The sequence below is a fragment of the Phenylobacterium deserti genome, assembly GCF_003254705.1.
Classification (GTDB): Bacteria; Pseudomonadota; Alphaproteobacteria; order Caulobacterales; family Caulobacteraceae; genus Phenylobacterium; species Phenylobacterium deserti.
The window spans coordinates 1317840-1425995 of record NZ_QFYR01000001.1 but is presented as its reverse complement, the minus strand read 5'-3'; the positions used below and the strand labels follow the sequence as shown (position 1 = coordinate 1425995).

At 67.5% G+C, this 108156-nt stretch carries 115 protein-coding genes, 1 other RNA gene, 1 pseudogene and 1 riboswitch (2 of these 118 running past the window's edge); of the genes and pseudogenes, 62 read left to right on the top strand and 55 right to left on the bottom strand.

Translation table 11 applies throughout. From position 1 onward, the window contains the following. The 3 genes from DJ018_RS07160 to chpT form a co-directional block, all read right to left on the bottom strand. A protein-coding gene (locus DJ018_RS07160; RefSeq protein ID WP_111514145.1) for a CheR family methyltransferase crosses the window boundary here: on the bottom strand, window positions 1–316 show its beginning. It extends 494 nt beyond the left edge of the window; 316 of the gene's 810 nt are visible here — the first part of the coding sequence; it begins with the start codon at window positions 314–316; its stop codon lies off the left edge, out of view. Next, window positions 313–678 (bottom strand): response regulator, encoded by a 366-nt coding sequence (locus DJ018_RS07155; RefSeq protein ID WP_111514144.1) that lies wholly within the window; start codon window positions 676–678, stop codon window positions 313–315. The genes DJ018_RS07160 and DJ018_RS07155 overlap by 4 nt, the downstream gene beginning before the upstream one ends. Before the next feature lie 63 nt (window positions 679–741). After that, window positions 742–1428 carry a histidine phosphotransferase ChpT gene (gene chpT, locus DJ018_RS07150; RefSeq protein ID WP_111514143.1) on the bottom strand — a complete coding sequence of 229 codons (687 nt, stop codon included), beginning with the start codon at window positions 1426–1428 and terminating at the stop codon, window positions 742–744. A gap of 65 nt (window positions 1429–1493) precedes the next feature. On the opposite strand from chpT, the gene DJ018_RS07145 reads away from it, so the two are divergent. Beyond that, entirely contained in the window at window positions 1494–1691 is a 198-nt protein-coding gene (locus DJ018_RS07145; RefSeq protein ID WP_111514142.1) for a DUF3553 domain-containing protein, read from the top strand. After that, on the top strand, window positions 1688–2458 hold the full coding sequence (gene cysQ / locus DJ018_RS07140) for a 3'(2'),5'-bisphosphate nucleotidase CysQ (RefSeq protein WP_111514141.1): 771 nt from the start codon (window positions 1688–1690) through the stop codon (window positions 2456–2458). The genes DJ018_RS07145 and cysQ overlap by 4 nt, the downstream gene beginning before the upstream one ends. A gap of 5 nt (window positions 2459–2463) precedes the next feature. Here cysQ and DJ018_RS07135 read toward each other — a convergent pair whose 3' ends face one another. After that, window positions 2464–2652 (bottom strand): hypothetical protein, encoded by a 189-nt coding sequence (locus DJ018_RS07135; RefSeq protein WP_111514140.1) that lies wholly within the window; start codon window positions 2650–2652, stop codon window positions 2464–2466. 169 nt (window positions 2653–2821) lie between these two features. Between DJ018_RS07135 and DJ018_RS07130 the strand changes: the two genes are divergently transcribed. The 5 genes from DJ018_RS07130 to DJ018_RS07110 all read left to right on the top strand — a co-directional run bounded on the left by DJ018_RS07130 (window position 2822) and on the right by DJ018_RS07110 (window position 10952). Continuing rightward, window positions 2822–5146: a TonB-dependent receptor gene (locus DJ018_RS07130; protein ID WP_111514139.1), complete on the top strand. Its 2325-nt coding sequence runs from the start codon at window positions 2822–2824 to the stop codon at window positions 5144–5146. A 107-nt stretch (window positions 5147–5253) separates the two neighbouring features. Beyond that, window positions 5254–5937, top strand: coding sequence for a Fe2+-dependent dioxygenase (locus DJ018_RS07125; protein WP_111514138.1), 684 nt, complete (start codon window positions 5254–5256; stop codon window positions 5935–5937). A 58-nt stretch (window positions 5938–5995) separates the two neighbouring features. After that, window positions 5996–7153 carry an endo-1,4-beta-xylanase gene (locus DJ018_RS07120; RefSeq protein WP_111514137.1) on the top strand — a complete coding sequence of 386 codons (1158 nt, stop codon included), beginning with the start codon at window positions 5996–5998 and terminating at the stop codon, window positions 7151–7153. Between the two features lie 101 nt (window positions 7154–7254). Next, window positions 7255–8445, top strand: coding sequence for an acyl-CoA dehydrogenase (locus tag DJ018_RS07115; protein ID WP_111514719.1), 1191 nt, complete (start codon window positions 7255–7257; stop codon window positions 8443–8445). Between the two features lie 146 nt (window positions 8446–8591). Then, window positions 8592–10952: a PAS domain-containing hybrid sensor histidine kinase/response regulator gene (locus tag DJ018_RS07110; RefSeq protein WP_111514136.1), complete on the top strand. Its 2361-nt coding sequence runs from the start codon at window positions 8592–8594 to the stop codon at window positions 10950–10952. Here the strand turns inward: DJ018_RS07110 and DJ018_RS07105 are convergent. Genes DJ018_RS07105 through DJ018_RS07095 form a run of 3 tightly spaced genes read right to left on the bottom strand, consistent with a single transcriptional unit; the run spans window position 10949 to window position 13034 of the window. Further along, window positions 10949–11881 (bottom strand): DUF3618 domain-containing protein, encoded by a 933-nt coding sequence (locus DJ018_RS07105; protein ID WP_111514135.1) that lies wholly within the window; start codon window positions 11879–11881, stop codon window positions 10949–10951. The genes DJ018_RS07110 and DJ018_RS07105 overlap by 4 nt on opposite strands. Continuing rightward, window positions 11878–12270 carry a phage holin family protein gene (locus tag DJ018_RS07100; RefSeq protein ID WP_111514134.1) on the bottom strand — a complete coding sequence of 131 codons (393 nt, stop codon included), beginning with the start codon at window positions 12268–12270 and terminating at the stop codon, window positions 11878–11880. The genes DJ018_RS07105 and DJ018_RS07100 overlap by 4 nt, the downstream gene beginning before the upstream one ends. Beyond that, window positions 12270–13034, bottom strand: a complete 765-nt coding sequence (locus DJ018_RS07095; protein WP_111514133.1) for a hypothetical protein — start codon at window positions 13032–13034, stop codon at window positions 12270–12272. The genes DJ018_RS07100 and DJ018_RS07095 overlap by 1 nt, the downstream gene beginning before the upstream one ends. A gap of 211 nt (window positions 13035–13245) precedes the next feature. Between DJ018_RS07095 and DJ018_RS07090 the strand changes: the two genes are divergently transcribed. Further along, entirely contained in the window at window positions 13246–14925 is a 1680-nt protein-coding gene (locus DJ018_RS07090; protein WP_111514132.1) for an MFS transporter, read from the top strand. A gap of 4 nt (window positions 14926–14929) precedes the next feature. On the opposite strand, the gene DJ018_RS07085 is transcribed toward DJ018_RS07090, so the two are convergent. From DJ018_RS07085 to DJ018_RS07075, 3 genes are all read right to left on the bottom strand, one after another. Beyond that, the gene (locus DJ018_RS07085) at window positions 14930–15814 is read right to left on the bottom strand and encodes a precorrin-2 dehydrogenase/sirohydrochlorin ferrochelatase family protein (protein WP_111514131.1); all 885 of its coding nucleotides are present in this window, start codon (window positions 15812–15814) and stop codon (window positions 14930–14932) included. Between the two features lie 14 nt (window positions 15815–15828). After that, window positions 15829–16176 carry a c-type cytochrome gene (locus tag DJ018_RS07080; RefSeq protein WP_111514130.1) on the bottom strand — a complete coding sequence of 116 codons (348 nt, stop codon included), beginning with the start codon at window positions 16174–16176 and terminating at the stop codon, window positions 15829–15831. Window positions 16177–16307: 131 nt separating this feature from the next. Then, a complete protein-coding gene (locus DJ018_RS07075; protein WP_240609470.1) occupies window positions 16308–16913 on the bottom strand; it encodes a nucleotidyltransferase family protein in 606 nt (201 codons plus the stop codon). Window positions 16914–16942: 29 nt separating this feature from the next. On the opposite strand from DJ018_RS07075, the gene moaA reads away from it, so the two are divergent. The 6 genes from moaA to DJ018_RS07045 are packed head-to-tail and all read left to right on the top strand — an operon-like array spanning window position 16943 to window position 20881. Beyond that, complete coding sequence (moaA, locus tag DJ018_RS07070; RefSeq protein WP_111514128.1) at window positions 16943–17983, top strand: GTP 3',8-cyclase MoaA; 1041 nt, start codon at window positions 16943–16945, stop codon at window positions 17981–17983. A 1-nt stretch (window position 17984) separates the two neighbouring features. Further along, window positions 17985–18224, top strand: a complete 240-nt coding sequence (locus tag DJ018_RS07065) for a MoaD/ThiS family protein (RefSeq protein ID WP_111514127.1) — start codon at window positions 17985–17987, stop codon at window positions 18222–18224. Further along, window positions 18221–18676, top strand: a complete 456-nt coding sequence (locus DJ018_RS07060; protein ID WP_111514126.1) for a molybdenum cofactor biosynthesis protein MoaE — start codon at window positions 18221–18223, stop codon at window positions 18674–18676. Before DJ018_RS07065 ends, DJ018_RS07060 begins: the two co-directional genes overlap by 4 nt. Then, complete coding sequence (gene moaB / locus DJ018_RS07055) at window positions 18673–19227, top strand: molybdenum cofactor biosynthesis protein B (RefSeq protein WP_111514125.1); 555 nt, start codon at window positions 18673–18675, stop codon at window positions 19225–19227. Before DJ018_RS07060 ends, moaB begins: the two co-directional genes overlap by 4 nt. Next, window positions 19224–19694 carry a cyclic pyranopterin monophosphate synthase MoaC gene (gene moaC / locus DJ018_RS07050; protein WP_111514124.1) on the top strand — a complete coding sequence of 157 codons (471 nt, stop codon included), beginning with the start codon at window positions 19224–19226 and terminating at the stop codon, window positions 19692–19694. The genes moaB and moaC overlap by 4 nt, the downstream gene beginning before the upstream one ends. Then, entirely contained in the window at window positions 19691–20881 is a 1191-nt protein-coding gene (locus tag DJ018_RS07045) for a molybdopterin molybdotransferase MoeA (RefSeq protein WP_133254233.1), read from the top strand. The genes moaC and DJ018_RS07045 overlap by 4 nt, the downstream gene beginning before the upstream one ends. On the opposite strand, the pseudogene DJ018_RS19390 reads toward DJ018_RS07045, so the two are convergent. Further along, window positions 20872–21774: pseudogene (locus DJ018_RS19390) on the bottom strand (XdhC family protein); the annotation flags it as partial. The gene DJ018_RS07045 and the pseudogene DJ018_RS19390 sit on opposite strands and share 10 nt — an antisense overlap. 134 nt (window positions 21775–21908) lie before the next feature. Between DJ018_RS19390 and DJ018_RS07035 the strand changes: the two are divergent. Next, complete coding sequence (locus DJ018_RS07035; RefSeq protein WP_111514123.1) at window positions 21909–22778, top strand: bifunctional regulator KidO; 870 nt, start codon at window positions 21909–21911, stop codon at window positions 22776–22778. Between the two features lie 50 nt (window positions 22779–22828). Here the strand turns inward: DJ018_RS07035 and DJ018_RS07030 are convergent, their stop codons facing one another. Beyond that, window positions 22829–24640, bottom strand: a complete 1812-nt coding sequence (locus tag DJ018_RS07030; protein WP_111514717.1) for a TonB-dependent receptor plug domain-containing protein — start codon at window positions 24638–24640, stop codon at window positions 22829–22831. A 137-nt stretch (window positions 24641–24777) separates the two neighbouring features. Then, a riboswitch (cobalamin riboswitch) is annotated at window positions 24778–24999 on the bottom strand. A gap of 106 nt (window positions 25000–25105) precedes the next feature. Between DJ018_RS07030 and DJ018_RS07025 the strand changes: the two genes are divergently transcribed. Beyond that, window positions 25106–27403: a glycoside hydrolase family 3 N-terminal domain-containing protein gene (locus DJ018_RS07025; RefSeq protein WP_111514122.1), complete on the top strand. Its 2298-nt coding sequence runs from the start codon at window positions 25106–25108 to the stop codon at window positions 27401–27403. A gap of 2 nt (window positions 27404–27405) precedes the next feature. Here DJ018_RS07025 and nhaA read toward each other — a convergent pair whose 3' ends face one another. The 6 genes from nhaA to DJ018_RS06995 form a co-directional block, all read right to left on the bottom strand. Beyond that, window positions 27406–28629, bottom strand: a complete 1224-nt coding sequence (gene nhaA, locus DJ018_RS07020) for a Na+/H+ antiporter NhaA (RefSeq protein ID WP_111514716.1) — start codon at window positions 28627–28629, stop codon at window positions 27406–27408. 83 nt (window positions 28630–28712) lie between these two features. Continuing rightward, the gene (locus DJ018_RS07015) at window positions 28713–31079 is read right to left on the bottom strand and encodes a TonB-dependent receptor (protein ID WP_165842814.1); all 2367 of its coding nucleotides are present in this window, start codon (window positions 31077–31079) and stop codon (window positions 28713–28715) included. A gap of 60 nt (window positions 31080–31139) precedes the next feature. Next, window positions 31140–32111: a FecR family protein gene (locus tag DJ018_RS07010; protein ID WP_111514120.1), complete on the bottom strand. Its 972-nt coding sequence runs from the start codon at window positions 32109–32111 to the stop codon at window positions 31140–31142. A 97-nt stretch (window positions 32112–32208) separates the two neighbouring features. Further along, window positions 32209–32751 carry a sigma-70 family RNA polymerase sigma factor gene (locus tag DJ018_RS07005; RefSeq protein ID WP_240609469.1) on the bottom strand — a complete coding sequence of 181 codons (543 nt, stop codon included), beginning with the start codon at window positions 32749–32751 and terminating at the stop codon, window positions 32209–32211. Window positions 32752–32934: 183 nt separating this feature from the next. Further along, window positions 32935–33924, bottom strand: a complete 990-nt coding sequence (locus tag DJ018_RS07000; protein ID WP_111514119.1) for an aspartyl protease family protein — start codon at window positions 33922–33924, stop codon at window positions 32935–32937. Continuing rightward, window positions 33921–34274, bottom strand: a complete 354-nt coding sequence (locus tag DJ018_RS06995; protein WP_111514118.1) for a hypothetical protein — start codon at window positions 34272–34274, stop codon at window positions 33921–33923. The genes DJ018_RS07000 and DJ018_RS06995 overlap by 4 nt, the downstream gene beginning before the upstream one ends. A 195-nt stretch (window positions 34275–34469) precedes the next feature. On the opposite strand from DJ018_RS06995, the gene DJ018_RS06990 reads away from it, so the two are divergent. Continuing rightward, a complete protein-coding gene (locus tag DJ018_RS06990; RefSeq protein WP_111514117.1) occupies window positions 34470–35771 on the top strand; it encodes a hypothetical protein in 1302 nt (433 codons plus the stop codon). Window positions 35772–35782: 11 nt separating this feature from the next. Here the strand turns inward: DJ018_RS06990 and DJ018_RS06985 are convergent, their stop codons facing one another. Continuing rightward, complete coding sequence (locus DJ018_RS06985) at window positions 35783–36013, bottom strand: hypothetical protein (protein WP_111514116.1); 231 nt, start codon at window positions 36011–36013, stop codon at window positions 35783–35785. Between the two features lie 115 nt (window positions 36014–36128). Between DJ018_RS06985 and DJ018_RS06980 the strand changes: the two genes are divergently transcribed. Then, window positions 36129–36554 (top strand): hypothetical protein, encoded by a 426-nt coding sequence (locus DJ018_RS06980; protein WP_133254232.1) that lies wholly within the window; start codon window positions 36129–36131, stop codon window positions 36552–36554. A 7-nt stretch (window positions 36555–36561) separates the two neighbouring features. Here DJ018_RS06980 and DJ018_RS06975 read toward each other — a convergent pair whose 3' ends face one another. After that, window positions 36562–36999 (bottom strand): DUF983 domain-containing protein, encoded by a 438-nt coding sequence (locus tag DJ018_RS06975; protein ID WP_111514114.1) that lies wholly within the window; start codon window positions 36997–36999, stop codon window positions 36562–36564. Window positions 37000–37063: 64 nt separating this feature from the next. Between DJ018_RS06975 and DJ018_RS06970 the strand changes: the two genes are divergently transcribed. Further along, window positions 37064–38431 carry an aminotransferase-like domain-containing protein gene (locus tag DJ018_RS06970; RefSeq protein ID WP_111514113.1) on the top strand — a complete coding sequence of 456 codons (1368 nt, stop codon included), beginning with the start codon at window positions 37064–37066 and terminating at the stop codon, window positions 38429–38431. A gap of 7 nt (window positions 38432–38438) precedes the next feature. Here DJ018_RS06970 and DJ018_RS06965 read toward each other — a convergent pair whose 3' ends face one another. Then, a complete protein-coding gene (locus DJ018_RS06965) occupies window positions 38439–39536 on the bottom strand; it encodes a serine hydrolase (RefSeq protein ID WP_165842813.1) in 1098 nt (365 codons plus the stop codon). 46 nt (window positions 39537–39582) lie between these two features. Continuing rightward, complete coding sequence (gene dmeF, locus DJ018_RS06960) at window positions 39583–40554, bottom strand: CDF family Co(II)/Ni(II) efflux transporter DmeF (RefSeq protein ID WP_111514111.1); 972 nt, start codon at window positions 40552–40554, stop codon at window positions 39583–39585. Window positions 40555–40635: 81 nt separating this feature from the next. Here dmeF and DJ018_RS06955 point away from each other — a divergent pair, with 81 nt between their 5' ends. After that, window positions 40636–41727 (top strand): CobW family GTP-binding protein, encoded by a 1092-nt coding sequence (locus DJ018_RS06955; protein WP_111514110.1) that lies wholly within the window; start codon window positions 40636–40638, stop codon window positions 41725–41727. Between the two features lie 115 nt (window positions 41728–41842). Here the strand turns inward: DJ018_RS06955 and DJ018_RS06950 are convergent, their stop codons facing one another. Next, complete coding sequence (locus DJ018_RS06950; protein WP_111514109.1) at window positions 41843–42292, bottom strand: biopolymer transporter ExbD; 450 nt, start codon at window positions 42290–42292, stop codon at window positions 41843–41845. 231 nt (window positions 42293–42523) lie between these two features. Between DJ018_RS06950 and DJ018_RS06945 the strand changes: the two genes are divergently transcribed. The 3 genes from DJ018_RS06945 (at window position 42524) to ald (ending at window position 45446) form a co-directional block, all read left to right on the top strand. Further along, a complete protein-coding gene (locus DJ018_RS06945) occupies window positions 42524–43489 on the top strand; it encodes a WD40 repeat domain-containing protein (protein ID WP_111514108.1) in 966 nt (321 codons plus the stop codon). Between the two features lie 120 nt (window positions 43490–43609). Further along, window positions 43610–44263: a monofunctional biosynthetic peptidoglycan transglycosylase gene (gene mtgA / locus DJ018_RS06940; protein ID WP_240609503.1), complete on the top strand. Its 654-nt coding sequence runs from the start codon at window positions 43610–43612 to the stop codon at window positions 44261–44263. A 67-nt stretch (window positions 44264–44330) separates the two neighbouring features. Continuing rightward, entirely contained in the window at window positions 44331–45446 is a 1116-nt protein-coding gene (gene ald, locus DJ018_RS06935; RefSeq protein ID WP_111514106.1) for an alanine dehydrogenase, read from the top strand. Window positions 45447–45453: 7 nt separating this feature from the next. Here the strand turns inward: ald and DJ018_RS06930 are convergent, their stop codons facing one another. From DJ018_RS06930 to DJ018_RS06920, 3 genes are read right to left on the bottom strand one after another with little or no spacing between them, the layout of a single operon-like run. Next, window positions 45454–46551, bottom strand: a complete 1098-nt coding sequence (locus tag DJ018_RS06930) for an aromatic ring-hydroxylating oxygenase subunit alpha (RefSeq protein WP_111514105.1) — start codon at window positions 46549–46551, stop codon at window positions 45454–45456. Between the two features lie 10 nt (window positions 46552–46561). Beyond that, the gene (locus tag DJ018_RS06925; protein WP_111514104.1) at window positions 46562–48187 is read right to left on the bottom strand and encodes an alpha-glucosidase; all 1626 of its coding nucleotides are present in this window, start codon (window positions 48185–48187) and stop codon (window positions 46562–46564) included. A 4-nt stretch (window positions 48188–48191) separates the two neighbouring features. Then, window positions 48192–48809 carry an ATP-dependent Clp protease proteolytic subunit gene (locus DJ018_RS06920; protein ID WP_111514103.1) on the bottom strand — a complete coding sequence of 206 codons (618 nt, stop codon included), beginning with the start codon at window positions 48807–48809 and terminating at the stop codon, window positions 48192–48194. Between the two features lie 272 nt (window positions 48810–49081). Here DJ018_RS06920 and DJ018_RS06915 point away from each other — a divergent pair, with 272 nt between their 5' ends. From DJ018_RS06915 to DJ018_RS06905, 3 genes are all read left to right on the top strand, one after another. Continuing rightward, window positions 49082–50047, top strand: a complete 966-nt coding sequence (locus DJ018_RS06915) for a hypothetical protein (RefSeq protein ID WP_111514102.1) — start codon at window positions 49082–49084, stop codon at window positions 50045–50047. 41 nt (window positions 50048–50088) lie between these two features. After that, window positions 50089–50832, top strand: coding sequence for an extensin-like domain-containing protein (locus DJ018_RS06910; RefSeq protein WP_111514101.1), 744 nt, complete (start codon window positions 50089–50091; stop codon window positions 50830–50832). Window positions 50833–50894: 62 nt separating this feature from the next. After that, window positions 50895–51659 (top strand): SDR family oxidoreductase, encoded by a 765-nt coding sequence (locus DJ018_RS06905; RefSeq protein ID WP_111514100.1) that lies wholly within the window; start codon window positions 50895–50897, stop codon window positions 51657–51659. On the opposite strand, the gene DJ018_RS06900 is transcribed toward DJ018_RS06905, so the two are convergent. The 4 genes from DJ018_RS06900 to DJ018_RS19125 form a co-directional block, all read right to left on the bottom strand. After that, the gene (locus DJ018_RS06900; protein WP_111514099.1) at window positions 51656–52084 is read right to left on the bottom strand and encodes an NIPSNAP family protein; all 429 of its coding nucleotides are present in this window, start codon (window positions 52082–52084) and stop codon (window positions 51656–51658) included. The genes DJ018_RS06905 and DJ018_RS06900 overlap by 4 nt on opposite strands. A gap of 63 nt (window positions 52085–52147) precedes the next feature. After that, window positions 52148–52621: a MarR family winged helix-turn-helix transcriptional regulator gene (locus DJ018_RS06895; RefSeq protein WP_165842812.1), complete on the bottom strand. Its 474-nt coding sequence runs from the start codon at window positions 52619–52621 to the stop codon at window positions 52148–52150. A gap of 79 nt (window positions 52622–52700) precedes the next feature. After that, window positions 52701–53477 (bottom strand): serine aminopeptidase domain-containing protein, encoded by a 777-nt coding sequence (locus tag DJ018_RS06890; RefSeq protein ID WP_111514097.1) that lies wholly within the window; start codon window positions 53475–53477, stop codon window positions 52701–52703. Window positions 53478–53552: 75 nt separating this feature from the next. After that, entirely contained in the window at window positions 53553–53729 is a 177-nt protein-coding gene (locus tag DJ018_RS19125; RefSeq protein WP_165842811.1) for a hypothetical protein, read from the bottom strand. Window positions 53730–53873: 144 nt separating this feature from the next. On the opposite strand from DJ018_RS19125, the gene DJ018_RS06880 reads away from it, so the two are divergent. The 3 genes from DJ018_RS06880 (at window position 53874) to DJ018_RS06875 (ending at window position 54718) form a co-directional block, all read left to right on the top strand. After that, window positions 53874–54062 (top strand): DUF3606 domain-containing protein, encoded by a 189-nt coding sequence (locus DJ018_RS06880; RefSeq protein ID WP_111514095.1) that lies wholly within the window; start codon window positions 53874–53876, stop codon window positions 54060–54062. Window positions 54063–54145: 83 nt separating this feature from the next. Then, entirely contained in the window at window positions 54146–54307 is a 162-nt protein-coding gene (locus DJ018_RS19120; RefSeq protein ID WP_165842810.1) for a hypothetical protein, read from the top strand. A gap of 219 nt (window positions 54308–54526) precedes the next feature. Next, window positions 54527–54718, top strand: coding sequence for a DUF3606 domain-containing protein (locus tag DJ018_RS06875; protein ID WP_205853721.1), 192 nt, complete (start codon window positions 54527–54529; stop codon window positions 54716–54718). Window positions 54719–54725: 7 nt separating this feature from the next. Here the strand turns inward: DJ018_RS06875 and DJ018_RS06870 are convergent, their stop codons facing one another. Beyond that, complete coding sequence (locus DJ018_RS06870) at window positions 54726–55361, bottom strand: cupin domain-containing protein (RefSeq protein WP_111514093.1); 636 nt, start codon at window positions 55359–55361, stop codon at window positions 54726–54728. Continuing rightward, a complete protein-coding gene (locus tag DJ018_RS06865; RefSeq protein WP_111514092.1) occupies window positions 55358–55924 on the bottom strand; it encodes a sigma-70 family RNA polymerase sigma factor in 567 nt (188 codons plus the stop codon). Before DJ018_RS06865 ends, DJ018_RS06870 begins: the two co-directional genes overlap by 4 nt. Before the next feature lie 271 nt (window positions 55925–56195). Here DJ018_RS06865 and DJ018_RS06860 point away from each other — a divergent pair, with 271 nt between their 5' ends. From DJ018_RS06860 to DJ018_RS06830, 7 genes are all read left to right on the top strand, one after another. Next, window positions 56196–57236, top strand: coding sequence for a dentin sialophosphoprotein (locus DJ018_RS06860; RefSeq protein ID WP_133254231.1), 1041 nt, complete (start codon window positions 56196–56198; stop codon window positions 57234–57236). Window positions 57237–57333: 97 nt separating this feature from the next. Next, window positions 57334–57762, top strand: a complete 429-nt coding sequence (locus DJ018_RS06855) for a hypothetical protein (RefSeq protein ID WP_111514090.1) — start codon at window positions 57334–57336, stop codon at window positions 57760–57762. After that, a complete protein-coding gene (locus tag DJ018_RS06850; RefSeq protein WP_111514089.1) occupies window positions 57759–58475 on the top strand; it encodes a C39 family peptidase in 717 nt (238 codons plus the stop codon). Before DJ018_RS06855 ends, DJ018_RS06850 begins: the two co-directional genes overlap by 4 nt. Next, window positions 58472–59017, top strand: a complete 546-nt coding sequence (locus DJ018_RS06845; RefSeq protein ID WP_111514088.1) for a hypothetical protein — start codon at window positions 58472–58474, stop codon at window positions 59015–59017. Before DJ018_RS06850 ends, DJ018_RS06845 begins: the two co-directional genes overlap by 4 nt. A gap of 11 nt (window positions 59018–59028) precedes the next feature. Next, window positions 59029–59574 carry a sigma-70 family RNA polymerase sigma factor gene (locus DJ018_RS06840; RefSeq protein ID WP_111514087.1) on the top strand — a complete coding sequence of 182 codons (546 nt, stop codon included), beginning with the start codon at window positions 59029–59031 and terminating at the stop codon, window positions 59572–59574. Window positions 59575–59604: 30 nt separating this feature from the next. Further along, the gene (locus DJ018_RS06835; protein ID WP_133254230.1) at window positions 59605–60963 is read left to right on the top strand and encodes a transporter; all 1359 of its coding nucleotides are present in this window, start codon (window positions 59605–59607) and stop codon (window positions 60961–60963) included. Between the two features lie 116 nt (window positions 60964–61079). Then, window positions 61080–62375 (top strand): S41 family peptidase, encoded by a 1296-nt coding sequence (locus tag DJ018_RS06830; protein WP_111514085.1) that lies wholly within the window; start codon window positions 61080–61082, stop codon window positions 62373–62375. 19 nt (window positions 62376–62394) lie between these two features. Here DJ018_RS06830 and DJ018_RS06825 read toward each other — a convergent pair whose 3' ends face one another. Continuing rightward, a complete protein-coding gene (locus tag DJ018_RS06825) occupies window positions 62395–63375 on the bottom strand; it encodes a L,D-transpeptidase family protein (protein WP_240609468.1) in 981 nt (326 codons plus the stop codon). On the opposite strand from DJ018_RS06825, the gene DJ018_RS06820 reads away from it, so the two are divergent. Continuing rightward, complete coding sequence (locus DJ018_RS06820; protein ID WP_240609467.1) at window positions 63356–64447, top strand: D-alanyl-D-alanine carboxypeptidase family protein; 1092 nt, start codon at window positions 63356–63358, stop codon at window positions 64445–64447. The two genes, DJ018_RS06825 and DJ018_RS06820, sit on opposite strands and share 20 nt — an antisense overlap. Here DJ018_RS06820 and DJ018_RS06815 read toward each other — a convergent pair. Together DJ018_RS06815 and DJ018_RS06810 are read right to left on the bottom strand one after the other, a co-directional pair. Further along, entirely contained in the window at window positions 64440–65051 is a 612-nt protein-coding gene (locus DJ018_RS06815; protein WP_111514082.1) for a TetR/AcrR family transcriptional regulator, read from the bottom strand. The genes DJ018_RS06820 and DJ018_RS06815 overlap by 8 nt on opposite strands. A gap of 22 nt (window positions 65052–65073) precedes the next feature. Then, entirely contained in the window at window positions 65074–65724 is a 651-nt protein-coding gene (locus DJ018_RS06810; RefSeq protein WP_111514081.1) for a TetR/AcrR family transcriptional regulator, read from the bottom strand. 366 nt (window positions 65725–66090) lie between these two features. Between DJ018_RS06810 and DJ018_RS06805 the strand changes: the two genes are divergently transcribed. Together DJ018_RS06805 and DJ018_RS06800 are read left to right on the top strand one after the other, a co-directional pair. Further along, complete coding sequence (locus tag DJ018_RS06805) at window positions 66091–66273, top strand: HIG1 domain-containing protein (protein WP_111514080.1); 183 nt, start codon at window positions 66091–66093, stop codon at window positions 66271–66273. Window positions 66274–66280: 7 nt separating this feature from the next. After that, window positions 66281–66856, top strand: coding sequence for a cob(I)yrinic acid a,c-diamide adenosyltransferase (locus DJ018_RS06800; RefSeq protein ID WP_111514079.1), 576 nt, complete (start codon window positions 66281–66283; stop codon window positions 66854–66856). A 4-nt stretch (window positions 66857–66860) separates the two neighbouring features. Here DJ018_RS06800 and DJ018_RS06795 read toward each other — a convergent pair whose 3' ends face one another. Then, window positions 66861–67166, bottom strand: coding sequence for a hypothetical protein (locus tag DJ018_RS06795; protein ID WP_111514078.1), 306 nt, complete (start codon window positions 67164–67166; stop codon window positions 66861–66863). Window positions 67167–67333: 167 nt separating this feature from the next. Between DJ018_RS06795 and DJ018_RS06790 the strand changes: the two genes are divergently transcribed. The 7 genes from DJ018_RS06790 (at window position 67334) to DJ018_RS06760 (ending at window position 73792) form a co-directional block, all read left to right on the top strand. After that, a complete protein-coding gene (locus tag DJ018_RS06790; protein WP_111514077.1) occupies window positions 67334–68086 on the top strand; it encodes an electron transfer flavoprotein subunit beta/FixA family protein in 753 nt (250 codons plus the stop codon). Further along, entirely contained in the window at window positions 68086–69030 is a 945-nt protein-coding gene (locus DJ018_RS06785) for an electron transfer flavoprotein subunit alpha/FixB family protein (protein ID WP_111514076.1), read from the top strand. Before DJ018_RS06790 ends, DJ018_RS06785 begins: the two co-directional genes overlap by 1 nt. Before the next feature lie 235 nt (window positions 69031–69265). Further along, window positions 69266–70144: a 3-hydroxybutyryl-CoA dehydrogenase gene (locus DJ018_RS06780; protein ID WP_111514075.1), complete on the top strand. Its 879-nt coding sequence runs from the start codon at window positions 69266–69268 to the stop codon at window positions 70142–70144. A gap of 101 nt (window positions 70145–70245) precedes the next feature. Then, on the top strand, window positions 70246–71511 hold the full coding sequence (gene tipF / locus DJ018_RS06775) for a flagella assembly cyclic-di-GMP phosphodiesterase TipF (protein ID WP_111514074.1): 1266 nt from the start codon (window positions 70246–70248) through the stop codon (window positions 71509–71511). A gap of 48 nt (window positions 71512–71559) precedes the next feature. Next, complete coding sequence (locus DJ018_RS06770; RefSeq protein ID WP_111514073.1) at window positions 71560–72426, top strand: TIGR01459 family HAD-type hydrolase; 867 nt, start codon at window positions 71560–71562, stop codon at window positions 72424–72426. 8 nt (window positions 72427–72434) lie between these two features. Further along, window positions 72435–72857, top strand: coding sequence for a MaoC family dehydratase (locus tag DJ018_RS06765; RefSeq protein WP_111514072.1), 423 nt, complete (start codon window positions 72435–72437; stop codon window positions 72855–72857). Then, a complete protein-coding gene (locus DJ018_RS06760; protein ID WP_111514071.1) occupies window positions 72854–73792 on the top strand; it encodes a bifunctional riboflavin kinase/FAD synthetase in 939 nt (312 codons plus the stop codon). Before DJ018_RS06765 ends, DJ018_RS06760 begins: the two co-directional genes overlap by 4 nt. 3 nt (window positions 73793–73795) lie before the next feature. Here DJ018_RS06760 and DJ018_RS06755 read toward each other — a convergent pair whose 3' ends face one another. Together DJ018_RS06755 and DJ018_RS06750 are read right to left on the bottom strand one after the other, a co-directional pair. Then, a complete protein-coding gene (locus DJ018_RS06755) occupies window positions 73796–74002 on the bottom strand; it encodes a YbdD/YjiX family protein (protein ID WP_111514070.1) in 207 nt (68 codons plus the stop codon). After that, window positions 73999–76059, bottom strand: coding sequence for a carbon starvation CstA family protein (locus DJ018_RS06750; RefSeq protein ID WP_111514069.1), 2061 nt, complete (start codon window positions 76057–76059; stop codon window positions 73999–74001). The genes DJ018_RS06755 and DJ018_RS06750 overlap by 4 nt, the downstream gene beginning before the upstream one ends. Before the next feature lie 88 nt (window positions 76060–76147). Between DJ018_RS06750 and DJ018_RS06745 the strand changes: the two genes are divergently transcribed. After that, window positions 76148–76480: a cold-shock protein gene (locus DJ018_RS06745; RefSeq protein ID WP_111514068.1), complete on the top strand. Its 333-nt coding sequence runs from the start codon at window positions 76148–76150 to the stop codon at window positions 76478–76480. Here DJ018_RS06745 and DJ018_RS19115 read toward each other — a convergent pair. Then, window positions 76477–76647: a hypothetical protein gene (locus tag DJ018_RS19115; protein WP_165842809.1), complete on the bottom strand. Its 171-nt coding sequence runs from the start codon at window positions 76645–76647 to the stop codon at window positions 76477–76479. The genes DJ018_RS06745 and DJ018_RS19115 overlap by 4 nt on opposite strands. Before the next feature lie 381 nt (window positions 76648–77028). Between DJ018_RS19115 and ileS the strand changes: the two genes are divergently transcribed. The 3 genes from ileS (at window position 77029) to DJ018_RS06730 (ending at window position 81143) form a co-directional block, all read left to right on the top strand. Beyond that, window positions 77029–79974: an isoleucine--tRNA ligase gene (gene ileS, locus DJ018_RS06740; protein ID WP_111514067.1), complete on the top strand. Its 2946-nt coding sequence runs from the start codon at window positions 77029–77031 to the stop codon at window positions 79972–79974. Then, window positions 79971–80456, top strand: coding sequence for a signal peptidase II (gene lspA, locus DJ018_RS06735; RefSeq protein WP_111514066.1), 486 nt, complete (start codon window positions 79971–79973; stop codon window positions 80454–80456). The genes ileS and lspA overlap by 4 nt, the downstream gene beginning before the upstream one ends. 132 nt (window positions 80457–80588) lie before the next feature. Continuing rightward, the gene (locus tag DJ018_RS06730) at window positions 80589–81143 is read left to right on the top strand and encodes a DUF3035 domain-containing protein (protein WP_111514714.1); all 555 of its coding nucleotides are present in this window, start codon (window positions 80589–80591) and stop codon (window positions 81141–81143) included. A gap of 15 nt (window positions 81144–81158) precedes the next feature. On the opposite strand, the gene DJ018_RS06725 is transcribed toward DJ018_RS06730, so the two are convergent. Continuing rightward, window positions 81159–82121: a TraB/GumN family protein gene (locus tag DJ018_RS06725; RefSeq protein ID WP_165842808.1), complete on the bottom strand. Its 963-nt coding sequence runs from the start codon at window positions 82119–82121 to the stop codon at window positions 81159–81161. Between the two features lie 49 nt (window positions 82122–82170). Between DJ018_RS06725 and mutL the strand changes: the two genes are divergently transcribed. Both mutL and DJ018_RS06715 read left to right on the top strand, forming a co-directional pair. After that, the gene (mutL, locus tag DJ018_RS06720) at window positions 82171–84033 is read left to right on the top strand and encodes a DNA mismatch repair endonuclease MutL (RefSeq protein ID WP_111514065.1); all 1863 of its coding nucleotides are present in this window, start codon (window positions 82171–82173) and stop codon (window positions 84031–84033) included. Between the two features lie 204 nt (window positions 84034–84237). Continuing rightward, a complete protein-coding gene (locus DJ018_RS06715; protein ID WP_111514064.1) occupies window positions 84238–84513 on the top strand; it encodes a YjhX family toxin in 276 nt (91 codons plus the stop codon). Window positions 84514–84519: 6 nt separating this feature from the next. Here DJ018_RS06715 and DJ018_RS06710 read toward each other — a convergent pair whose 3' ends face one another. From DJ018_RS06710 to DJ018_RS06700, 3 genes are all read right to left on the bottom strand, one after another. After that, a complete protein-coding gene (locus tag DJ018_RS06710) occupies window positions 84520–86127 on the bottom strand; it encodes an ATP-binding protein (RefSeq protein ID WP_111514063.1) in 1608 nt (535 codons plus the stop codon). A 128-nt stretch (window positions 86128–86255) separates the two neighbouring features. After that, window positions 86256–86828 carry a 16S rRNA (guanine(966)-N(2))-methyltransferase RsmD gene (rsmD, locus tag DJ018_RS06705; RefSeq protein ID WP_111514062.1) on the bottom strand — a complete coding sequence of 191 codons (573 nt, stop codon included), beginning with the start codon at window positions 86826–86828 and terminating at the stop codon, window positions 86256–86258. Between the two features lie 9 nt (window positions 86829–86837). Continuing rightward, on the bottom strand, window positions 86838–88040 hold the full coding sequence (locus tag DJ018_RS06700) for a pseudouridine synthase (protein WP_111514712.1): 1203 nt from the start codon (window positions 88038–88040) through the stop codon (window positions 86838–86840). 12 nt (window positions 88041–88052) lie between these two features. On the opposite strand from DJ018_RS06700, the gene tadA reads away from it, so the two are divergent. Continuing rightward, window positions 88053–88496 (top strand): tRNA adenosine(34) deaminase TadA, encoded by a 444-nt coding sequence (tadA, locus tag DJ018_RS06695; protein WP_111514061.1) that lies wholly within the window; start codon window positions 88053–88055, stop codon window positions 88494–88496. Here tadA and DJ018_RS06690 read toward each other — a convergent pair. Next, a complete protein-coding gene (locus DJ018_RS06690; RefSeq protein ID WP_111514711.1) occupies window positions 88493–89077 on the bottom strand; it encodes a GNAT family N-acetyltransferase in 585 nt (194 codons plus the stop codon). The two genes, tadA and DJ018_RS06690, sit on opposite strands and share 4 nt — an antisense overlap. 319 nt (window positions 89078–89396) lie before the next feature. Here DJ018_RS06690 and DJ018_RS06685 point away from each other — a divergent pair, with 319 nt between their 5' ends. Next, on the top strand, window positions 89397–90695 hold the full coding sequence (locus tag DJ018_RS06685; protein ID WP_111514060.1) for an acyl-CoA dehydrogenase family protein: 1299 nt from the start codon (window positions 89397–89399) through the stop codon (window positions 90693–90695). A gap of 7 nt (window positions 90696–90702) precedes the next feature. Here the strand turns inward: DJ018_RS06685 and DJ018_RS06680 are convergent, their stop codons facing one another. The 4 genes from DJ018_RS06680 to DJ018_RS06665 form a co-directional block, all read right to left on the bottom strand. Beyond that, window positions 90703–91062 carry a VOC family protein gene (locus DJ018_RS06680; RefSeq protein WP_111514059.1) on the bottom strand — a complete coding sequence of 120 codons (360 nt, stop codon included), beginning with the start codon at window positions 91060–91062 and terminating at the stop codon, window positions 90703–90705. After that, a complete protein-coding gene (locus DJ018_RS06675) occupies window positions 91062–92279 on the bottom strand; it encodes an SAM-dependent methyltransferase (RefSeq protein ID WP_111514058.1) in 1218 nt (405 codons plus the stop codon). The genes DJ018_RS06680 and DJ018_RS06675 overlap by 1 nt, the downstream gene beginning before the upstream one ends. A gap of 120 nt (window positions 92280–92399) precedes the next feature. Continuing rightward, window positions 92400–93122: a hypothetical protein gene (locus tag DJ018_RS06670; RefSeq protein WP_111514057.1), complete on the bottom strand. Its 723-nt coding sequence runs from the start codon at window positions 93120–93122 to the stop codon at window positions 92400–92402. Window positions 93123–93278: 156 nt separating this feature from the next. Continuing rightward, complete coding sequence (locus DJ018_RS06665; protein ID WP_111514056.1) at window positions 93279–95225, bottom strand: methyl-accepting chemotaxis protein; 1947 nt, start codon at window positions 95223–95225, stop codon at window positions 93279–93281. Between the two features lie 244 nt (window positions 95226–95469). Between DJ018_RS06665 and DJ018_RS06660 the strand changes: the two genes are divergently transcribed. The 4 genes from DJ018_RS06660 (at window position 95470) to DJ018_RS06645 (ending at window position 98745) form a co-directional block, all read left to right on the top strand. Then, a complete protein-coding gene (locus DJ018_RS06660) occupies window positions 95470–95778 on the top strand; it encodes a hypothetical protein (RefSeq protein ID WP_111514055.1) in 309 nt (102 codons plus the stop codon). A 204-nt stretch (window positions 95779–95982) separates the two neighbouring features. Beyond that, window positions 95983–96270 (top strand): co-chaperone GroES, encoded by a 288-nt coding sequence (gene groES, locus DJ018_RS06655; protein ID WP_111514054.1) that lies wholly within the window; start codon window positions 95983–95985, stop codon window positions 96268–96270. A gap of 41 nt (window positions 96271–96311) precedes the next feature. After that, a complete protein-coding gene (gene groL, locus DJ018_RS06650) occupies window positions 96312–97955 on the top strand; it encodes a chaperonin GroEL (protein WP_111514053.1) in 1644 nt (547 codons plus the stop codon). A 115-nt stretch (window positions 97956–98070) separates the two neighbouring features. Further along, window positions 98071–98745 carry a DUF6624 domain-containing protein gene (locus DJ018_RS06645; RefSeq protein ID WP_111514052.1) on the top strand — a complete coding sequence of 225 codons (675 nt, stop codon included), beginning with the start codon at window positions 98071–98073 and terminating at the stop codon, window positions 98743–98745. Between the two features lie 30 nt (window positions 98746–98775). On the opposite strand, the gene DJ018_RS06640 is transcribed toward DJ018_RS06645, so the two are convergent. Next, window positions 98776–99129 carry a phage holin family protein gene (locus DJ018_RS06640; protein WP_111514051.1) on the bottom strand — a complete coding sequence of 118 codons (354 nt, stop codon included), beginning with the start codon at window positions 99127–99129 and terminating at the stop codon, window positions 98776–98778. A gap of 113 nt (window positions 99130–99242) precedes the next feature. Between DJ018_RS06640 and DJ018_RS06635 the strand changes: the two genes are divergently transcribed. Next, window positions 99243–99833, top strand: a complete 591-nt coding sequence (locus DJ018_RS06635; RefSeq protein ID WP_111514050.1) for an EF-hand domain-containing protein — start codon at window positions 99243–99245, stop codon at window positions 99831–99833. A gap of 225 nt (window positions 99834–100058) precedes the next feature. Next, window positions 100059–101294: a hypothetical protein gene (locus tag DJ018_RS06630; RefSeq protein ID WP_133254229.1), complete on the top strand. Its 1236-nt coding sequence runs from the start codon at window positions 100059–100061 to the stop codon at window positions 101292–101294. Window positions 101295–101297: 3 nt separating this feature from the next. On the opposite strand, the gene DJ018_RS06625 is transcribed toward DJ018_RS06630, so the two are convergent. The 5 genes from DJ018_RS06625 to DJ018_RS06605 all read right to left on the bottom strand — a co-directional run bounded on the left by DJ018_RS06625 (window position 101298) and on the right by DJ018_RS06605 (window position 103620). Beyond that, window positions 101298–102137, bottom strand: coding sequence for a TIGR00282 family metallophosphoesterase (locus DJ018_RS06625; protein ID WP_111514048.1), 840 nt, complete (start codon window positions 102135–102137; stop codon window positions 101298–101300). Between the two features lie 8 nt (window positions 102138–102145). Beyond that, the gene (locus tag DJ018_RS06620) at window positions 102146–102715 is read right to left on the bottom strand and encodes a 5-formyltetrahydrofolate cyclo-ligase (RefSeq protein WP_240609466.1); all 570 of its coding nucleotides are present in this window, start codon (window positions 102713–102715) and stop codon (window positions 102146–102148) included. A gap of 50 nt (window positions 102716–102765) precedes the next feature. Then, a non-coding RNA gene (gene ssrS, locus DJ018_RS06615) (6S RNA) lies at window positions 102766–102927 on the bottom strand. A 62-nt stretch (window positions 102928–102989) separates the two neighbouring features. Beyond that, on the bottom strand, window positions 102990–103322 hold the full coding sequence (locus tag DJ018_RS06610) for a cell division protein ZapA (protein ID WP_111514047.1): 333 nt from the start codon (window positions 103320–103322) through the stop codon (window positions 102990–102992). A gap of 4 nt (window positions 103323–103326) precedes the next feature. Continuing rightward, window positions 103327–103620, bottom strand: a complete 294-nt coding sequence (locus DJ018_RS06605; RefSeq protein WP_111514046.1) for a DUF4164 family protein — start codon at window positions 103618–103620, stop codon at window positions 103327–103329. A 136-nt stretch (window positions 103621–103756) separates the two neighbouring features. On the opposite strand from DJ018_RS06605, the gene tkt reads away from it, so the two are divergent. Both tkt and purT read left to right on the top strand, forming a co-directional pair. After that, window positions 103757–105730 carry a transketolase gene (gene tkt / locus DJ018_RS06600; protein ID WP_111514045.1) on the top strand — a complete coding sequence of 658 codons (1974 nt, stop codon included), beginning with the start codon at window positions 103757–103759 and terminating at the stop codon, window positions 105728–105730. A 4-nt stretch (window positions 105731–105734) separates the two neighbouring features. Next, window positions 105735–106934 (top strand): formate-dependent phosphoribosylglycinamide formyltransferase, encoded by a 1200-nt coding sequence (purT, locus tag DJ018_RS06595; RefSeq protein ID WP_111514044.1) that lies wholly within the window; start codon window positions 105735–105737, stop codon window positions 106932–106934. 36 nt (window positions 106935–106970) lie between these two features. On the opposite strand, the gene DJ018_RS06590 is transcribed toward purT, so the two are convergent. Further along, window positions 106971–108156 carry the 3' portion of a porin gene (locus tag DJ018_RS06590; RefSeq protein ID WP_276309818.1) on the bottom strand. The gene runs 110 nt beyond the window's last position, so 1186 of the gene's 1296 nt are visible here — the last part of the coding sequence; its start codon lies beyond the right edge, outside the window; it ends in the stop codon at window positions 106971–106973.

The following is a 108156-nucleotide window of genomic DNA, read 5'->3' as shown; positions in this document are numbered from 1 at the left end:
CGGCGCTCCAGATCCGCAAGGGTGCTGATCCGCGCTGCGCCATGGCCGGCAAGGCCGACCACAGGGCCTCAAGCACCTCGCCGTCACGGAAGAAGGCGGTGTCGGGCAGGGTCATGGCTTCCACGGAGGCCCAGACCTGGACCTCGTCGGCGCGTCCCCGCAAAGCCTGCACGAGCTCGGCCACCGAGCCGAAACCTTCGCGGCGGGCGACCGGGGCCAAGCGGCTTTCCAGCAGGTAGTCCTTGTCGGCGGGAACGCTTAGGCCGGCGCGGGCGGCGCACAGCTTGGCGATGAACTCGCGCTCGCGGGGGGTCACGCCACACCTGCCAAGGCGAACTTGTTGGCGACGATCTCGCCGTCGAAGGGCTTCATGATGTACTCGTCCGCGCCGCAGTCGAGCGCTTCACGGATGCGATCCAGCTCGGTCTCGACGGAGCAGAACACCACCTTGGGCGCAGCGCCGCCCGGCTCCAGCCGCAGCCGGCGCAGAAACTCGATGCCGCCCATCACCGGCATGTGCCAGTCGACCAGCACCACGTCGGGCATCATCACGCGGCACCAAGACAGCGCCTCGGCGCCGTCAGCCGCCTCCGCGACCTCGAAGCCGAGGTCCTCGAGGATGCGGCGCGCGACCTTGCGGATGACGCGGCTGTCGTCGACGACGAGGCAGGTCTTCAACGCGGGCGACTCCCGTAACTTACGGGAGAACTGTCGCGCGCTATGGTTAACGAGCCGTGAGGCTCAGACCGGAACGGTGGCGGCGAACACCACCCGCTCCTCGTTCACGTCGGCGAACACGCGCCCGCCGGCGTCGTTCAGGAACAGGTGGATGTAGTAGGCCTGGACCCAATGGCCGTGCAGCCCCTCGGAAAGCGGCTCGCCGCGGAGTCCGGCCAGCACCTCCGGCCGCAGGCGGGCGCGAGGCCCGCGCGACTCGGCGGCGATCGCCAGCGAGGCGCCTTCCTGCACCGCGCGGATGCGCGCCGTGCCGCCCGTCGGCAGGGCGCCGCCGGCCAGTTGAGCGAGGTTCAGCAGGGTGCGGGCGGCCGGCTTGTTGACGGCCGGAGCTTCCACCGCCCAGTCGAGTTCGGCCCGCATGTGACCGAAGACGCCTTGCGCGAGCTTGTGCAGGTCGCGGGCGTCGAAGGTCTCGGCGGACGCGGAGGCGCCGAAAGCCACGCGGCTGAAAGCCAAGAGGTCCGCCAGCTTGCGCGCCGAGCTGGCGATCAGGCCCATTGCCTCTTCCCGCATGTCCTGGGCCGAGGGATCGTCAAGCAGGTCGAGACCGGACACGATGGCGCTCGCCGGGCTGATGAAGTCGTGACACATGCGCGCCGCCAGATAGGCGGCGAACTCGGCGGTGCGCACAGGCGGGGCAGCGCTGGTGAGGACTTCGGCCCTTTCGGGATTTTCCGGGATCTCGCTCATGGCGGCGGACCTTGGCGTGATTTGAGCCTTTGGAAAACGGGCCAGCCCTCATAAGAGACCCCATCATGGGCCCGTACATCGACCCGTTTATGGAACCCGGCGTGCTCGTCCGCCATCCCGGTCAGCCTGACTGGGGGATCGGGCAGGTGCAGTCGGTCGCCGGCGGCAAGGTGACGGTGAACTTCGAACAGGCCGGCAAGCAGGTCATCGACGCATCTGTCGTGCGGCTGGACTTTGTGGGCGACGATCCGAGGGCGACGTGAGCACGACGACGAACGACGTGGGCGAGATTCTGGCGCAGATCTGCGTGGAGGCCGCCGAGTTGATCCTGCCCCTCTGGCGCTCCGGCCTGACGGTCCACGCCAAAGCCGACGAGAGCCCCGTCACCGAAGCCGACCGCCGGGGTGAGACGCTGATCCTGCAGCGGCTGGCAGAATGTTTCCCCGACATCCCGGTTGTCTCGGAAGAGGACTCCAGCGAGTTCGGAACGCCGGAACAGATCGGTCCCCGCTTCTTCCTGGTGGACCCGCTGGACGGCACCAAGGCCTTCGTGCGCGGAGATCCTCACTTCACCGTCAACATCGGCCTGATCGAGGACCGCCAGCCGGTGGCCGGCGCCGTGTGCGCCCCCCCGACCGGCGAGGTCTGGTACACGGCCGGCGGCTCGGCCTGGAAGCGGACGCAGGGCGGCGCGCCCCAGCCGGTGCGCGTGCGCACCTGGCCGGAGGGCGAGGCGCTGGCCCTTTCGAGCCACACCATGAAGCCGGAAGCAGCACAAGCGCTGGCCGATCGCTACGGTTTCAGCCGGCGCGAGCCGATGGACTCCTCCATCAAGTTCTGCCGGATCGCCGAAGGGGCCGCCGACATCTATCCGCGGCATGGACCCACGATGGAATGGGACGTGGCGGCAGCTCACGCCGTGCTGCAGGCGGCGGGCGGCAGCGTGCTGACGGACGAGGGACAGCCGTTCCTGTATGGCAAGGCGGACCAGGGCTTCCGAAACGGATGGTTCGTGGCGCGCGGCGGCTGAAGCCGTCAAATGTGGCGTTCGATATTCCAGTCATCTGAGACCGGCCCAGAGTCCGAGGCGTAGGCCGGAATGAGCTCTTCTTCTGCGGCCGCATAGGACGGCTGGCCAAGCGCAAGGTAGCTGACGAAGCCGACAAGAAAGGCGATCAGCGCCAGCCAGGCGAAGGGGCGGAAAAGCTCTAGGGCGCCGGTCATCGGCTCGGGTCCGTCGTTAATATCAAACGTTTAACACGGCAGGCGCCGGCTTGGTTGCGCCCGCGGCGAAGCCTTGAGCCCCAACCCGGGCAGGTCCTCAGACGCAATTGAGAATGATTCTCATTGCCAAGGCGTAGGCAGCTAACTAAGAACGCCTCGCAATCTCATCATGCACCTGGGGGATAAGTTGCTGCAGCAGAACAAGCCGGGCGTGCGCGCCTACGCCCGAAAGGCGCTGACGCCCGCCGCCGTTGCGGGTCTCGCCAGTCTGGCCCTCGCGCCGCAGGCGTTTGCTGAGGACGACGCAATGGCGACGGCCCCCGCCGACTCCGCGCAGGTGTCCGGCGTGACCGTCACCGGCCGCAACGGGAACGAGCCGGTTTCGGCCAAGTTCACCGCCCCGCTGCTGGACACCCCGCGCAGCGTGACGGTCATCCCGCAGGAAGTAATCCAGCAAACGGCCGCGACCTCGCTGCAGGACATCCTGCGCACCTCTCCGGGGATCACCTTCGGCGCGGGCGAAGGCGGCCAGCCGCTGGCCGATCGTCCCTTCATCCGCGGCCAGGCCTCGGCCAACAACATCTTCGTCGACGGCATTCGCGACAGCGGCGGCCAGGTGCGCGAGGTGTTCAACCTCGAGCAGGTGGAAGTCGTGAAGGGCGCGGACTCCGCCTACAGCGGCCGCGGTTCGGGCGGCGGCAGCATCAACCTGACCAGCAAGCGCCCGCGCCTGGACAACTTCATCAACGGTTCGGTGGCCGGCGGCACGGACAACTACGTCCGCGGCACGGTGGACGCGAACTACCGGCTGGGCGAGACCTCGGCCCTGCGCCTGAACCTGATGGGCACCCAAGGCGACGTCCCGGGTCGCGAGGCGGTCGACCTGGAGCGCTGGGGCTTCGCCGCCGCCGCCGCCGTGGGCCTGGGCACCGACTTCCGGGTGACCGGCCTTTACTACCACCTCGAGACCGACGACATGCCGGACTACGGCGTGCCGCTGTTCACCAAGCTCGGTCCGACGGCGCCCCGGACGGCCAGCGGCGTTCTGGATGTTCCGCGTGACAGCTTCTACGGGCTGAAGGCGCGGGACTTCCAGCGCACCAAGGCCGACATCGGCACCCTGGCGGTTGAGGCGGACTTCCATCCGAACCTGACCGTCCGCAACGTCTTCCGCTACTCCAAGACGCTGAACGACTATGTGGTGACCAACCCCGGCGACGGCGGCGTGGCGCAGTTCGTGGGCGGCGAGTGGTGGATGAAGCGCGGCACGAAGTCCCGCTGGAACCCGACCACCACCATCGCCAACGTCACGGACGTGTTCGGCAAGTTCGACACCTTTGGCCTGCAGCACAGCTTCGACGTCGGGCTCGAGCTCAGCCGCGAGACGAACAAGAACGCGGCGTACGCGATCTACACCACGTCCGGCGCGCCCTGCCCGGCCGGTTTCAGCGGCGCTTCGAACAACCTGGGCGTCGGCGACTGCACACGGGTTTATGCGCCGAACCCCGATGATCCGTGGCAGGGTCGGATCACGCGGCCGACGCCGTCGGTGAACCGCACCAAGACCGTCGGCATCTATGCGTTCGACACGATCGAGCTCAGCCCGCAATGGCTGCTGAACCTGGGCGTGCGGCACGACGAGTATTCGGTGGACGGTCTGGACGCCACGATCACCAGCGCCAACGGCCTGATCACCGGCACCACGCTTACGCCCCGTTCGGGCGACTGGGACTTCACCAACTACCAGGCGGGCGTGGTCTACAAGCCCACCGCCAACGGCAGCATCTACGCGTCTTGGAGCACCTCCTCGACGCCGCCGACGATCTCCGCCGGCGACCAGAACACCGGCACAGGGAACGGCACGGGCAACCTGGCCAACGTCCTGCTCGAGCCGGAAGATGTGACCAGCGCCGAGATCGGCGTGAAGTGGGCCTTCTTCGGCCAGCGCCTGACCACCTCGGCCGCCTATTTCGACCTGAAGCGTGAGAACGCCCAGGTGCAGATCGAGCCGGGCGTCTACGGCCAGGTCGGCGAAGTGGAAGCCCGCGGCGTCGAGCTCGCGGTCACCGGCGCCATCACCCGCGCCTGGCAGGTGTTCGGCGGCTACACTTGGATGGACTCCGAGCTGGTGCGCGGGTCCTACAACGTGATCAACGAAGGCGACCCGCTGGCCAACACGCCTGAGCACAGCTTCAGCCTGTTCACCACCTACAAGGTGCTGCCGCAGCTGAGCGTCGGTGGCGGCGCCTACTACGTCTCGAAGAGCTTTGGCGGCAATCAAGGCGGCGCCGGCGGCGGGACCAACCGCATCTACGCGCCGGACTACTGGCGCTTCGACCTGTTCGCCTCCTACCAGCTGCGCGACAACGTCGACCTCCAGCTGAACGTCCAGAACGTCGGCGACGAAGACTACATCGCCCGGACCAACGGCGTTCACCACGCCGACTACGGCCCTGGTCGCCAGGCGATCCTGACCCTCAACGTCCGCTACTGATCCTCCTCTAAGTCGTGGACGTCCCAGCGGCCCCGTCTCCCCCGAGGCGGGGCCGCCTTCCCATCCGGCGCGCCGCAGCTAAGGTCGCGTCGGCGAGGACCTGACCGATGATGCTGCATATTCCCGAGCTGCTGACCAAGACGCAGGCAGCCGAGCTGCGCGCGCAGATCGACGGAGCCCCCTGGGTGGACGGCAACGCCACCTCCGGAGCCCAGTCAGCGCTCGCCAAGCGCAATCAGCAGCTGCCCGAAGGCTCGTCCGCCGCGGCGAGCGCCGGGAGCCGGATCCTGGACGCGCTGGAGAAGAACCCGCTGTTCGTGTCCGCCGCCCTGCCTCAGGTCGTCTTCCCGCCGCTGTTCAACCGCTACGAAGGTGGCGGGACGTTCGGCGTCCACGTGGACAACTCGATCCGCCAGACCCGCGACGGCTCCACCCGTATCCGCACAGACCTGTCGGCGACCGTCTTCCTGACCGAGCCGGAAGACTATGATGGCGGCGAGCTGCTGGTGGAGGACACCTACGGCGTCCACGAGGTGAAGCTGCCAGCGGGGGACATGATCCTCTACCCGTCATCCAGCCTGCACCAGGTGACGCCGGTGACCCGAGGCGCTCGGGTGTCGAGCTTCTTCTGGATCCAGAGCATGATCCGGGAGGACGCCCGGCGCACCCTGCTGTTCCAGATGGACGTGGCGATCCAGCAGTTGGCGGCGAAGGTCGGCGCCGGCGCGCCCGAGCTCGTCAGCCTCACCGGGACGTACCACAACCTTCTGCGCATGTGGGCCGAGGTCTGAGGCCGCTATCCGCCTGAGCGTTCCTGCGCCATGCTGCGCGAAAACGACGGGAGGACCCATGACCAATATCTCGCGCCGCGGTGCGCTCGCCCTGGGTTTGGCCGGCATCGCAGCCGCGCCGGAGGCCTTGGCCGCTCGACCGGGTTCGCTGAACGCCCTGGCTGCGGCGAAGGGAATGCGGTTTGGAACGGCGGTGGGCGTGGGCTCGGCTGGGCCGGAGGGTGCGGGCCGCGACATCGGCGGACCGTTCGCCGACCCGACCTACCGGCGGCTGATCGCCGATGAATGCGGGGTCATCGTCCCTGAGAACGAGTTGAAGTGGTACGCACTGCGGCCCGACGCGAAGACCTATGCGTTCGAACGCGCCGACGCCCTGGCCGCCTTCGCCAAGGCGAACGGAATGGGCCTGCGCGGCCACACCCTGCTCTGGCACCACCCCCGCTGGATGCCGAAATGGACCGAAACCTACGATTACGGCCCCAACCCTGCCGCCGAGGTGCGCCGACTGCTGACCGAACACGTCCGCACGGTCACGGCTCGGTATCCGCAGATCCACTCCTGGGACGTCGTCAACGAGACGGTGGATCACACGACGGGTGAACTGAGGGAAACCGCCTTCTCGCGCCACGTCGGCAAGCAGGAGATCGTCGACCTGGCCTTTGTCGCCGCGCGCGAGGCGATGCCCAGGACCGAGCTCGTCTACAACGACTACATGAGCTGGGAAGGCACGCCCGAGAAGGAGAAGCACCGAGCGGGCGTGCTGCGCCTGCTGGAAGGCTTCCGTAAACGCGGCGTGCCTGTCGACACGTTGGGCGTTCAGGCGCACATCGGCTCGGTCGGCACCGGAGAGTCGACAGGTTTCGCCCGACCGGACCTGGCAGCCTGGCGCCGCTTCCTGGATGAGGTCACCGGCATGGGCTACGGCCTGGTGATCACCGAGTTCGACGTCAACGACAAGCCGCTGGCGGCGGACATCCCGAGCCGCGACGCCGAGGTGGCGCGCCTGACCCGCGAATACCTCGACGTCATCCTCAGCTACCGGCAGCTGAAGGAGGTGCTCGTCTGGGGTCTGGCCGACAAATACTCGTGGCTGCAGGGCACCTCACCGCGTCCGGACAACCTCCCCAAGCGGCCGACACCGTTCGACGACGCCTTCCGGCCGAAGCCCATGCGAGACGCCATCGCCGCGGCCTTCAAAGCCGCGCCGGCCCGGTGAGGCGGGCGCGCAGCGGGAGGAAGGGCTTGTCGCCTAAAACGGTCGTGGGGGAGCCAAAAAGAGGATAATCAAACAAGCGTACGAGCGAGATGGAGAGCGTCATGCCCCTCGACACCGCCCCGGGCGCCAAGACTTACCGTTGGGAAGATCCGCTGGATCTGGCCTCGCGGCTTTCGGAAGACGAGCGGATGGTCTGGGACGCCGCTCGCACCTATGCCCGCGAGAAGCTGCTGCCGCGCGTGGTCTCGGCCTTTGCGGAGGAGCGGTTCGACCGGGAGATCATGACGGAGATGGGGGAGCTGGGTTTCCTTGGCCCCACGCTCCCTGAAGAGTACGGCTGCGCCGGCGTCAACCACGTGGCCTACGGCCTGATCGCCCGTGAGATCGAAGCGGTGGACAGCGGCTACCGGTCGGCCATGAGCGTGCAGTCCTCGCTTGTCATGTACCCGATCTACGTTTTCGGGTCCGAGCAGCAGAAGCGCCGCTTCCTGCCTGGGATGGCGACGGGCGAGATCATCGGCTGCTTCGGCCTGACAGAGGCGGACGGCGGCTCCGACCCGGCGTCGATGCGCACCGTGGCGCGCAAGGTGGACGGCGGCTACGTCCTGAACGGGTCCAAGATGTGGATCACCAACAGCCCCATCGCCGACGTGGCGCTGGTCTGGGCCAAGCTGGACGGCGTGATCCGCGGCTTCCTGGTGGAGCGGGGGGTGGACGGCTTCACCACCCCGAAGATCGAGAACAAGCTTTCCCTGCGCGCCTCGGTGACTGGGGAGATCGCGCTCGCCGACGTGTTCGTGCCGGAAGACATGATGCTGCCAGGCGTGCAGGGTTTGCGCGGGCCGTTCTCGTGCCTGAACAAGGCGCGCTACGGCATCGCCTGGGGGGCCATGGGCGCGGCCGAGTTCTGCCTGCACGCCAGCCGCGACTACGTCTCCACGCGCCAAGTGTTCGGCAAGCCCTTGGGCGCCCGCCAGCTGGTGCAGAAGAAGCTGGCCGACATGTCGACCGAGATCGCCCTCGGCTTCGAGGGAGCCCTGGCCTTGGGCCGGCTGATCGACCAGGGCGCCTGGGTTCCAGAAGCCATCTCGATGATGAAGCGCAACAACTGCGGCAAGGCGCTGGAGATCGCGCGCGTCGCCCGCGACATCCACGGGGGCAACGGCATCAGCGGCGACTACCATGTGATCCGTCACGCGCTGAACCTGGAGACGGTGAACACCTACGAGGGCGCCCATGATGTGCACGCCCTGATCCTGGGTCGCGCCATCACCGGGGAGTCCGCGTTCTAGGCGCAGCGTTACGCGAACGGGGCCTGAAACCACTGTCGATAGCCGTCTGCTTGCGGCGAACCGTCCTGGTTGTGAATCAATCCTTGGCAAGCAAACCTTGTGTTTACCCTGAGCCAGCTAAGGATCGCCGGCACCAGGGGAGATGAATGGCGAGGCCGAAGACAGGCGCGATCTCGGCCGACCGGAGCGAGATGGTTCAGTGGCTGTTCGAGAACAGCCGCGACCTCGCGCATGTCCTGGACTCCGAAGGTCGGTTCCTGATGGCGAACGCCGCGTGGACGGCGTTCGTGGGCCTGCCGGAATCGGAGCTGATCGGCCAGTCCATTGACGGCTTCATTCATCCTGACGACCTGCCGGACGTCCTCAGCATCGTCTCACGAATGAAGGACGGGGACGTGGCGGAGAATGAGTCCCGCTTCCGCTCCGTGGACGGCGAATGGCGCTGGTTCGCCGTGCGCAGTCAGCGGCTGCCGGGCGGCGTTTTCATCGGCAGCATGCGCGACGCCACGGCGGACCGGCAACGTGCGACGGAGCTGGAGGAAGCGCGGCGTACGCGTCAGATGCTCAGCGCGTCTGCCGGGATCGGCATCTGGTCATTCGACACGGCCGAGAACCGGATCGAGTGGTCCGACGAACTCGCCGACATGCTGGGTCTCGATCCGCGCCAGGAGATGGGCGGCGAGGACTTCCGCAACCTGATCCACCCGGCGGACCTGAAGCCGGTGCAGGCCGCCTTCCGGCACAGCATGCGGACGGGCGAGCCCGGACGCCTGGAACACCGGATGCGGTCGGGCGATCGCTGGCTGACCCTGCGCACCACCTATCATACCGAGCTGCGCGCCGGCGGGCTCTACGCCCTGCGCGGCATCTCTCAAGACATCACCGAGCTTGCGGAAGCGCGGGACGCGGCCCGGCGCGGCGAGCGGCGCATGCGCCAGGCCCGCAAGGAGGCGCTGGCCAACGCCCGCCGGCTTAAGCTGGCCCTGGTGGCGGCGGAAGCGGGCGTCTACGAGATCGACCACGTGGGGAAGACGTTCTGGGCGTCCCCGGAATTCCACCGGCTCACGGGCAAGCGGGGCAGCACCTACGAGGAAGCCACCCAGCTGCGCTACCCGGGCTTCCACCCCGACGACCTTGATCATGTTCGCCAGTCCTTCCGCGCCTTGCATGCCGGCAAGAAGCGTTCAGGCGAAGCCTTCGAGGCCCGGATCGTCCACGCCAACGGCGAGGAGCGCTGGGTCCGCGTCTTTCACCACCTGAAGGTCGGCCGTAACGGCCGGTGGCTGAAGGCGGTGGGACTGATCCACGACTTCGATGCGCGCAAGCGCCAGGAGCTGGCTCTTCTGGAGGCGCAGCGCGCCGCCGAAGCTGCGGCTGAGGCGAAAGCCTCGTTCCTGGCCAACATGAGCCACGAGATCCGCACGCCGATGAACGGCGTGATGGGCGTGCTGCATCTTCTGAAGTCGGAGAACCTGTCGGAGGACGGGCGCGGCCTGCTGCAAGAGGCGCTGAACTGCGGCCACATGCTGGCCGAGCTGCTGAACGACGTGATCGACTTCTCGAAGATCGAGGCCGGTCGGCTCGAGCTGGCCTATGAGCCGGTCGATCCACGCGCGCTGATCGACGGCGTCCTGAGGCTGCTGAAGCCACAGGCCGACGCCAAGTCGCTGACGCTGTTGGTGGAGGCGGACCCCGGCCTCGGCTGGATTCGCTCCGACGCGGTGCGCCTGAGGCAGGCGCTGTTTAATCTCGTGGGCAACGCGGTGAAGTTCACGGAAGCCGGTCAGGTGACGGTGCGCTGCCGCCGCGATCCAATCTCGCACCGCGTCCGCTTCGAGGTCGAGGACACGGGCGTGGGCATCCCGCCGGAGTTCCACGCCAGGATCTTCCAGCGTTTCGATCAAGGCGACGCCTCGACGACCCGCAAGTTCGGCGGTTCCGGCCTTGGCTTGGCGATCACCAAGCGGCTGGCCGAGATGATGTCCGGCGAGGTGGGCTTCACCTCCCAACCGGGCCGCGGCTCCACGTTCTGGATGGAAGTGGCGGCGGACGCCGCTGAGCCCGTGGTGCAGTACGACGAGCGTATCGAGCCGATCCTGGGCGGGCTGCGCCTGCTCGTGGTGGAGGACAACGCCACCAACCGGATCATCGCCACCAAGCTGCTCGAACAGCTGGGCGCGGTGGTCGAGACGGCGGCCGATGGCTACCTCGGAGTCGAAGCGGCGGCGCGCGGCGGCTTCGACCTGATCCTGATGGACGTGCAAATGCCCGGCATCGACGGCGTTGAAGCCTCCCGCCGCATTCGCGCCTTGGGCGGGCCGGCGGCGGCGACGCCGATCATCGCGCTGACCGCAAACGTGCTGTCGCACCAGCGGCAGATCTACCTGGGCGCCGGCATGGACGGGGTGGTCGGCAAGCCAATCTCGCCGGCCGCCCTGCTCGGCGAGATCGCCCGCCTCAGCGCCCCGCAGGACGCCGAGACGAGCGAAGAGGTCGCCGTCGCCTAGTGCGCGTTCGGCTGGATCTGGTCGCGGGCGGCCTGCACGCCTGAGCGGGCGGCGCTTTCCACCTTCTCGGACAAGTCGCGGCCGTCGTCGGCCTTCAGCTCCTGCTTGACGCTGCCATAGGCGGCCTGGGCCGCCGAGCCGGCTTGCGACAGGCCGGTCTGGGCAAGGTCACGACCCTTGTTCAGCAGCTTGTCGCGATGCTGGCCGAGCATGCGGTCTTCGGCCGGGGTGGCCGGCAGGGCCGCGCCGATGGCGGCGCCCACGACGATGCCGAGGCCGGCGATCAGCAGCGGCTCGCTGTTCAGCGCATCGGTGAAGGTCTGCTGAGCGTGCTGGGTCGCCGCGCCCGCGCGTTGGCGAGCGGCGCCGGCCACATTGCCGACCGTCTGCTTGGCGCTGTGCGCGGCGGAACGGCTGGACTGCCCAACGGACGAGGCGCCGCTGGTGAGCTTTTCCTTGGCGCCCGACAGTGCGCTGGAGGCTTTGCCGGCCACGCCTTGAGCCTTGTCCTTCAGGCCGGATGCAACGCCGCCATGGCTGTCCGGCGTCGTGCCGTCATAGCCGCTGACCGCTTCATAGCCGCCGGTGTCGGACATGGCGCCCACGCCGCTTTCGGCGGCGAAGCTGCGCGGTTCATCAAGCGAGCTGTAGCCCGAGGAGTAGCCGGAGTAGCCGGACGTCTGCTGCTTGTTGTTGCTGACCATCAGCCAAGCCAGGCCCAGGCCCATGACGGCCAGCGGCATGGGGTTGGCCTTGGCCTGCTCCACGAACTTGGCCGCGATCTGCTGGCCCGAGCCGCCCGCCATGCGGGTCGCTTCGTCGAACAGCTGGCCCGGGGTCATTTTCTGCTTCAGCGCCTCGACGTTGCGGTCGAGTTCGCTGCGCTGGGCTTCGACCTCAGCCTCGACTTCTGCTGCGGATCTGCTCATCGCACCTGTTCCTTCACGAGTTGCGCATCTTGTTTCAGCTGCCTTGCGGCGCGGTCCGGGGCGAGCGAGCCGGGCGTGACCTTCTTGGCGGCGCCCTTGACGAGGCTGTAGCCGACCAGGCCCGCCACCAAGCCGACCACCAGGGCGGCCCAGAACGGATCCATGAAGTGCGACAGGCCGAGCACGGCCGCCGCCATCAGGGTCAGGAAGCCGCCCAGCAGGAGGGCCGCGCCTAGGCTCATCTGGGTTCCGGCCTTGGCGGCGTCGGAGATCTTCTCCGACACCTCAGCCCGGACGAGCTCGCCTTCCTTGCGGACAAGGTTGGCGAGGTCGCTGGCGACCGCGGAGATGACCTCCGGGATCGAGCGAGTGTCGTTGTCGACGGACATCAGACCCCCGTTCCACCGAAGCGCGACCGGTCGCGATCATCGCCGTCCAGCGCGCCGCGTTCGTCGCCTTCGATCGTGACAGAGCCTGCATCCAGGTCGCCCGTCAGGCTTTCGACGCCGGCGTCGCCGGAGCCGAGCTCGACGTCAGGCGCGCCGATGGCGGTGGCGCCGGCCGCCGTGACATCCGTGGCGCCCAGGCCGCTGGTGTCGGCGGAAGCGAACTCGTCGCTTAGGCCGCTCGTGGACGCCATGCCGATGTCGGAGGCGCCGCCGTCGGGCGAGGTAAAGGTCGCTGGTTGCGGGCTGTAGTCGCTGGTCCGCGGCTCGGACGAGGCGCGCAGGAAGCGGCCGACCGCCAAGCCCACCAGAACCGAGCCGGCCACGAAAGCCGCCGGGTTGCGGCGACCGAAATCGCGGACCGCGTCCAGCAGTTCTTCCGGCCGCTTGTCCGACACCGAGCGCGAAAGGCCCTCGAGGCCGTCGGCAGCCTGCTGCACCAGGCGGCTAGCGATGGACTGATCGCTCTGGGACAGCTCGTCGCCGGCCTTGCGGATGGCGTTGGCGAAGTCACCCAGCGTGCGGGTGGCGGTTTCCTTGTGCTGGTCGATCTGACCCGCAGCCTTTTCCTTGGCGGAAGCAGCGAAGCTCGCGGCTTCCTGCTTCACGGTCTGAGCGGCGGCGCCCGCCATTTCGCGGGGCGAGGACTGCCCCTCGCCGGCCGAGCGGCTCGCGCCCCAGTCGCCGCCTGCGTCTGTGTTGGTCATGCCATAATCTCCACGGATAGCCGGCCAAGTCGGCCAGTCACGGCGCAGAGCTCCGCCCCTGGAAGCGGCGCTCTTGGTCCGGGCTGGTAAGCTGGCAGCCGGGGCGGAAGTTCCGACCCTGCGTGAACAAGGCGCGGAACGGCGTTCGCTTCACCTTCCAAGCGCCGAGCGGGCGATGCTAAAGCTCGGGAAAACAAGGGGGAGGAAGCAGATGGCCGACCTGGCCGCCGGAAGCGCGCAAGGCGCGCAAGACGAGCCGACGTCGCTGCGCACCGTGGTGGCCGCGTCAGCCGCAGGCACCACCTTCGAGTGGTACGACTTCTTCGTTTTCGGCAGCCTCACCCAGGTCATCTCGCGAACCTTCTTCTCCGGGCTGCCGGACACCGCCGGCTATATCGCCGCGCTTGCGCTGTTCGGCGCCGGTTTCGCTTTCCGGCCGCTGGGCGCGCTGGTTTTCGGCCGGATCGGCGACCGGACCGGGCGCAAGGGCGCCTTCATGCTGACGGTGATCCTGATGGGCGGAGCGACCGTCGCCATCGGCCTTCTGCCCAGCTACGCCACCGCAGGCCTGATCGCCCCCGCCCTGCTGGTGCTGATGCGGATCATCCAGGGCTTTGCGCTCGGGGGCGAGTACGGCGGGGCGGCCATCTACGTCGCCGAGCACGCACCCAAGGGCGCGCGCGGCCGCTCCACCAGCTGGGTTCAGACCTCCGCGGCCTTCGGCCTGTTCGCAGCGCTTCTGGTGATCCTGGCCACGCGCCTGATCGTCGGACGGTTGTTCGGGCCCGAAGCCTTCGACGCCTGGGGCTGGCGGATACCGTTCCTGTTTTCGGCAGGGCTGCTGGCGATCTCCATCTTCATGCGCCTGAAGCTGTCGGAGAGCCCGACCTTTGCGAAGCTGAAGGCCGAGGGTCAGGAATCCCGCGCGCCGTTCAAGGAGGCCTTCGGCCGCTGGTCGAACCTGAAGCTCGTCTTGATCGCGCTGTTCGCCATCATGTGTGCGCAGGGTGCGGTCTGGTACACGGCCTTCTTCTACGTCCAGACCTTCCTCGAGAAGTTCCTCAAGGTGGAGCCCGCGACCATCAACCTGCTGATGGCCGCAGCCACGGCCATCAGCGCGGTCGGCTACGTCTTCTTCGGCTGGCTGTCGGACAGAGTCGGGCGCAAGCCGGTCATGCTGGCCGGCATGACCCTGATGCTCGTCGCCTACTTCCCTGGTTTCCACGCGCTGTCGAAGTTCGTGAACCCGGCGCTGGCGGAGGCGCAGGCGCGCACGCCGGTGATCGTCGTCGCCGATCCCGCGGACTGCTCCGTCCAGTTCGACCCCATCGGCAAGAAGAGCTTCACCTCGTCCTGTGACATCGCCAAGAGCACGCTGACCAACGCGGGCGTGGGCTACACCAACCAGGAGGGCGCGCGCGGCGAGCCCGCAGTGATCCGCATCGGGCGGACCGAGGTCGCCTCGGTCAACGCCACCGGCCTGCCCGCAGCGGAAGCCAAGGACCTCAAGGCTCGGGTGGAGAGCCAGATCAAGGGAGCGCTCGCGGAGGCCGGCTACCCGAGCAAGGCCGATCCCGCCCGGATCAACGTCGCCGGCGCCATGGGCGTGCTGTTCATCTTCATCATCGCGGCGACAGCGCTTTATGGGCCCATGGCCGCGTGCCTGGTGGAGCTGTTCCCCACCCGTATCCGCTACACGGCCATGTCGCTGCCCTATCACGTGGGCACCGGCTGGGTGGGGGGCTTCGTCCCGGTGACCGCCTATGCCATAGCCACCTCGATGGGGGACATCTACGCCGGTCTGTGGTTCCCGGTGGGCTTCACCCTAATCTCGGTGATCACCTGCGCGCTGTTCCTGCCCGAGACGCGTGACGAGCCGCTGGATCGCTGACCTTTCAGCCGGCGATCGGCAGCACCTCCACATCCACGCCGGCGTCCACCAGGGCTGCGTGTTCCCGTCGCCAGGCGGGAGAGACCACCAAGCGGGTGACCCGCATGCCGCGGCCGGCGAGCTCCGCCAACGCTTCGACGCCCAGTCCTTCCACCCGCTCCGCATCCCGGCGCGCCAGGGCCAGGATGTCGGGGTGAGCATCGGGATCGGGCGCCAGCACGTCCGAGGCGGCAAGAGCCCGGGCGGCGCGAAGGGTCAAAAGGTCGGCGGGGCCGCGCGCGTCCACATATTGGATCTGACCGCCGGCCGCTTGGCCACGGGCCAGTTCCGCCCGCAGCAACTCGGCCGCCGCCTCCATGTCGCCGGCCATGGCGGCTCCGGCTGCCGGACCGGTGAGCGCTGCGCGCAGAAAGGAGCGGCGGCGGTGCGGCTCCGGCAAGGCGGCGCGCACCTCGTCCTGAAGCTTGCGGAAAAGGGCGGCCACTCGGCCGGCGCCTTCCGGCACACGGGCCTCAATATCGTGGCGCAGCAGGGTGGCGAGCATAGGGGAGGATCCGCCCGTGCCGATCGCCGCCACCACCTCGCCCCGGTCGATCACCGCAGGGGTGGTGAAGTCGCACATCTGAGGGCGGTCGACGACGTTCAGCGGCACGTGCGCAGCGCGCACGGCTTCGGCTGCTGCCCGGGCGAAAGCCTCGTCCTCCGAGGCGACGAACGCCAACGCAGCGCCGTGATAGTTCGACGGCTGGAACGCGGCGTCGCCTTCCAGCCGCACGAGACGAGCGGGAGAGCCGTGGAACAGCCTCGCCTTGGCCTCCGCAGGCTCTCCAGACCCTGCGATGACAACCGTGCGCCCCGCCAAGGGGAAGAAGGCGGGGAAGGCGTCCATGGCTCGTCGCGTCCTTACTTCAGGGTCTTGAGGTAGGCGATCAGCGCCTTGCGGCGTTCCGGCTGCGGCACGCGGACCAGCATCTTCGTGCCCGGCGCGTAGCCCTGCGGGTTGGCCAGCCAGGCGTCAAGATTGGCGTCGTTCCACACGCCGCCCTTCTTTTGCAAGGCGTCCGAGTACTTGTAGCCGGGACGGCTGGCCGCCTTGGCGCCATAGACGCCGGCCAGCGCGGGAGCCATGGGCGAGGACTTGGCCTGGTGGCACATCTTGCACTGGGAATTGAAGATCTGCGCTCCGTCCTGAGCGACGGCCGGCGCGGCGGCCGAAAGCGCGAGAACGGCGGCGAGAGCGAGACGGGCCATCAAAGCGGCTCCTCCATGTGTTCTTGTATGCAAGTTAGTCTAGCGATGAAAAAGACGGTCCGCCAAGGATGGTTTCGCAGCGGACCTCTCGATCGCTGTTATCCGGCGCCAGATGAACCGGCGCTGACCGGCTAAAGGCCATCGCGAGCTAAGTCCTGCGGAAGGTCGACATCGAACAGCACGCCGTCGCTCGGCGCCTGCACAAGCGCCAGCCGCTCGCCCAGCCTGTCCAAAATCGAGCGGGCTCCGACATCGCCCGCCAAGGCGAGGACGGCGGGAAAGAGTTCGCGCGCGAGCGTTACCGGGTTCCCGCGTCGTCCATTCCAGACCGGGGCGGCGGCGGGTGCGCCGGCAAGCACCGCCTCGCAGAGCGGCGCCAAAACGGCATGGGGAACGTGAGGCATGTCGCCGAGCAGCACCAGAACGCCTACAGCGTCTGCAGGCACGGCCCGGACGGCTGCTCGCAGAGAGGCCGCCAAGCCTTCCGCATGGTCCGGCGCATCCACCAGCCGCACGCTGGGCGCTTGGGCCCGCAGTGTCGAAGCCACGCGGGGATCAGCGCCTGTAACCACCGTCACGCTGCGGACCGGCGCAGCGAAAGCGGCCTGCAGGGCGCCTTCCAGCAGAACGCCGCCGCGCCAAGGCGCCATGAGCTTGCCGCCGCCGAAGCGGGCGCCTGATCCGGCGGCAAGCACGACGGCTTCCATCACAGCGTTCGCGCCCTCCCCTGTCGCCAAGCGCTCATCCTCTCTATGTTGCACGCCGCATGACGCCCTACGACGCAGCCTCGACGCAAGGCGCCGGCGGTCCACTCACGGACTTGGCCGATGGCTTTGGGCGCGCCGTGAGCTATTTGCGCCTGTCGGTTACCGACCGCTGCGACCTGCGCTGCGTCTACTGCATGTCCGAGCACATGACCTTCCTGGCAAAGGTGGAAGTCCTGACGCTCGAAGAGCTCGACCGGATCGCTTCCGCCTTCATCGGCCTCGGCGTCCGCAAGCTGCGGATTACCGGCGGCGAGCCGCTGGTCCGCAAGGGCGTCATGGAGTTGATCGAGAACCTTGCCCGGCATCTGAAGTCGGGGCGTCTCGACGAGCTGACCCTCACCACCAACGGCACCCGCCTCACCGAGTTCGCGCCGAGACTGGCAGGGGCCGGGGTGCGCCGCATCAACGTCTCCCTCGATACGCTGAAGCCCGCGCTGTTCCGGACCCTGACCCGGGGCGGTGATCTCGCCAAGGTGCTGGCCGGGATCGACGCGGCCCAGGCGGCGGGATTGAAGGTGAAGATCAACGCCGTGGCGCTGGCCCGGGACAATGCGGCCGAACTGCCCGAGCTGATCCGCTGGGCCCATGGCCGCGACCTGGATCTCACCCTGATCGAGACCATGCCCATGGGCGAGATCGAGGCCGACCGCACGGACCAGTACCTGCCGCTGAGCACGGTGCGGGGTGAACTGGAGAGCTACTGGACCTTGAGCGACCTGCCAGACTCCACCGGCGGGCCGTCTCGCTATGTGCGGGTGGCGGAGACGGGCGGGCGGCTGGGGTTCATCACGCCGCTCAGCCATAACTTCTGCGAGAGCTGCAATCGCGTGCGCCTGACCTGCACGGGCACCCTGCACACCTGCCTTGGGCAGGAGGACGCCACGGACCTGCGCGCGGTGCTGCGGGCAGGCGGGTCTGACGCCGATCTGGTGCAGGCGATCCGGCACGGGGTCGCCGGCAAGCCGCGCGGCCATGACTTCGTCATAACCCGCAGCGCGGGGCCGTCGGTGTCGCGGCACATGTCGACGACGGGAGGCTGAGATGGCGCGGGTGCTTCTGTTCGGGCCTTTGCGCGATCTGGCCGGATGGCGCGAGCGCGAAGTCGAAGGCTCCACGCTCGCCGAGCTCCGCGCCCGGCTCCAGGCGGAGGACGCGGCGCTTGGCGAAGCGATCGCCGGACCTGGCGTCCAGGTGGCGGTGGACCAGGCGCTGGTCCGCGGCGAGGTTTCGATCTCCGCCAGCGCCGAGGTGGCCTTCCTGCCGCCCATGAGCGGCGGATGATCGGCCTTACGGAGGCCGCCTTCGATCCTGGCGCGCTGCTCAGCGAATTCAGCCTCGCCCGTCAGGAGGTCGGCGCCATCGCCAGCTTCACAGGCCTGGCGCGCGCCGAAGCCGGGCAGACGCAGGTGCTCGAACTGGAAGCCTATCCCGGCTTCACCGAGGCGCGGATCGCCAAGATCGCTGAACAGGCTCGCGAGCGGTTCGGGCTGGCGGACCTGATCGTCCTGCACCGTGTGGGAAAGATCGGGCCGGGCGAGCCGATCGTGTTCGTGGCCACCGCGTCTCGGCACCGCCGGCAGGCGTTCGAGGCTTGCGACTTCCTGATGGACTACTTGAAGAGCCGGGCTCCGTTCTGGAAGAAGGAGCACGGTCCGGATGGCGCCCGGTGGATCGAGCCTCGCGCCCAAGACCACGCCGACGTCGCCCGCTGGGAGCAGGAGAAGAAGTCATGAACGCACCGGTGCTCACCCCTGGCGGCAAGATCGACGAGAGCCGGCCCTTCAAGCCGGTGCGCGTGGCGGTGCTGACCATCTCCGACACTCGGGACGAAGAAAGCGACACCTCTGGCGACCTGTTGGCCAGCCGCGTCACAGGCGCGGGTCACGAGCTGGCCGGGCGCGCCATCGTCCACGACGACATCGGCCAGATCCAGACCCAGGTGAACACCTGGGTGAACTCCGGCCAGGTGGATGCCATCGTGACCACCGGCGGGACCGGCATCACGGGGCGCGATGTGACGCCCGAAGCCATCGAGCCGCTGTTCGACAAGAAGATCGACGGCTTCTCGGTCGTCTTCCACCTGGTCAGCTATCAGTCGGTGGGGCTCTCCACCCTGCAGTCGCGAGCGCTGGCCGGCATCATCCGCAACGTCTTCGTGTTCTGCCTGCCGGGCTCCAACGGCGCGGTGAAGGACGGCTGGGACAAGGTGATTTCCGCGCAGCTCGACAGTCGCCATGGCCCTTGCAACATGGTCGAGCTGATGCCGAGGCTGATGGAGCGGTGAGCCGCCTCACCCACCTCGACGAGAGCGGCCGCGCGCGCATGGTCGATGTCTCGGACAAGCCGGCGACGACCCGCGAGGCTGTGGCCGAAGGCTTCCTGCGGATGAGCGCCGAGACGCTCGCGCTGGCGCTCTCCGGCGAAGGCAAGAAGGGCGACGTGCGGGCCGTGGCGGAGATCGCCGGAGTGATGGCGGCCAAGCGAACCGCAGACCTGATCCCTATGTGCCACCCGCTGGCGCTGTCGAAGGTGGAGGTGCGCGCCGAAGCGGCCGAGGGCGGGCTCTCGGTGACTGCGCGCGTGAAGACCACCGGACCGACGGGCGTTGAAATGGAAGCGCTCACCGCGGCGTCCGTCGCGCTGCTGACCCTGTACGACATGCTCAAGGCGGCTGAAAAAGGCATGGTCATCGAGCAGGTTCGCCTGCTGGAGAAGACCGGCGGCAAAAGCGGCGACTGGCGCGCGACATGAAGCTGCTGAGCGTGGAGGACGCCCGCGCGCGCATGCTTGCGACCATTGCGCCGCTGGCGTCGGAAGCTGTTCCGCTGTCGCAAGCGGCGGGCCGGGTGCTCGCGGAGGATGTCGCCGCGGTGCGCGACCAGCCGCCGTTCGCCGCCAGCGCCATGGACGGCTGGGCCGTTCGCGCCGCCGACGCGCCCGGCTCTCTGACCATCGTGGGCGAAAGCGCAGCGGGGCGCGGCTACGAAGGCTTGGTGTCCTCCGGCGAGGCCGCGCGCATCTTCACCGGGGCAGCGGTGCCGGCTGGCTGCGACGCTGTGGTGATTCAGGAAGACGCCGAGCGTGACGGCGACCTCGTGCGCGTGCCCTCCGTCGATCCGGGACGACACATCCGGCCGGCGGGCGGAGACTTCCGGGCCGGCCAAGCGCTTCTGCAGCGCGGCGTACGGCTCGACGCGTGGCGCGTTTCGCTCGCGGCCTCTGCAGGACGGGCGGACGTTCAGGTGGGAGGCCGGCCAAGGGTCGCGCTGCTCGCAACCGGTGAGGAGATCGTCGAGGCTCCGGCTGAGCCTGGGCCGTTCCAGATCTACGACTCGGGCGCGCCGGGGCTTGCGGCCCTGGCCCGCAGTTGGGGCGCCGAGGTTTCCCGCGCGCGTCCGGTTCGGGATGACCTGCAGGCGGTGGTCGATGCGCTGGCCGGTGCGCAGGCCGACCTTATCGTCACGATCGGCGGCGCCAGCGTGGGCGACCACGACCTCGTCCGGGCGGCGGCCGAGGCGCTCGGGCTGGAGTTGAAGGTCGCCAGCGTGGCGGTGCGTCCGGGCAAGCCGACGTTCTTTGGCGCCCTGCCGGACGGGCGGCGGCTGCTTGGCCTGCCAGGCAATCCGGCGTCGGCCTTCGTGTGCGCCGAGATGTTCCTGCGACCGATCCTCAACGTCTACCAGGGCGCATCGCCAGCACCACGGACCCTGTCCGCGCGCCTGGCCCGCGACTTACCCGCCAATGGCCCCAGGGAACACTGGATGCGCGCCAAGCTCGCCTTTGAAGCAGGCGGCGTGAGCGTCACCCCTTTCCGGGATCAGGACTCGTCGCTGGTCACGGTGTTCGCCGAGGCCGATGCGCTGTTGCGCAGGCCAGCCGGCGCGTCGGTGGCGTTCGCCGGCGACGTCGTCGAGGTGCTGTTGCTCGATCGGGCATGACGAAGGGCGGTGATCTCGCCGATCACCGACACAGCGACCTCCCACGGCGCCTTGCCGCCGATGTCGAGACCAATGGGCGCGTGCAACCGGGCGAGGGCGGCCTCCGACACCCCGGCGGCCCGCAACTCGGCAAGCCGGCCGGGAATGCGCCGGCGCGCGCCCAGCAAGCCCACGTAGCTCGCCTCCGAGGGTAGAGCTGCCAGCAGCGCGTCGAAATCCGCCTCCGTGTCATGGGTCGCCACCGCGATGGCGGTCCAGGCGTCGACGCCGATCGCCTGAAAGGCGGTGGCAGGCGGATCGCGGCGGTAACCGACCCCAGCAATGGGCGGTGGGGCCTCAGGTCCCTTGGAGCGCACCAGGGTGGTCTCGAACTCGGCTTGGGCGCCGAGCTGTGCGATGGCCAGGGCGGTCGGATCGCCGCCCACCACGATCAGCTTCTGTCGGGGTGCATGGCGCCGGATCACCGCCGCTTCGTCCCACGCCAGCACATCCGCGCCGCAGAGCCGGGTCTTGCCGTCGCTGATCCAGGTCACCGGCCGGCGATCGGCGTCAGCCTGCAGAAGGTCGATCAACGCAGGATCTACGGGAGAGACCTTCTCGACGATGATCTCGATGCGCGCGCCGCACAGAAGCCGGATGTCGGGCCATGGACTGCCTTCGCCGTAAACAAGCCGGCGCGGCTCGCCATCCGACAAGCAGGCGAAGGCGTGGTCGGCCACGTCCGCCTCCACGCAGCCGCCTGAGAAGTAACCGGCCACGACGCCTTCGGCGAACACCATCTGGGTTCCGGGCGGCCGCGGCCCGCCACCTTCCACCGCGGTCAAGGTGGCCAGCGCCGCTGACTTACCCGCTTGGCGAGCCGCCCGCAGAGCGGGGCGGACGTCATCTGTCATGCCGAAGGTCGGCCACTCGGGCAGGGGGTCACGCACCGCCGCTCCTTAACTCCCCGCTAATCTCCTGGATACCTGTTCTTAGGCATCCCGGGTCCAGGATGCGGGCTCATAAGGACGCCCCCGACCTTAGCTTCATGACTTCACCTTTGACCAAGCTCGGCCTCGCCACGGGGCAATTCGGCCTCGACGGCGCGACGCCGGCGCGGGGTCGTCCCCGCGACGTGGAAGCCCGTGAAATCCTGTCGATCGCCGCGCGGTCCGGGTTGAACGTGCTCGAGGTCGGCCGCCACAGCGCGCCCGCCGAAACCCAGATCGGCCAGGTGCTGCCGCGCCCAGCGCCGTTCCGCATCACCGTGACCACCGTCCGTCCCGATCGCGGGCCCGATTTCGCAGAGGCCGAGATCCGTGGGCAGCTGCGCCGGCTGGGCGTGGAGCGCGTGGACACCATTCTGGCCCCTTCGGCCACCGATCTTCTCAGCCCGCTGGGTCCCGCCCTGTGGGATCGCCTGCGAGCGCTGCGCGACGGCGGCCTGTGCAACCGCATCGGCGTGTCCGTCTATGCTTCCGACGATCCGGTCCGACTGGCGCGCCGCTTCAAGCCGGACGTGGTCCAGGCGCCCGCCTCGCTGCTCGACCAGCGCCTGCTGATCGACGGCACCTTGTCGGAGCTGCGCGAGATGGACATCGAGGTCCAGCTGCGCTCGATCTTCCTGAACGGCGTGCTGTTCCTGCCGCCGGACCGTGCGCCGAGCCACCTGAAAGCGGCCGCGGGCCGCATCTCCCGCGCGCGCCGGCTGATCGCTGAAGGACGTTCGGACCCGTTGCAGGCCGCGCTGGGCTTCGCCCTGTCGCGACCGGAAGCCTCCACCGTGCTGGTGGGCGTGACGTCTGCCGCCGAGATGAGCGCGGTGGTCGCCGCGGCCGCCTCGCCCCCGCCGGATCTGAACTGGGACGAGATGGCCATCGACGATCCGGAAGCGCTGGGCGCCTGGGCCGCAGCCTGACTTCCTCGGTCCCGGAGCGGCCTTTCGGCCGTCCGGGATGAGGCGCGCGCCTATCGGCTAAGCCGCACGCCAACGAACACTGCCCGGCCCGGCTCGCCGTAGCCGAACGTTTCCTGATAGCCCCTGTCCGCCAGGTTCTCGACCCTTGCGGTCAGGGTGATCTGGTCGTTCAACCGGTAAGCGCCAGCGAGATCGGCCGTGACGAAGCCGTCGCGCACCGTCGGCGTGAAGCCATCGGTCGCCGTGTCGGACTGACTGCTCTCGGCGCGGAAGGTCAGGGCCGCCTCCCAGGGGCCTTCCAGGTAGAACAGGCTGGCGGAGCCCGCGTGATCAGGCACCCGCAGCAGGCTGGCTCCGGTCGAGACATCGATGGCGTCCGTCCAGGCGTAGGCCAGCCGCACCTGCCAAGCCGTGGCTAGCTGGGCGCTGGCTTCCGCTTCCAGGCCGCTCGACCGGGTCTGGGCGATGTTCTCGTAGCGGGAGTTCCGGTACGAAATCTGGTCGCGGACCTTGAGCCGATAACCGGTGAGCGCGCCGCTGAAGCGCCCGTCGTCCGAGCCCCAGCCCAGCCGCAGATCGTAGCCTTCGGCCCGCTCCGGCTTAAGCGCCAGCGGAGGCGCAAAGCAGAAGTCGCAAATTACTTGGCTGATGGTGGGGATCTTGAAGCCTTGGCCCGCCGACGCCGTGACGGTGAACCCGGCACCTGCATCGAAGGCCGCGGACAGCCGGCCCGTGCCGCGGGATTTGAACTGGTCGGGGTCGTCGTAGCGAAGGCTGCTGGTCAGGGTCAGGCGCTCGCCAGCCCGGGCGCGAAGCACGCCGAACACGGAGGTCACGGACAGGTCGGTGCTGTCGCGCCCGTCGAGATCGGCCTGGGTATCCTGCCGCTCAGCGCCGGCCACGAAGGCCAGCGGATCGGCGGCCTCGCCCTTCTGCGCCGTCCAGCGCCACACCTGCCGCTCCGCGCTGTAGCGGGCGGGGAAGTCGGAGATGTTGGTCCGGGTCAGGTCATAAGCGCTGACGCTGAAGGCATGGGTCAGGCCGAGGGCGTCTACAGTGGCGCGGGCGAAGCCTGACCAGGCGCGACTCTTGTTGCGGTCCGGCGTATCGCCCAGCTCGTAGGTCGGCGCCGGGTAGCCGTCGATGTCGATCTCGCTTTCGGTGTAGCGGATGCGGCCGTCCAGCTGCACCGCGTCCGAAGCGCGCCAGCGGCCGCCCACGTTGGCGCTGAAGGTCTCGTAGCCATCGTCTTCCGACCCGCTCGCCGCCTTCGAGATCCCGTCGGTGCGGAAGCCGCCGACCGAACCGTTCAGCGCGTAGGCGTCTTCGGACACGCCCGCCGCAGCATAGCCCCGAACCGTCTCGAACGAGCCGCCTTCGAGTTCCAGCCGCAGCCCGTCCACCTCGCGCGTGGTCAGCGCCACCACGCCCCCGATCGCCTCCGAGCCCCACAGCGAGCCTTGAGGACCGGAGAGCAGCTCGATGCGTTCATCCGAAGCCTGAACATTGGACGGGTCGAAGGCGCCGTTGGGATCGGCGGGATCGCCGACCGGCACCCCGTCCACCAGCACCAAGGTCTTGTCGGCGCCGGCCCCGCGGATGCGGATCGCCGAAACCCCGCCAAAGGCGCCGTTACGGGTGATCCCGACGCCGGGAAGGGTCGTCAGCACATCCGTGAGGAACACGCTCTGGCGCGCCTGGAGTTCAGCGCGGTCGATCACCCGTGCGCCGGTGACCTCCCAGACTTCGCTCGGCAGGCGGGTGGAGGTGACGACCACCTCGCTGACTTGCGCGTCCTCGGCAAGAGCGGCGGCGGGAAGCAGAGCGGCGATGGCCGCGGACGTAATTAGGAGAGACCGCATGGTCTGAAAGCCCCCATAAACCGGCCCCGAGGCCGTCGGGCAGGCGTGCAGCATTGCATGGTCCAACGGCGGGACCGATGAGAGTCGCTGCAGGGGAAGAAAGCCTTCCGCGCCGCTGGCCTGGTCCCGGGCCTACGGACGAGCGACGGACGGCGGCAGGTCTCCTGGCTTGCGGGTCATCGGATGAGCCGCCCTCGCCTTCCCGGTTTCCCAGTGGCGCCGCCTCGACAAGAAGCGGATCGGGCGGCGTCCTCGCCGCTCACAGTTGCGGGCACAGCCGGGGATTCGCGAGCAGGCTCGCCGCACCCCGTTCCCTCTTGGCCCCCGATCGAAGGGGACCGCCATCACGGCGCGGTAGATGCCGCTCTTCGCCGCTCGAGGCAAGTCGCGGTCGAACACGGGTCCGTGCTAAGCGGGCTGCAAAGCCGAGCCTTAGCTGGCCGGCGCGACAGCTGGAGATCTCCCATGGAAGCGAGCCGCAGGACGGTTTTAGCAGGTGGCGCAGCCCTGACCGTGACAGCGCTGTCGCCGGCGGCGCACGCCTTGCCTGCCCGGCCTGAGCATGTGCGCCGCGTGCAGGACCTGTTGGCTCAGATGACGCTGGAGGAGAAGTTCGGCCAGCTGAACCAACCCGCCGGCGGGCGGCAGAAGGCGCTGAACTCCAGGATCGACGCCGCGGCCCTCGACCTGGTTCGCCGTGGCGGCGTCGGCTCGTACCTCCACGTCATGGGAGCCCAGTTCCTGCGCGACCTGCAGCGCGTGGCGGTGGAAGAGAGCCGGCTGAAGATCCCGCTGCTGTTCGCCATGGACGTGATCCACGGCTTCCGGACCATCTATCCCGTGCCGCTTGGCATCGCGGCGAGCTTTGAGCCCGAGGTCGCGCGCAAGGTCGCCCGCATGGCCGCGGTCGAAGCCTCCGTGGCCGGCCTGCACTGGACCTTCTCGCCCATGGTGGACATCGCCCGCGACCCCCGCTGGGGTCGCATCGTGGAGGGCGCCGGCGAGGATCCTTTCCTCGGCTCGGCGATCGCGGTGGCGCACGTGCAGGGCTACCAGGGTGACGATCTGAGGGGCAAAGACGTCGTGCTGTCTTGCGCCAAGCACTTCGTCGCTTACGGGGCGGCGGAAGGCGGACGCGACTACGACCGAGCCGAGCTTTCGGACCGCACGCTGCAGGAAGTCTATCTGCCGCCCTTCTACGCTTCGGCGAAGGCCGGCGCAGCGACCTTCATGACGGCGTTCAACGAGGTGAGCGGCACGCCGATGCACGCCAACGCGCCCCTCAATGAAGGCCTGTTGCGCGACGGCTGGAAGTGGGACGGTCTGATCGTCAGCGACTGGGGCGCCATCGCCGAGCTGATCCCCCACGGGGTGGCCGGGACGCCCGCCGAAGCCGCCGCTCTGGCGCTGAAGGCCGGCGTCGACATGGACATGGCGGGCGGCATCTATGTGGGCGCCCTGCGGGAAGCGATCGCCGCCGATCCCTCGCTTATGCCCTACCTCGACCGCTCCGTCGGCCGGGTTCTGATGACCAAGGCGCGACTGGGACTCTTTGAAGACCCCTATCGCTTCGGCGATCCGGCGCGAGAAAAGACCGTGATGCTGTCGCCCGCGCACCGGGCGATCGCCCGCGAGGCGGCGCACAAGTCTATGGTGCTGCTGAAGAACGAGGGCGGCCTGCTGCCGATCGCGCCAAGCGTTCGCCGTATCGCAGTCGTCGGCGCCCTGGCGGACGATGCGTCCAGCGCTCTGGGATCCTGGCGCGCCCGAGGTCAAGCGGAGGAGGCCAAGACCCTGCTCACGGCTTTGCGCGAAAGCGCCGGGTCACGCGTGCAGATCACCTATGAGCCGGGTGCAGGAACGCGCGACGCGAACCTTGCCGGCGTCCCAGCCGCCGTCGCGGTGGCGCAGGCGGCGGACCTGACGCTGCTGGTGATCGGCGAAGACTATGACCACAGCGGGGAGGCCCGCAGCCGAGCCGACATCAACCTGCCCGCCCCGCAAGCCGCGCTCGCCAAGGCGGTGCTGGACACCGGCAAGCCTGTGGTGGTGGTGCTGATGAACGGTCGCCCGCTTGCGCTTGCCGACGTGCTGACCCGCGCCCCTGCGGCGCTGGAGACCTGGTTCCTCGGGGTGGAGAGCGGCCCGGCGATCGTCGACGTGCTGTTCGGAAAGGTTGCGCCAGGCGGCAAGCTGCCCGTGGGCATGCCCCGGGCTTCCGGCGGCGCGCCGGCCTATTACGCCCATCCGCCTACCGGCCGACCGGCGGATCCGGACCTGGCCAAGGACACGGCCCGCTACATGGACGTAGACGTGGGGCCGCTGTTCCCGTTCGGGCATGGCCTGTCGTACGCAGATTTCCGCTATTCCGAGGTGACGCTGGATCGCCGCGAGGTCGGGCCCGACGGCTCGGTGGCGATCACCGTCGCAATCACCAACACAGGCAAGGTCACCGCGGACGAGGTGGTCCAACTCTACATGCGCGACCCGGTGGCCGCGACCGCGCGGCCGGTGAAGGAGTTGCGCGGCTTCAAGCGCCTGACGCTGCGGCCCGGCGAGACCCGCCGCGTGAGCTTCCGGCTCGCCGCCGCTCAGACCGCATTCTGGGAGGCCGGCCGCTGGCGGATCCAGAAGGGGCTGATCGAAGTGATGGTGGGCGCGTCCTCGGAGGACATCCGGTCGCGTTCCAGCTTCACGATCACGGCGGACGGCTGGGGCGCCGAGCCCGCAGCGGCCATCGTCACGCCGACCACCGTCGCCTGAGGTCAGCCGGCCGGGCGGACAGCCTTCGGGATGTCCGCCTTGGTGAACTTCAGGATCAGCAAGCCGACAAGCGCCGAGATCACCGAGCCGGTGAAGACGCCGATCTTGGTCTCGTCGATCAGGAGCGGGTCCGTGAAGGCCAGATTGCCGATGAACAGGCTCATGGTGAAGCCAATCCCGCACAGAACGGACACGCCATAGAGCTGTCCCACCGAGGCGTACTTCGGCATGTCGGACCAGCCCAGCCGAACGATGGCTAGGGTCACCAGGAACACGCCGAGCTGCTTGCCCAGGAAGAGTCCCAGCATCACGCCCAGCGGCAGCGGGGCGAGGGCTTCGGCAAGCCCGATGCCGGCCAGGGACAAACCGGCGTTGGCGAAACCGAAGATCGGCACCACGAGAAAGGCGACGGGCTTGTGCAGGGCGTGTTCCAGCCGGTGCAGCGGCGAGTGGGGATGGTCGGGGCAGCCCGGCGATTTGACCAGGGGAATGGTCATGGCGAGCGCGACGCCGGCAAGGGTGGCGTGCACCCCGCTTTCCAGCACAAACCACCACATGATCAGGCCCACCAGAAGATACGGCCAGAGCTTCATCAGGCGCAGGCGATTGAAGACGATCAGCGCCGCCAGGCACGCAGCTGCTCCGCCCAAAGCCCAGACGTGAAGCTCGGCGGTGTAGAACAGGGCGATGATGATGATCGCAGCGAGGTCATCCATCACGGCGATGGCTGTGAGGAAGATCTTCAGCGAGCTCGGCACCCGGTCGCCGGCAAGAGCGAGCACGCCTAGCGCGAAGGCGATGTCGGTCGCTGCGGGAATGGCCCAGCCGTCCCGCGTCTCAGCATTGCCAGCGTTGAACGCCAGGAAGATGATCGCAGGCAGCAAGATGCCGCCCGCCGCCGCCAAGCCTGGAAGCAGGACGCGCGAGGGGCGCGACAGCTGGCCGTCCAAAACCTCGCGTTTGATCTCAAGCCCCACCAGCAGGAAGAACAGGGCCATCAGCCCGTCGTTGATCCAGTGCAGGACGCTTTCGTCCAGGTGCAGCGGTCCGACGTTGACCCCGAGATGGGCGTTCAGGGCGCCGAAGTAGGAGTCGGCCAGCGGAGAGTTGGCCACGACCAGCGCAAGCGCCGCCGCAGCCATCAGCACGTAACCGCCTGAAGCCGACTGATCGAAGAAGTCACGCATGACGGACCAGCGCCGTCGAAGCTTCAGCTTTTCGCTCATCCTCATCCCGCTATCGATGATGCCGTCGGCAGGCAACCGGAACCGGTCCGGAAAGGATGCGGTGAGTTCCTGGATTCCCGCGGTTAATAGGCGGCGCTGAGCGTCACGCCCAGCGTCCGCGGCCGAAGCGGGGTCGCCTGGTTCACCAGGCCGAGGCTCCATGGGTTGCCGTAGGCGAAGGTGTCGGATTTGCTGTTGGTTGGGTTGGACACGAACAGCTCAGCCGTCCAGTGAGCGCCCACGAGCTGGGCCGAAAGGCGCGTGCGCAGGAAATCGCCCATGCGCGGCGAAAGCACCGCGTCGAAGGACAGGCCGGAGCGCCCGACGTAGCTGATGTCGCCCAGCAGGCGCATCGCGACCTTACCTCTCAGAGGTCGTTCGTAAGCGGCCAGCACGCCGCCGGAGAACGTCGGGGCGCCAGGCAAGGTGTCCACTACCCGCAGGGCGAACAAAGGGTTCGGGTCGACCACTCGTGACCCGGTGAGAAGGGCGTTGCCTTTGAGCGTCAGGCCCCAATCGAAGTCATAGGCGGCCTCCAGTTCGGCGCCGAGCAGATCGGCGTCGCCGACGTTGTCGGCATAGTAGAAGCCGGTCGGCCAAAGAAATTGGTACGTCTGGACCTCGTTCCAGCGCTCGAAAAACACCGCGCCTTGGAGGGTCAGGCGATCGCCAAAGGTGGTCAGGCGACCGCCTACCTCCAGATTGTGCAGCCGATCGGACTCGTACTCCGTCCAGTTCTCCAGGGGCTGGAAAAAGCCTGAGGTGTTCAAGCCGCCGGGCCGGTGGCCTTCCGAATAGAGTGCATAGACCAGATCGCCATCGCCCAGATCGCGGTGAAGAGAAACCCTGTGGGAGGCGCCCGAGTAATCCAGGCGTCTGTGCACGTGCCGGTCGTATGGATCCAACTGGTCGACGTCGGACCGCACCTTGAGGTGCGTGTCGAACACCCGGATGCCGAGCCCCAAATTCCAGCCGCGCCAGACCTCCCATTCGACTTCGCCATAGAGCGCCATCTCACGCATGCGCTCGTCGCGCTGCTCCCGATAGGCTTCGAATTGTGGAACGCCGGGCCAGCCCATCTCAAGCGTCGGCGTCATGGCCTCTAAGGAACTGACGCCATAGAAGCCGCCCAGCCAGCGCACGGCGCCGCCGCCTTGTGAGCTCAAGAAGATGTCCTGTGTCAGCATCTTCAGCTTCAGCGGCTCTCGGTAGACCGCAATCGCAATCGGCGTTCCGACAGCGCCGAAGGCGGCGGTGGCGTCATGCTGGCTCACGTAGCTGTGGCGCACGAACGATGTGGACGAGGTCACGTCGGCAAAGGGCAGACTGCCCCGAACGGTCAGAGCCAGCTGTCCGAAGTGGTTGGAATGGGTCTCCGCGACGCTGGTTTCCCGCCAGAAGGATGCGGCCGTGCTGTACTGGCTGTCGCGGCTTTCCAGATCCTGGGCGACGCCTGCAAGGTCGATGGTCCAATTCGGGGTGGCCGCAATCCGCAGCGCCAGACGGGCACCTCTACGTTCGGTGGAATCCACGTCGGACTCACGCAGGGCGACGTTATCAAGGAAGCCGCCACGGCGTTCCTCGTACGCGACCAGCCGCAGGCCGACCCGGTCCTGCACGATGGGGATCGATACATAGCCGTCCAGGGACGAGCTAGGCGAGCCGTCCTTGGTCGTCGCATAGCTGGCCTGAACGCCAGCCCGAGGCTCCTGCAGGTCCGGCTTGCGCGTAACGATGCGGTAGACGCCGCTGAGCGCGCCTGCGCCGTAAAGCGTGCCTTGCGGACCGCGGATGACTTCCAGGCGCTCGACATCCGCCAGGCGCAGGTCCGGGTCGGGCGCAGCGTAGTTCAGCGGGGCGTCGTCGAGCACTGTGGTGACGGTCGATCGTGCGCGCCCGGTGAAGGCGCCGTCCGACAGGCCCCGCAGCATGATCTTGTCGCGCCCGGGGCCGAGATTGGTGGTCAGCAAGCCGGCGATCTGCCCGCTCGCCTCCCCCGCATCCGTCGCCGCGGTGACCTGCAGTTCCTGGTTGGACAGAACCGTGACCGGCAAGGGCAGGTCGTCCAGCGACTGTCGCCGCTTGGCGGCGGTGACCGTCACTTCCGTCAGCAGCGGCGCCGTTGGCTGGGGCAGCGGCGCGCTCGTGCCCGCGTCGGCGAGCCGGGTCTGCACCACAGGCGCTGCCGCCGCGCTGATCCGGACCGTATCGCCCCCCACCACCACGAAACGGCAAGGCGCACCTGCAAGCAGCCGGCGCAGCGCTTCCTCCACCGTGTAGGCGCCACGCAGACTGGTCCGGCTGTGGCCTCGGCAGCTGGAGGCGCCCAGCAAGGAGACCTGCCCTTGGATGGCGAGCTCGATGAGCGCTTCGGAATAGGTGTTCGGTCCGACATCGAAGCGGCGGACCGGCGCAGCCTCAGCCTGAGAGGCGGCGGCAACCACGCTCACGCCGACGATCGCAGCCGCGAGACTGTTCTGTACGCTGACTATCGCCCCAGGCCCTTGTCATCACTTCGTACCGGCGGGCCGGCGAAGCAGTATCCCCCGCTCGGAAGGTACCGCGCTGATCGGTGTGAGCAAGCCAAGGCGACGAATAACCGCGGGTTGATCGTCGAGAACAAGGACGCCGGAGACGCGAGTGGAAGCCAGTCGCTCGTCCTCGACACGCAGCGGTTGGGGGAAATGAAGATTCAGGTCGGCCACCACTTCGCGGAGTGGCCGATCGCGGTAGACCAGCCGACCGACACGCCAGCCAAACACCTCTTCGGGCGAAGCCTGGGCCACCTGCACCTGGGCCGAACCCGCGCGATGGTCGAGTCGCTGGCCGGGACGAAGCCGGAAGGTGCGCCCCTTCTCCCCGGAGCGAACCTCCACCAAGCCCTCCGCCACGGTGACGGACAGCTGGTCGCCGCGATGGCGGACGTCGAACCGCGTGCCGACCACCCGGACCGTGCGATCACCCGCATGGATCAGGAACGGGCGACGGGCGTCGTGAGCGACGTCAAACACGGCCTCGCCCTCGCCCATCACGACCCGACGCTCCTTACGGGCGAGGGTCACCTCCATGCGGGAGGCGACGTTCATCTCGACGATGGAGCCGTCGGCAAGGCTCAGGGTCCGCTTATGACCGACAGCCGTGGTGTAGGTTTCGGTGGCCGGCGCGAGCAGCGCCTGCGGCGCCACCGCCACAGCCACGGCCGCGGCCGCCGCCAAGCCGCCCAGCCCCAAATAGAAGCGGCGGCTGAAACGAGGTTCAGGTCGGCGCCGCTGGACGGCGTCTTCAGCCCGCAGCTGCGGGGCCGCGGAGCCAATCTCGTCCAGCACCCCCATGACGCTGTCGAACGCCTGGCGGTTGGCCTCGCTCGACTGCAGCCAGGCGTCGAAAGCCAGCGCTTCGGCCTCGCCGCCCCGTTGGAGGCGCACGATCCATTCGCTGGCCTCCTCGAGGCGTGCATCGTTGCGGTCGATCGCGCCGGTCATGGGCCCTTCCAGAGCGATCCCCATTGATCGCCCGACATCGAGGAAGACGCCGTGGATCGGCCTTCCCCCCCGAAAAAATATCTCAATTTCAGGTTGTTCACCGTGCGAGCCTTCGGGTGAGGGCCTTCAGGGCTCCGCTGATGTGCTTCTCGACGGCCTTGACCGAAACACCCATCGCGCGGGCAGTCTCGGCATGGCTGAAGCCTTCCAGCTTGTGAAGACGAAACGCCCGCTGCATCTGCGGCGGCAGCTCGCCCACCGCCTCAACGAGCTGGCGCAGGCGCTGGCGTGAGGCCACCGCCTCGTCGGCCGGCGGCTCCTGCGCAAGGTCCTCGCCGCCGACGGCGGACCCCGTCGCCTCCCGCCAAGCGCCATCGCGGGCGGCGCTGCGACGTTCGCCGCGAGCGCGGTCGAGCAGCAGATTGGTCGCCATGCGGTAGAGCATCGCCACAGGCGACTGCACCTCGCCCTCCGCCTCACGACCGGCGACCTTCAGGTAGAGATCCTGAGCAAGGTCTTCGGCCGCCGCAAGCGAGCCGGTCCGAGCCGCGAAGAACCGCACCAGATTGGCGCGACGCTCGAAATAGGCGTGCAGAAGAGCATCGCCGCCGTCAGGCGGTCGGTCGTGGATTTCAGGCACAGCGCGCGCCCAGCCAATCGGCGAACGCTCTCGCCGGCGTGGAGTCGTTCGACCCACTCGCACGGAAAGGTATGCGCCTGCTCATCCGCCCATTTGGTCCGCCAAACCTTGAGGAGGTGTGACGCAGAACCGCGCAGCACGCCACCATCCTGTCGGAACGGGCCCCGAGCCGCGGGAAGCGGCCTAGCGCCGCCGTCGGCGGGCCGGAGCAGGCCCAGGCGCGGGGCCTTGGAGGTGCAAGCGGCCGCGCCCTAGGTCCATGCCGACCCGGTAGCGCCCGAGAACGCCCAGCCCAAGAAGCCCGCCAGGAATCGCGGCCTTCAAGGAGGGGGAGTAGATCTGAACCGGCACGTCGGGGAAGACCTGCCCTGCGAAGCCGATCCGCTCCGCCCGGACGATGCGATCTTGGCTCACACCGCCGAGGGTGATCGAGTGGGTGCGCTGCACGTCGCGCCCATCGAACAGGCCAGCCGCCTGCGCCGCTTCCTCCGAAAGGGCGAGCGCGCCGGTGGCGCCCGTGTCCACCATGACCTCGACCGGAGGCGCGTCCTCCACCTTCACGGCCGCGAAGAGAGCGCCGTTGCGCATCTGGACGGGCGCGGCGACGGCGCCCTGCGGCGCGGTCCAGGCGTCAGGCTTGAAGAAGGCGGCACGCCGCCGTGGGAAGTCGATGTCGGCCGCCACCGCCCGCAGGAAGTCCCGGCCGAGCAGCATGGAAAAGGGCTGAGCCGTGAGGCCGGAAAGCGGGCTGAGGTTCAGGGTCGCCGCTCGGAGGCCGGTGATCTGCATGGCCCGGTCGTCACCCACGTCCAGATCCAGGGTGACCGAGCGGGTGATGCTTGGCTGGCCGCTGACGCCGAACGCCACCATCGGAATGGGTGTGGCCGCCGGAAGCTTCAGCCTCTGGGCCAGCGCGGCGTCGATCGCCGAGTACTGTGCGCCGGAGTCCACCACCGCGCGGAACCAAACACCCTTGATGCGCGCCGGAAGATCCACAAGGCCGCCGCGAGCGGGCAAGTCGATCCAGCCGCTGCTCGCCGCGCCGCCCGTGAAGGCGACCTCCGGGTCAGGCCACAGGAGGTGATTGCGCGCCGCCCAGATCGCCGCGCCACCAGCCCCCAGAAGAAGGAGCTGGCCAAGTACGTTGCGGCGATGCGGACGGGGCGGACTCAAAGCGCGACGAACAAGAGAGCCGCCAGACCCGCCGCCGCGACGACGCCGACGAGACCTGCAAGCACTAGATTGCGCTGCGGTCCCATCTTGGCGTTCGGCTGAAGCTCGGGCGTAGCGGCGTTGGCTTTCGCTCCGCGGCTGTCAGGCCCTGCGGTCTCCAAGGCCCGCGCTTCGGCGAGCAGTTGCGGATCGAGCTGGGTGCCGCCCGCTTCTGTGTCCGTGCCGAGCGGCGAGGCGCCGGGGTCCAGGCCGCCCACTTTGGCGCCGGTGCGGCCGGCTTCGTAGTCGCGCTTGAGCTGGGCGGCGGTGGCGCCTTGGCGCTCGTCCCCGGTGTTGTGCTGATCGGTCATGAGAGGCCCTCGGTTGTTCCCCTTGAATGACCGGCGGCAAGGGAAGTTCACCGTCCGAACTCGCACCAAGAGCCACGCTTAAGGCTCGGTCGCAACCCCGACACAAGCGCTGCGTTAGTTCAGCGGCCGTACAGCCGGTGACGGGCAGGCTCGACGGTCGGTGGCGCCTTGCGGCGTGCAGTACGGACGAGACCCATGACCCGACCCGACCGAAACGCCTCCCTTCGGCTCGCCGCCCTTCTGATGGGCGGAGCCGCTACGCTGGCGCTGGCAGGCTGCAAGATCGACAACCGGCCGCTGTTGGCTCGTGGTGAGACGGCGCCGCTCGAGACGGCCTATGCACCCGCCCCTTACGACGGCGCCCTGCTCGAGCTGCCGGAGGCGCCGCCTGCGCCTGTGGCCAATTTGCCGCCGGAGCAAGCTTACCTCTATCCCGAGCGCGCCTACCGCTTCGATCGCGCGGCCTACCGGGAAGCGCCGGACTACGGCTTCGCCTACGAAGACGACCAGCGATGGGCTTGGAATGGCGACGACGGAATGATGTTCGCCGAGCCGATCGATGACGGCTACCGCTACTATTACTACGAGGAAGGCGACGCCTACCCATACTACGTCCGTGATGACGACTATGGCTACGCTTACGGCGAAAACGGCGTGCTGCTGGCGGTGTTCACGGCGGCTGGCGCGCTGCTGGGGATGGACGATTATCCTCGGTACGCCGAACCGGCCGGCCGCTACTGGGCGCACGCCTATGACCTGCATGAGGCCTGGCGCGGCTCGCCGCGTATGGACGTGCGGCAGACGGCTTGGATGGACCGCGAGCCCCTGTTCTGGGCCGCGCAGGACCGCTGGTTCCGCTCAGCGGAGAGCTATGAGCCCTGGCGTGAATTCCGGACGCGCCACGACAACGGCCTGCATCGCGGCTGGTACAAGGAACGGCCCCAGCCGGTGGACTACCGGCACGCGCCGGGTGCGCCGCTGCGGGCGGATGACCGGAACTGGCGCCACGAGGGAGGTCAGGAGCGGCGCCTTCGGCAAGATCGTGGTCCTGAGCGGGCGGGGCGCGAGCACCGAGGCCCGGACCTGAAGGGAGCCCGGCGGGAGGCTCGCCAGGAGGCGCGCCATCAAGATCGCCAGCACGGCCGACAGGAAGCTCGCAGGGAAGAGCGGCGTGAAGAGCGGCGTGATAGGGGACCGGAGCGTCAGTTCGCCCGCGCGGCCGCAAACGCAGGTCGCGACGCCAACGCCCAGCGGCCGGAGCGTGAACGCGCCAGACCCGAGCGGCACGAGCGGGCCGAGCGTCGGAGCGAGCATGGCGGCGGCCGCCCCATGCAGATGGCGCAGGCTGACCGGGGCGGCGGCAAGCCTGATCGCGCAGGCGCCGAACGTGGCCACGCCGAAAACCGCGGCGGCGGCAAACCAGACCGTGGCGAGCACGGCGGCGGCCACAAGGGCGGCGGCGGCGGTGGCGATAAGGGCGGCGGCAAGGGCAAGTAGCCCTTGCTGCGTCAGCCCCGCAGGCTGCGGGCGAGGATCTCGAGGGTGAGCCGGGCCGCCTGACGGGTTTCGTCCTGCTCGCCACGTTCGAAGGTCACCAGGCCCGCCTCGAACAACTGGTCCAGGTCCTGGTCGGTCAGGACGCCCTTGCGCTTCAGCGTCGAAAGGGTGCCGACGATGATCGCGTGCAGCGCGGCCAGCATGCCGGCGCGTTCGGCTTCGGCCGAGATCTCTTCACCCATGATGCGCCGTAATCCTTCCTTGGTGTCAGGCGCAATTCATCTAAAGCTCGGCATAAGTCCAGCGTATCCGGTGCGTTAGCGCATCTTATTCGGAGCCTTTGCGTTGAACGGCGTCATGCGAAACAAAGCTCCGGCTCGGCGCGAACGGGCCTTGTTCACTTTCCGGCTTATCCTCGGCGCCCAGGTCGCCTTCGCTGCGCTGAATGCCCAGGCGGGGGAAAAACCCCAGTCCAAGAGCGTCGCGGCCGCTTTCGGAAATACAGTCGTCAGCACCTATCCCGACGGCCGGACGCAAAGGATCTGGCTCAAGGAAGACGGCAGCTTCCGGGGTCTCAGCCGACGCGGCAATCCCATAGCTGGCGCCTGGACCCTTAAGGGCGAGCAGGTCTGCCTGAAGCAGAGCCGGCCTGTTCCGCTCCCGATCAGCTACTGCACAGACTTCCCGGCCTCAGGCGGATTGGGATCGGAGTGGACGAGCAAGGACCTGCGCGGCACGCCCATCCGCCTGAGCCTGCAAAAGGGCGTCGAGCTCCCGAACTAGGATCGACTCAGCGATCCGACGCCTTGCGACGGTCGATGGTGAAGCCGCCTTCGCCGTGGCGACCGGTGCTGGACCAACGCGCCTCCTCAGCCTTGTGGGCGTATTGCTCCGCGACCAGCCATGACTTCACGGGCCGAAGCGTGCCCAGGCAACCAGCGACCAACGCCGGCACCACCACGGCGAATTGCGCCCAGATCGGCGGCTGAGCGGCGACGGCCCACCAGGCCCAGGCGGCGGTGACGAGGATGCCTACGCCGCTCATCACGAAGAACGCCGGGCCATCGGCGGGATCGGCGAAGCTGAAGTCCAGGCCGCAGCGATCGCAGGACTTGGCGATGGTCAGGAAGCCGCTGAACAGCTTGCCCTCGCCACAACGCGGGCAGCGGCAACGCAGGCCGGCCGAGAGGCTCGAAGGAGAGTCGTAGCTGGCCACGGAGGCCTCCATACATTGGCGCTTGCGGCGCATACAATCCAATCATAATGTATGGATCACCTTCCCGGCTGGCAAGATGACCCCCGACCATCCCTCCGCACGTTGGCTGCGGCGCGTCGACCGCAGCAGCGGCCGCGCGATCTATCTTTCCGTGCTGGACGCCCTGCAGGCGGCGATCCGCGAGGGCGAACTGCAACCAGGCGACCAGCTGCCGCCGCAGCGCGCGGTGGCCGGACTGCTGGGCGTTGACCTGACGACCGTCACCCGGGCCTACAACGCCGCGCGGGAACGGGGGCTGCTGGACGGCGCCGTCGGCCGGGGCACGTTTGTGAGAGCACGGCCGGAAGAAGACGAGGGCGGGCGGGTGGACCTGTCCATGAACCTGCCGCCGCCACCGGACGGCGTTTCGCTCGCCAACCTCCTGAAGGACGCCTGCCGGGAGATCCTGGAACGAACCGACGCGGCCACCCTGATGGCCTACCATCCCGGCGCGGGCACGCTTGGCCAAAAGGCCGCGGGCGCCGCGTGGCTGCGACCAGCGCTGGGCGATCTGGCGGCCGAGCGGGTGCTTGTCTGCGCTGGTGCGCAGGTCGCGTTGGCGGCGATCCTTTCCGCCTTCACCCATCCCGGGGATCAGGTGGTGGTGGAGCCCCTCACCTATCCCGGGTTCAAGCTCGCAGCCCAGTCGCACGGCCTGAACCTGACCGCCTGCCCGGTCGACGGCGACGGCCTTGTTCCGGAGGCGCTGGAAGAGATCTGTGCGAGGCGCCGACCGGCGGCGATCTACACCATCCCGACAGCCCAGAACCCCACGGCCGTCACCCTGCAGCTGACGCGACGGGCGCAGATTGCCCAGATCGCTCAGCGACACGGGATCTGGATCATCGAGGACGATCCCTACTCGCGGCTCTTCGATCGCCCCGTTCAGGCGATCGCCGCCCTGGCGCCTGATCGATGCTTCCATTTAGCGACGCTGGCCAAATGCCTGACGCCCGGCCTGCGGACCGCCTTCATCGTCCCGCCGCCTGAAGCGGCCGAGCCGCTGGCCCGGAGCCTGCGCGCGCTGTCGCTCATGCCCGCCCCGCTGATGACGGCGGTGGCGGCCAGCTGGATACGGGAGGGCCAGGCCGAGCGGCTCCTGGCGGGCGTGCGAGCCGAGGCGCGAGCGCGCCGGGCGCTCGCCGCCGACCTGCTGCCTCAGGCGATGGGCGAGGCGGAGAGCATCCACATCTGGCTCGATCTTCCGAGCCACATCCATCCTGACCGGCTGCAGGCCACCGCCCAGGCCAGCGGCGTGTCGCTTGTAACGGCCGAAGCCTTCGCGGTCGAAACTCAGGAGCGGAACGGGCTGCGGATATCCCTGGGCGGGCCGGCGCGGCGTGCGGTCCTGACCACCGCTCTGGAAAAGGTGGCGCGGCTGCTGGACGGCGCTCAACCGTCCTGAGCTGAGGTCAGACGGGCGCAGCTCCACCGCCGCGCTGCTGCCAATGGTCGGCCACCGCACGGGCGACCTGCTGCATCAGGCGCTGGCGGTCGCGGAACGGCCGCTTGGTTTCTCGAAGCATGACGGCGACGGCATAGACGCGCCCGTCAGGAGCGGTGATCAGGCCGACATCGTTGATGCCGACCGAGGCGCCGCGCCAGTCCGGGCCGGTCCCCGTCTTGTGGGCGATGCTCCAGCCAGGCGGCAGGCCGGCCTTGAGACGCAGATTGCCTGTCTTGGCCTCCGCCATGAGGCCGATCAGGGTGTCGGTCGATGGCTTCGAGAGCAGCTCGCCACGCTGAAGAGCGGCGAGTCCATGCGTTAGGCCGATGGGCGTGGCGCCGTCTGGTGGATTGGCGAGATAGGCGTCGAGAGCGCGGTCTCGCACCTCGTCCGGAAGCTTGGCCCGAGCCTCCTTGAAGCGCCAGCCAACCAGCTCGGGACGCCACTCCACGCCCGCGGTCAGCGACTGGAGCATCTTCTCGTCACCGCCGATGCCGATGCCGGTCAGCCCCTTGCGGGCAACCACGTCAGTGACGATGGCTGCGCCGCCGACCTCGCTCATGATCTTGTCGTTGGCCGTATTGTCGCTCTCGGTGAGGGAACGGGACAGCAGGTCATAGTAGGTGGTCAGGAACCCCGTCCGACCGATCTTGCGTCCGAGCGGCTCGTAGAACACCGAGCGGTCCTCCGGCCGCACCAGGACGGGCTGATCCAGGCGGAACCGGCCTTGATCGATCGCCTCCATCATGGCCAGAGCGACCCAGATCTTTACAACGCTCTGCTGCGGGTAAAGCGAGCCGCCATCCACTGATGCGGTCCAACGCTCTGTCACGTCGGTGACCGCGATCCCGACATCCTCGCGGTAGTCTTCGGCGAGCTCAGTGAGCCGCGCCTGGAGTTCGGCCGGGGCGGGCGGCGCGGGCGGCGGCTTGGCCTGCGCTGGCGCAGAAGTGAGCTGGACAGCCCCGCCCTTCTCCAGACCGGTGATGGTGACCCAGCCGCAACCCGCCGCCGCGATCGTCAGCGCAAGGCCGGCCAGCAGAGCCGTTCTGGGTCGGCGCACGGAAGAGCGGATACGTCGACGCATATGAAACTAACGCCCGAAGAACTCAGGCGTGAGCATGCGCATGGTCATGCTCGTGATGTCCAGCCCGCACCTCGACCGTGACGTGGCTCAGCCCGGCCAGCCCTTTCAGGCGGGCGTGGTAGGCTTCGGCCGGTTGCGGATGGTCGGCCGCCACAACGGCCACCGCCGCATGGTGTCCGGGGCCAAGACGCCAGAGGTGCAGGTCAACGACCCGCTCCCCTTCCGCGGAGAGCCGCGTGCGGATGTCTGAGGTCAGCGCCGCGGAGGGGTTGATGTCCAGGAGAGCGGCCGCCGCCCGGCGGATCAGCGTCCAGGCGAAGTGGGCCACCAGAAGAGCGCCGGCGAGACCGGCGAGCGGGTCGGCGAAGCCCCAGCCGAAGAGCTGTCCGGCGCCCAGTCCGGCGATCGCCAAGACCGACACCATGGCGTCGGCCGAAAGGTGCAGGTGCGCGGCCGAGATGTTGAGGTCGCCGTCAGGATCGTGACGGTGCACATGCGCCCGCCCAGGCCGTAGCAGCAGGACGCAGACCACGTTCACCGCCAGGCCCGCGATGGCCAGCGGCAGCGCGTGGTCGAAGTGGACCGCCTCCGGGTTGGCGAGCCGCTCCAGGCTCTCCACGCCGATCAGAAGGGCCGTGATCGCCAGCACCACCGCGTTCGCGAAGCCGGCCAGATAGCCCACCTTGCCGGTGCCGAAGGCGAAGCGCGGGTCTTCCGCATGCCGCCGCGCCATCGCGTAGGCGCCGGCGGCCACGAGAAGGGCGGCCACGTGGGCAGCCATGTGCAGGCCGCTGGCGGTCAGGGCCATGGATCGATAGAGCAGCCCGCCCGCGAGCTGCGCCACCAGGGTGACGGCGCAAATGGCGGTCACCAGCCAGGTCCGCCGCTCGTTGCGGCGGTGATCGGCGCCAAGATAGGTCCGGTCCTCGCGGAACGCGTCCAGAGGCGCCCCGACGGCGGGACTTGCGGCAGGCGGGGCGGCAGGAGCTGTCATCTGACGTTACTTTATAACACTGAGAGGGGAGAACAAGGGCCTGCGAGAACAAGGCTTCATTCCGGCGCTTCGCCCGCCTACATGGGAGCCATGACCGAAAAGACGCCCGTCACCGTGCTCACCGGCTATCTTGGCGCCGGCAAGACCACCCTCCTCAACCGCATCCTCTCCGAAGAGCACGGCAAGAAGTACGCCGTGATCGTCAACGAGTTCGGGGAGGTCGGCATCGACAACGACCTGATCGTCGGAGCCGACGAGGAGGTGTTCGAGATGAACAACGGCTGCGTCTGTTGCACGGTTCGCGGCGACCTGATCCGGGTCGTGCAGGGCCTGATGAAGCGGAAGGGCGGGTTCGACGCGATCATCGTCGAGACCACGGGCCTCGCCGATCCGGGTCCGGTGGCCCAGACCTTCTTCGTGGACGAGGACGTCCGCGCCAAGACGCAGTTGGACAGCGTCACCACCGTGGTCGACGCCAAGCACCTGCCGCTGCGGCTGAAGGACTCCAAGGAAGCGGCCGAGCAGATCGCCTTTGCCGACCAGATTATCCTGAACAAGACCGACCTTGTGTCGGAAGCCGAGTTGGCCGAAGTGGAGCGGGCGATCCGCACCCTGAACCCGCTGGCGCCGATCCACCGAGCTCAGCGCTCGAACGTGCCCCTGGAGCAGGTGCTAGGCCGCCACTCCTTTGATCTCAACCGCATCACCGAACTCGAGCCGGACTTCCTGAACCCGGGCCACGGCGAGCCGGGTCACGTGCACGATGAGCATTGCGGGCACGACCACCACCATCATCATCATGACCATCACCACGGCCACGATCATGACCACGCGACCGACCATGGACACGAGCACATCCACGACCACGTGGCCGAGAGCGGCATCCGCGGCATCAGCCTGACCACCGACAAGCCGCTGAACGGCAACAAGGTCACCGCTTGGCTCAACAATGTGCTGCAAACCCAAGGGCCCGACATCCTGCGCGCCAAGGGCATCCTCGACGTCGCGGGCGAGAACCGCCGCCTGGTGTTCCAGGCCGTGCACATGATCCTGGAAGGCGACTTCCAGCGCGACTGGCGCGAGGGCGAAGCCCGCTACTCCCGCATGGTCTTCATCGGCCGCAACCTCGATGAGGCCAAGCTGCGGGAAGGCTTCGAAAGCACGGTGGCGTAGCCCGAAGGCTGAGCTTGCCCTGGCCGGCGCTTCGCCGCCGGCGTCCGCAACAGCGGCGACAAAAAACCCCGCCGGATCGCTCCGGCGGGGTTTTCCGTGTTCAGCCTGGAGAGGCTTAGAGTTCTTCGTTGATCAGGGCGACCTGGTAGAAGCCGTTGCCCTGCAGGGTGTTCATGACCGCCATGAAGTCACCGTACTTCACGTGGCGCTGAGCGCGGATGTAGACGCGCTCGGTCGTCGGGTTGCCGATGCCGGGACGGTCGCGGGTGATCACGCCGGCCAGATCCGCGGGCAGCGAGCTGAGGCTCGACTGCACGGTGCCGATGTAGAGGTCGCCGTTGTCCTGGATGTTCACCAGAATCGGTTCCGGCGGCTTCGGCGCGCCGGGCGGCGGCGGAACGGCCGGCGGCAGGTCGAGCTTGATCGAAACCGTGGCGGCCGGGATGGACACCATGAAGATGATGAGAAGCACCAGCATCACGTCCACGAAGGGCGTGACGTTCATGTCCGAGTTCTGGCCGAGGTCGAACTTCTTGCCCCCGCCGCCGCCCAACTTGGCGCCCATGCCTGATTATTCCTTCCCTGGGGCCAGCTTGAGCCAGCCCGGACTTCCGTTCAGCGGACCATTGGCAAGCCGTTATCGCCTTGTAAAGGGCCAAGCGCGGAGTCGGCGCGAGCCATGCGCCTGCGCCCAAGGGAGAGGCGCCCTCGCCGCCGGAATCGGCGCAGCTTCCGAGAACCCTGTTCGATAGCGCGGACTTTACCTCCGGCCGCGCGCCGCACTAGGGACGTGTCCATGATCCAGTCCTTCGAAGCCTACGTCACAGCCGCCCTGTTCGACCGCAGCGGAAAGGCCGCTTTCGCCCTCGGCGACGGCACCGTTCGGTTCGAAGATGGAGCCGTTGTTCAGGCGCATGACGGCGCCGTGCTGTCCGCCTGCATACATCCCTCAGGCGAGGGGCTGCTCACCGGTGGTGATGATGGACGGGTGGTCTGGTCCCGCGCGTCCGGCCCGCTGGAAATCGCCAGCCTGCGCGGCAAGTGGATCGATTCCATCGCCGCCTCGGCCGAATCGAAGCTGATCGCGTTCGCCGCCGGCCGCGAGCTTCACGTGCGCGACGTGGCTGATCCGAGCTTTGCCCGCACCTTCCAGCACGAGAAGACCGTGGCGGCCCTGGCCTTCGACCCGAAGGGCCGGCGGATCGCCGTGGCCACCTATGGCGGCGCCTGGCTGTGGTACGCCCGGATCGCTGATCAAAAGCCGACCAAGCTCGCCTGGGCCGGCAGTCACGTGGCCGTGGCCTGGAGCCCGGATGGCAAGTTCATCATCTCCGCGATGCAGGACAACCAACTGCACGGCTGGCGCGTGGCCGACGAGAAGAACATGCGCATGGGCGGCTATCCGGCCAAGGTGAAGAGCCTGGCCTTCATGTCCAAGGGCAACCTTATGGCCACCTCCGGCGCCAACGGCGTGGTGGTCTGGCCGTTCACCGGCTCCACCGGCCCGATGGGCAAGCAGGCGGCGGAAGTCGGTTACGAGGAAAGCGCCGTCTCGACCTTTGTCGCGGGTCAGCCGAACGGCAACTGGGTGGCCTGGGGCTTCGACGACGGCCGCGTGCGGGCCTGCGACCTCGTGGGCCAGAAGGTGCTGAACCTCAAGGAAGAGAAAGGCCCGCCGATCACGGCTCTTTCAATGACCCCGGACGGAAAACGCGTCGCCTGGGGCGACGAGGACGGCGCCGCTGGCGTCGCCGAGATCTAGCGGCGGCGTTAACGACGTCTGCGGCCACGGCGGCTAACATCCCTTCATCTGGCGGGGAGTGCGGTTGTGGCGCGGCGTGGCAAAGGCAAGGGGCTGTTCGGGCGGATCATCCGCTGGACGATGCTGGTCATTCTGGTCTTCGGGATCATCGGGCCGGTGCTGACGGTCGCCGTCTATCGGTTCGTGCCGCCGCCCATGACCTTCCTGATGGTGCAGCGCCTCTTCGAAGGCCGCGGCTTTGATCGGCGCTGGGTCCCGCTGGAGGACATCTCGCCCACCCTGGTTCGCGCAGTCATCGCGGGCGAGGACGCGCGGTTCTGCCAGCACAAGGGCTTTGACTTCGACGCGATCCAGAAGGCCATGGCTTACAACCAACAGGGCAAGAAGGTCCGCGGCGGCTCCACCATCAGCCAGCAGACAGCGAAGAACGTCTTCCTGTGGCCGCACCGGGACTACGTCCGCAAGGCTTTGGAAGCCTACTTCACCGTCCTGATCGAGCTGATCTGGGGCAAGGAGCGGATCATGGAAGTCTATCTGAACTCCATCGAGTGGGGCCCGGGCGTCTATGGCGCCGAGGCGGCGGCTCAGCGCAACTTCCGAGTCAGCGCGGCCAAGCTGACGCCCACCCAAGCCGCCCGGCTGGCGGCCATCGTGCCCAAGCCCCTGTCCTGGAAGGCCGCGCAACCCGGCCGCTACATCAAGCGGCGCTCCGGCTCGATCAACCGCAATGCACGAATCGTGAGCCGGGAAGGCATGGCCTCCTGCGTTCTGTAGTTGACGCAACAAGGCTTGCCCCGCAAACCTTCGACAGAGGAAACAACAAACCCCTGGAGAAGCGCCCATGCGAGTTGGCGTGCCCCGCGAGATCAAGCCGGACGAATACCGGGTGGGGCTCACGCCCACCGCCGTTCGCGAGTACGTCACCCACCGCCACGAGGTGCTGGTCGAGACCGGCGCAGGCCAGGGGGCAGGCTATGCGGATGAGGCCTACACCCGAGCCGGCGCACGGATCCTGCCCTCGGCGGACGCCGTGTTCGCCGAAGCCGAGCTGATCGTGAAGGTGAAGGAGCCCCAGGCCATCGAGTGGGCCCGCCTGACCGACAGGCACATCCTTTTCACCTACCTCCACCTCGCTCCCGATCCCGCCCAGACCGAGGGGCTGCTGGCGTCCGGCTGCGCCGCCATCGCCTATGAGACGGTGACCGACGCGCAAGGCGGCCTGCCGCTGCTGGCCCCGATGTCCGAGGTGGCAGGCCGCATCGCGGTCTTCTCGGCCGGAGAAACCCTGCTCAAGCACAACGGCGGCATGGGCCTGCTGATCAGCGGTGTGCCAGGCGTTCCGCCGGCGCGGGTTTGCGTCCTGGGCGGCGGCGTGGTCGGCATGAACGCGGCGCGCATGGCCGCGGGGCTGGGCGCCGAAGTGGTGATCCTGGAACGCTCGATCCCCCGCATGCGCGAGCTGGACAACATGTTCCAAGGCCGGATCCTGACCCGCTATTCGACCCAGGATGCGGTGGAGGACGAGGTTCTTCGATCCGACGTGGTGATCGGAGCGGTGCTGACCGCCGGGGCCGCGGCGCCCAAGCTGGTGCGGCGCGAAGACCTTTCAAAGATGAAGCCCGGCTCGGTGCTGGTGGACGTTTCCATCGACCAGGGCGGCTGCTTCGAGACCAGCAAGCCCACCACCCACAACCAGCCGACCTACACGGTGGACGGCGTGGTCCACTACTGCGTAGCCAACATGCCGGGCGCGGCGCCCCGCACCTCTTCGGAAGCGCTGGGTCACGCCACCCTGCCCTTCGGCCTGCTTCTGGCCGACCAAGGGCTCGAGGCGCTCAAGAAGAACCGTCATCTGGCCAAGGGCCTGAACGTCCTGAAGGGCGAGCTCACCCACCCGGCGGTGGCCGACGCCCTGGGCAAGCGGTTCTCGGACCCCTACGGCGCCTGGGCGGCCTGAGCCGTCCTCAGCTGCGCCAGCGCAGAACGGCGGGCTGCACGGGATTTTCGAACGTGCGGCCCTCGCGACGGCTGGCGCTCCATTCGCGCTTAAGCTGCTGGTACCACTTGGCCTGCCGGTCGGCGTCGTCGACCCAGAGCAGCGCCGGGTCGTACTTCAGGCCCTCGTTCTGCAGGTTCACCATGTCGCCGTCCTGACGGAGGAAGGCGCGGGCGCCCACCTTGATGAACGGCTTGAGGATGCTGAAGGCCGGGTGGTCCGACCAGACGATCTGGACGATCCGCGTCTTCTTGCCGTTGATCGGCGTCAGGCAGGTCAGCGAGAGCACCTCGCGACGTCCCACCGTCACGTGCTCCCAGCGCAGCCCTGGCAGCCGGAAGGTGATCTCGGTCAGCGGCTCGCCGCCGAGGATCACATAGGCCCTGGAGTTTTTGGACGGCTCGTGTCGGACCATGGCGAAGCCGGCGTCCCGCGGCTCGAACCTCTTGGCCTTGTCGTGCTGGCTCTTGGACGAGCGCCACCACCACTGCTGGTGCACATAGGGCCCGTGCGCCGGGTCCATCAGCCCCACGACGGCGTGGTCGATGTGGGCATCGAAGTCCATCTGATCGACCAGCTTCGGCCCGCCCCCGACCACGCCAGGGAAGGTGGGCGGCGGCTCCGTGGGCTCGCCCAGGCCTCGGGGATCCGAGCTCATCCAGACGAACACCAGCCCCTGGCTCTCGGCGACCGGATAGCGCCGGACTCGAATGCGCGAGATGTCCATGGCTTGGTCCGACACCAGGGACGGAATGGCCGTACAAGCGCCGTCATAGCCGAAACGCCAGCCGTGATAGGGGCACTCCACGCTCTCGGCGCCCGAGGCGTCCTGGCGGATGCGGCCGGCCGACAGGGGCGCGGCCCGGTGAGGGCAGATGTCCCGCAGGGCGAAGATCTCGCCTCGGCTTGAACGCCCCAGCATCACCGGCTCGCCGAGGATCTCATAGCGAGCGAGCTTGCCGGCCTTGAGATCGCTGGAAAGGGCCGCGAAGTACCAGATGTCGGTCAGGAAGCCCTGGCCGAACCGACCTTCTTGCCGCGTCGTCTTGCTATCGGCCTCGGCCATAGGGCGGCTTCTAATCCGCGGCGAACTCGCGGGGAAGGCTCAGGAAGGCGGCGGCCCAGGGGGACAGGCCCAGCGACCCGCCGCGAAGATCCGCCTCCCCCGAGCGCAAGGGCCACAGATCGCCGTCTTCGAGCTGATCGTGATGCACAATCTGGGGCTCGGCGCTGAGGTTGAAGACGCAGGCGATCGCCCCCGTCTCGCTGCGCCGGACAAACGCCAGCACCGGGGTCGGCACATCCAAGAACGCGATGTCCCCGTGCGTCATGGTCGGCGAGGCCTTGCGGAAAGCGACCATCTCGCGCGCAAAGGCCAGAGGACTGTCGGGGTCGTTTTCCTGCTCTTCCACGGTGAGGGAGGCGTGCTCGGCGGCAGCCGGCAACCAGGGGGTCCCGTCCGTAAAGCCGAGGTTGTCCGATCCATTCCACGGCATGGGCGTACGGCAACCGTCGCGCCCGCCGACGTAGGGCCAATAGAGATCGCCCACAGGGTCTCGCAGTTGGTCGCGAGCAAGCTGCGCCTGCGGCAGGCCGAGCTCTTCGCCCTGGTAGATCAGGGTCGTTCCCTTGAGGCTGACCAGCAGGGCGAACATCAGCTTGGCGAACTCGGGCGAGCCGTCGCCGCCGAACCGGCTGACCGTGCGCGGCACGTCGTGGTTCGAGAAGGAGATGGTCGGCCAGTGGGCGGGAAACCGCTCGAACGTTGCGTAGTGCTCGCGGAAGGTCTGAGGCGTGAGCTGGTCCGCGGTGAGCAGGACGAAAGTGTAGGCCGAGTGCAGGCCGTCCTCGGCGGAGAGGTAGGCGCCGCAGCGCTCTTCCTCCTCGGAGAACTCGCCGAAAACGAAGCGGTCGCCCCCATTCTTTCCGTCGTGCGCTTCGACCCGACGGCGGATGAGGTCCAGCACCTTCACGTTCTCCGGCAGGTTGGAGTCGTAGAGGTGCCGCTGCAGGTCGGAGGCGTGGCGGAAGGCCCGCTCCGTCTTCTCGGCGGGCGGGTTGTCGGTGAGGGCCTCGTCGTGGAGGTAGGTGCCGGCGACGTCGAGCCGAAAGCCGTCGACGCCCCGCTCCAGCCACAGGTCGAGAACGGACAGCGCCGCTTCCCGGGCGTCGGCGTTGCGCCAGTTCAGCTTCGGCTGCTGTCGCAGGAACTTGTGGTGGTAGTGCTGACGGCGCGCAGGCTGATAGGCCCAGGCAGGACCGCCGAAAACGCTGAGCCAATTGTTCGGAGCCGTGCCGTCGACCTTCGGATCGGCCCAGACGTACCAGTCAGCCTTGGGACCGGCGGCCCCGCCAGTCAGGCTTTCGACGAACCATGGATGCTCGTCGCTGGTATGGGAAAGCACCTCGTCGAGGACGACCTTCAGACCGCGGGCATGGGCCGCTTCCAGGAGGTCTTCGAAATCGTCGAGCGTCCCGTAGTCGGCTTGGACGCCCTGGTAGTCCGCAATGTCGTAGCCCCAGTCGCGGTTCGGCGAGGGATGGATCGGCGAGAGCCAGATCCCGTCGACGCCGAGGCTCTGGATGTAGTCGAGCTTGGCGGCGACGCCCGGCAGATCGCCATGGCCGTCGCCGTCGCTGTCGAAGAAGCTGCGGACATAGACGTGATAGAGGACGGCACCCCGCCACCACGTCTGCGTCATCGGATCAGACTTCCGAGGTGTTACGGACGATCTTGGAGACCAGGCCGTACTCGATCGCCTCTTCAGCGTTGAGCCAGAAGTTGCGCTGGGTGTCCTTCACGATCCGCTCGACCGTCTGGCCAGTCTCTTCCGCGATGATCCGGTTCACGCGGTCGCGCATCTTGATGATCTCGCGCGCTTCGATCTCGATATCCGAGGCTTGGCCGCGGCTGCCGCCAGCCGGCTGGTGCAGCAGGAAGCGAGTGTTCGGCAGGCAGAAGCGGTTTTCCTTGGTCGCACCCAGGAAGATGTGCGCGCCGGCGCTGGCGACCCAGCCCGTGCCGATCACCTTCACTGGAGAGCCGCAGAAGCGGATCATGTCGTGAACAGTGTCGCCGCTTTCCACGTGACCGCCCGGCGAATTCACGATCACCCGGATGGGATCGCTGCTCTCAGCAGACAACGCCGTCAGTTGCGCGGTGACGCGCTCGGCCAGTCGCATGTCGATTTCGCCGAAGATCAACACGGTCCGCGACTTGAACAGGGCGTTCTGGACCGGGCCGGCCGTCATAGGCATGTCTGGCAGACGGCCCTTTTCATCATCGCCATCTTCGTCGTCCAGACGCGCCGTCCACTTGATCATAAGTGCTCCTCGGGGATTGCCGGAGTGAGGGCGCGCCCCACGGCGCCGCCTCCCCGCAGCTGAAGAATGCTCGAATGCAGTTATTGGTCCGCGGGCTCTACGGCAAGAGCGCCCCGCCAGATTGCGTGTGCGCACCTCGTTTGATGCCATAGCCGCGCGCCGGACGAGAGCAGTCGCTCGCCCAGGTGGTATTTGGGCCTCTAGCTGCGCAGCTTAACAGTTCCACAACAATGTTCGCCAAACCGTGTGATCACTAATCGATAGGGGGCGAAATGGTCAGCGTGGGGCGGCAGATACCCATCCTCAACCCGACAGGGCGGGTGGAGCGCGCGGCCAAGCGTGCGGCGCGGGACATGCTGAGGCTGCGGTCTTCGGAGCAGACCTCCGATGACCTGACGCTTACGGACGCCGAACTGCACCGGCTGACCGGCTGTCATCGGATACCGTTCCGGCCCATCGACTGGCCGGGCGCGGCCGCACTGCCGGTGCTGGAGACGCCGCCTCGCGTCTACCCACGCCGCGACGTCGCGCGCAAGGCGCTGGCGGCCTACCGACCGAGCTGGCGCGAGCTTCTGTTCGGTAACCAGAGCCTGCGCCGCCGCGAGCTCGTGGCCCGCGTCCTGGACGCCACAACGCAGGACGAGGCCGACAACGAAGCGGCGCGGCGCACGGTCGAGCTCAACAATCGTAAGCAGAGCTTCGCCGCCAAGGTTCTGGAACTTGAAACTGCACCCGTTCAGGAAGCTCTTGCCCGCTGCTCCACGGTGGACAAGGTCGCGGACCTGGTGAACGCCGCCACCCTCACCGTTCTGGGATCTGGCCGAGCCAAAGCGACGGTCGAAGGCCTCATGCTGGACGACATCCCCGACGAAAGGCTGAGTGGGGGCATGCGGACCGCCATGACCACCGCCCAGCGCAACGAGGTGCATCTCGCTTCGGTGTGCAGCATCGCGCTGCGGATCGGCCTGGAGGTGCTGGGCGCGTTGCGGCTGTCGAAGGTCTGCGTGCTCGTTCAGTGCGAGCTGGTGCAGAACGGCGCCTCGATCGGCAAGCAGACGGTTCTGGAGGTCACTCTCAGCGACAGCAATCTGCCTGTCGCCGAGTTCTTGCGGAGCGATCCCATGAGCCTGGTTGCCCGCCTGGGCGGCCGGCTGGATTGGAGCCCCCAGACCGGCTTCAAGCCGATCTGGGCGTCGGCCGAGAGCGAGCCGGACGCAGCCTTGGCGATGGCTGGCTGACGCTGCATTGAACCGGCGCTTCGGCGGGCCGTTCCGCCGCCGTGCCGCCCCGTCTGCCCACCCTGAAGCCGGCCTCGCCGGAAGCCCTTGCCTTCGGGAGCCTTTGGGCGAGCCTGCTCGACTTCGGCGTCGTGGTCATGGCGCTTGTGGCCGCCGTCAACCTGTGGGCGCCGCCACAGGATCTACCCTGGAAGCCGCTCAGCCTGGACGAACCGCTGGGCATGGCGACGGCGATCAAGTTCGCCCGGGCCACCGACGATCCGGAGCTGTGCCGCAAGATCCTCCAAGAGGGCGGGGTGGCGTTCGTCGATCAGCCCGTTCGCACCGAGCGGTTCTGCACGACCGAAAACTCGGTTCGCGTCACCTCAGGTCTGACACGTCTCGCCCCGGCCGGGCCCACCATCACCTGTCCGGTCGCGCTCGGCTACGCCTTCTGGAGCCGCCACGTTCTGCAACCCGCCGCGCAAGAGACCCTTGGGGCGCGGGTGACGCAGGTCGACCACTACGGCAGCTACTCCTGCCGCAACGTCTATGGACGTGAGAGCGGCCGGCCCAGCGAGCACGCCCGAGCCAACGCACTCGACGTGGCCGGCTTTCGGCTGTCCGACGGGCGGCGGATCACCGTGGCTGGAGACTTCCGGCGTGAGGACGAGCGCGGCGCCTTTCTGCGCCGGGTGCGAGACGACGCCTGCGGCTTCTTCCATGGTGTGCTCAGCCCCGACTACAACGCTGCGCACCGCGATCACCTGCACCTGGACTTCGGCCCCTACAGGATCTGCCGCTGAGCTTGACCTAGAGGCCCGCACGACCCCAGATGTCATTCAAACAACCGTTTGAGGACGAGGGCATGGGCGAACTTTTCGATCTGACCGGCAAGGTGGCAATCATCACCGGCTCGTCCCGCGGCATCGGTCGCGCGATCTCCGAGCGCATGGCCGAACACGGCGCAAAGGTGGTGATCTCCTCGCGCAAGCAGGGCCCGTGCGAAGAGGTGGCGGAGGCGATCAACGCCCGCACGCCGGGTCGCGCCATCGCCGTCCCCGCGAACATCTCCTCCAAGGAAGATCTTCAGCACCTCGTGGACGAGACGCGGGCCGCTTTCGGCAAGGTCGACATCCTGGTCTGCAACGCCGCCTCCAACCCTTACTACGGACCGATGAGCGGGATCTCGGACGACCAGTTCCGGAAGATCCTGGAGAACAACATTATCGCCAACAACTGGCTGGTGAGCATGGTAGCGCCGGAGATGCGCGCGCGGCGCGACGGCGCGATCGTGATCATCTCGTCCATCGGCGGGCTACGCGGCACCCCGGTGATCGGCGCCTATGCCATCTCGAAGGCCGCGGACATGCAGCTGGCCCGCAACCTCGCCCAGGAGCTATCGCCCGACAACATCCGGGTCAACTGCATCGCCCCCGGGCTGGTGAAGACCGACTTCGCCCGCGCGCTGTGGGACACTCCTGAAGGTGAGGAGCGCGCCAGCCGGGGCACGCCCCTGCGCCGCCTGGGCGAGCCGGACGACATCGCGGGCGCGGCCGTGTTCCTCGCCTCGCGCGCCGGCGCCTGGACCACGGGCCAGACGCTTGTTGTGGACGGCGGCGCGACGGCCTAGCGGCCGAGCGGCAGGGGCGGAGAGTAGTCGGTCATCTTCATGAAGACGCTCTCCACCTTGTCCACCAGCTTGCCATTGGCTTCGGACGCGCTGGCGATGGCGCGCCACTCCGGATCGGAGCCAAACGCCTTCCAGGATGCATCGCGAGCCTCGCGGCTTGGGTAAGCCAAGACGTAGATCACCCGCCCGTTCGGCGCATCGAGGTCGCTCCAGTAGGCGACATTGGTCATGCCGTGCTTCTCGAACATCTTGAGGGTGTGTTGGCGAAAGCGCGTGTTGAGCGCTTCGAGCTTGCCTGGCGCGGCGTAGTAGGTGCGCAGTTCGTAGACCGCGGTCTGCGGATCGAGCTTGGCTGGCTGCGCGAAAGCGGGCGCGGCCATTGCAACGGCGACGGACGCGAAAAGAGAAGCAGGCAGAAAACGCATGAAGGCTCCGGGCGTGTGAGCCGCGGAGCCTCTAATGGCGACGTTGTCCTGGCAACAGGCTTGTCAGTGCGGAGCGAGGCGGCTGGCCAGCACGTCGAGCACGCGGCGGCAGGCGGCCAGATCTTCCGGGTCGATGTCGTCGAACAGGCTCTGCTGGAGTCGGCGCTCGATGGCGCTCGCCTGGTCCAGCAAGGTTTCGGCTTCGGGGTTGAGGCGAACCAGCTTCTGGCGACGGTCGGCGACGCCGGCGCAGCGCTGAACGAGGCCCTGCGTTTCCAAGGCGTCCACCAAGCGCACCACCGTGGGGGCTTCCACCCCGAGCTCCTCGGCCAACCGGTTCTGCGGCAGGCCATCGCCGGCCTGGGCGATGGAGACCATGGCTGCTAGGCGGGCGTCGGTTTGCCCGAGGCCGCGCAGGCGCAGGTTCAGGCGGGCCCGCCAGCGCCGACCCACCAGCATCAGGCTGGAGACCAGGGCGGACGCAGTCTCGCTCTCACGGGCGGGTTGCTCGACAGTCAGTTGCAGGGCCGCGGCCATCGCAATCTCCAGGGGTTCGGCAGGTCTCCGCCGGGTCTTTCGACGCCCGAGGTATGCGGTCATTCGCCTGTGAGGAGAACTACGGGGAATTACCTATGCCAGCTTGCGTCTTGGGCTGGGCCCGAGCCTCTGCGCATCCGAGGATCACCCGCAGCATGCCCTCCCGCCAGACCGGCGTCGCCCAATCGGCCATGTCGTTGTGCCCGAGCCCAGGGATGGTCTCGATCACCGTGCCATTGATCTTCTGCTCTTCGGGCGTCGGCAGCACGCCCGGATCCGGAGGCTGATCCACGGAGCGGATGGTGCAGACGTGCGGCGACGGGCGCCGGGGCAGCGGATAGCGCCGGTTGTCCAGGGTGACGGCGACGGCAACATCCTTCGGATGCTCAGCAGCGTAGAGCAGAGAGATGTCGCCGCCGTTGGAATGGCCAACCAGCAGCAGGGGCTGGGAGTTCGCCAGGCCAGCCTCCCGCACGGTCCGGACAATTAGGTCCAAGCTGCCAGCGGCGGCCCGCCAGCCGGGCATGCGGCGGTTGAAGATGTCGTCGCCCAGGATCAGCGGCGGATCGCCCGGGATCTCGTTCTGCACCGCCGCCACCGTGTAGCCCCGCTGGACAAGGGCCTCGGAGATGAAGCTGTAGGAAGTGGCGCTGGCCCCATGCCCGGGCGAGACAACGGCGAGGGGCTGCGGGCCAGACGCGTCCTCAGCGCGGTAGAGCACCACCGGAACCGGACGATTTCGGGCCGGATCATAGAGGGTGATTGCGGTCCGCAAGGTCGCGGCGGCCGCCGGCTCGCTCAGGGCGGCGACGGCGACGACGAACGCGATGAGGCGGCGCATGGCAGGTCGCTTCATGCGCACCTCATGATGAGGTTCGCGCCGGAACACCAGAGGGCGCGGCGCCGCGCCCGGCTGCAGTTCGGGATGCGCCTACGCGAACAGGGCTCGAACACCCAGAGCGATCGCCAGCCACATCAGGCCGGAAACGAAGAGCGCCAAGGTCAAGGACACGCCGGGGGGAATACGGTCGGCCACCGCCGTGGGGCGACGCACGCGCGGCTGGCGAGCAATCAGTTCGGCGCGAATGGTGCGGGTCGGCTGGTTCACGAGATCCATCCCTTTGCGGTGGACCTTTGTGATGCTCCTGCTGACGGAGCTTCGCACTACTGTAGAACTACGATGAAGGCGCCCATCGGAACCGGCGGAGTCGCGGCGGATTCCTCCCGAGCCACGCTTCGCAGGAGGAAAACGATGGCCGACAACAAGCAACATGTGGGCGAGCCGGACCGCAGCCGGGTTTCTGGCTCCGAGGACTACGAGGTCCGATACTTCGCAGATAAGCACGGCCTCACCATGGACCAGGCTCGAGACCTGATCGCACGCCACGGCAATCAGCGGGACGAGCTCGACCGCGCCGCGGAGCAGCTTAAGCGCGCCTGATCGCGCTCACATAACCGCGACCTGCGACAAGCGGAACAACAGCTCTAGGGTCAAGGTTGAAGCGCCAGACAGGGAGCTGGACCATGAAGACCCGAGCCCAAGCCTCGCGCAGAAGCGTCGAAGTCGTCCGCAAGCGCAAACCGGCCGCAAGCGGCCGCCACCTCGTCTGGCGACGCGGCGTCGAAAGCGCCGCCGCCAACGATGGCACTGACCTCAGTTCGCTGATGCTCTACGGGCAGGCCTGAGGCTGCCGAACGCCCCGGCGCTCCCGCACTGGGAGGCCGGGGGCTCGCCAATGGCGCGACCAGCAGCCATCGGAAGGGACCCGCAAAGTACGCCGCGCGCCGTCCTTGCCTGAGTCATGACGCAGGCAGCCTGACCGCCCGATGAACGAGGGCAACGCTTGGCGGAACGACGATGCGCGTGGGCTGTTTTCGTCAAGTGACGGGACCAAGGAGCCGCACGTGAAGGCCAGCAAACGCAAGCGGCGGGCCCTGTTCGAGGCGTCGCGAACCATAGACCTGAGGGATGCCGACCAGGTCCGCTACTGGGCCAAACGCTTCGGTGCGTCGCCGCAAGAACTTGCCGAGGCCGTGGACAAGGTAGGGCCCAACACGACGGCTGTGGCCCTTCAGCTCAGCGCGCCGCTGAGCTGACGCCGGCCTAGAGCCCTAGCCAGGCTGCGGCCAGGCCGCCCACGCCGCGGAAGTCGCCGCCGCCGCGGGCTGCAATCAGACACGCACAAGGCCCGTCCTCCGTCACTGCAAGCTCGTGGCCCTCACCCGTGCGGTGCTCGGCGAAGTCGCCCTGCACGTAAACTGCAGGATCGCTGAAGGCCCCGGAAAGCACCGCAATCATCTCGTCGCCGCCGTGCTGGTGCCAAGGCACCTTCGCTCCAGCCGGGGCGTGGAGCAGCGCCAGACGCCAGCCATCCTCGTCGGGAATACGGGCGCGCGCCGCCCAGAAGCCCGGCGCAACCCAACGACGGGGCGCGAAGCCGACGTCGGCGAGCACCAGCGGAAGCCGAACGTCGCCTAGGCGTACGGGGCTGGACAGGGCCGGCTTACTGCGCCCAACGTCCAGCCGACGAAGAGTTCGCGCAAGGGCGTCGGCCGCAAGCGGCGCATCGGGAAGGCCGGCGAGGCGCTGCCCCTCCGTGGCCTCGACAGCGCGTACCTGCGCGGCGCAGAGGGCGCATCCCTCGACGTGCGCCCCCACGGCCAGGGCGGCGGCTGTCGGCAGCTCTCCAGTCGCGAGACGGGCAAGCAGCGGCGCTGACGGGTGACGCGTCGCGCTCAATGGAAGCCTTCCAGCGAACCGCGCAGCTTCTCGGTAGCGCGCCGGATCCTCGACTTCACCGTTCCAAGCGGTAAGCCGAGCTGCTCGGCGATCTCGCTGTGCGTCCGCTCTTCGAAGAAGGCCAGCCGCAGGATCTCGGCCTGGTCGGTAGGCAGCTGCTGCAGGGCGCGGCGGACCCCCGCCTCACCTTCCAAGGCGTCGAGCGCCTGCTCCGGGGTAGTGGGCGCCTCTTCCGGGTCGGGCGGGATCACGTGGGCGTGCCGTTCGCGACGGAGCGCATCGATCCGCAGGTTGCGAGCGATGGTGTAGATCCAGCTCCACGCGCTGGCCCGCTCCGGATCGAACTGCCAAGCCTTCCGCCAGACCGCGAGCAAGGTCTCTTGCGCGAGCTCCTCCGCCTGCTCCTCACGAGCGCCCATGCGCAGGAAGTAGGTCTTCACCTTGGGTGCGAAGCGGTTGAACAGCTGGGCGAAAGCCGCGCGATCCTGAAAGTGTGCGATCGCCAGGATCTGCTCGTCGGGACCGCAGTCCTCAGCTTCGAAGGCGCGCTGTGCTCGCCCCATCTCGCCCTCCCCAGTTCACGTCCGACGCGGGCGCGTCGGCAGTCAACCAGCGAGACCCCGACGTTGTTTCACGCCGCCCCTCGAATTTTCCTGGAAAGATTTTGAATGCTCAGGGGATCTGCAAACAGAGTTCCATCGTACCTTGCGAATATTTGCATTTGCTCGATTTTCGATCACCGTTTTGTGCGAATAACTCTTCGCCCAGCCCCCGGTTGAGGAGGCGTCGGAGGACGAGACCTCCGTACGTCCTGAACCCTGGGAGGGTATCTCTATGACTTCTAAACTGATGGCTTCGGCCTCTGCGCTGATCCTCGGCGCGGTTCTCTCCACCGCCGCGATCGCGCAAACGGCCACCGCCGACGCCGCGGCTCAGACCGCCACCGCCGACGGCGGCGAGAGCGGCTCCGCGGCCGCCTCCAGCAGCTGGATGGACAACTCCACCACCACCAACACCTCGGACAGCTCCGGCTCGCACAGCGGGAACACCAACACCACGACGAACACGAGCACCGACAGCTCCAACAACCAATCGTGGGCTGACTCCGGCAACACCGACAGCTCGAACAACCAATCGTGGGCGGACTCGGGCAACACCGTCACGAACACGACCAACGACTCGTCCGACAACTCGGACCGTTCGGACAACTCCGACAACTCGGTGAACTACGCCGACTCGAACAACGACAACTCGGATCGTTCGACCAGCTACCGCGACTCGAACAACGACAACTCGGTCACCCGCACGTCGAACACCGACTCGAACAACGACAACAGCCGCGTCGTCGACTCGATGAACGACAACTCGGACCGGTCGGACAACTCCGACAACTCGACCAACGACTCGATGAACGACAATTCGGACAACCGGGTCGACAGCTCGAACAACCAGTCCTGGGCTGACTCGGGCAACACCAACAACTCGATCAACAACTCGCAAAACACCACCACGATGAACATGACCAGCACGCTGTCCAGCCAAGAGCTGAACGGCACGGTCACGAACGTCCGCGTGGTGTTCGGTCCGGCCACGGGCGGCGGCGCGGGTTCGTCCGCGGGCGCTGGCACCGACGGCGGTGAAGGCGAAGAAGGCACGGGCGCTGGCGCCGGTGCGGGCGCCGGCTCCACGGCGGGCGGCGCTGGCCAAAACGGCGCCTTCACCACGGGCGACGTGTCCATCGCGGGCGGCTCCTTCGCGGGCTTCGCCGGCGTTCAGACCGCCACCTTCAACACCGCGCCTGGCGCTCTGAACCAGGCCGCCACCTCCCTGGCCGCCAACGCCAACATCAGCTTCGGCGGCGGCACGGCTCCGTAAGTCTTAGAGCCTCTCCCGGGGGCCGCGCCGGAGGGATCCCCCTCTGGCGCGGCTTCCCGCCTTTGTTTTTCAAGACCCGTTCCCTGGGGAGGGGACTATGAAAAAGATGCTTCCTCTGCTGGCGCTCGGCCTGCTGACGGCCAGCGCCGCGGGCGCCGAGCCGCAACTGCTCGCCGACCCACTCGCCACGCCCGCCACCGTTGCGACGATCGACGTCGGCGACGTCGCGCCGCTCGCGGTCCCGCCGCTCACCGCTTCCGAAGGCGCCGCCCTGAGCCTGGAAGAGATGTCCGACATCAGCGCCGGCGACGGAACGTTCGTTGAAGCTCTGACCAGCCAACAGCTGACGGGCGCCTCCACCGGCAACAGCGTGGTCGCCAACAGCGTGACGAGCGGCGATGTGAACTTCTCGCCCACGGCGCTCTCTGGCTTCAGCGGCGTCGGCAACTTCGTCGTCAACACCGGGGCCAACAACACTCTGCAGGGCGCCATCAACATCAGCGTGGTGACCGTCCCGACCCCATGAGACGCAGTCGCACCCGTATCGGCTTCCTCCTCGCCGCCACGTCCCTGATGTTGGCGGCGGCGCCGTCTGGCGCGGCCGCCCAGGCATTCTTTAACACAGGCCTGGGGACGTTCGCCGCACCCGTGGTCAGCATGCGTGACATGCCTTTCCGCACCGTGGTGCGTCAGCAATACGACTACAGCTGCGGCTCGGCGGCGCTGGCCACCCTGCTGCACCACCACTATGGCCGACCGGTGGGCGAAGCCGAGATCTTCAAGGCCATGTACGCCACTGGCGACCAGGCGAAGATCCGTCAGGTGGGCTTCAGCCTGCTGGACATGAAGAACTACCTGAAATCCATCGGGCTTAGCGCCGACGGGTACCGCGAAAACCTGGACCTCCTGCGCAAGCACAAGAGCCCGGCGATCGCGGTGATCAACGTGGGCAACTACCGTCACTTCGTCGTGGTGAAGGGCGTCCAGGGCGGCAAGGTCCTGGTCGGTGACCCGGCGCTTGGCCTCAAGGCTTACAGCCTGGCCGAGTTCGCACAGGTCTGGAACGGTGTGGTGTTCATGATCCACCCGAACTCCGCCGATGGCGCCTTCAACAGTCAGAAGGAGTGGGGCAGCCTTCCGACCGCACGCCTCGACGCGCTGGACGACAGCAGCCTGGCGTCCTTCACGCGCGAACTTCCCCCCATTTACCAGATCACCACCGTCCAGGTACTGCCATGAAACGCGCGCTGTTTTCCCTTTGCGCCGCAACGGCGCTGACCCTGGCCGGGCCCGTCGCCGCCCAGGAGCTCGCGGCCGATCCTTTCCTGGAGCCGGCCACGCTCAGCGAGACCGAGCTGAGCAACATGCGAGGCGGGATCCTGACGCCGCTCGGGGTCGAGATCGGCCTCGGCGCGGAGGTCCGCACCTACATCGATGGGCAGTTGGCCCTGCAGACCCGGCTCACCTGGACCGACACCGGCGCGGTCGCCGAACACATCGGAGATCTCTCGGCAGTGACCGCCACCGGTCTGCCGGACGGCTGGATGACCACGATCCCCGGGGTCGGCGGCGAAACCCAGGTGCTGCACAGCCTGACAGGCGACCGGATTGCGAGCGTGATCACGAACACCGCGAACGGCCGGGACATTCGGCAAGACACCGATATCCGACTTATCATTCCGCAACTCTCGGAACTTCAAGCGCAGCTGTCCGCTGATCGAATTACCGCAAATGTTCAGAACGCGGTCGGGCTGGCGCTTGCCGATCGAACGGGGCGCTGAGGGGGCTGGGGATGAGCGACTCCTTTCGCGAGGCGATGCTGGGGCAGATCCCCAAGCTTCGCGCCTACGCCACGGCCCTGACAGGCTCCTCCGTCGAAGCCGACGATCTCGTACAAGACGCCTTGGTCCGCGTGTGGCGCTTCCGGGACGCCTTTCAGCCCGGCACGAACATCGCCGCCTGGATGTTTCGCATCCTCAAGAATGAGTTCCTGACACAGCGCACTCGCCGCCGGCCGATGGTCGAAGACCCCGACGGCCAGCTGTCCGGTCAGCTCACCTGCGATCCGGACCAGGAGTGGCGCCTGCAGTACGGCGAGATCCTCGACGCTCTGCCGCTGCTGCCGGACGACAACCGGGACGCCCTGCTCCTCGTGGTGGCAGGCGGCCTTTCCTATCAGGAAGCGGCCCATGTCTGCGGCTGCGACGTCGGGGTCCTCAAGGGCCGCATCCGACGCGCCCGTGTGCGCCTGGCCGAACTGACCGACCTTGGAAGCCCCAAGCTGTCGGCGCAGCGCGGACGCGAAGCCGACGGGCTCCGGGCCGCGATGCTCAACTAGATTCAAAGACAACAGGGGGAGGCGACTAAAATGCTCAACCGGAATGCTGCGCTCCCGCCTGCGCCCATGGCGCTGGCGGGTTCGATCGTGCTTGGGCTCGGAGCGGCCGGCGCGGCTCAAGCGCAGGTGGCGCCCGCCGCAGCGCCTGCGGCGAGCCAGGATGCGGTCAGCCCCTCGCAATTCAATGAGCTCAAGGCTGAACTGACCCGCCAGTCCCAATTGATCGAGGCTCAGCGCAAGGAGCTCGACGAGCTGAAGGCGCAACGCGACGAGATGCTGAACGCCATCCGCGCGGCGGGCATCGGCCGGGCCACGAGCATGGCCGCGCTCCAGCAGCAGGTCCCGAACCCAGTCAGCGAAGCGCCTCCAGTGCAGCCCGTGGCGCCCACCGCCCCCACCCCGTCAGGCGTGCCGCAGGTAGGCCCCGCCCGGCCTGTGGGCCAGGCCCCGCCGGAGCAGGCCCGCGCTGACGCCGACGCCATCCCGCCCGGGCTGGGCGTGCTGACGCCGCGCGGGCACTTCGTGTTCGACCCATCGGTCGAATACGTGCGAACCAGCAACAATCGCCTGATCTTCCGTGGCGTTCAGATCGTCCAAGGCATTCTGGTGGGAGCGATCGATGCGGGCGACGTCGGGCGCGATACCGGGGTCGTCACCCTCGCGGGTCGGTACGGGCTGACGAACCGGCTCGAGGTCGAGGCCCGCGTACCCTACGTGTGGCGTCACGACTCGATCCAAAACGTGTCCGCCGCCGACAACGCCGTGCAACGGACAAGCGAGCTGCGCGGCCAAGACATCGGCGACGTCGAGGTGGGCGCCCGCTACCAGCTGAACTACGGCCGAAACGGCTGGCCGATCTTCGTCGCAAACACGCGAGTGAAGACTCCGACCGGCACCGGCCCTTATGAGGTGGAGTACGACCGCGACGGCGTCGCCCAGGAGCTGTCCACCGGCTCCGGGTTCTGGAGCGCCGAAGCCGGCGTCACCATGCTCTACCCCACCGATCCTGCGATCATTTTCGGCGGCATCAGCTATCTGCATACCTGGGGCCGCGACATCGACCGGCGGATCCCGAACGGAGACAGCGACCCGATCTTCCTGGGCCGCATTGAGCCCGGCGCTTCTATCAGCGGCTCCTTAGGGTTTGGCCTGTCGTTGAACCCGCGCTTCTCGGTATCGCTGGGCTATGGACATAGCTACATCCAGCCAACCAAGACCATCGTGAACGGCGAAGAAAACGAGTCCCGCGCCCTTCAGGTCGGCAGCATGATGATGGGCTGGTCCTTCCGCCTGACACCCCGCCTGACGTTGAACAACGCCTTTGAGTTCGGCGTCACGTCCGACGCGCCGGACATGCGGGTGGTGTTCCGCGCGCCATATCGGTTCTAGGCCCTCGCGAGAAGCCTGCGCTGCGCGGATCCTGAACATAGCTTAACTTGAGCCAGAGCCGCAGAGGCCTATGACCTGACCCGGAGTTCGAAGAACGAAGTTCCGGGAGACCTGAGGTGAAGACGACGATTGCGGCCGCCCTGGCCCTGCTGCTGACCAGCGCTGCACTGCCCGCCCTGGCGCAGCCTCTTGAGCCCACGGCCCGCAAGGCTGCTGTCGAGCAGGCGGCCAAGGCGCTGCGCGAGCAGTATGTGGAGCCCAGCGTCGGCGCGGCGACTGCGGAAAAGATCACCGCTGCAGAAGCTGCGGGCGCGTACGCCCATCTCACGGACGTGCAAGCCTTCGCCAAGCAGATCAGCGCCGACATGGCGGAGGTGGCGCATGACGGGCACCTGCGCGTCGTCACTCGCAACGGCCCGCCGCCTCCCGGCGCGCAGGGTGGCCCGCCACCCCGCAGTGAAGCGGGCGTGGTGCGCGCCGATCGCCTGGCTGGAGACGTCGGATACCTCGAGGTGGTCGGCTTCCCGCCGGGCGCCGTGTTCAAGCCGGCGATCGACAAGGCCATGTCGCAAATCGCCGACTGCAAGGCCCTTATCGTGGACCTGCGCCGCAACGGCGGCGGCGAGCCCGAAGCGGTGGCCTACCTCGTCAGCTTCTTTGTGCCCGGGGACAAGCCGGTGCACGTCAACGACCTGATCTGGCGCAATCCAGGCACGGAGACCTTCCGGACCGAAGCCTTCTGGACGGAGAAAACGCCCGTCCGCTTCACCGGCAAGCCGGTGTATCTGCTGACCAGCAAGCAGACCTTCTCGGGCGGCGAGGAATTCGCCTACGACCTGCAGGCCATGAAGCTTGCAAAGCTCGTAGGGGAGACCACCGGCGGGGGCGCGAACCCTGGCGGGATCACACCCATGGGCGGCGAACTTGCTCTGTTTCTGCCCAGCGGAAAAGCGCGTAACCCGATCACCGACGACAACTGGGAAGGCCGCGGCGTGCGCCCTGACCTTGCCACTTCTAGCGCCGACGCTTTGAAAGCCGCCCTCAAGGCGCTCGGCCAATCTCCCGCAGCAGGCGACATTGAAGGCCTGTCCAAGGCACGCCTGTTCACGCCGCGCACGATCGCCCAGACCGGCTCCGAAGCCGCCGTGCGGCGCAGCGTCGAGGAAATCGTCCGGGGTGAGCCCGATTACGCTCGAATGACGCCTGAGCTTGCGGAAGCCACCCGTGCGCAGGCCGGTGGCATGCGCCAGATGCTGTCTGGGATGGGGCCGCTCAAGTCGGTGACCTTCCGGGAAGTGAACCCCATCGGCGCCGACGTCTACGATGTGGTGTTCGAGAAAGGCGCTTTGCGCTGGATGATCGTTCTGGCGCCGGATGGTCGCACGGCGCTCGCGTCCTTCCGGCCCGCCTGACCGGCTGGTGCGGTCGGCGTCAGGCCCCCGCCCCTTCCGAACCCACAAAGACCACCTTCGCGCCCTTTTCCACGGCGCGCCCGAGCTGGGCCACGTCCCAGTTGGTGAGCCGCACGCAGCCGTGGCTCGCGACCTTGCCCACCAGCGACGGATCGGGTGTGCCGTGGATGCCGTAGGTCTCCTTGGTCAGGTCGATCCAGGTGGCGCCGACCGGGTTGTTCGGCCCCGCCTTGATTGTGAGCTTGCCGGCGCTCTTCTTGCCGAACGTCAGACGGCTAGGGTCGTAGGTATAGGTCGGCTCTGGCGCGACGGCGCGCACCTCCCAGGTCCCGCTGGGCGCCGGTCGGTCCTCGGATCCCACGGTGGCCGGATAGACCGCCAGCAAGGCGCCGTCGGCGCCGTAGGCCCGCGCCTGTAGCCGGCTCTTGTCCACCTCGACGCGCGCCACCTTTGCCGGCAGGTCCGCCGCCCCCGGCGCGACCACCACGATGGTCGAGCCCGCGCGCGCGAAATCGGCGCCCGGATTGAGCGCCTGCAGCAGCTCCGGGCTCATGTGGAACTTCTCGGCCAGTCCTTCGAGCGGGCTTTTGTAGGCGAGATGGTCCAGCTTGGCCTGGTCGGCCATTTCCTTCGGGATCTCGGCTACGAACGGACCCTGCACATCCTCAGCCGCGATGACATAGTCCGTCATGACGGGTCCGGCGTTCCGCGACAGCTGCGTCCAGACTTGATCGTCCAGCAGCCCGTCCACCGGCAGGTTGTGGGCCTGCTCGAAGGCGGCGACAGCTGTCTTCAGGTTGCCCCCGTCTTTGCCATCGATCTCGCCCGGGGAGAAATGCGCGCGCTGAAGCAGAGCTTGGACGCGGATCAGAACATCGCTCAGTTGCTCCGGCGGGGCCTGGCTGCTCCATGTGGCGCGGTCGATCGCCTGCGCCGCCGGATTGCTCGACGGTTGGACTGCGGCAGGAGCCACCGCGGCCGTGGGCGGCGCCGGTTTCACGCCTGGATCGGGCGTAGCCTGCGGCTGGGGACGCGAGCACGCAGCTAGGGAAAGCGCCAGCGCGCTGACGGTCACAGCCGCCTTCGTAAATTTCATGGTGGACCTCGGCCTTGCGCCGTACGTTTGGCGTGACGTGAAGTTCAAACCGTCAGAGGCACTGCGGTTCCTGGGCGCCCTTGCGGCGGCCTTTGTGCTGCTCGGCTTGATCGTGCTGCGCGTGACCAGCTGCGCCCCGCTTCCGAAACCGACGCTTCCCTCCGCCTCGCCGCTGCCGCCGCCGCCTGCGCAAACAGCGGCGGTCGACTGCCACACGATCGGCTGGGACAAGGCCGCTCGGATCAACGGCAGCTCGCTGAAAGCCATGCCATGGGCGCCCTTCGGCCGAGTCGAAACGGGTTGGGAGACCTATGCTCCGTTGATCGCACGGGAGATTGGCACCCGATGCGCGCCGGACACCCCTGGTTTCGCCAGCGCCCTAGCGGCTTGGCAGTCCCGCAACGGCTTCCACTCCGACGGGCTGGTCAGCGAATTCAGCTTCATCAAGATGAAGGGTGTGGTGCAGGGCCGCCGCCCGATCGTCCTGCTGAGTTCGCGCGGCATCTGCGCACCAGCCGCCCAGGACAGCGAGCTTGCCGAAAGCGTCGCCGGCGAAGGCTATGGGGGCAAGCAGATCCAGTTGCGCCACAAGGCTTTCGCAGCCTACCGACGGATGGTCGCCGCAGCCCGGGCGGAGGATCCGCGCATCGCGGAGGATCCTCGCTTCCTGCAGATCTTTTCCGGGTTCCGAAGCCCTGCCTACGACGCCGCCCGGTGCGCGGCGCAGGGCAACTGCAACGGACGTGAGCGGGCGCGATGCTCGCCGCACCGCACGGGACTGGCGATGGACCTTTATGTGGGGCAGGCGCCGGGGTACGGCCCAGACTCCAGCGCCGATCCCAACCGCCGCTTCATGACCAAGACGCCCGCGTATCAGTGGCTGCTCGCCAACGCGCACCGGTTCGGCTTCGTGAACTATCCGTTCGAGCCTTGGCACTGGGAATGGACGGGAGAGGACCCGCTGGGGTCTAGCTGACGCTCGCCGTGGTTCGCGTGAAGCCGCCGGCGATGAGCCCGATCTGCCGGTCCATCACCTCGGTCATCGTCTTGGCGTCTGCGCCCTGCCAGGCGGCCAGTCGATAGGTCCAGGCGTAGGCGCTCATCAGCAGATCGACGATGCCCTGAAGGTCCGCCTGCGGGTCAACGTCCCCCGCCTCCACGCCCTTGGCCAGACATTCCAGCATGATGTGCTGCAGCCGAGGGGTTTTGCCGAAGGGGCGAGCCGCCTCCGTCTGCGTCCAGTCATAGGTCGCCGCGATGTGCGCCATGAACAGGTGTACGTGCGGTTCTTCGAACGCGAAGTGGATCGCGAACATGGTCCTCAGCCGGTCGGGTGTTGGCCCGCGCAGGTGCGGGACCACCCGGTCGAGCTCCGCATAGAGCCCGTCCAAGCGGTCCTGCATGACCTGACTGAGGATCTCGCCTTTGGAGGCGAAGGTGGTGAACACGCTTCCGACGGAAACACCCGCTTGTCGGGCGATCTCGCGGATTGTCGTGCCTTCATAGCCGAGGCGGCCGAACAGGTCCTTGGCGGCGCAAAGGACGCGCTCGCGAGTGGCCTGTTTCTGAGCCGTCCTCAAACTATGCCCCCCCTGTCGGCCCTTAGCCCCTGCGGGCGCCGGCCAGCAGAATGCGGATCTGGTCGCGCGCACGCGCCTGAAGCGCGTCCAGGCTCCAGCCCTGGAAGATGGCCTGGTTGTAGTTCGCGAGATAGGCGTCGAACAACATCTGGGCACGGAGCTTCACTTCCGACTCCTGGCTCAGCTCGCCGCGCTCGACCGCCGCGTTCAGCAGCTCGACGATCAGGTCCTGCTGCGCCACAACGGGCGGCAGGTTGCGCAGCACTTGGCCTTCGTCCGGCGACCAGGCGACGCTGAAGGCGGCGCGGGCCAGCGGAAGGCGGCTCTTGTAGAAGCCGTAGCCCGCCATGAACGCACGCAGCAGCGCGTCTTCCAGATTGCGGCCCTTGGTGGCCGCATCCCGCATGCCCTCGGCAAGCGAGGACATGTCGGCGGTCATGATCTCGCGGAAGAGATCGGACTTGTCGGTGAAGTTGGCGAAGACGGCGCCCGTAGACATGCCGGCGGCCGCGGCGATGTCACGGATGGTGGCGCCCTCATAGCCTTCCTCGCTGAACAGCTTGCGGGCGGCGGTCAGGACCTTGGCCCGGGTCTGCTGCTTGGCGAGCGCACGGCGGGTAGGGGCTTTGACCCGGGTTTCGCCGGCGACGTCGTTGGGAGAGACATGTTTCATTGAACTTGAACCTTGCAGAGCGCGGGGAGGCGCTCGTCTCGTATTCGGATCACTCACTCTTTTCTCGACGACGAACGCTTCGGGTCACCCCCTCAGCACCTCGACGCCAAGTTGCACGAACTTCGATGAACACGTTCAGCTAATTACGCTCAACGCAGTCACGCCCGCCCGGCCAACGCACCAACTGAAGTTCGAACAGCAATATTTCTGCTAAATTTCAGTAGGGCGGCAACTAAATGACCGCGGCGAACCAAACCTAGATCTTGGAATGTCGATCGTTGAACGTGATCGATCACCGCGAAGTCAAGCGTCGCATATCGGCGGTCAGCGTTGGCTCGCAAGTACGAGGCGCCCTAAAGTGGGTCGATGAGCGCGATAAACATCCTGGTTTTCGTCGGCCTTGCGGTCGTCACCGTCATTCTGTTCGCGGGCGTGCTGGCCATGTACCGCGGCAAAAACTCGAACAAATACATGCAGTGGCGCGTGATCGCCCAAGGGGCGGTGGTGCTCTTCCTGCTGCTGGTGCTGCTGTGGCGGGCTCGCGGCTGATCTGACCATGGTGACACTCAACCGCATCTACACACGCACCGGCGATCAGGGGCGCACCCGGCTGGCGACCGGCGAGATGGTCAGCAAGGCGGCGGCGCGTGTCGAAACCTATGGCGCCGTCGACGAGACCAACGCGTGCCTTGGGCTTGCGCGACTGCACACCAGCGCCGACCCGGTGCTCGACGCCATTCTGGGCCGGATCCAGAACGAGCTGTTCGATCTGGGCGCCGACCTCGCAACGCCGGCGCGGCCCGACGAAGTGGAAGGTGAGGCCTTGCGGATCGTCGACGGTCAGGTTGCGCGCCTGGAGGCCGAGATCGATCAGCTCAATGCCGATCTGCCGGCGCTAACCTCGTTCGTCCTGCCGGCTGGCGCGCCGGCGGCGGCGGCGCTGCATCTGGCTCGCACCGTTTGCCGGCGGGCTGAGCGCGAAGTCGTGCGCATGCTTGAGCAAGGCGAGCCGGTCGGCGGCCCTGCCTTGCGCTATCTGAACCGGTTGTCGGACCTGCTGTTCGTAGCCGCGCGCGTTGCAAACGGCCGCGGCCAGTCCGAGGTGCTCTGGGCGCCGGCGGCGACCCGCTAGAGCGTCAGCGCGGGACAGCGGGCGGCGGGACCTCGGCAGCGGGAGGCGCCGCCACGACAGGCACCTCAGTCCGGCCGACGGCCTGACGGGCCGCTGCGTCGGCCTGCTTGTCCTGAATGGTTCGGCCGGTGATGTCGGAAATTAGCACCGGCGTTGCACACACGCGCTGCGAGCCATCCCACCACATCTGGGCCTTCTCGCACTTTTGGCGCGGCCACACCCAGCCAACCTGCCAGATGCCGCCGGCGATCACGAGAAGGGCGAAGACGCCAAGGAAGATCAGCTTGAGGCGTTCGATCGTCGGGTTCATGCGTTGCTACTTAGATGAGGGGAGCGCCCGCTGGCTAGCGGCCTGCTCCGTCGAAATTGGGGCGGCGGCCCCGGTCCGGGAAGGGGCAGCTGGCTTGCAAAGCCCGCCGGAGGCGCTATCCCCTTCTCCTTATTTTTCCCCAATCAGATTTGAGGCGCTAGCGACCCATGAAGGTGTTGGTCCCGGTCAAGCGGGTAATTGATTACAACGTAAAGCCAAGAGTGAAGGCCGACCAGACGGGCGTCGACCTCGCCAACGTCAAGATGTCGATGAACCCCTTCGACGAGATCGCCGTGGAAGAGGCGGTCCGGCTGAAGGAAAAGGGCGTCGCCACCGAGATCGTGGCCGTGTCTGTCGGCCCGACCCAAGCCCAGGAAACCCTGCGCACCGCCCTCGCCATGGGCGCGGACCGGGCCATCCTCGTTCAAGCCAACGATCAGGACCTCGAGCCGCTCGCCGTGGCCAAGGTGCTCAAGGCGATTGTCGCCGAGGAAAGCCCCGAGGTCGTTCTGCTCGGCAAGCAAGCCATCGACGGCGACAACAACGCGGTCGGCCAGATGCTGGCGGCCCTGCTGGAGTGGCCCCAAGCCACCTTCGCCTCCAAGATCGAGATCGCCGGCGGCGCCGCCAAGGTCACTCGCGAAGTGGACGGCGGCCTGCAAACGATCGAGGCCACCCTGCCGGCGGTGATCACCGTCGACCTGCGCCTCAACGAGCCGCGCTACGCCAGCCTGCCTAACATCATGAAGGCCAAGAAGAAGCCGCTCGACGTGAAGGAACTCGCGTCTGTCGGCGCCGACGTCGCGTCGCGCCTGAAGGTCCTCAAGGTCACCGAGCCGGCCAAGCGCGGCGGCGGGATCAAGGTCGAGACCGCGCAGGACCTCGTCATGAAGCTCAAGAACGAAGCGGGGGTGCTCTGATGGCTGTTCTCGTCATCGCTGACCACGACAATGCGGCCTTGAAGGACAACACCCACAAGGCGGTTACCGCCGCCCAGAAGATCTCGGGCGACATCGACGTGCTGGTCGCTGGTCAAGGCGCGCAAGCCGCCGCCGACGCGGCCGGGAAGATCGAAGGCGTACGCAAGGTGCTGCTGGCGGAAAGCGCCGAGCTGGACCAAGGCCTAGCCGAGGCGTTCGAGGCGTTGGTGGTCCCGCTCATGGCGAACTACGACGCGGTCCTGATCCCCTCGACTTCGCTGGGCAAGAACATTGCGCCCCGGATCGCGGCCAAGCTCGACGTCGCGCAGATCTCGGACGCGGTCGAGGTGGTGGACGCCAACACCTTCGTGCGGCCGATCTATGCGGGCAACGCGCTGGAGACGGTTCAATCGTCGGACGCCAAGAAGGTGATCACCGTCCGTCCGACCGCCTTCAAGGCGGCGGCGGAAGGCGGCTCGGCCAGCGTCGAAACGATTGCGGCTCCGGCCGCACCGGCCAAGGTCAAGTTCGTCGAGCAGCAGATCGTTCAGTCGGAACGCCCTGAACTCGGCGCCGCCAAGATCGTGGTGTCCGGTGGCCGCGCCATGGGCTCCGCCGAGGAGTTCCAGCGAGTCATCGAGCCGCTCGCCGATAAGCTGGGTGCGGCGGTGGGCGCCTCCCGCGCGGCGGTGGACGCCGGTTACGCCCCGAACGACTACCAAGTCGGCCAAACCGGCAAGGTGGTCGCGCCCGACCTCTACATCGCGGTTGGCATTTCGGGCGCGATCCAGCACCTCGCCGGCATGAAGGACTCCAAGGTCATCGTCGCGATCAACAAGGACGGCGACGCGCCGATCTTCCAGATCGCCGACTACGGTCTGGTGGCGGACTACAAGACCGCTGTGCCCGAGCTGATGAGCGCTCTGGACGGCTCGGCCAAGTAGGCCGCCCGCCACGTTGCACTTGTGAAGGGCGGCCCGATGGCCGCCCTTTCTCGTTAGCCCCACGTCCGCAAGTTGCGGCGGCGCAAGCATCCCGCGCAGCCGCGTTGCGGCGCAGCTTGCCGCCACGCTGCGGCGCAGCAATTCCCTTGTCCCTCCACGCCTTCGCCGTGTTAGAAAGCCGTCACACGCGCGCTTGGGCCTGAGCCCGCGCGCCGGTCATCGAGGCGTTTGCTGGATGGTTGTTATCAAGACGGTCGGCGTGATCGGCGCTGGCCAAATGGGCTGCGGCATCTCCCACGTTTCCGCTCTGGGCGGCTACGACGTGCTTCTGCACGACGTCAGCGCCGATCGGATCGAAGCCGGCCTGAAGCTGATCGAACATAACCTCGGCCGGCAGGTCGCCCGCGGCCTGATTGGCCAGGACGCGATGGACGCGGCCATGGCGCGCATCAAGCCGGCCGCCGAGTTGCAGGCGATCGGCGCGACCGACCTCGCGATCGAGGCGGCGACCGAGGCTGAAGACGTCAAGAAGTCGATCTTCAAGGCGCTGACCCCGCACCTCGCGCCGCAGACGCTGCTGGCCTCCAACACCTCGTCGATCTCGATCACCCGGCTGGCGTCAGCCACGGACCGACCCGAGAAGTTCATCGGCCTGCACTTCATGAACCCGGTGCCGCTGATGAAGCTCGTGGAGATCATTCGCGGCATCGCCACGGACGCCGGCACCTACGAGGCGGCGGTGAACTTCGCGCGGTCGTTGGGCAAGACCACCTCGAATTCCGAGGACTTCCCGGCCTTCATCGTCAACCGAGTACTGGTGCCGATGATCAACGAGGCGATCTACACCCTTTACGAGGGGGTGGGGACGGTGGAAGCCATCGACACGGCCATGAAGCTTGGGGCCAACCACCCCATGGGTCCGCTGGAACTCGGCGACTTCATCGGCCTCGACACCGTGCTGTCGATCATGAACGTGCTGCACGAGGGACTGGCGGACTCAAAGTACCGGCCCTGCCCGCTGCTCGTGAAGTACGTCGAAGCCGGGTGGCTGGGTCGCAAGGCCGGCCGCGGCTTCTACGACTATCGCGGCGAAGTCCCGGTCCCTACCCGCTAAGTCTCCGCGCCCGAGCGCACCTGCGTCCTTAGGACTCAATTAATCCATTCGACTTGCCACGAGTCCCCGGCGGATACTCGTGGTTGATTCGGATGGGGACCATGCGACGGCTCACGTTGGCCTTGCTCTGCGGGGCTTATCTCTGCCTTTCGCTGATCGTAGCGCTGTCGCTGTGGCGCAACGGCGGCGGTTGGGGCGCCGGCGTGGCTGCGCTCGTGGGCGGGCTTGGCCTGTGCTTTGCGTTTCATGGGCTGATCGCCCGGGCGCTTGAGAATGGCGCCATGCGCTCGGACATCGACGCCGTGCGCGAAGCCCAGAAAATCCTGATCGATCAGATGGAGCGCCTGGACGCCAAGGTTTCCAAGATGGCCGAGAGCGTCGCCGACGAGAGCCACCGCTCCGAAGAGCTGTCCGACGAAGTCCACATGCTGGAGACCCTAGTCGCCCGCATGCAGCAGCGGATGGACGAACATCGCTCCACGCCAGAGCCTGCGGCCTACGCCGGCTGCGCGGGCCACAACTCCATGCACCGGCAAGCCGGCGCGCTCATGGACACGGTTCGCGAGGCGCTCTCGGAGAACCGGGTCGACCTCTACCTGCAGCCGGTCGTCGCCCTGCCTCAGCGCAAGACTGTCTTCTACGAGAGCTTCTCTCGCCTGCGCGACGAAACCGGTCGGGTGATGATGCCGGCCGAATACCTGTCGGTGGCCGAACCGGCCGGCATCGTCGCCTCCATCGACAACCTGCTGCTGTTCCGCTGCGTGCAGATCGTCCGTCGCCTGGCCAAGCAGGACCGTCGGGTCGGCATCTTCTGCAACATCTCCATGGCGAGCCTCGGCGACGAGAGCTTCTTCCCGCAGTTCCTGGAGATGCTTAGCGAGAACCAGGACCTGGCCGGCGCCCTGATCTTCGAGATCGGCCAGGCGGCGTTCGACTCCCGAGGCTCGATCCAGGCCCGAAACATGGCCAAGCTGGCCGACCTCGGCTTCCGCTTCAGCCTCGACAAGGTTGTGGACCTGGATCTCGATCTTCAGGACCTCGCCCGGGCGGACGTGAAGTTCGTCAAGATCAGCGCCGGGCTCCTGCTGGAAGAACTCACCGAACAGGAAGGCCGCCTTGTGCTGCGCTCCCTGCCGGACCTTGCCGCTGAGGACTACGCCGCCCTCCTGCGCCGCTACGGCGTCGAGCTTATCGCGGAGAAAGTGGAGGGTGAGCGGCAGGTGGTCGACATCCTCGAACTCGATATCGCCTATGGACAAGGCCACCTGTTCGGCGAGCCGCGCGCCATCAAAGGCGCAGTCCTGGCCGAGACCGGCGCGCCGCCCGCCCTGGGCCGGCCTGATGCGCCGCGCCGGGCGATCCGCTGACCTTCTGGCGTTGACCCGCCGCCTGCGCGTGGGCTACCGCCCACCACCATGAGCGCACCCCAGATCGTCTCCGGCCTTGCCGAGATCGCCGACCGCTACGACGCCGTCCTCTGCGACATCTGGGGCGTGATCCACAACGGCCGAGAAAGCTTCCGCGACGCTTGTGTCGCCCTGGCCCGTTTCCAGGCCGAGCGCGGGCCGGTGATCCTGATCTCCAACGCTCCTCGCCCAAGCCCAGCGGTGATCGAGCAACTCGACGGACTAGGCGTTCAGCGCGAAGCCTACGCCCGGGTCGTGACCTCCGGCGACGCCACGCGCGCCCTGTTGGCGGAGCGCGCGCCCGGCCCGGCCTTCAAGCTCGGGCCTGACCGAGACGACCCGCTGTACGAGGGCACCGGCGTGACCTTCGCCCCCCTCGAAGAAGCCCGCTTCATCGCCTGCACAGGGCCCTTCGACGACGAGACGGAAGAGCCCAACGACTACCGCGAGCGCTTCGAAGGCGCGGTCGCCCGTGGTCTGGAGATGATCTGCGCCAATCCCGACATCGTGGTTCAGCGCGGCGACAAGCTGATCTACTGCGCTGGCGCCCTGGCCCAACTCTATGAAATCCTCGGCGGCAAGGTGGAGATGGCAGGCAAGCCGTTCCGCGCCGTCTACGACATCTGCCTCGAGGAAGCGGCGAGCCGCACCAAAACGCCGCTGGACCGCTCGCGCGTGCTCTGCATTGGAGATGGCCTGCCGACCGACATCCGCGGCGCCAACGCCCAGGAGCTCGACGTGCTGTTCGTGGCCAGCGGCATACACGAGGCGGAGACGCTGGACGCGGGCGGCGCGATTCGCGCCGAAGCGGTGGAAAGCTTGCTGCGTCAGGAAGGGCTGAAGGCGAACTGGGCCATGCCCGACCTCGTCTGGTAAGGGGCGGTATGGACAAGCTTTTCCTGGAAGATCTTTCCGTCGGTCAGACGGCGGAAACCTCCCGCCCAGTGGGCGCCGCCGACATCGACGCCTTTGCGGCGGTTTCCGGCGACACCAACCCGGTCCACGTGGACGAAGCCTATGCCGCGACCACCAGCTTTGGCGGCCGCATCGCGCACGGCATGCTGGCGGCCAGCTACATCTCCGCCGCACTAGGCACCAAACTGCCGGGCCCTGGCGCCGTCTATGTCAGCCAGAGCCTGAAGTTCCGCCGCCCGGTGAAGATCGGCGATGAGGTGACCACACGCGTCACGGTCAAAACCATCGACGAGCGCCGCGGCTTCGTCACCCTGGACACTGTCTGCCAGGTCGGGGGCAAAGCGGTAGTGGACGGCGAGGCCATGGTCATCGTTCCCCGCCGGGGCGCATGAGCCGGGTTCGGGTCATCCGCGGCTGGGAAGGTCTGGTCGCGTCCGACCGCGCCGCCGCCGTGGCCATGGGCAGCTTCGATGGCGTTCATCGGGGCCACCAGGAGGTAATCGCCCTGGCCGCCCAGAGCGCCCGCGCCCTCGGCGCGCCGCTCGGCGTTATCACCTTCGACCCACACCCCCGGGTGTTCTTCCGCCCCGACGGGCCAGCCTTCCGGATCCAGAAGACCGACCAGCAGGCGCGCGCGCTCGAACAGCTGGGCGTCGAGATCCTCTATGTCCTTCCCTGGGCGCCTGGCCTCGCCGAGCTGACGCCCGAGGCTTTTGCGCGCGAAGTGCTGGTGGATGGGCTCGGCGTGCGGCACGTCACCGTCGGCTTCGACAACACTTTTGGCAAAGGTCGCAGCGGCTCCCCGCAGGCGCTTGCCGAACTGGGCGCCGAACTCGGCTTCTCGGTGTCGGTCGCGCAAGAGGTCGGAGACGAGGCCGGCAAGTTCTCATCGACCGCCATTCGGGACGCCCTGCGGGAAGGCCGCCCCGACGACGCCGCCGCCATCCTGACCCGGCCTTTTGCTATCGAGGGGGCGGTCGAGCGCGGTCGACAGCTGGGTCGTAAGCTTGGCTTCCCTACGGCGAACGTCCCGCTGGACGACTATGTGGTGCCCAAGTTCGGCGTCTACGCCACCCGGACGCGCCTGCCCGACGGGCGCGAACTGCCAGGCGTGGCGAACATCGGCGTCAATCCGACGATCACAGGCACCATCGCCCCGCGGCTTGAGGTCTGGCTCTTCGATTTCGACGAGGACATCTACGACCAGGTCATCGAGACCGACTTGATCGCGTTCCTGCGGCCCGAAGAGAAGTTCGACGGTCTGGAAGCCTTGACCGAGCAGGTCATGGCCGACGCGGCCGCGGCGCGCGCACTCCTCCGCGCCTGAGGCTTAGCAGCAGCGGAAGCCGCCTCCGCCGCCATATCGGGCGTCCTGACGATTGCGGAAGAACTCGGCCTTCGACATCGGCGGCCGGTCCGGATGGTTGGCGGCGAGGTGCTCGACATAGGCTTCATAGTTCGGTTGCCCGACCATGAGGCGGGCGCCGTCACAAAGGCAGCGGGCGAACCGTGCAAAGGGTGATGGGGCCGTGCTCATTCCGCCGCCTCGAGGGCGCCCGGCCCGATCTCCCGCGCAGTCCAGCCTGTCGACCTGTAGGCCTGAAGGCAGGACCGGACGCCAAACACCAGCATGGTGAGCACCACGCCGATGAACACGGCGCACAGCGCGGCGTCGATGCGGTCGTTCATCAAGATCTGGTTCATCTGCGCCGCACTCTTGGCGGGCGCCAGCACCTGGCCAGCGTTCGCCGCTGCCTGATAGCGCGCGGCGTGCGCCAGGAAGCCGACGGCCGGGTCGGCGGAGAACAGCTTCTGCCAGCCTGCCGTCAGAGTGCAGATGCACAGCCATGTCGCCGGAACGATCGTGACCCAGGCATAGCGCTCCCGCTTCATCTTGAAGAGCACCACCGTCCCCAGGATCAGGGCCACAGCAGCCAGCATCTGGTTCGAGATTCCGAACAGCGGCCAAAGGGTGTTCACCCCTCCGAGCGGGTCGGTGACGCCCTGGTAGAGGAAGAAGCCCCAGGCCGCGACACACAGGCCGGTGGCGATCAGGTTGTTGGCCCAGGAGCGGGTGTCCCGAAACCTGGGCGCGAACGCCCCGATAAGGTCCTGCAGCATGAAGCGGCCCGAACGGGTGCCGGCGTCCACGGCCGTGAGGATGAACAGCGCCTCGAACAGGATCGCGAAGTGGTACCAGAAGGCCATCATCTCGCGCCCGCCGATTACGTGCGAGAAGATCTGGGCCATGCCCACGGCTAGTGTCGGCGCACCTCCGGCGCGGGAAATAATGCTGGTCTCGCCGACGTCCTGCGCCGTGCGCACGATGGTCTCCGGCGCGATCGGGTGTCCCATGGAGCCGACGGCGGCGGCGGCGCTTTCCGCGGTCGTACCGATGACCGAGGCGGGGCTGTTCATGGTGAAGTAGACGCCAGGGTCGATGATCGACGCCGCGATCAGGGCCATCACCGCGACGAAGCTTTCCATGAGCATGCCGCCGTAGCCGATGAAGCGGGCGTTGCCCTCGTTATCGAGCAGCTTCGGAGTCGTGCCGGACGAGATCAGGGCGTGGAAGCCGGAGACCGCTCCACAAGCGATGGTGATGAACAGGAAGGGGAACAGGGTCCCCGACCAAGCCGGCCCGCCGCCATGGATGAAAGGCGTCACGGCAGGCATCTGCAGTTGCGGGCGCATGATGACGATGCCGACCGCCAGGGCGAGGATCGCGCCGATCTTCAGGAACGTGGACAGGTAGTCGCGAGGCGCGAGCACCAGCCACACCGGCAGAACCGCAGCGATGAAGCCGTAGCCGATCAGGATCCAACACAGTTGCACGCCGGTGAAGGTGAACAGCGGAGCCAGCGTTGGTGAGTTCGCCACGTACTGGCCGGCGAAGATGGCGGCGATCAGCATCACGAAGCCGAAGATCGAGACCTCAGCGATCCGCCCCGGCCGGACAAACCTCATCCAGACGCCCATGATGACCGCGATCGGGACGGTGGCGGCGACGGTGAACGTGCCCCAGGGGCTCTCGGCCAAAGCCTTAACGACGATCAGCGAGAGCACCGCCAGGATGATCACCATGATCATGAAGACGCCGAAAAGGGCGACGATGCCCGGGATCGTGCCCATCTCCTCGCGGATCATCTCGCCCAGCGACCGGCCGTCCCGCCGGGTCGACATGAACAGCACCAGGAAATCCTGAACCGCGCCGGCCAGCACGACGCCTGCCAGGATCCAGAGCAGGCCCGGCAGATAGCCCATCTGCGCTGCCAGCACCGGCCCGACCAGTGGACCCGCCCCCGCGATCGCTGCGAAGTGGTGTCCGAAAAGCACGTACTTGTTGGTCGGGACGTAATCGAGCCCGTCGTTATGCACGACGGCCGGCGTCGGCCGAGCGGGGTCCAGCCGCGCGACGCGGCGGGCGATGTAGAGGCTGTAGTAGCGGTAGGCGACCAGGTAGACACAGACTGCAGCCACCAGCACCCATAGGGCGTTGACGCTTTCACCCCGCGCGGTGGCGATCACCCCGAGGGAAAGCGCGCCCAGCAAGGCGGCGAGCGCCCAGGCTCCGTGCTTGACCAGCAACCCCACTCCACTCTCCTTTTCCGGCGGCGGAAGACAGCGGCGGCACATTGCGGGCCAACGCGGCGAATGTCAGCCGCTTAACGGGAGAACGATCGTGACGCGGGACGCTGGACTGGAGGAGCTGCTTCGCGGGCACCTAGGCGATGAGCCGGGCCTTTCGGAGACGTCCATGTTCGGAGGGCACGCCTGGCTGCTGCATGGACACCTTCTGTGCGCGGCCCGCCGTGACGGCATCCTTGCCCGTCTTGGCAAAGGTAACGACGGCTGGGCCTTGGATCGCGCCAATGTGGTCACGCTGGTGGCGGGACGGCCGATGCCAGGCTGGGTGAAGGCGGGACCAGACGCATGCGCAGACGACGACTTCCGGACGGCGTTGATCGACGCCGCACTGACGTACGTGCGCGCCCTTCCGGCGAAGACGTCTTAGACGTGCAGCAGCAGGTGCGGCGCCCAGAAGGCCACGGCGCTCAGACCCACGGTCCACAGAGCGGTGCGCGCTGCGAGACGCTGGCGGTTGGGCGAGTGTCGAAACGTGCGCATGGCCGCGGGAAGCCCCGCAACACCGCCGCCGACCATCTTCGCTACCGCCCTCATCGTCTCGTCTTTCGCTTCATTGTGCGCCGCAACATAGCGGCGAGAACCTGCATATGTGGCGCAGCTTCGAAAGCTTCAACCCGCGTCTTCGCCGCACCGCTCTGCAGGAATGCAGCGAACGCCAACTGTGACTTTCCGATCCCAGTCCAGTTGCCGAAGGTCGACTTGTTGCACGTCGCGAAGTGCGTCAGGAGCCGCCGTTTGCGCCCGGCCCTTCTGTTCGACCGTCACGTCTGTTAGAGCCTCGCGCCTGATGACTTCGGTTCGGACAGCTCCGCGAATTAGCCGCCCGGCGTGACGTCGCCGGACGAGACTGTCCAAGCGCGCGCCGGGATCTGCACCCGCACCTCGCGAAGCCCCGAAACCCCGCTGGAAAGTTCCATGGCCGACGACGCCGAACAGACGCGCGACTACCGCGAAACCGTCTTCCTTCCCGACACGCCCTTCCCGATGCGCGCGGGCTTGCCCAAGCTCGAACCGCAGATCCTGGAGAAGTGGGCTGAGGCCGATCTCTACCGCGCGGTCCGCAAGGCGCGGCAGGACGCCGGCGCCCCCCTGTTCGTGCTGCACGATGGCCCGCCCTATGCCAACGGCGCGATCCACATCGGCCATGCGCTGAACAAGATCCTCAAAGACTTCGTCGTCCGCTCGCGCTTCGCCCTGGGCTTTGACGTCGATTATGTCCCCGGCTGGGACTGCCACGGCCTTCCGATCGAGTGGAAGATCGAGGAGCAGTACCGCGCCAAGGGACGTCGCAAGGACGACGTGCCGGTGGCCGAATTCCGCGCCGAGTGCCGCGCCTATGCCGACAAGTGGATCGGCGAGCAGATGCGCGAGTTCCAGCGTCTCGGGATCACCGGCGACTGGGCGCATCGCTACGCCACCATGGACTATGGCAGCGAGGCGGCCATTGTCGCCGAGTTCCACAAGTTCGTGGCCTCGGGCCAGATCTTCCGCGGCTCCAAGCCAGTGATGTGGAGCCCGGTAGAGCGCACCGCCCTGGCGGACGCTGAGGTCGAGTATCACGACCACGTCAGCCCCACGATCTGGGCCAAGTTCCCCGTCCAATCGGGCGACGAGCGCGCCAAGGGCGCGGCCGTGGTGATCTGGACCACCACGCCGTGGACCATCCCGGCCAACCGCGCGGTCAGCTACAACCCCGCCATCAGCTACGGCGTCTTCGAGGTCGAGGCGATCGAGCAGGACCTGCCGTTCGAACCTTGGGCTGCGCCGGGCGACCGTCTGATCGTGGCTGACAAGCTGGCCGACGAGGTGATGAAAGCCGCCAAGGTGGCGAGCTTCAAGCGCGTCTCGGACGTCGATTGCGACCGCATGGTGCTGGCCCACCCGCTGGCGGCGCTGGACGATGGCTTCGGCTTCAAGGTGCCCATGCTGCCGGGCGAACATGTCACCGACGACGCCGGCACGGGCTTCGTGCACACCGCGCCGGGCCACGGCGCCGACGACTACCTGGTGTGGCTTAAGAGCCGCCAGCTGCTCACCGAGTTGGGCGTCGACCAGACCATCCCCGACACCGTCGATCCTGACAGCGCCTATTACCCGCACGTGCCGCTCTTCCCGGGCCTCAAGGTCCTGGAAACTGAGGGCAAGAAGGCTGGCAAGTTCGGTCCGGCCAACGGAGCGGTGATGGAGAAGCTGATCGAGGCCGGCAATCTGCTGGCTCGCGGCCGGCTGGAGCACTCCTACCCGCACTCCTGGCGCTCCAAGGCGCCGGTCATTTTCCGCAATACGCCGCAGTGGTTCATCCGAATGGATGCGGCCCTGGAAGACGCCGTCCACGGCGGCAAGACCCTGCGCCAGACGGCGCTGGACGCCATTGACGCCACGGCCTTCCACCCGGCCGCGGGCAAGAACCGCATCCGCACCATGGTCGAGGGCCGGCCCGACTGGCTGATCAGCCGCCAGCGCGCCTGGGGCTCGCCGCTGGCCATGTTCGTCGACAAGGAGACCGGCGAGCCGCTGCGTGACGAAGCGGTCAACGCCCGTATCGTCGAGGTGATCGCCGCCGAAGGCGCCGATGCTTGGTTCACCCGCCCCGCCGAAGACTTCCTCGCCGGCCAGGACGCCTCCAAGTACGAAAAGGTCGAGGACATCCTCGACGTTTGGTTCGACTCCGGTTCGACCCACTCCTTCGTGCTCGAGAACCAGCGTGAGCCGGGCCTGCCCACGCACTCGCCAGCCGACCTCTATCTGGAAGGCTCCGATCAGCACCGCGGCTGGTTCCAATCCTCCCTGCTGGAGAGCTCGGGCACTCGCGGTCGCGCGCCCTACAAGGCGGTGCTCACCCACGGCTTCACCCTCGACGAGAAGGGGGAGAAGATGAGCAAGTCGCTGGGCAACACCATCGAGCCGCAGTCGGTGATCAAGGACTCGGGCGCGGAGATCCTGCGCCTGTGGGCCGGCATGGTCGACTACGCGGACGACCAGCGGATCGGCAAGACGATCCTCCAGACCACCACGGACGCCTACCGCAAGATCCGCAACACCCTGCGCTACATGCTGGGCGCGCTGGCGGGCTTCACCGACGCCGAGGCCCTGCCGCTGGAAGACATGCCGCCGCTCGAGCGGTTCATCCTCCACCGCCTGTGGGAGCTCGACCGCGACGTTCGCGCGGCCTACGAGGCCTACGCCTTCTCGGACGTCACCCGAGCGATGATCGAGTTCTGCCAGAACGAGCTGTCGTCGCTGTTCTTCGACGTGCGACGCGACAGCCTCTACTGCGACCGCCCGGACGCGCTGCGCCGGCGCGCTGCTCGGACGGTGATGGACGCGGCGTTCGAGCGCCTGACGATCTGGCTCTCGCCGCTGATGCCCTTCACCACCGAAGAAGCCTGGTCGACGCGTCACCCGAACGCCGGACCCAACACTCTGCGGATCATTCCGGAAACACCGGCCGCCTGGCGCAACGACGCCGAAGCGGAACGCTGGGCGAAGGTTCAGGCCGTCACCTCGGTGGTGAACGGCGCCCTGGAGATCGAACGGCGTGAGAAGCGGATCGGCGCAGCCCTTGAAGCTGCCCCGCAGGTAGCTGTCGCCGAAGCCGCCTTGGCCCAGGCTTTCGAAGGTCTGGACGCCGCGGAAGTGTTCCGCACGAGCCAAGCCGAGCTGCAGTCCGGCGAGACCGCAGACGAAGCTTTCCGCCTCCCGGAAGTGCCCGGCGTCGCCGTTCGGCCCTTCCGCGCCGAGGGGACCAAGTGCGCCCGCTGCTGGCGCGTCTTGGCCGAGGTCAGTGCGCCCAAGTTCCTTTGCGTCCGCTGCGACGACGCGGTGGAAGCCTGGGACATCGGTCAGGGAGCGGCTGCATGAAGGGGGTGACCCGCCACGGCGTGCTGGCCTTTGTGCTCGCCGCCGTCGTCCTGATCCTCGACCAGGTCAGCAAGTTCTGGATCCTTGAGGTCATCCACCTGCCGGAGCGGCCGAGCCTGCCGGTGGCGGGGCCCTTGCAGTTCTCGTTCGTCTGGAACCAGGGCGTCAGCTTCGGGATGCTGCAGGGCCAGCACGAAGCGGTGCGTTGGGCGCTGGTGATCTTCTCGGTTGTCGTCGCGATCGTGCTGTCCACCTGGGCCGCCCGGTCGGATCGGCGGCTTAGCGCCTGGGGTCTTGGACTGATCATCGGCGGCGCCATCGGCAACGCCATCGACCGCGCCCGTTTCGGCGCCGTGGTCGATTTCATCGATGTTCAGCAGATCGGCTTCTTCCCCTGGATCTTCAACATCGCCGACAGCGGCATCACTGTCGGCGTGATCCTGCTTCTGATCGACAGCCTGCGGCGAGAGCGCCCGGCCTGACGCCGTTGGCGCGCGAGCCTGATTGCGCTATTCCGGCGGGATAGACCGGGGGCTGGTCATAATTTGGCGCGCTTCGTGTCGGAGACGGTGACCTTTCACATCTCCGCCGAAGCGCTGGGAGCTACGGATTTCATGAGCGTCAACCGAGTGATCGTTGCCACCGCCCTGTTCGCGGCGGTGGGTCTCGCCGGGTGCGGATCGACGCGCTCCGCGCTGGGCATGAGCAAGGTGACTCCGGACGAATTCCGTGTCGTCACGAAGGCCCCGCTCGTCGTGCCGCCGGACTACGCCCTGCGCCCGCCGGCGCCCGGCGAGCCGCGCCCGCAGGAGCTGCAGCCGGAAAGCGCTGCGCGCACCGCTCTGCTTGGCCAGCGCGAAGCCGAGGCCCGTTCGGACGGCGAGAAGCTGCTGGTCTCCAAAGCCGGCGCCGACAAGGCCGACCCGCTGGTCCGCTACGTCGTCGACGATGAGTTCGGCGACATCGCCCACAAGGAAAAGAGCTTCGCCGACCGGGTGATGTTCTGGAAGGGCGACAAGACGGCGGCTGCGCCTGCGGCCCCTGGCGCCAACACCGCCGCGCCGGTGGACGCTGCTTCCGAAGAGCAGCGCATCGCGCAGCTGACCGGCGGCAAGCCCGTCCTGATCAAGCGCGAAGAGTCCCGCCGCTTCAAGCTCCCGGGCCTCTAAGCCTAAGCCACCGGCTTACTCGGTCTCCTCGCTGACCTCTCCGGGCGTGCCGACCTCGTAGCCGGCCGCCCGCAGACGGTCGAGCACGCCCCCCTGGCTGAGCAGGGGGCGCAGAGGCACGACCGCGATCGCATGACCCGGCGCCTTCAGGGCCTGCTCGATGGCCGCGACCTGGTCCGCTTTCACCCGGTTGTCGAACGCTTGCGCGCCCGGCACCGATGCGATGCACCGCTCCCAGGTTCGCTCATTGCCCAGAGCGCCACGAACGTCCCCCTCCGCCCAAGCGCGGGTCGCCGCCAAAGTCACGCCGGGACCGGCTTCCACCTGGGTCAGCACCTCGTCCAGGCACGCACGTCCGGCCGCAGGAGAGGTGCGGATGATCGCGCCCATGAGCGGTCCGAGGTCATATGACTTCTGGCTGATCGGGACCTTGGCGCGCTGGGCCAGCAGCTTGATCAGCTTGGTCGGGTCGCTGGTCGTCAGGTTGTTTGCTTCGCGGTAGTCGGTGGCCAGCATCAGGCCGGCCGCCAAGGGATTGCCGGTGCCATAGCGTCCCGCCGACTTCCCCACCTTTTCACGAGCAGAAGCGAACCTGGCGCGTGACGCGGGATCCAGCCGTTCTTCATAGGGGCCGCCACGCAGCCGCATCAGGTTGAACGCCGCGCCAATTGCTCCGGTGACCCGAACCCGCAGATCCTGGAATGGAAGGATCACCACGTTGGCGCCTTCCAACCGCCGCTGGAACACGGACAGGTCCCACTGCATGCGCTTGGGCGCCAAGGAAGGCGCACCCAGCACATAGACCGTGGTGTCCGCGTCAGAGACCTTCCACCAAGCGGGACCTGGGTCGCGGGCGGTGACCACCAGCTCCTCGACCAGCACCGCGTCGGGATCCACCGGCGGAGCCGTCTGCGCTGCAGCCGACGTTGCCGCCAACAGCACTGCCACCAACAGCCCGAGACGAAATCGCACGCTCATCCGCCGCTCCGGAATCGTCCTATAATAGTCGGCCACGGAAAGCCCCGTCATGCCGATCCGCCGCCTCCCGCCCGAGACTGTCAACCGCATCGCCGCCGGCGAGGTGGTGGAGCGCCCGGCCAGCGCGGTCAAGGAACTGGTCGAGAACGCCTTGGATGCCGGCGCGAGCCGGGTCGAGGTTCAGGCGGACGGCGGCGGCCTCACGCGTATCCTCATCGCCGATGATGGCTGCGGTTTGTCGGCGGCGGAGCTGCCCGTGGCTATCGAGCGGCACGCCACCTCCAAGCTCGCGCCCGGCGACGACGGCGAATACGACCTTCTGCGCATCGGCACCTTGGGCTTCCGCGGCGAGGCGCTGCCGTCCATCGGCTCGGTCGCCCGCCTGTCGATCTCCAGCCGGGCGCGTGGCGCTGCGGACGCTCACGCCATCCTGGTCGAGGGCGGCGCCGTCGGCGAGGTGCAGCCGGCGGCCTTCCCAAGCCCGCACGGCGCCCGCGTGGAGGTCCGCGACCTATTCTACGCCACGCCGGCACGCCTGAAGTTCATGAAGTCGGAGCGGTCCGAAGCCCTCGCGATCACCGAGGAGCTCAAGCGCCAGGCCATGGCGCATGAGGCGGTGGGCTTCTCCCTCGATCTCGACGGCAAGCGCACCTTGCGTCTCCCGGCTGAAGCCAAGGGTCCAGATGGCCGGCTGGCGCGCCTCGCCGCCATCATGGGCCGCGAGTTCTCCGATAACGCGCTGGCCATCGAGCACGAGCGCGAGGGCGTGCGCCTGTCCGGCTTTGCGGGCCTGCCGACCTACAATCGCGGCAACGCCGCACACCAGTACCTGTTCGTCAACGGCCGACCGGTGCGTGATCGGCTGCTGCAGGGCGCCCTGCGCGCAGCCTATGCCGATTTCCTGGCCCGGGACCGCCACCCGCTCGCGGCGCTCTATGTCGAGCTGGATCCCGCCTACGTCGACGTCAATGTCCACCCGGCCAAGGCGGAGGTCCGCTTCCGCGACCCGGGCGTGGTTCGCGGCCTGATCGTCGGCGGGCTGCGGCACGCCCTCGCCGCCGCTGGCCACCGCGCCTCCACCACCGTCTCCACGGCGGCTCTGGGCGGCTTCCGCCCGCAGACCAGCTTCCCGCCGCCGCAGCCGTCGGCCGCCGGCTTCTCCGCTTGGCAGCAGGGCGGCTGGACGCCCTCCGCAGCGGTCCGCGCGGTGGCGCAGTCCATTCCCGGGCTGACGGAGGTTTCCGCGCGCGCCGAGCCGGTCTGGGAGCCGCAAGCTTCTGCAGGGTTCGCTGAAGCCGCGCCTTCCGCAGCTCCCGTCTTCGATCCGGTCGACTTCCCGCTGGGAGCCGCTCGGGCCCAGGTCCACGAGACCTACATCGTCAGCCAGACCCGCGACGGCATCGTGATTGTCGATCAGCACGCCGCTCACGAGCGGCTCGTCTACGAGCGGATGAAGGTCGAAATGGCGAAGGGCGGCGTTGCGCGCCAGGCCCTGTTGCTGCCCGAGGTGGTCGAGCTCGACCCCGCAGAGGCCGAGCGCCTGGCCGCGCGCGCCGACGAGCTGGAGGCCCTCGGCCTTGTGATCGAGGCCTTCGGTCCGGGCGCTGTGCTCGTGCGCGAGACCCCCGCGCTGCTGGGCGACACCGATGTCCACGGGCTTGTCCGCGACATCGCCGACGACCTCGCAGAGAACGGCCAGGCTCTGGCGCTGAAAGAGCGATTGGAGGAGGTCTGTGGGACCATGGCCTGCCATGGTTCAGTGCGCGCCGGCCGCCGGCTCAACGCACCAGAGATGAACGCCCTGCTGCGTCAAATGGAGGCTACGCCCCACTCCGGCCAGTGCAATCACGGCCGCCCCACCTACGTCGAGCTCAAGCTTTCCGATATCGAGCGGCTGTTCGGACGACGTTGATATCTGGACGAACGGCGTCGCCTTCGCCATAACGGCCGCCGCTCCGAATTCCCGGAGAAGGTTATGCCAGAGATTGTCTTCGAGGCCCGGGCCTAAGAGCCGACGGGGCGGCCGCGCCGCCTAGAGCCTCTTCCATTCAAGGCCCGCCGTCACCCGCGCTCCTTTGCGGGCGCGTCGTTGCACGCCTCGACCCGGACAATCCCCTTGAACATCTCCAAGCCGCAACAGCGGACCTTGCACGCGCTCGCCCAGGGCGGGCGCATCGTTCTTGAACGCGACGTACAAGGCGACATTGTCGCCGCCGAATGCCTGACCCGCGAGGGTTGGGCTCTAAGCGATTGCACCTTGGGCGTATTCCGCTCGCTCAAGCGCAAGCGGCTGATCGCCAGCCAGAACGGCCAGCCCTATCGCATCACGCGCGAAGGGCTCGCCAACCTGCGTAGCCAACTCGACAACAGGATCGGCCCTAAACGCTGGTAAGACGGATCAGGCGGCGGCCTCTGTGGCTGCCGCCTCGATCTCCAAGACCGCGCTCATGGCGGAAAGCAGCCGCTCGGGCTTGATTGGCTTTTCCACGACGCCGTTGATCCCGGCGCTGCGGTAAAGGGCGGCGTCGGCCGGATCGGCATTCGCGGTGAGCGCCAGAATGGGCGCCTGACACCACGCGTCTGGTCCTGAGCGAATGCGGCGAGTGGCCTCCACACCGTCCATGCCCGGCATCTTGATGTCCATCAGGATCAGGTCGAACCGACCGGTCGCGGCCGCCTCGACCGCAGCGGCTCCGTCCTCCACGGTCTCGCAGGTGCAGCCGAACAGCTCGCAGAGGGTGCGCGCGACCATGCGGTTGGTGGCGTTGTCGTCCGCAATGAGAACGTGAAGGCTGGCCCCAGCGCCCGCCGGGCTTTCGGGCACGGCCTCATCTCGCACCGGGGCCGGCACCTCGTGGAGAGGTGTCTCGAAGCGGAAAAGCGCGCCACCGCCAGGGTTCGCTTCGGCGCGGATCCAGCCTTGCATGCGTTCGACGATCTGCCGGCAGACCGCCAGGCCGAGGCCTGCCCCGCCCAGCCGCACGCCCTCGTCGGTCTGTCGGAACGGCTCGAAAATGCTTTCTCGACGATCGGCCGGAACCCCCGGTCCACGGTCGGCGACCTCGCCGCGCAGCACGAGGCAGCCTTTCCGGCGCGACACCTTCAAGCGCACCTGAACGGGGCTGCCTGTGCTGAACTTCAGCGCGTTCGAGACAAGATTGTTGAAGACCTGGCGCAGGCGCACGCGGTCACCCAACGCCCAAACGTCCGCGGGCCCTTGGTAGTCGGCCAAGAGCGTCAGCCCCCTCAGCTCCGCCTGCGGCGACCACAGACTGACCACCTCGTCCAGCAGGTCCGCCGCGCAAAGGGGCTCCTCGTCCAGTTCAAGGCCCGAAGCCTCGGCCCGGGATAGGTCCAAAGCGTCGTTCAGCAGGCGCAACAGCACCCCGCCGGACTCCAGGATGGTGTCGACGAACGGCGCGAGGTCCGGTTGCTGCAGCTTGCGCCGGACGATTTCGGCCACTGCGAGCACGCCGTTCAGAGGCGTGCGGATCTCGTGGCTCATCACCGCCAGAAACCGTCCCTTGGCGGCCAGCGCATCGTGCGCAGCGCGGCTCGACGCCTCCGCCGCTTCGGCCAACTCGGCCATCGCTCGCGCATGGTTGGCGGTCGCGCTGGCTGTCTCCTGCAGCAGGGACAGCGCGGTGCCGACGCCGGCATAGCGGCCGCCGCAGGTGACGATGAAGCCTTGCAGCAGCTCGGACGGCCGCTCCTCGAGGATGCGGCCGCAGAACTCGGCCACGGTCATGTCGCCGTCCGCCAGCACAGGATCACGGCTCAGCCACTCGGAAACCGGACGCCCGGACCAAAGCGCATGCCCGTACTGCGCCGCCATCCGGACCAGGAAATCGTGACGCTCGATCAGCCCCACCGGGCGACCGTCCTGGTCCACCACCGCGATGGCCAAGGTGTCCGGCTCCTCCTGGAAGCGTTGATAGACCTCCCGCCCCGTGGTGCGCGGAGAAATGGGCCTGGCCTGAACGGCAATATCGAGGAGGAGCGTCATCGCTATCCCTTGCAAACGCGCGCAAGGGGATGACGACCTGTGACTAACTCGAGGTTAGGGAGCCGAGGCTGAGTGATGAACCTTTTGCGAAATCTTCGCTAAAGGCTTAACGCCCGAGCGCCAATCGATCAGACCTCAGACGAATACCTGAGGAAGTGAACGCGCGCGGCGCCGTAATCCCGCTCGTCCAGCGCCTCGAACCCGGGGACCTCGAAGCCCGGTTCGTCCGAGCCTCGCTCGAAGACGACGAGCGCGCCAGGCGCGAGCCAGCCGCCCTCAGCAAGTCGCGCCAGGGCCGTTTCGCCAAGTCCCTTGGCGTAGGGCGGGTCCAGGAACGCCAACTCGAACGCTGGGCCGTCTGCTCCGGGACGAACGCCCAGCTGCGTGGCGTCTCTGCGATGGACGCGGGTGCGGCCGAAAAGAGCCATGGCGTCGACGTTCTCGCGGATTGCGCCGCGCGCCGCCTCGTCCGTCTCCACGAACAGGCAGAATGAAGCGCCGCGGGACAGCGCCTCAAAGCCCAAGGCGCCGGACCCTGCGAACAGGTCGATCACGCGCTTGTCGCGCACGCCTTCCGACCAGGGCGCATGCTCCAGGATGTTGAAGATCGCCTGCCGCGCGCGATCCGATGTCGGGCGCGTGGCTTTGCCGTCGGGCGCGACCAGCGCCTTGCCGCGGAAGTCTCCGGAAACGATTCGCATGGGGCGAGACTAGCTGCGGGGCTTGGGTCCGCGCGAGCGGGACGGGCCGGCAGGCTTGCCAGCGGGCTTTCCCGCCGGTTTGGCGGCCACCCGGCCAGTGGGCTTCTTGGGCTTGGCCCAGCCGGCTTTGTATTCCTTCTTCGGCTTGGCGAAGCCGGCGTCCGCGGCCGCGGGGCCGCGCGGGCGCTTGTCGCCGCCGGCTTGCGCCGCTCGGGCTGGCGACTTCCCACCGAGGCGCGTCGGCCGCTGCGGCCCGCGTCGGCCGGCCGGGGTCTCGCCCTCGCCCGCACGTCCCCGCTTGAAGGTGAGATCCGTGCCGTGACGCGGCGCTTCCGGCTCGGCCTGAGCGCGGCGCGAGGCGCCTGGCTTGCTCTGCGCCTTGAACAGCGGCCTGTCGCCCGTGGGCATGTTCTCGGGCGCGATGAACTCGGCCAGCTGCTCGCGGATCACGCGGGGCCCCACCTCCTCCAGCTCGCCATGCCCGAGGGTGCCCAGGGCGAACGGGCCGTAGGACAGTCGGATCAGCCGGTTCACCTTCAGGCCGACTGACTCAAGCACGCGGCGCACTTCCCGGTTCTTGCCCTCGGCGAGGGTGACGGTGATCCAAACGTTGGAGCCCTGCGGCCCCTCCTTGGCCTTGTCGAGCTTGGCGTCGATCGAACCGTAGCGCACCCCTTCGACCGTGACGCCGTCTTTCAGCTTGTCGAGTCGCTCCTGGGTGATCCGCCCGTGAGCGCGGGCTCGGTAACGACGCTGGACGCCTGCATTGGGCAGTTCCAAGGCCCGGGCGAGCTCGCCATCGTTGGTCAACAGCAGCAGGCCTTCGGTGTTGAGGTCGAGACGGCCAACCGAAATCAGCCGCGGCAATCCCTCGGGCAGGGCGGCGAACACCGTCGGCCGACCTTGCGGATCCTTGTGGGTCGTGACCAGGCCGACCGGCTTGTTGTAGCGGAACAGGCGCGTGGGCTCGGCCTCGTTCACCACCAGGCCGTCAACGGTGAGGATGTCGTTCGGCTCGACCTTGACGGCGGGCGTCGTCAGCACCTTGCCGTTCAGGGCGACGCGCCCCTCGGCGATCATCTTCTCGACGTCGCGACGCGAACCGACACCGGCTCTCGCCAGAGCCTTGGCGACGCGGTCGCCGCCCTCTGCGTCGTTGCTGCGGGCTTGACCGGAACGGGGGTCTCGGGGCTGGTGCGGATCGTGGACCATGATCGCCGCACCATGCGCATCGCGCTCGAAGCCGCGCAAGCCGCCGCCGCGAATGGCGAGACGCCAGTCGGGGCCGTGATTGTCGATCCCGCGACCGGCGAGGTCATCGCGGTGGGCGCGAACCAGCCGATCTCAAGCCACGATCCCACGGCGCACGCCGAGATCGTGGCGCTGCGCCAGGCCGCCGAGAAGCTCGGCAACTACCGGCTGACTGGCCTCACGCTTGTGGTAACGCTGGAGCCCTGCGCCATGTGCGCCGGCGCCATCAGCCATGCTCGCATCGGTCGGGTGGTGTTCGGCGCGGAGGACCCGAAAGGCGGCGCCGTTCTTCACGGTCCTCGCTTCTTCGAGCAGCCGACCTGCCACTGGCGACCGTCTATCGAGGGCGGGCTCATGGCTGAGGAAAGCGCCGATCTGCTCCGCGGCTTCTTCCGAGCCCGACGCGCGGCGCGTTAGGCGAAATCCGCCAAACGCGCGTCCAGCCGATCGCGCACTTGCGGCCACTCGTGTTCCAGAACCGAGAACACCACCGTGTCGCGCGGGCGACCCGTCCAGACGATGCGGTCGCGCCGCAGAATGCCTTCCTGGACCGCACCGAGCTTCAGCACCGCCGAACGGGAGCGCGCGTTCAGGGCGTCCACGTGGAGGTACACCCGCGCCATGCCGCCGTCGAAAGCGTGGCCGAACAGCAGCCGCTTGGCCGCCGGGTTGACTGCGCCGCCGCGCGCTTCCGGGCGGTAGTAGGTGCCGCCAATCTCCAGGGCGCCGTTCGCCTCGTCCACGCGCAGAAGCGAAGTGGTGCCTACGCAAGCCTCATCCTTGATGACCGCATAGGACAGCGCTGGCCCGGCAAGCGCGCCTGCGATGAGCTTGTCGAAGTTCTCGTCAAACGCGGTGTCCAGCATGGAGAAGCTGTAGAGCTGCAGCCACAGGTCGCGATCGGCGGCGCAGGCTTCGCGCAACGGCTCGCGATGCGCTTCGACCAGCGGCTCCAGCCGCACGAAGCGGTTCTCCAGCGTCCGATGCTCAAGTTTCATCGCGATCACCCAAAAAATTCCGCAGGCAGGGGTTGCACCATCCCGCACCGCACATATCTGCCAGGCCAGCGTGCCCATCCTGGGCGTTTCCTCCCTATGACTTCCGCCGGACCTTCGGGTCCGGCTTTTTTTTGGCCTGTGGGAAGCGACGCGCCAGGAAGCTTGGCCATAACGCAAGACCGCTGGACCGTGCAGCGCCAGTTCCTAGCGGCTGGCCTTCTTGTCCAGCCACAGCAGAGGCCAGAGCCGCCGCTTGCCCTCACGTCAGCCGCGTGCGATCACTATTCAAACGGACGTTTGAACAAGCCGGACACGCGCCATGGATTTCGACTACTCGCCTCGCCAGAAAGAGCTGATCGGCCGTGTCACCTCTTTCATGAAGGATCACGTCTATCCTGCCGTTCCGACTTACCAGGAGCAGCACGAAACCGGCGAGCGCTGGAAGGTCATACCGGTTCTTGAAGAGCTGAAGGCCAAGGCCAAGGCGGCGGGCCTTTGGAACATGTTCATGCCGCCCTCCTCCGGCCATCCGCCGGTAGACGACACCTTCCAGTTTGAAGGCGTGCAACTGACGAACCTGGAATACGCGCCCATCGCCGAGATCATGGGCCGGGTGTCCTTCGCCAGCGAGGCGTTCAACTGCTCGGCGCCCGACACCGGCAACATGGAGGTGCTGAACCGCTACGGCACGCTGGAGCAGAAGGAGCGCTGGTTGCGCCCGCTCATGAACGGCGAAATCCGTTCGGCATTCCTGATGACTGAGCCGGCGGTGGCCTCCTCTGACGCCACCAACATCGAGACGCGCATCGAGCGTGACGGAGACCACTACGTCATCAACGGCCGCAAGTGGTGGAGCTCGGGCGTGGGCGATCCGCGCTGCAAGGTCGCCATTGTGATGGGCAAGACCGATCCCGACGCGTCGGCCCACCAGCAGCAGAGCATGGTGCTCGTGCCGATGGACGCGCCCGGGGTGAAGATCATCCGCATGCTGCCCGTGTTCGGCTACGACGACGCCCCTCACGGCCACGCCGAGGTGGTGCTGGAGAACGTCCGCGTGCCGGTGGAAGAGGGCCTGCTGCTGGGCGAAGGCCGCGGCTTCGAGATTGCTCAGGGACGCCTTGGTCCGGGGCGGATCCACCACTGCATGCGCACCATCGGCGCAGCGGAAGTCGCCCTGGAGAAGATGTGCAAGCGGCTGATGAGCCGAAAGGCGTTCGGCAAGTACGTGGCCGAGCATTCGGTTTGGGAGGAGCGTGTCGCCCGCGCTCGCATCGACCTGGAAATGACGCGCCTGCTCTGCCTGAAGGCCGCCGACATGATGGACAAGGCCGGCAACAAGGTCGCCCGGCTGGAGATCGCCATGATCAAGGTCCAGGCCCCGCAGATGGCGCTGAAGATCATTGACGACGCGATCCAGGCCCACGGCGGCGGCGGCGTCTCGGAAGACTTCGGTCTCGCCCGCGCCTACGCGAGCTTGCGCACCCTGCGTCTCGCCGACGGTCCGGACGAAGTGCACAACCGTACGATCGCCCGCATGGAAATGGCCAAGTACGGCGACTTGGCCTCCAAAATCCGGGCGGAGCGTGACGCTCAGCGCATTCCGGCGGGCTCGCGCTGAGCCCCGGTTAGGCCGGATTGTGGCAGACAGCCTCGATGTTGTGGCCGTACGGATCGAGCACGAAGGCGGCGTAGTAGTTCGGGTGGTAGTCGGGCCGAAGGCCTGGCGCGCCGTTGTCCCGACCGCCCGCCGCCAGCGCCGCGGCATGGAAGGCGTCAACGCTCGCTCGATCCTTGGCTGCGAAGGCGATGTGCATCGGGCTCGTGGGCTCTCCGGAAGTGATCCAGAAGAAGGGCTTGGCGTCCCCGAACCCTGCGGACGTCGCCCAGCCCAGCAGGCAGCTCCAGCCCAGCGGCTCGAGTGCGTGCTCGTAGAACTCCGATGAGCGCTCGAAATCCCGCACCTTGATCCCGATGTGGTCGAGCATCAGGCCACCCGGCGCTCGGGTCGCGCGAGCCGGCTCTCCGTCTCGCCGATGTAGTCGCGGGTCAGCGGCACGGCGTCGATCCGCTTGGCGAGCTGCAGCTGGAAGACCATGTGATCGCGATAGCGGAACGCCAGTTCGCTGATGCAGAGATAGAACTCCCACATTCGGCAGAACCGCTCGTCGTAAAGGGCGGCGATCTCCTGCCGCTGCGCCATGAAGCGCTCCCGCCAGCAGCGCAGGGTGTCGGCGTAGTGCAGACGCAGGATCTCCACGTCCGTGACGATCAATCCCGCACGCTCCACCGCCGGCAGGACTTCTGACAGGGCCGGGATGTAGCCGCCTGGGAAGATGTACTTGGCGATCCACGGCTGGGTGAAGTTCGGTCCCTCCGAGCGCCCAATGGAATGGATCACAGCCACCCCGTCGTCGGTCAGCAGCCGCGCCACCTGGTCGAAGTAGGCCTGGAAGTTGGGCCGGCCGACGTGCTCGAACATGCCCACAGAAACAATGCGATCGTAAGGGCCTTCGACGTCTCGATAGTCAGTCAGGGAAAAGCGCGCCCGCTGCGCCATGCCCGCGGCCTCCGCTCGAGCTTGCGCCGTGGCCAGCTGCTCGGTGGACAAGGTGATCCCGTCAACCTCCGCTCCCGCTTCCTCGGCAAGGGTGAGCCCGAGACCGCCCCACCCGCAACCGATGTCCAGCACCCGATGGCCCGGTCCCACCAGCAGCTTGGCCAGCAGGTGCCGCTTCTTGGCCACCTGCGCCTCCTCCAACGCGGCGTCCGGTCGGGGAAAGTACGCGCAGGAATACTGCAGGTCGGGATCCAGGAAGCGGCGGTAGAACTCCACCGACAGGTCATAGTGATGGGCCACGTTGCGCCGGGCGGTCGCGCGTGCGTTGGCCTGAAGCCGCCAGTCGAGCACCTGCCGAGCAAGCCAACTTGCCCGCTTCGGCGGCCGGTGGACAAAGTTGCGTCCGACCAGCTCGGCGAAGTCCCAGATCCCGCCTTGCTCGAGCACGAGCCCGCCATCCATGTAGGCCTCGCCGAGGGCCAGCCCAGGATTAGAGGCGATCCTGGTGAGCCAGGCCGGCGATGTGATGGAAACCGAAATCGGCGGGCCAGAGCCGTCGCCGAACTCCAGCAAGGTCCCGCCGGGAAGGCGAACCTTCAGCTGTCCCGTCCGAATAGCCTTACGCAAGTACGCTTGCAGAGCCATGGCGCATCCCTGGGTTTCGAGGGACCGAACAGCGCCACCCTAACGGAAGTGTGCGGTGAAGCCTACCAGCGTAGAGCCCCGCGCCTCACGCAAGGCTGACGGGGCTCGTAGTCTGTCGGCTCAGGCGTGAGGGGCAGCTTCTCCGGCGGCGTCCGGCTTACCGCCACCATATCCAAGCTCCTCCGCCAGTCGGCGGACCAGCTCACGAGACGCAAGCATCAGCGATTGCTCCACCTCTCGGGAGGATTCCGTGACTGCGATAGTCTCTCCCCGATGCAGCACCGCTTGGATCGTGCAGCTCTTCGGCCCGGGCGAGCCCTGGCCAGTAGCGTCCGCGAGGTAGATCTGCACCTCCGACAGGTCACGATCGAACCGCGCTATAGCGCGTCGCACTCGTTGTTCAGCCTCGCCAGCCACCCCGGCGCCGCCCGGGTGATCCGCATCCAGGGTGACACGAACAGGTGTGCCGTGGCCCGCGTCCGGCGCATCGGGGGAGCCCGCTTCATCAGGCGCTCCGCCACGGAAGCTTCTGGGTTCCCCCACGTCTTCCGCCGCAGCCACCTGCGCCTCGCGATCGTGCCGTGAACGGTTCTGCCGCCAATCCTTGCTGCTCGTTGGGCTTGGCGTGTCCGTGGCGTGCGACTTGGAACTGCGCATTGCGTCCACGTGGCTGTGCTTCTCATCCCGCTCACCGCCGCCGGTGGACACCTGGCTCACGCGCGGGTTGGTGCTCGCAGCGCCCTCAGGCTGAGCTGGGGCCGGCGTGGGCATGGGTTTGGTTCGATCTTCATGGCTTGCGCCAGGTCCGCCCCAGCGGGTTGTGTTGGGGTGCTTGTCGGGCATCGCATCTTCTCCTGAAGGTCGCCCGCGCGAGGCGCAGGGCTTCGACGCTTCAATCGGCGCGCACCCCCATGTGTTGCGTTCGCCGCCGCCATTCCTCCAAATGGAACGGGGCGCCTCGATGGGCGCCCCGCTTGAGCTTAGAGATCCTGCAGGATCTCAGAACTCCTGCCAGTCATCCTCGGCTTGCGCCGCCGCTGCGTGCGGAGACATCGCCAAGGCCGTCGCGCCCGCGATGCGCGGCGCGCTCGCCGGCCGGGCGGGCGCAGCCCGGCGCGGCTCGAGGGTGCGAGGAGCCAGGTCGCTGCGGCCGATCTTGAAGCGCTCGACGAGCTTGGCGAGCTCGTGGGTCTCCTGAGCCAGCACCTTGCTGGCGGCCGTGGCCTGCTCGACCATGGCTGCGTTCTGCTGGGTCACCTGGTCCATCTGGTTCACGGCGGTGTTCACCTCGGCCAGAGCCGTGGCTTCCTCGCGCGCCGAAGCGGCGATCTCGCCCACGAGCGTGGAGATGGTGTTCACGTGCGCCGAGATGCGCTGAAGGGCGTCGCCCGTTTCACCCACCAGCGAAACACCTTGACTGACGTGGCTGCTGGACGAGTAGATCAGCGCCTTGATCTCCTTGGCGGCGTCGGCGGAGCGCTGAGCAAGCGCACGCACTTCCGAAGCGACAACCGCGAAGCCGCGTCCGGCTTCACCTGCCCGGGCCGCCTCTACGCCGGCGTTGAGGGCGAGCAGGTTGGTCTGGAAGGCGATCTCGTCGATCACCCCAATGATCTGGCTGATCTGGTTCGAGGACTGTTCGATCTCGCCCATAGCGGACACGGCGCGACGGACGATCTCGCCGGAAGACTCCGCGTCCTGCTTGGCCAGAACCACCGCTTCTTGGCTCTGCGACGCCCCTTCGGCCGTTGTGCGCACCGTCGCCGTGACCTGGTCGAGCGCCGCAGCGGTCTCTTCCAGGGTGGCGGCCTGCTGCTCAGTCCGGCGCGACAGATCCTCGGCGCCGCTGGAGATTTCGCCCGTGCCGGTGCGGATCGAGCCGGTGGAGGCGGCGATCGCCTGCATGGCTTCTTCGAGCTTGCCCAGCGCCAGATTGAAGTCGTCGCGCAGCTTCTCGTACTCGCCTGGGAAGGACTGCGTCAGGCGGAAGGTCAGGTCGCCGGCGGCCAGCTGGTCCAGTCCCCGAGCCAGGGAGCTGACCACAAGCTGCTGCTCTTCCGCGCGGGCGCGGGCCGCGGCCTCGGCTTCGCGACGGCTCTCCTCCGTGGCGCTGCGGTTGGCCTCCTGCTCGCGACGCATCTCCTCGAGGCGCATCTGATTGTCGCGGAACACCTTCAGCGACTCCACGATGGCGCCCAGCTCGTCCTTGCGGGTGAGGGCCTCCACAGGCACGTCCGTTTCGCCGCGAGCCAGGCGCTCCGTAGCGCGAGCCAGGGTGCTGACACCCCTGCGGATGTTCAGGACGAAGAAGGCCGACAGGGCCGCGACAAGCGCCAGAGTGACGCCTGCGGCCACCATGGTGGTGAGCTGGGCGGCGTTCGCCTTGGCCTGAGTCGCGTCAGCCTGGGCGGCGGTTTGCTTTTGCGCGCTGGCCACGATCTCCCGCAGCGTGCCGGTCATGGTTTCATACTGCGCTTCGAAGGGTGCGGCGAAGCCGGCGGCGGTCGCGAAGTCGGTGCTGATCATGGCCGCGATCACGTCCAACGCGTCCCTGGTGTCCTTCAGGTCCTTGATGAGCTTGTCGAACTTCGGCCGTTGGTCGGCCGGAGCGGCGTTGCGCGCGACCCGGACGTCCGCCTGAATGTTGTCGATCTCCGCCAGCATCTGCTGGGTTTCGGCTTCAATGGTTTCCGGGCTGATCTGTGCGGCCTGATGCGTCAGCAGAACATAGAGCTCGCCGTGAACGGCGTTGATCCGCTCCGAGATCTTCTGCATCCGCAGACTGTTCGGCATGTCCACGCGGACCACACGCTGAAGTTCAGCAGACTGGCTGCGCTGCATGAACACCATGGTTCCCGCCATGAGGGCCAGCATGATCAAGGCGAAGGCCGGAGCCACGCCGATCTTCAGCACCAGCGGCAGGTCATCAAGTCGTGCGCGTTTCAACGAAACCCCCTTTGCACAGGCGAAGCGCTCGCGTTCGGGGTGATAGATGGGCTTAGATCGCTAATTATTTATAATCGATACCATTCAGGCGCGGCACGTTAAGCACGGCATGGTGCACCGCAAGAACTCATGGCTCCCACGCTGTTAACCTTTATTATCCAACGCACTTTTTACGGGAACTGCTTTTTAACAGACCGGGATCATCTTCCGCTCATTCCGCTTCCACAAAGGGGTTATGGGGTAGATGAAGAAAATCATCTCTTTCGCTGGCGCTGCTGCGCTGAGCACGCTGCTGGTTGGTTCGGCTTCGGCCGGCTCGTTCGAACAGAGCATGGACAAGTGCCTGAGCTCGAACGCGAACAAGAAGGACGCCGCGACGGTCATGCTGTCGTGCACGGCGAACGCCGGTAAGCTGTCGGACTGCAAGGTCGTTTCGGACAGCCTCCCGGGCAAGGGCTTCGACAAGGCCGCCATCTGCGTCGCCGCGGTGCTGCCGATCGGCGCCAAGACGGGCGAGCTGAAGATCCCGATGCGCTTCCCCGGTGGCGGCTGATAAGCCGCCCCACATCGCGACGAGATTCGAAAAGGCGCTCTCCGCAAGGAGGGCGCCTTCTTCGTTTTCGGCGCCGTCTTGACTCCGCAGCGCCTCTTTCACATATCCCAGCCGTCGTTAGCACTCGCGGGCTGGGACTGCTAACAGCCGCTCATTCCCGCAGTGTCACACCATCCAACCGTCTCGAACGGAGAGAAGAGAATCATGGCGTTTCGTCCCCTGGGAGATCGCGTCCTCGTCAAGCGCGTCGAGGAAGAAGCTAAGACCAAGGGCGGGATCATCATCCCCGACACCGCGAAGGAAAAGCCGCAGGAAGGCGAAGTGATCGCCGTCGGCCCCGGCGCTCGCGACGACAACGGCAAGGTCACGGCCCTCGACGTCAGCGTCGGCGACCGCATCCTGTTCGGCAAGTGGTCCGGCACCGAGGTCAAGCTCGACGGTGAAGACCTGCTGATCATGAAGGAAAGCGACATCCTGGGCGTGCTCGCCTAACCGTCGCCCTCAAGACATCCGATTAGAGAAGGACAGCAACCATGGCTGCCAAAGACGTCTATTTCGCTTCCGACGCGCGCGACCGCATGCTGCGCGGCGTCAACATCCTCGCCAACGCCGTGAAGGTGACCCTGGGCCCGAAGGGCCGCAACGTGGTCATCGAGAAGTCCTTCGGCGCTCCGCGCTCGACCAAGGACGGCGTGTCCGTGGCCAAGGAAATCGAACTGACTGACAAGTTCGAGAACCTCGGCGCCCAGCTGATCCGTGAAGTCGCCTCCAAGACCAACGACAAGGCCGGCGACGGCACCACCACCGCCACCGTGCTGGCGCAAGCCATCGTCGTGGAAGGCCTGAAGTCGGTCGCGGCCGGCATGAACCCGATGGACCTGAAGCGCGGCGTCGACAAGGCGGTCGCCAAGGTCATCGAAGAGATCAAGTCGAACGCCAAGAAGGTCTCGGCCAACAGCGAGATCGCCCAGGTCGGCACCATCTCCGCCAACGGCGACACCGAAGTCGGTGAAATGATCGCCCGCGCCATGGAGCGCGTTGGCAACGAAGGCGTGATCACCGTCGAAGAAGCCAAGACCGCCGAGACCGAACTCGACGTCGTCGAAGGCATGCAGTTCGATCGCGGCTACCTGTCGCCGTACTTCATCACCAACGCCGAGAAGATGGAAGCCGACCTCGAAGAGCCGCTGATCCTGCTCTTCGAAAAGAAGCTCTCCTCGCTGCAGCCCCTGCTGCCGGTGCTGGAAGCGGTGGTCCAGTCGGGCCGTCCGCTGCTGATCATCGCTGAAGACGTCGAAGGCGAAGCCCTGGCGACCCTCGTCGTCAACAAGCTGCGCGGCGGCCTGCGCGTCGCGGCGGTCAAGGCTCCGGGCTTCGGCGATCGCCGCAAGGCCATGCTGGAAGACATCGCCATCCTGACCGGCGGCCAGCTGATCAGCGAAGACCTGGGCATCAAGCTCGAGAGCGTCACGCTCGACATGCTTGGCCGCGCCAAGAAGGTCACGATCACCAAGGAAGACACCACGATCGTTGACGGCGCTGGCGACAAGACCGGCATCGAAGGCCGCGTTTCCCAGATCAAGAAGCAGATCGAAGACACCACCTCCGACTACGACCGTGAGAAGCTGCAAGAGCGTCTCGCGAAGCTGGCCGGCGGCGTGGCGGTGATCCGCGTCGGCGGCGCCACCGAAGTCGAAGTGAAGGAAAAGAAGGACCGCGTCGACGACGCCCTGAACGCGACCCGCGCGGCCGTGGAAGAAGGCATCGTCCCCGGCGGCGGCGTCGCCCTGCTGAAGGCCTCCAAGGTCCTCGACGGCTTCAAGGGTGACAACGACGACCAGGAAGCGGGCGTCGCCATCGTGCGTCGCGCGCTGCAGGCTCCGATCCGTCAGATCTCGGAGAACGCCGGCGTCGAAGGCTCCATCGTGGTCGGCAAGATCCTCGAGAACGCCTCCCCGACCTTCGGCTTCAACGCCCAGACGGAAGAGTACGTCGACCTCGTGCAGGCCGGCGTCATCGACCCGGCCAAGGTCGTCCGCACGGCTCTGCAGGACGCGGCTTCGGTCGCCGGCCTGCTGATCACCACGGAAGCGGCCATCGTCGAAGCGCCGAAGAAGAACGCCCCCGCGGGCGGCCCCGGCGGCATGCCGGGCGGCATGGGCGACATGGACTTCTAAGTCCACGTCATCCGACGACAGAATGGGGGCGGAGCCGCAAGGCTTCGCCCTTTTTCTTTGGTTGCCACATTCATGGCTCGGTCGCGCCGGAACCTAGTTCGAAGGAGGTGCGGGTATGCTCCAAGCCGCGTTAGGATTTGCTCTGGCAGCCGCGCTTACTGCGGCTCAACTCACGCCGCGTGAGCGAGCCGCCATCGCGCCCGTGCTTGAGGCGGCCGAGAGGGCGAGGGCTGAAGAGGCCGCATCGCCGCCGCCGAAGACATCAATTGAAAAGATCATCCGGCTCGGCAAGCTTGATCAGGCGCCGCGCCTCGCTCTGAGCAAAGTCAACTTCAACGGCCTATCGCCCGAGGAACACACACGAGCGCGCAAGGTCATGGGCGCGGTGATCGATGAGATCGATCAAGCCAATCAGCAGCTCCTGCTGCCGCTCATCCCACAGGGAGGCTGGATCACGCGCGCAGAGTACGGCGAAAACGCCTCTCGAGCGGCGTTCCACATCATCCAACATTCAAACCTGGAGCTCTGGCGCCGATTCTTGCCGATCCTTGAGCCGCTCGTCGCTTCGGGTGAGATCAGGGGGCAAGACTACGCCTTGATGTACGACCGCCTTGCGATGAACGAGGGCCGCCCGCAGCGCTTCGGCTCTCAATTCCGCTGCATCAACGGCAAGAACCAGCTGCATCCATTGGAGGACGCGGCCCGCGTGGACCAATTGCGTCGCAGCATGGGGATGGGGCCGCTTGCCGAGTACGTTCGAGCGTTCGAGTCGATGAACTTTCCCTGCTGATCGTCAACATGTGACCGAAAGCCTGGCTAATCACCGCTTCTGGTCGGAGAGCACCAGCCCGCCGATCCAGCTCGACACGCCAGTGACGATGGCGGCTCCGATCCCGGCGAACAGCCCGTTCACGTGGAAGCCGGAGAGCAGCACGGCCACCAGGCCGATCATGGCTGCGTTCACCACCAGCAGGAACAGCCCCAAGGTCACCAGGGTGATCGGCAGGGTGAGGACGAACACCACCGGCCGAACGAAGGCGTTGACGACGCCCAGCAGAATCGCCGCCAGCATCAGCGAGCCCGTGTCGCTGAAACCGACACCGGGAACGATCAGGCTGGCCACCCACAAACCGAGAGCGGCGAAAATGGCGCGGACGATGAACTTGGCGAGCATGGCCGCCCTCCCCTAAAGCTTCAGTTCGGCATTTCCATCGCGACACCGGACCGGCCGCTTTTCAGCCAAAGGTTAAAGCCAAGGTCGCGTCAGTTCGAATACGGGAGCATGACATGCGGCGCACCCTTTTGTTCGCGGGCGCGATCCTGGCCTTGGCGACGACCGCCTCGGCCCAGCCGGCGGGGCCGCGCGGGGGCGACGACGGCTTCTTCATCAGCCCCGCAGGCGAGGTGTTTCGTGGGTCTGAGGGGCTCGCCGCCTGGTTCACCGGCGCCGACGCCGACAAGGACGGCGCCCTGACCTTGGCCGAGTTCCGGGCCGACGCGCTGCGCTTCTTTAAGATCGTCGATGCTGACGGCGACGGTCGGATCGCAGGTTCGGAAACGCTGCGCTACGAGACGGAGCTTGCGCCGGAAATCACCCAACTCGGCATGATGGGCGCTGGGCGGCCCGGCGCCGGGGACGTGCGCCAACGTCGCGGCTCTGATCCCCAGCCACGCCGCAAACCTGAGCAGCACTTGGTTGGACGGTTCGCCTTGCTGAACACGCCGCAGCCTGTGCGCGCGGCGGACGAGGACTTCAACGGACAAGTCACCCAGGAGGAGTGGTCGCGGGCAGCCCGGCGCAGGTTTGAGATGATCGACAAGGCGAAAGCCGGCAAGCTCACCTTGGAAGGCCTGCAACCCGCACGCGGCAAGCGCTGAGCCAAGTTCAAGTAGTTGCGTTATGCAGTTTACCTTGATGCGTCAGCTGTTTCTTGATGTCATCAGATAAGAGCAACACTACCTTGAGTGAGCAAAATACAGCTCAGGGTCAAAAAGTGCGCTCAGGTTATACTGGCCTTAACAACGATCCTGCATCCCCACTCAACTTGGGCGAGGGAAGACAGGATCAATGGTGGCGAGCCGACGTTCAGTGGATTGGCGGTCGTGAGCGCGGCGCACCTTGCAACCGCTCCGACGCCACGTCTCTGCACAGAGCCTGAAGAGCTCTACGGCTCCGCGGCCGGCGAGACCATCGGTCACCTGCTGCAGCCTTGGCTGGCCCGGCAGTCCGTCACGCCTTTCGAGCTGCTGCACCGCGCCGACCTGGCCATGCGCCTGGACGGAGCCGGGACCGACCTGCAACAGGCGCTGCAGAAGGTGGCGGTGCCCGCAGCCCTCGCGCGCGGCGACAGCGTACACGAGATCATACGGCAGCTGCAGCGGCTGACGGACCGCGCGCTCTCGCGTCTCACGCGGCATGCACGCGAAGCGCCGACGCCCGAGCTCACGGCGGCGGAGATCTCGGGATTGGCGCAGGACCTGCATGGGTCCGAGGACGACTCCTTGCGCCTTGGCTTCGTCATCGCCCGGCGCCTTGGCTCGGCTGACGGTTGGTCTGGCAAGCTGACCGTCCTGCTCGACATCGCCCAGGCCGCGCCTCACGGCACGCCCGCTCGGGACCTTCTACTCGGACTGCTGGAGCGGCCGTTGCGCGAGGTTCTGCGCCAGCCCGCCGCCTGGGGAGAACTGTTTGGCGGCGAGCTGTCGCTCGGCGCCGCCGTCGCCGTGGACCTAGCCCTGGCGGACCGCACGGTGTTCACCGCCCTCGCGCGAGTGCAGCCGTCGCTTGCGGCGAGCTGTCCGCCTCTTTCGCCGGTTCTAGAAAGGCTGGGCGAGGCCCTGCAGGCCGGCTTGTTCCCCAAGGCGCGCCAGGATCTCCATCGCCGCATGCTTGCGGCTTTCGCCGGACGCGGCCGGCTGCGTCCCGGCTCAGCCTTCGGCGAGATCGAGATGCTGCGGCTGCTGGGCGCGGCGCTAACGGCCGCCAGCGGACCGCTGATGCCCGAAGAGGATGTGCGTGAGGCGCTGGTCGCCCGCTCGTCCATCCTCCTTGAGCCTGCGTTCCTCGGCGCCTTGATCGGCCCGGCTCCGGACGCCTTCAACGAACTGGGTGCCCTCGCCCTGGTCCTCGAAACGGTGGCGGGCGACGCCAACCGCCGACGCGCGGTGCGCTTGCTGGACGACACCGTCGCGACCCGGCGGCTCCACCGCGCGGTATCGGAGACGCAGGGTCATGCCCGCGTGGCCAGTCTACGAGAGCGGATTGCGCGCGCCAGCGTCGGCGTCGGCGGCGCCGAGGCGCTCTTGGCCCGGCTGGACGAGTTCAACGCCAGCCGCTGAGCCCTAGGCTCCTACGGCCGCTTCCAACGTGGGCAGGGCGGGGCTGAGACGTCCACCCACCCGGATGGGCTCTACGCGCCTGGCGAGGCCCGTTGCGTCGTTCGTTTCGACAAACACGCCGCAGACCGTCGCCGGTCCTTCGGCGGGCTTGTAACGACCGCCGGAGATGCGGGTGGTGAACCGCCGCAGCGGCTCTTCCTTCTGGTTGCCGATCACGCTGTCGTAGTCGGCGCAAGCGCCTGCGTCGGTTTGATACGCGGTGCCGCCGGGGAGGATCTGGCAGTCCGCAGTCGGGACATGGGTATGGGTGCCCACCACCAGGCTCGCTCGCCCATCGCAGAAGTGGCCCATGGCCATCTTCTCGGACGTGGCTTCCGCGTGGATGTCGACCACCACGGCGTCGGCCACCACGCCCAACGGAGCGGATTCGAGCTCGCGATCGACGGCCGCAAACGGGTCGTCCAGCGCGTCCATATGCACGCGACCCAAGGCGTTGATCACGAGGATCCGGCGTCCGTTCTGAGTTTCGAACAGCTGGGCGCCGCGCCCGGGCGCCTCGGCAAAGGGCGAATAGTTGGCTGGTCGGATCAGCCGCGGCTCACGCACGATGTAGGTGAGGGCTTCTTTTTGATCCCAGGAGTGGTTGCCCAGGGTCAGGCAGTCGGCGCCCGCGTCGAACAGCTCGCGCGCCGTGGCCTCCGTGATGCCGAAGCCGGCGGCGGCGTTCTCCGCGTTGATGATCACGAACTCGAGACCGAGGCGGCGACGGATGTGCGGCAGGTGCTCGGCCAGCCCCTCTCGGCCCGCACGACCGACCACATCCCCGAAGAAAGCGAAACGCATGGGGCTCCTTAGCCGACCTCGATGTAGTCCGTCTCGGTCAGGATGGCGTTGAGCCGCTCGTCGTGGGGTTCGGCGGGCAGTTCCTCCAGTTCCTGGCCCGAAAAGGCGAGGCCCAGAACGAAAACAGGCTGAAGCGCCCGAAGGTTCGCGATGGTGCGGTCATAGTGGCCCGCGCCCTGCCCAAGCCGGTTGCCCCGCCGGTCGAACGCAAGCAGCGGTGCGATGATCAGCTCGGGCTGGACCGCGCCAGCCCAGAGCGGCGGCGCTGGTATGTCGAAAGCATCCGGCTCCAGCCCCTCTCGCGGATCCCAAAGGCGGAACTCCAGCGGCTCCTCGCGGCTGGCGGCGACAGGCAGGGCCGGCACGGCGCCGTTTTCGGCCAGGCGGCGCATCAGCGGTCGGGGGTCGATCTCGGAGCCAAGCGGGTGATAGCCGCTGAACGTCTGGAAGATGGGGAGCCGATCGAGCGGGATGCGCGCGGCGGCAAGCTTGGCGGCGTCCGGCTGCTCGGCGGCCAACTGGCGCCGCCTCGCCCGCATCTGCGCCCGTAGCGCGGTCTTGTCTGTGATCTCGCTCACGCGGCCCTCATAGCGCAAAGCGCGCCGGAAGGATGCGTGGGGAAGAAGGTGGCGGCGCCGCGAAAACCGTGAAGGACTGTTTCATCCCCTCGACCTGGTTACACCAGGTGGGCGCCGTGTGCTCAAGACCACGGCCCTGAGCAGGGACAGCTCCCTATGAGAGAATTAAGGTCGCTGGGATATGTCGCCTTCGACGTGAGCCGCAGCACGACCCGCCGGTTCGGTAACGTAGTGGGCCGGCTCGCGGTTCTCAAGGACGCAAGCGGCCGGCTCGTCACTCCACTTCGTCGGCCAGTTTCTCGATCCGCTTCGCGGCGCTTTCCAGTGCCGTCGCGGCCCGCGTCTCGATCCGGGCGCGATCGGATTGATGTCTGGCCAGCTCCGCCTGAAGCGCCGACATGCGCATCTTCATGTCTGACAGCTCGTCGGCGAGCAGCAGGGCGCCCATCAGAAACAGGCGGGTCTCACCCAGCTGCCCCATCTCCTGGCTGACCTGTCGAACCTGCCGGTCGAACAGGCGGGCCAGGTCGACGAGGTGCTGTTCCTGTCCATCCTCGCAGCCGACCACATATGGGCGGCCGTTCACGTCCAGAGTCACTTGCGCCATGGCCTTAGGTCTCCGGCGATTGCACGGGGGGCGCGGCGCCGTTCAGCGCCGCACGAATTTCGAGAATGGCGCGGCCCAGCGCCGCAGACGCTTCCGCGCCGGCCTCTTCCAGAGCCTTTTCGCGAGCACGCGACTTCTCCAGCTCGGCGGCCAGGGAATGGCCGCCATTGTCGAACAGCCCGCCGCCGCTTACCGACGCAGGCCGCTCCGCCAGACGCTCTTCCAGCAGGGTCACCGCCCGCTCCAGCCGTTTGGCGGCCGTCTCGAGGGCGCTTTCGCCCGCGGCTTCACGGATCATACCTACTCCGTCCCGACTACTGTGGCCGTTAATCTATAGCCCTGCGACAGGTTCCTCCAGACCATGGCGGTTCCTTGACCGTGCGCCGTCCACATGCGAGGGGCGCGCCACCCATTCGTTAAGACTCAGGATTCCGATGCCGGCGCCCCTTCAGACCATGGCCGACGCTATCCGCGTACTGTCGATGGACGCGGTCGAACAGGCCAACTCCGGTCACCCCGGCATGCCCATGGGCATGGCCGACGTCGCCACGGTGCTCTGGACCAAGTTCCTGAAGTACGACGCGTCCAAGCCGGATTGGGCGGACCGCGACCGCTTCGTACTCTCGGCCGGCCACGGCTCGATGCTGCTCTACAGCCTGCTGCATCTGTCCGGCGTGAAGGCGGTCAGCCTCGACCAACTGAAGAACTTTCGCCAGATCGGCTCCCTGACGCCGGGTCACCCCGAGGTCTTCCACACGCCGGGCGTTGAGACGACCACCGGGCCGCTGGGCCAGGGCATCGCCACCTCCGTCGGCATGGCCATCGCCGAGCGCCACCTGGCCACTCGCTTCGGCTCGGAACTCGTCGACCACCGCACCTGGGTGCTGGCCGGCGACGGCTGCCTGATGGAAGGCGTCAGCCACGAGGCGATCAGCCTCGCCGGCCGCCTGAAGCTCTCCAAGCTGACCGTCCTGTGGGACGACAACGACATCACCATCGACGGTCACGTGGCCATCTCGGACGCCACCGACCAGCTCGCCCGCTTCAAGGCGGCTGGGTGGGCGGTGAAGCGCATCGACGGCCACGACTACGGCCAGATCCGCAAGGCGCTCGCCTGGGCGACCAAGCAGGATCGTCCGACCCTGATCGCCTGCAAGACGGTGATCGGCAAGGGCTCGCCCACTTTCCAGGGCACCCACGACGTCCATGGCAAGGCGCTGGGCAAGGCGGAAGTCGCTCTGACCCGCGAGAACCTCGGCTGGCCGCACGAGCAGTGGATCCTGCCGGAAGAGGTCACGAAAGCCTGGAAATCCGCGGGTCGCCGCGGCGCCCGCACCCGCAAGGACTGGGAAGCCAAGCTCGTGTCTTCGGGCAAGAAGGCCGACTTCGACCGCGCGATTGCGGGCGAGCTGCCGGCCCACGCCTTCGACGCGCTGGACGCCTTCATCGCAGACGCCGAAGCCAAGGCTCCGGCCGCCGCCACCCGCCAGCATTCCGGCGCGGTGCTGGAGCGGATCTTCGGTTCGATCCCCGAGATGATCGGCGGCTCGGCCGACCTCACCGGCTCCAACAACACCTTCGTCAAGAACACGCCGATCCTGGATGCGCCCGACTACGCCGGTCGCTACGTGAACTACGGCGTGCGCGAGCACGGCATGGCCGCGGCCATGAACGGCATGGCGCTGCATGGCGGCGTCATCCCTTACGGCGGCACCTTCTTGGTCTTCACCGACTACAGCCGCCCGGCGATCCGCCTGGCCGCCCTGATGGGCGTGCGGGTGATCCACGTCGGGACCCATGACTCCATCGGCCTCGGCGAAGACGGTCCGACCCACCAGCCGGTGGAGCACCTGGCCGCCCTGCGCTGCATGCCGAACCTCAATGTCTATCGCCCGGCCGATGCGGTTGAGACCGCCGAGTGCTGGAAGCTCGCGCTTGGTACGGCCCGCACGCCGTCCGTCATGGCCCTGTCCCGCCAGAAGACCGCCGCGGTGCGCACCACCACGGCCGGTGAGAACCTGTCAGCCAAAGGCGCCTACCAACTGGCTGCCGCCGGTCATCCGGCTCAGGTGACCATCTTCGCCAGCGGCACCGAGGTGCCCGTCGCGCTCAAGGCTCGCGAGACCCTGGAGGCGCAAGGCATCGGCGCCCGCGTCGTGTCCGTTCCGTGCTTCGAGCTCTTCGAGCAGCAGCCGGCTGACTACCAAGCTCAGGTTATCGGCGAGACAGAAGTCCGCGTGGCCGTGGAAGCTGGCGTGCGCATGGGTTGGGACCGCTTTATCGGTTCAGACGGCGTGTTCGTCGGCATGAACAGCTTTGGCGCCAGCGGCCCGTACGAGAAACTGTACGAGCAGTTCGGCATCACCGCCGAGGCGGTCGCTGACGCAGCCAAGCGCAAGCTGGCCTGACGCCATGCGCCTCGGCACGCCGCTCTCGCCCACCGCCCTCAAGGTCATGCTTCTGGGCTCGGGCGAGCTCGGCAAGGAGGTCGCCATCGAGCTGCAGCGGCTCGGCTGCGAGGTGATCGCCGTCGACCGGTACGCTGACGCGCCGGCCATGCAGGTAGCTCACCGCGGCCACGTCATCGCCATGACCGATGGGGCCGCCCTGCGCGCCCTTGTCGAGGCCGAACGCCCGCACCTGATCGTTCCCGAGATCGAGGCGATCGCCACCGACGAACTGGTGAAGATCGAGGCCGAGGGCTTGGCCACGGTGATCCCCACCGCCCGCGCCGCTCAGCTGACCATGAACCGCGAGGGCATCCGCCGGCTGGCAGCCGAGGAACTGGGCCTGCCAACCAGCCCCTACGCCTTCGCCTCGTCCGAGGAAGAGCTCGCCGAGGGCGCCGTCAAGATCACGGGCTTCCCCTGCTTCGTGAAACCGGTGATGAGCTCCTCCGGCAAGGGCCAGTCCTTTGTCGAGAGCCCTGATCAAATCGCAGCGGCCTGGCGGTACGCTCTCGAGGGCGGCCGCGTCGAGCAGCCCCGCGTCATCGTCGAAGGCCGCGTGGATTTCGACTTCGAGATCACCCTGCTCACCGTCCGCGCCCGGGCGCTGGACGGCGACGTCATGACCCTGTTCTGCGAGCCGATCGGCCACCGGCAGGTGAAGGGCGACTACGTGGAAAGCTGGCAGCCGCAGGGCATGAGCCCGGCCGCTCACAAAAAGGCCCGCGACATCGCCCGCGCGGTGACGGAGTCCCTCGGCGGTTTCGGCTTGTTTGGCGTCGAGCTGTTCGTGAAGGGTTCCGACGTCTGGTTCTCGGAGGTCAGTCCCCGGCCTCACGACACCGGCCTCGTCACCCTGGTCAGCCAGATGCAGAGCGAGTTCGCCCTGCACGCCCGCGCCATCCTGGGCCTGCCCGTCGACGTGCGCCTGCGCGAGCCGGGCGCCAGCGCGGTGATCTACGGCGGCATGGAAGCCAAAGGCATCGCCTTCGAAGGCGTGGCCGAGGCGCTCAGCGTGCCCGGCGCGGACCTGCGCCTGTTCGGCAAGCCCGAAGCCTACGAGCGCCGACGCATGGGGGTCGCCTTGGCCCGTGGCGGCGCCGTCGATGAAGCTCGCGAGCGGGCGCGCGAAGCTGCCGGTAAGGTCAAGCCTGTCCGCGGCTGATGCTTCGGCTCTGCGCCGACGGCACGTCTGAGCGGCCTAGTAGCTCCACTGAAGTTGCGTGCGGATCAGGTCACCTTCCGCACGCCCAACACGGCGCTCGTCGGGTTCCCGGCGCTTCATGCGCGCGTAGGCGGTGGTCAGCTCCAGCGACTCCATGAAGTGCCACTCGAAGCCGAGCTCGAACTCGTCCGTCTCGAGCCGGGGCGCGTTGGTGCTGGCCTTCCACCCGCCGCGATACCGCTGCCAACGGGCATAGGGGATCACACGGCCGACGGCCGTCTCACCCATGTCGTACATCAGCTGAACGTAGCCACCGCCTAGCGACTGCTCGCGAATTGTCCGTGTGGTTTCGTCGAACTCGGGCCCACGACCGCCGGACCACTCGGCTTGGATGCCGAACGGTTGTGGGTAGAGGATCGCGTGGAGACCGACGCGGTTGTCGTCGTAGTCGACAGCGCTCACCCCGCCGGCGCGGATCTCGGGCCGGAACTTGTTGAGCATGGCGGACCCACCAAGCTCCAGAACCTGCCCCTCGAACATGGGGCCAAGGCCATCCAGCTCGAACGGCCAGGTCGCCATGGCCACCGTCATCAGGCTGTTGTTCCGCTCCGTACGGTTGGTGCCCTGCCCGTTGTAGACGCCGACGCCGAAGGCTCCGTAGTTGCCAAACAGCTTCTGGTCGTTCTCCTTCAGCCGGTCCCAGATCGCCTGAACGCGGGTCGGGGTATAGTAGGCGACCACCCCGATATCACGCTCGCCGGGAACGCCGCTGTTGATCGCGTCCGAGCGATCAAGCGTGAGGCGGTTGGAAGACGACTGCAGGTTCTCCCAGCCGAAAGGGACTTTCGACTGCCCGAAGCGTATGCGGACCGTGCGGTCACGCGTCGGAAAAACATCGACGTAGGCGTCGCGCAGCTGACCGAAGTTCTCGCGCCGCTCCGTACCCGACTGGTTGTTCACCGCAGCCCCGAAGTCGTGCTGGAGGTACAGTGAGACGCGATCGGTGACGTCTCCCTCCAGAACCAGACGCACACGACGAAGCGAGAACCCGCCACTCTCATTAATCGAGGCGTCGTGAACGGACCGCAGGCGCGACAGACCATCAGGGGCCGTATCGTCTCCGCTCAAGAACCCGTTGTAGCGAAGCTGCGTATAGCCACGGAGCCGGAGGCGTTCGTACCAGGCCTTTGACGGCTCCTCTTCGGACTCCGCAACTGGAGCA

Bases quoted from the DNA above. Each gene is read 5' to 3' on its own strand.
- chpT (WP_111514143.1), bottom strand. From the start codon at position 1,428: ATGAGCGAGATCCCGGAAAATCCCGAAAGGGCCGAAGTCCTCACCAGC.
- DJ018_RS07145 (WP_111514142.1), top strand. From the start codon at position 1,494: ATGGGCCCGTACATCGACCCGTTTATGGAACCCGGCGTGCTCGTCCGC.
- DJ018_RS07135 (WP_111514140.1), bottom strand. From the start codon at position 2,652: ATGACCGGCGCCCTAGAGCTTTTCCGCCCCTTCGCCTGGCTGGCGCTG.
- DJ018_RS07130 (WP_111514139.1), top strand. From the start codon at position 2,822: ATGCACCTGGGGGATAAGTTGCTGCAGCAGAACAAGCCGGGCGTGCGC.
- DJ018_RS07125 (WP_111514138.1), top strand. From the start codon at position 5,254: ATGATGCTGCATATTCCCGAGCTGCTGACCAAGACGCAGGCAGCCGAG.
- DJ018_RS07120 (WP_111514137.1), top strand. From the start codon at position 5,996: ATGACCAATATCTCGCGCCGCGGTGCGCTCGCCCTGGGTTTGGCCGGC.
- DJ018_RS07115 (WP_111514719.1), top strand. From the start codon at position 7,255: ATGCCCCTCGACACCGCCCCGGGCGCCAAGACTTACCGTTGGGAAGAT.
- DJ018_RS07110 (WP_111514136.1), top strand. From the start codon at position 8,592: ATGGCGAGGCCGAAGACAGGCGCGATCTCGGCCGACCGGAGCGAGATG.
- DJ018_RS07105 (WP_111514135.1), bottom strand. From the start codon at position 11,881: ATGAGCAGATCCGCAGCAGAAGTCGAGGCTGAGGTCGAAGCCCAGCGC.
- DJ018_RS07100 (WP_111514134.1), bottom strand. From the start codon at position 12,270: ATGTCCGTCGACAACGACACTCGCTCGATCCCGGAGGTCATCTCCGCG.
- DJ018_RS07095 (WP_111514133.1), bottom strand. From the start codon at position 13,034: ATGACCAACACAGACGCAGGCGGCGACTGGGGCGCGAGCCGCTCGGCC.
- DJ018_RS07090 (WP_111514132.1), top strand. From the start codon at position 13,246: ATGGCCGACCTGGCCGCCGGAAGCGCGCAAGGCGCGCAAGACGAGCCG.
- DJ018_RS07085 (WP_111514131.1), bottom strand. From the start codon at position 15,814: ATGGACGCCTTCCCCGCCTTCTTCCCCTTGGCGGGGCGCACGGTTGTC.
- DJ018_RS07080 (WP_111514130.1), bottom strand. From the start codon at position 16,176: ATGGCCCGTCTCGCTCTCGCCGCCGTTCTCGCGCTTTCGGCCGCCGCG.
- moaA (WP_111514128.1), top strand. From the start codon at position 16,943: ATGACGCCCTACGACGCAGCCTCGACGCAAGGCGCCGGCGGTCCACTC.
- DJ018_RS07065 (WP_111514127.1), top strand. From the start codon at position 17,985: ATGGCGCGGGTGCTTCTGTTCGGGCCTTTGCGCGATCTGGCCGGATGG.
- DJ018_RS07060 (WP_111514126.1), top strand. From the start codon at position 18,221: ATGATCGGCCTTACGGAGGCCGCCTTCGATCCTGGCGCGCTGCTCAGC.
- moaB (WP_111514125.1), top strand. From the start codon at position 18,673: ATGAACGCACCGGTGCTCACCCCTGGCGGCAAGATCGACGAGAGCCGG.
- DJ018_RS07045 (WP_133254233.1), top strand. From the start codon at position 19,691: ATGAAGCTGCTGAGCGTGGAGGACGCCCGCGCGCGCATGCTTGCGACC.
- DJ018_RS07035 (WP_111514123.1), top strand. From the start codon at position 21,909: ATGACTTCACCTTTGACCAAGCTCGGCCTCGCCACGGGGCAATTCGGC.
- DJ018_RS07030 (WP_111514717.1), bottom strand. From the start codon at position 24,640: ATGCGGTCTCTCCTAATTACGTCCGCGGCCATCGCCGCTCTGCTTCCC.
- DJ018_RS07025 (WP_111514122.1), top strand. From the start codon at position 25,106: ATGGAAGCGAGCCGCAGGACGGTTTTAGCAGGTGGCGCAGCCCTGACC.
- nhaA (WP_111514716.1), bottom strand. From the start codon at position 28,629: ATGAGCGAAAAGCTGAAGCTTCGACGGCGCTGGTCCGTCATGCGTGAC.
- DJ018_RS07010 (WP_111514120.1), bottom strand. From the start codon at position 32,111: ATGACCGGCGCGATCGACCGCAACGATGCACGCCTCGAGGAGGCCAGC.
- DJ018_RS06995 (WP_111514118.1), bottom strand. From the start codon at position 34,274: ATGACCGATCAGCACAACACCGGGGACGAGCGCCAAGGCGCCACCGCC.
- DJ018_RS06990 (WP_111514117.1), top strand. From the start codon at position 34,470: ATGACCCGACCCGACCGAAACGCCTCCCTTCGGCTCGCCGCCCTTCTG.
- DJ018_RS06985 (WP_111514116.1), bottom strand. From the start codon at position 36,013: ATGGGTGAAGAGATCTCGGCCGAAGCCGAACGCGCCGGCATGCTGGCC.
- DJ018_RS06980 (WP_133254232.1), top strand. From the start codon at position 36,129: ATGCGAAACAAAGCTCCGGCTCGGCGCGAACGGGCCTTGTTCACTTTC.
- DJ018_RS06975 (WP_111514114.1), bottom strand. From the start codon at position 36,999: ATGGAGGCCTCCGTGGCCAGCTACGACTCTCCTTCGAGCCTCTCGGCC.
- DJ018_RS06970 (WP_111514113.1), top strand. From the start codon at position 37,064: ATGACCCCCGACCATCCCTCCGCACGTTGGCTGCGGCGCGTCGACCGC.
- dmeF (WP_111514111.1), bottom strand. From the start codon at position 40,554: ATGACAGCTCCTGCCGCCCCGCCTGCCGCAAGTCCCGCCGTCGGGGCG.
- DJ018_RS06955 (WP_111514110.1), top strand. From the start codon at position 40,636: ATGGGAGCCATGACCGAAAAGACGCCCGTCACCGTGCTCACCGGCTAT.
- DJ018_RS06950 (WP_111514109.1), bottom strand. From the start codon at position 42,292: ATGGGCGCCAAGTTGGGCGGCGGCGGGGGCAAGAAGTTCGACCTCGGC.
- DJ018_RS06945 (WP_111514108.1), top strand. From the start codon at position 42,524: ATGATCCAGTCCTTCGAAGCCTACGTCACAGCCGCCCTGTTCGACCGC.
- mtgA (WP_240609503.1), top strand. From the start codon at position 43,610: ATGCTGGTCATTCTGGTCTTCGGGATCATCGGGCCGGTGCTGACGGTC.
- ald (WP_111514106.1), top strand. From the start codon at position 44,331: ATGCGAGTTGGCGTGCCCCGCGAGATCAAGCCGGACGAATACCGGGTG.
- DJ018_RS06930 (WP_111514105.1), bottom strand. From the start codon at position 46,551: ATGGCCGAGGCCGATAGCAAGACGACGCGGCAAGAAGGTCGGTTCGGC.
- DJ018_RS06925 (WP_111514104.1), bottom strand. From the start codon at position 48,187: ATGACGCAGACGTGGTGGCGGGGTGCCGTCCTCTATCACGTCTATGTC.
- DJ018_RS06920 (WP_111514103.1), bottom strand. From the start codon at position 48,809: ATGATCAAGTGGACGGCGCGTCTGGACGACGAAGATGGCGATGATGAA.
- DJ018_RS06915 (WP_111514102.1), top strand. From the start codon at position 49,082: ATGGTCAGCGTGGGGCGGCAGATACCCATCCTCAACCCGACAGGGCGG.
- DJ018_RS06905 (WP_111514100.1), top strand. From the start codon at position 50,895: ATGGGCGAACTTTTCGATCTGACCGGCAAGGTGGCAATCATCACCGGC.
- DJ018_RS06900 (WP_111514099.1), bottom strand. From the start codon at position 52,084: ATGCGTTTTCTGCCTGCTTCTCTTTTCGCGTCCGTCGCCGTTGCAATG.
- DJ018_RS06895 (WP_165842812.1), bottom strand. From the start codon at position 52,621: ATGGCCGCGGCCCTGCAACTGACTGTCGAGCAACCCGCCCGTGAGAGC.
- DJ018_RS06890 (WP_111514097.1), bottom strand. From the start codon at position 53,477: ATGAAGCGACCTGCCATGCGCCGCCTCATCGCGTTCGTCGTCGCCGTC.
- DJ018_RS06880 (WP_111514095.1), top strand. From the start codon at position 53,874: ATGGCCGACAACAAGCAACATGTGGGCGAGCCGGACCGCAGCCGGGTT.
- DJ018_RS19120 (WP_165842810.1), top strand. From the start codon at position 54,146: ATGAAGACCCGAGCCCAAGCCTCGCGCAGAAGCGTCGAAGTCGTCCGC.
- DJ018_RS06865 (WP_111514092.1), bottom strand. From the start codon at position 55,924: ATGGGGCGAGCACAGCGCGCCTTCGAAGCTGAGGACTGCGGTCCCGAC.
- DJ018_RS06860 (WP_133254231.1), top strand. From the start codon at position 56,196: ATGACTTCTAAACTGATGGCTTCGGCCTCTGCGCTGATCCTCGGCGCG.
- DJ018_RS06855 (WP_111514090.1), top strand. From the start codon at position 57,334: ATGAAAAAGATGCTTCCTCTGCTGGCGCTCGGCCTGCTGACGGCCAGC.
- DJ018_RS06850 (WP_111514089.1), top strand. From the start codon at position 57,759: ATGAGACGCAGTCGCACCCGTATCGGCTTCCTCCTCGCCGCCACGTCC.
- DJ018_RS06845 (WP_111514088.1), top strand. From the start codon at position 58,472: ATGAAACGCGCGCTGTTTTCCCTTTGCGCCGCAACGGCGCTGACCCTG.
- DJ018_RS06840 (WP_111514087.1), top strand. From the start codon at position 59,029: ATGAGCGACTCCTTTCGCGAGGCGATGCTGGGGCAGATCCCCAAGCTT.
- DJ018_RS06835 (WP_133254230.1), top strand. From the start codon at position 59,605: ATGCTCAACCGGAATGCTGCGCTCCCGCCTGCGCCCATGGCGCTGGCG.
- DJ018_RS06810 (WP_111514081.1), bottom strand. From the start codon at position 65,724: ATGAAACATGTCTCTCCCAACGACGTCGCCGGCGAAACCCGGGTCAAA.
- DJ018_RS06805 (WP_111514080.1), top strand. From the start codon at position 66,091: ATGAGCGCGATAAACATCCTGGTTTTCGTCGGCCTTGCGGTCGTCACC.
- DJ018_RS06800 (WP_111514079.1), top strand. From the start codon at position 66,281: ATGGTGACACTCAACCGCATCTACACACGCACCGGCGATCAGGGGCGC.
- DJ018_RS06795 (WP_111514078.1), bottom strand. From the start codon at position 67,166: ATGAACCCGACGATCGAACGCCTCAAGCTGATCTTCCTTGGCGTCTTC.
- DJ018_RS06790 (WP_111514077.1), top strand. From the start codon at position 67,334: ATGAAGGTGTTGGTCCCGGTCAAGCGGGTAATTGATTACAACGTAAAG.
- DJ018_RS06785 (WP_111514076.1), top strand. From the start codon at position 68,086: ATGGCTGTTCTCGTCATCGCTGACCACGACAATGCGGCCTTGAAGGAC.
- DJ018_RS06780 (WP_111514075.1), top strand. From the start codon at position 69,266: ATGGTTGTTATCAAGACGGTCGGCGTGATCGGCGCTGGCCAAATGGGC.
- tipF (WP_111514074.1), top strand. From the start codon at position 70,246: ATGCGACGGCTCACGTTGGCCTTGCTCTGCGGGGCTTATCTCTGCCTT.
- DJ018_RS06770 (WP_111514073.1), top strand. From the start codon at position 71,560: ATGAGCGCACCCCAGATCGTCTCCGGCCTTGCCGAGATCGCCGACCGC.
- DJ018_RS06765 (WP_111514072.1), top strand. From the start codon at position 72,435: ATGGACAAGCTTTTCCTGGAAGATCTTTCCGTCGGTCAGACGGCGGAA.
- DJ018_RS06760 (WP_111514071.1), top strand. From the start codon at position 72,854: ATGAGCCGGGTTCGGGTCATCCGCGGCTGGGAAGGTCTGGTCGCGTCC.
- DJ018_RS06755 (WP_111514070.1), bottom strand. From the start codon at position 74,002: ATGAGCACGGCCCCATCACCCTTTGCACGGTTCGCCCGCTGCCTTTGT.
- DJ018_RS19115 (WP_165842809.1), bottom strand. From the start codon at position 76,647: ATGAGGGCGGTAGCGAAGATGGTCGGCGGCGGTGTTGCGGGGCTTCCC.
- ileS (WP_111514067.1), top strand. From the start codon at position 77,029: ATGGCCGACGACGCCGAACAGACGCGCGACTACCGCGAAACCGTCTTC.
- lspA (WP_111514066.1), top strand. From the start codon at position 79,971: ATGAAGGGGGTGACCCGCCACGGCGTGCTGGCCTTTGTGCTCGCCGCC.
- DJ018_RS06730 (WP_111514714.1), top strand. From the start codon at position 80,589: ATGAGCGTCAACCGAGTGATCGTTGCCACCGCCCTGTTCGCGGCGGTG.
- DJ018_RS06725 (WP_165842808.1), bottom strand. From the start codon at position 82,121: ATGAGCGTGCGATTTCGTCTCGGGCTGTTGGTGGCAGTGCTGTTGGCG.
- mutL (WP_111514065.1), top strand. From the start codon at position 82,171: ATGCCGATCCGCCGCCTCCCGCCCGAGACTGTCAACCGCATCGCCGCC.
- DJ018_RS06710 (WP_111514063.1), bottom strand. From the start codon at position 86,127: ATGACGCTCCTCCTCGATATTGCCGTTCAGGCCAGGCCCATTTCTCCG.
- rsmD (WP_111514062.1), bottom strand. From the start codon at position 86,828: ATGCGAATCGTTTCCGGAGACTTCCGCGGCAAGGCGCTGGTCGCGCCC.
- DJ018_RS06700 (WP_111514712.1), bottom strand. From the start codon at position 88,040: ATGGTCCACGATCCGCACCAGCCCCGAGACCCCCGTTCCGGTCAAGCC.
- tadA (WP_111514061.1), top strand. From the start codon at position 88,053: ATGCGCATCGCGCTCGAAGCCGCGCAAGCCGCCGCCGCGAATGGCGAG.
- DJ018_RS06690 (WP_111514711.1), bottom strand. From the start codon at position 89,077: ATGAAACTTGAGCATCGGACGCTGGAGAACCGCTTCGTGCGGCTGGAG.
- DJ018_RS06685 (WP_111514060.1), top strand. From the start codon at position 89,397: ATGGATTTCGACTACTCGCCTCGCCAGAAAGAGCTGATCGGCCGTGTC.
- DJ018_RS06680 (WP_111514059.1), bottom strand. From the start codon at position 91,062: ATGCTCGACCACATCGGGATCAAGGTGCGGGATTTCGAGCGCTCATCG.
- DJ018_RS06675 (WP_111514058.1), bottom strand. From the start codon at position 92,279: ATGGCTCTGCAAGCGTACTTGCGTAAGGCTATTCGGACGGGACAGCTG.
- DJ018_RS06670 (WP_111514057.1), bottom strand. From the start codon at position 93,122: ATGCCCGACAAGCACCCCAACACAACCCGCTGGGGCGGACCTGGCGCA.
- DJ018_RS06660 (WP_111514055.1), top strand. From the start codon at position 95,470: ATGAAGAAAATCATCTCTTTCGCTGGCGCTGCTGCGCTGAGCACGCTG.
- groES (WP_111514054.1), top strand. From the start codon at position 95,983: ATGGCGTTTCGTCCCCTGGGAGATCGCGTCCTCGTCAAGCGCGTCGAG.
- groL (WP_111514053.1), top strand. From the start codon at position 96,312: ATGGCTGCCAAAGACGTCTATTTCGCTTCCGACGCGCGCGACCGCATG.
- DJ018_RS06645 (WP_111514052.1), top strand. From the start codon at position 98,071: ATGCTCCAAGCCGCGTTAGGATTTGCTCTGGCAGCCGCGCTTACTGCG.
- DJ018_RS06640 (WP_111514051.1), bottom strand. From the start codon at position 99,129: ATGCTCGCCAAGTTCATCGTCCGCGCCATTTTCGCCGCTCTCGGTTTG.
- DJ018_RS06635 (WP_111514050.1), top strand. From the start codon at position 99,243: ATGCGGCGCACCCTTTTGTTCGCGGGCGCGATCCTGGCCTTGGCGACG.
- DJ018_RS06625 (WP_111514048.1), bottom strand. From the start codon at position 102,137: ATGCGTTTCGCTTTCTTCGGGGATGTGGTCGGTCGTGCGGGCCGAGAG.
- DJ018_RS06610 (WP_111514047.1), bottom strand. From the start codon at position 103,322: ATGGCGCAAGTGACTCTGGACGTGAACGGCCGCCCATATGTGGTCGGC.
- DJ018_RS06605 (WP_111514046.1), bottom strand. From the start codon at position 103,620: ATGATCCGTGAAGCCGCGGGCGAAAGCGCCCTCGAGACGGCCGCCAAA.
- tkt (WP_111514045.1), top strand. From the start codon at position 103,757: ATGCCGGCGCCCCTTCAGACCATGGCCGACGCTATCCGCGTACTGTCG.
- purT (WP_111514044.1), top strand. From the start codon at position 105,735: ATGCGCCTCGGCACGCCGCTCTCGCCCACCGCCCTCAAGGTCATGCTT.